The organism is Motilimonas cestriensis (assembly GCF_021295315.1).
Classification (GTDB): Bacteria; Pseudomonadota; Gammaproteobacteria; order Enterobacterales; family CBDFNC01; genus Motilimonas; species Motilimonas cestriensis.
The window spans coordinates 1-115,343 of the sequence record NZ_JAIMJA010000004.1 but is presented as its reverse complement, the minus strand read 5'-3'; the positions used below and the strand labels follow the sequence as shown (position 1 = coordinate 115,343).

The 115,343-nt window shown below is 44.1% G+C and carries 111 protein-coding genes and 2 pseudogenes (1 of these 113 running past the window's edge); 42 read left to right on the top strand and 71 right to left on the bottom strand.

Features of this window, described 5'->3' with window-relative positions:
* The 4 genes from K6Y31_RS05235 to K6Y31_RS05220 form a co-directional block, all read left to right on the top strand.
* Nucleotides 1-446 carry the 3' portion of a polysaccharide deacetylase family protein gene (locus K6Y31_RS05235; protein WP_233051791.1) on the top strand. It extends 343 nt beyond the left edge of the window, so the window shows 446 of its 789 coding nt (coding positions 344-789); its start codon lies beyond the left edge, outside the window; the stop codon is at nt 444-446.
* The gene (locus tag K6Y31_RS05230) at nt 443-1,363 is read left to right on the top strand and encodes a glycosyltransferase family 2 protein (RefSeq protein WP_233051790.1); all 921 of its coding nucleotides are present in this window, start codon (nt 443-445) and stop codon (nt 1,361-1,363) included. Before K6Y31_RS05235 ends, K6Y31_RS05230 begins: the two co-directional genes overlap by 4 nt.
* Before the next feature lies 1 nt (nt 1,364).
* Nucleotides 1,365-2,297, top strand: a complete 933-nt coding sequence (locus K6Y31_RS05225; RefSeq protein ID WP_233051789.1) for a glycosyltransferase — start codon at nt 1,365-1,367, stop codon at nt 2,295-2,297.
* Between the two features lie 74 nt (nt 2,298-2,371).
* Complete coding sequence (locus K6Y31_RS05220; protein ID WP_233051788.1) at nt 2,372-3,607, top strand: hypothetical protein; 1,236 nt, start codon at nt 2,372-2,374, stop codon at nt 3,605-3,607.
* 73 nt (nt 3,608-3,680) lie between these two features.
* Here K6Y31_RS05220 and K6Y31_RS05215 read toward each other — a convergent pair whose 3' ends face one another.
* Nucleotides 3,681-5,708: a sulfatase-like hydrolase/transferase gene (locus tag K6Y31_RS05215; RefSeq protein ID WP_233051787.1), complete on the bottom strand. Its 2,028-nt coding sequence runs from the start codon at nt 5,706-5,708 to the stop codon at nt 3,681-3,683.
* Complete coding sequence (locus tag K6Y31_RS05210) at nt 5,705-6,631, bottom strand: glycosyltransferase family 2 protein (protein ID WP_233051786.1); 927 nt, start codon at nt 6,629-6,631, stop codon at nt 5,705-5,707. Before K6Y31_RS05210 ends, K6Y31_RS05215 begins: the two co-directional genes overlap by 4 nt.
* A gap of 240 nt (nt 6,632-6,871) precedes the next feature.
* Between K6Y31_RS05210 and K6Y31_RS05205 the strand changes: the two genes are divergently transcribed.
* Nucleotides 6,872-7,822: a sulfotransferase family protein gene (locus K6Y31_RS05205; protein WP_233051785.1), complete on the top strand. Its 951-nt coding sequence runs from the start codon at nt 6,872-6,874 to the stop codon at nt 7,820-7,822.
* Nucleotides 7,823-7,885: 63 nt separating this feature from the next.
* Here K6Y31_RS05205 and K6Y31_RS05200 read toward each other — a convergent pair whose 3' ends face one another.
* From K6Y31_RS05200 to K6Y31_RS05140, 13 genes are all read right to left on the bottom strand, one after another.
* Entirely contained in the window at nt 7,886-8,218 is a 333-nt protein-coding gene (locus tag K6Y31_RS05200; RefSeq protein WP_233051784.1) for a DMT family transporter, read from the bottom strand.
* A 184-nt stretch (nt 8,219-8,402) separates the two neighbouring features.
* The gene (locus tag K6Y31_RS05195) at nt 8,403-9,707 is read right to left on the bottom strand and encodes a putative O-glycosylation ligase, exosortase A system-associated (protein ID WP_233051783.1); all 1,305 of its coding nucleotides are present in this window, start codon (nt 9,705-9,707) and stop codon (nt 8,403-8,405) included.
* Entirely contained in the window at nt 9,700-11,055 is a 1,356-nt protein-coding gene (locus tag K6Y31_RS05190; RefSeq protein ID WP_233051782.1) for a phenylacetate--CoA ligase family protein, read from the bottom strand. The genes K6Y31_RS05195 and K6Y31_RS05190 overlap by 8 nt, the downstream gene beginning before the upstream one ends.
* A gap of 53 nt (nt 11,056-11,108) precedes the next feature.
* The gene (locus K6Y31_RS05185; RefSeq protein ID WP_233051781.1) at nt 11,109-11,924 is read right to left on the bottom strand and encodes a sulfotransferase domain-containing protein; all 816 of its coding nucleotides are present in this window, start codon (nt 11,922-11,924) and stop codon (nt 11,109-11,111) included.
* Nucleotides 11,925-13,250: a glycosyltransferase gene (locus K6Y31_RS05180; RefSeq protein ID WP_233051780.1), complete on the bottom strand. Its 1,326-nt coding sequence runs from the start codon at nt 13,248-13,250 to the stop codon at nt 11,925-11,927.
* Nucleotides 13,231-14,466 (bottom strand): TIGR04063 family PEP-CTERM/XrtA system glycosyltransferase, encoded by a 1,236-nt coding sequence (locus K6Y31_RS05175; RefSeq protein ID WP_233051779.1) that lies wholly within the window; start codon nt 14,464-14,466, stop codon nt 13,231-13,233. Before K6Y31_RS05175 ends, K6Y31_RS05180 begins: the two co-directional genes overlap by 20 nt.
* A gap of 8 nt (nt 14,467-14,474) precedes the next feature.
* Nucleotides 14,475-16,403 carry an XrtA/PEP-CTERM system amidotransferase gene (locus tag K6Y31_RS05170; protein WP_233051778.1) on the bottom strand — a complete coding sequence of 643 codons (1,929 nt, stop codon included), beginning with the start codon at nt 16,401-16,403 and terminating at the stop codon, nt 14,475-14,477.
* Nucleotides 16,404-16,483: 80 nt separating this feature from the next.
* On the bottom strand, nt 16,484-17,695 hold the full coding sequence (locus K6Y31_RS05165; protein ID WP_233051777.1) for a TIGR03088 family PEP-CTERM/XrtA system glycosyltransferase: 1,212 nt from the start codon (nt 17,693-17,695) through the stop codon (nt 16,484-16,486).
* The gene (gene xrtA, locus K6Y31_RS05160) at nt 17,682-19,265 is read right to left on the bottom strand and encodes an exosortase A (RefSeq protein WP_233051902.1); all 1,584 of its coding nucleotides are present in this window, start codon (nt 19,263-19,265) and stop codon (nt 17,682-17,684) included. Before xrtA ends, K6Y31_RS05165 begins: the two co-directional genes overlap by 14 nt.
* Nucleotides 19,266-19,271: 6 nt before the next feature.
* Nucleotides 19,272-20,459: a TIGR03087 family PEP-CTERM/XrtA system glycosyltransferase gene (locus tag K6Y31_RS05155; RefSeq protein ID WP_233051776.1), complete on the bottom strand. Its 1,188-nt coding sequence runs from the start codon at nt 20,457-20,459 to the stop codon at nt 19,272-19,274.
* Complete coding sequence (locus K6Y31_RS05150) at nt 20,459-21,481, bottom strand: FemAB family XrtA/PEP-CTERM system-associated protein (protein WP_233051775.1); 1,023 nt, start codon at nt 21,479-21,481, stop codon at nt 20,459-20,461. The genes K6Y31_RS05155 and K6Y31_RS05150 overlap by 1 nt, the downstream gene beginning before the upstream one ends.
* A 55-nt stretch (nt 21,482-21,536) precedes the next feature.
* Nucleotides 21,537-22,415 (bottom strand): XrtA system polysaccharide deacetylase, encoded by an 879-nt coding sequence (locus K6Y31_RS05145; RefSeq protein WP_233051774.1) that lies wholly within the window; start codon nt 22,413-22,415, stop codon nt 21,537-21,539.
* Nucleotides 22,415-23,812 carry a TIGR03013 family XrtA/PEP-CTERM system glycosyltransferase gene (locus tag K6Y31_RS05140; protein ID WP_233051773.1) on the bottom strand — a complete coding sequence of 466 codons (1,398 nt, stop codon included), beginning with the start codon at nt 23,810-23,812 and terminating at the stop codon, nt 22,415-22,417. The genes K6Y31_RS05145 and K6Y31_RS05140 overlap by 1 nt, the downstream gene beginning before the upstream one ends.
* 252 nt (nt 23,813-24,064) lie before the next feature.
* Here K6Y31_RS05140 and K6Y31_RS05135 point away from each other — a divergent pair, with 252 nt between their 5' ends.
* From K6Y31_RS05135 to hpf, 8 genes are all read left to right on the top strand, one after another.
* Nucleotides 24,065-24,706, top strand: a complete 642-nt coding sequence (locus K6Y31_RS05135; protein WP_233051772.1) for an XrtA/PEP-CTERM system exopolysaccharide export protein — start codon at nt 24,065-24,067, stop codon at nt 24,704-24,706.
* A gap of 44 nt (nt 24,707-24,750) precedes the next feature.
* Entirely contained in the window at nt 24,751-26,346 is a 1,596-nt protein-coding gene (locus K6Y31_RS05130) for an XrtA system polysaccharide chain length determinant (RefSeq protein WP_233051771.1), read from the top strand.
* A gap of 13 nt (nt 26,347-26,359) precedes the next feature.
* The gene (locus K6Y31_RS05125) at nt 26,360-27,352 is read left to right on the top strand and encodes an XrtA-associated tyrosine autokinase (RefSeq protein WP_233051770.1); all 993 of its coding nucleotides are present in this window, start codon (nt 26,360-26,362) and stop codon (nt 27,350-27,352) included.
* Nucleotides 27,336-28,883, top strand: coding sequence for a TIGR03016 family PEP-CTERM system-associated outer membrane protein (locus K6Y31_RS05120; RefSeq protein WP_233051769.1), 1,548 nt, complete (start codon nt 27,336-27,338; stop codon nt 28,881-28,883). The genes K6Y31_RS05125 and K6Y31_RS05120 overlap by 17 nt, the downstream gene beginning before the upstream one ends.
* A 9-nt stretch (nt 28,884-28,892) precedes the next feature.
* Complete coding sequence (locus K6Y31_RS05115) at nt 28,893-29,927, top strand: XrtA/PEP-CTERM system-associated ATPase (protein WP_233051768.1); 1,035 nt, start codon at nt 28,893-28,895, stop codon at nt 29,925-29,927.
* Between the two features lie 131 nt (nt 29,928-30,058).
* A complete protein-coding gene (locus tag K6Y31_RS05110; protein WP_233051767.1) occupies nt 30,059-31,069 on the top strand; it encodes a LacI family DNA-binding transcriptional regulator in 1,011 nt (336 codons plus the stop codon).
* Between the two features lie 62 nt (nt 31,070-31,131).
* Complete coding sequence (locus K6Y31_RS05105; RefSeq protein WP_233051766.1) at nt 31,132-31,500, top strand: hypothetical protein; 369 nt, start codon at nt 31,132-31,134, stop codon at nt 31,498-31,500.
* 224 nt (nt 31,501-31,724) lie between these two features.
* The gene (hpf, locus tag K6Y31_RS05100) at nt 31,725-32,087 is read left to right on the top strand and encodes a ribosome hibernation-promoting factor, HPF/YfiA family (RefSeq protein ID WP_233051765.1); all 363 of its coding nucleotides are present in this window, start codon (nt 31,725-31,727) and stop codon (nt 32,085-32,087) included.
* A gap of 62 nt (nt 32,088-32,149) precedes the next feature.
* Here hpf and prsR read toward each other — a convergent pair whose 3' ends face one another.
* The 6 genes from prsR to K6Y31_RS05070 all read right to left on the bottom strand — a co-directional run bounded on the left by prsR (nt 32,150) and on the right by K6Y31_RS05070 (nt 38,641).
* Entirely contained in the window at nt 32,150-33,541 is a 1,392-nt protein-coding gene (gene prsR, locus K6Y31_RS05095; protein WP_233051764.1) for a PEP-CTERM-box response regulator transcription factor, read from the bottom strand.
* A gap of 9 nt (nt 33,542-33,550) precedes the next feature.
* On the bottom strand, nt 33,551-35,575 hold the full coding sequence (gene prsK / locus K6Y31_RS05090) for an XrtA/PEP-CTERM system histidine kinase PrsK (protein ID WP_233051763.1): 2,025 nt from the start codon (nt 35,573-35,575) through the stop codon (nt 33,551-33,553).
* 78 nt (nt 35,576-35,653) lie between these two features.
* Entirely contained in the window at nt 35,654-36,652 is a 999-nt protein-coding gene (locus tag K6Y31_RS05085) for a nucleotidyltransferase family protein (RefSeq protein WP_233051762.1), read from the bottom strand.
* Between the two features lie 8 nt (nt 36,653-36,660).
* Nucleotides 36,661-37,575: an HprK-related kinase A gene (locus tag K6Y31_RS05080; protein WP_233051761.1), complete on the bottom strand. Its 915-nt coding sequence runs from the start codon at nt 37,573-37,575 to the stop codon at nt 36,661-36,663.
* A gap of 45 nt (nt 37,576-37,620) precedes the next feature.
* Nucleotides 37,621-37,914: a hypothetical protein gene (locus K6Y31_RS05075; protein WP_233051760.1), complete on the bottom strand. Its 294-nt coding sequence runs from the start codon at nt 37,912-37,914 to the stop codon at nt 37,621-37,623.
* Nucleotides 37,907-38,641 carry a hypothetical protein gene (locus tag K6Y31_RS05070; protein WP_233051759.1) on the bottom strand — a complete coding sequence of 245 codons (735 nt, stop codon included), beginning with the start codon at nt 38,639-38,641 and terminating at the stop codon, nt 37,907-37,909. The genes K6Y31_RS05075 and K6Y31_RS05070 overlap by 8 nt, the downstream gene beginning before the upstream one ends.
* Nucleotides 38,642-39,021: 380 nt before the next feature.
* Here K6Y31_RS05070 and rraA point away from each other — a divergent pair, with 380 nt between their 5' ends.
* Nucleotides 39,022-39,507, top strand: a complete 486-nt coding sequence (rraA, locus tag K6Y31_RS05065; protein ID WP_233051758.1) for a ribonuclease E activity regulator RraA — start codon at nt 39,022-39,024, stop codon at nt 39,505-39,507.
* 92 nt (nt 39,508-39,599) lie between these two features.
* Here the strand turns inward: rraA and K6Y31_RS05060 are convergent, their stop codons facing one another.
* Entirely contained in the window at nt 39,600-39,809 is a 210-nt protein-coding gene (locus K6Y31_RS05060; protein WP_232800840.1) for a cell division protein ZapB, read from the bottom strand.
* 153 nt (nt 39,810-39,962) lie between these two features.
* Between K6Y31_RS05060 and K6Y31_RS05055 the strand changes: the two genes are divergently transcribed.
* A complete protein-coding gene (locus tag K6Y31_RS05055; RefSeq protein WP_233051757.1) occupies nt 39,963-40,181 on the top strand; it encodes a DUF1653 domain-containing protein in 219 nt (72 codons plus the stop codon).
* Nucleotides 40,182-40,431: 250 nt separating this feature from the next.
* Here K6Y31_RS05055 and cysE read toward each other — a convergent pair whose 3' ends face one another.
* The 3 genes from cysE to K6Y31_RS05040 are packed head-to-tail and all read right to left on the bottom strand — an operon-like array spanning nt 40,432 to nt 42,644.
* On the bottom strand, nt 40,432-41,211 hold the full coding sequence (gene cysE, locus K6Y31_RS05050) for a serine O-acetyltransferase (RefSeq protein ID WP_233051756.1): 780 nt from the start codon (nt 41,209-41,211) through the stop codon (nt 40,432-40,434).
* Between the two features lie 49 nt (nt 41,212-41,260).
* Nucleotides 41,261-42,163, bottom strand: coding sequence for a cation diffusion facilitator family transporter (locus K6Y31_RS05045; RefSeq protein ID WP_233051755.1), 903 nt, complete (start codon nt 42,161-42,163; stop codon nt 41,261-41,263).
* Nucleotides 42,164-42,206: 43 nt separating this feature from the next.
* The gene (locus tag K6Y31_RS05040) at nt 42,207-42,644 is read right to left on the bottom strand and encodes a Spy/CpxP family protein refolding chaperone (protein ID WP_233051754.1); all 438 of its coding nucleotides are present in this window, start codon (nt 42,642-42,644) and stop codon (nt 42,207-42,209) included.
* A 405-nt stretch (nt 42,645-43,049) separates the two neighbouring features.
* On the opposite strand from K6Y31_RS05040, the gene K6Y31_RS05035 reads away from it, so the two are divergent.
* Entirely contained in the window at nt 43,050-43,757 is a 708-nt protein-coding gene (locus K6Y31_RS05035) for a response regulator (RefSeq protein ID WP_233051753.1), read from the top strand.
* Nucleotide 43,758: 1 nt separating this feature from the next.
* Nucleotides 43,759-45,102 (top strand): ATP-binding protein, encoded by a 1,344-nt coding sequence (locus K6Y31_RS05030; protein ID WP_233051752.1) that lies wholly within the window; start codon nt 43,759-43,761, stop codon nt 45,100-45,102.
* A gap of 33 nt (nt 45,103-45,135) precedes the next feature.
* Here K6Y31_RS05030 and K6Y31_RS05025 read toward each other — a convergent pair whose 3' ends face one another.
* Complete coding sequence (locus K6Y31_RS05025; protein ID WP_233051751.1) at nt 45,136-45,756, bottom strand: HD domain-containing protein; 621 nt, start codon at nt 45,754-45,756, stop codon at nt 45,136-45,138.
* A 134-nt stretch (nt 45,757-45,890) separates the two neighbouring features.
* Here K6Y31_RS05025 and K6Y31_RS05020 point away from each other — a divergent pair, with 134 nt between their 5' ends.
* Entirely contained in the window at nt 45,891-47,411 is a 1,521-nt protein-coding gene (locus K6Y31_RS05020) for a hypothetical protein (protein WP_233051750.1), read from the top strand.
* 697 nt (nt 47,412-48,108) lie between these two features.
* On the opposite strand, the gene K6Y31_RS05015 is transcribed toward K6Y31_RS05020, so the two are convergent.
* The 6 genes from K6Y31_RS05015 to K6Y31_RS04995 all read right to left on the bottom strand — a co-directional run bounded on the left by K6Y31_RS05015 (nt 48,109) and on the right by K6Y31_RS04995 (nt 51,711).
* Entirely contained in the window at nt 48,109-48,849 is a 741-nt protein-coding gene (locus K6Y31_RS05015) for a Mor transcription activator family protein (RefSeq protein WP_233051749.1), read from the bottom strand.
* 3 nt (nt 48,850-48,852) lie between these two features.
* Entirely contained in the window at nt 48,853-49,410 is a 558-nt protein-coding gene (locus K6Y31_RS05010; RefSeq protein WP_233051748.1) for a hypothetical protein, read from the bottom strand.
* The gene (locus K6Y31_RS05005) at nt 49,397-49,540 is read right to left on the bottom strand and encodes a hypothetical protein (RefSeq protein ID WP_233051747.1); all 144 of its coding nucleotides are present in this window, start codon (nt 49,538-49,540) and stop codon (nt 49,397-49,399) included. Before K6Y31_RS05005 ends, K6Y31_RS05010 begins: the two co-directional genes overlap by 14 nt.
* Nucleotides 49,530-49,664: a hypothetical protein gene (locus K6Y31_RS22290; protein WP_282560153.1), complete on the bottom strand. Its 135-nt coding sequence runs from the start codon at nt 49,662-49,664 to the stop codon at nt 49,530-49,532. Before K6Y31_RS22290 ends, K6Y31_RS05005 begins: the two co-directional genes overlap by 11 nt.
* A gap of 79 nt (nt 49,665-49,743) precedes the next feature.
* The gene (locus K6Y31_RS05000; protein ID WP_233051746.1) at nt 49,744-50,652 is read right to left on the bottom strand and encodes a Mu-like prophage major head subunit gpT family protein; all 909 of its coding nucleotides are present in this window, start codon (nt 50,650-50,652) and stop codon (nt 49,744-49,746) included.
* 621 nt (nt 50,653-51,273) lie between these two features.
* A complete protein-coding gene (locus K6Y31_RS04995) occupies nt 51,274-51,711 on the bottom strand; it encodes a hypothetical protein (protein ID WP_233051745.1) in 438 nt (145 codons plus the stop codon).
* A 78-nt stretch (nt 51,712-51,789) separates the two neighbouring features.
* Here K6Y31_RS04995 and K6Y31_RS04990 point away from each other — a divergent pair, with 78 nt between their 5' ends.
* On the top strand, nt 51,790-52,356 hold the full coding sequence (locus K6Y31_RS04990) for a hypothetical protein (RefSeq protein ID WP_233051744.1): 567 nt from the start codon (nt 51,790-51,792) through the stop codon (nt 52,354-52,356).
* A gap of 316 nt (nt 52,357-52,672) precedes the next feature.
* Here K6Y31_RS04990 and K6Y31_RS04985 read toward each other — a convergent pair whose 3' ends face one another.
* From K6Y31_RS04985 to K6Y31_RS04945, 9 genes are all read right to left on the bottom strand, one after another.
* Complete coding sequence (locus K6Y31_RS04985) at nt 52,673-52,906, bottom strand: hypothetical protein (protein ID WP_233051743.1); 234 nt, start codon at nt 52,904-52,906, stop codon at nt 52,673-52,675.
* A gap of 52 nt (nt 52,907-52,958) precedes the next feature.
* Nucleotides 52,959-53,204 (bottom strand): hypothetical protein, encoded by a 246-nt coding sequence (locus K6Y31_RS04980; RefSeq protein ID WP_233051742.1) that lies wholly within the window; start codon nt 53,202-53,204, stop codon nt 52,959-52,961.
* Nucleotides 53,205-53,206: 2 nt separating this feature from the next.
* The gene (locus K6Y31_RS04975; RefSeq protein WP_233051741.1) at nt 53,207-54,316 is read right to left on the bottom strand and encodes an ExeA family protein; all 1,110 of its coding nucleotides are present in this window, start codon (nt 54,314-54,316) and stop codon (nt 53,207-53,209) included.
* Entirely contained in the window at nt 54,288-56,051 is a 1,764-nt protein-coding gene (locus K6Y31_RS04970) for a hypothetical protein (protein ID WP_233051740.1), read from the bottom strand. Before K6Y31_RS04970 ends, K6Y31_RS04975 begins: the two co-directional genes overlap by 29 nt.
* Complete coding sequence (locus tag K6Y31_RS04965) at nt 56,051-57,007, bottom strand: hypothetical protein (protein ID WP_233051739.1); 957 nt, start codon at nt 57,005-57,007, stop codon at nt 56,051-56,053. The genes K6Y31_RS04970 and K6Y31_RS04965 overlap by 1 nt, the downstream gene beginning before the upstream one ends.
* The gene (locus tag K6Y31_RS04960) at nt 57,004-57,657 is read right to left on the bottom strand and encodes a helix-turn-helix domain-containing protein (protein ID WP_233051738.1); all 654 of its coding nucleotides are present in this window, start codon (nt 57,655-57,657) and stop codon (nt 57,004-57,006) included. Before K6Y31_RS04960 ends, K6Y31_RS04965 begins: the two co-directional genes overlap by 4 nt.
* Complete coding sequence (locus K6Y31_RS04955) at nt 57,654-57,992, bottom strand: hypothetical protein (protein WP_233051737.1); 339 nt, start codon at nt 57,990-57,992, stop codon at nt 57,654-57,656. Before K6Y31_RS04955 ends, K6Y31_RS04960 begins: the two co-directional genes overlap by 4 nt.
* Nucleotides 57,985-58,470: a hypothetical protein gene (locus K6Y31_RS04950; protein ID WP_233051736.1), complete on the bottom strand. Its 486-nt coding sequence runs from the start codon at nt 58,468-58,470 to the stop codon at nt 57,985-57,987. The genes K6Y31_RS04955 and K6Y31_RS04950 overlap by 8 nt, the downstream gene beginning before the upstream one ends.
* A gap of 84 nt (nt 58,471-58,554) precedes the next feature.
* Nucleotides 58,555-58,788, bottom strand: a complete 234-nt coding sequence (locus K6Y31_RS04945; protein ID WP_233051735.1) for a hypothetical protein — start codon at nt 58,786-58,788, stop codon at nt 58,555-58,557.
* Nucleotides 58,789-58,939: 151 nt separating this feature from the next.
* Here K6Y31_RS04945 and K6Y31_RS04940 point away from each other — a divergent pair, with 151 nt between their 5' ends.
* The 5 genes from K6Y31_RS04940 (at nt 58,940) to K6Y31_RS04920 (ending at nt 65,499) form a co-directional block, all read left to right on the top strand.
* A complete protein-coding gene (locus tag K6Y31_RS04940; protein ID WP_233051734.1) occupies nt 58,940-59,566 on the top strand; it encodes a helix-turn-helix domain-containing protein in 627 nt (208 codons plus the stop codon).
* A gap of 3 nt (nt 59,567-59,569) precedes the next feature.
* Nucleotides 59,570-60,022, top strand: coding sequence for a hypothetical protein (locus tag K6Y31_RS04935; protein WP_233051733.1), 453 nt, complete (start codon nt 59,570-59,572; stop codon nt 60,020-60,022).
* 171 nt (nt 60,023-60,193) lie between these two features.
* Nucleotides 60,194-61,693 (top strand): hypothetical protein, encoded by a 1,500-nt coding sequence (locus tag K6Y31_RS04930; protein ID WP_233051732.1) that lies wholly within the window; start codon nt 60,194-60,196, stop codon nt 61,691-61,693.
* Between the two features lie 9 nt (nt 61,694-61,702).
* Entirely contained in the window at nt 61,703-63,343 is a 1,641-nt protein-coding gene (locus K6Y31_RS04925; RefSeq protein WP_233051731.1) for an SWIM zinc finger family protein, read from the top strand.
* A 377-nt stretch (nt 63,344-63,720) separates the two neighbouring features.
* Nucleotides 63,721-65,499: a reverse transcriptase family protein gene (locus tag K6Y31_RS04920; RefSeq protein ID WP_233051730.1), complete on the top strand. Its 1,779-nt coding sequence runs from the start codon at nt 63,721-63,723 to the stop codon at nt 65,497-65,499.
* A gap of 25 nt (nt 65,500-65,524) precedes the next feature.
* Here the strand turns inward: K6Y31_RS04920 and K6Y31_RS04915 are convergent, their stop codons facing one another.
* Nucleotides 65,525-65,767: a hypothetical protein gene (locus K6Y31_RS04915; RefSeq protein WP_232800861.1), complete on the bottom strand. Its 243-nt coding sequence runs from the start codon at nt 65,765-65,767 to the stop codon at nt 65,525-65,527.
* Between the two features lie 94 nt (nt 65,768-65,861).
* Between K6Y31_RS04915 and trmL the strand changes: the two genes are divergently transcribed.
* Nucleotides 65,862-66,326: a tRNA (uridine(34)/cytosine(34)/5-carboxymethylaminomethyluridine(34)-2'-O)-methyltransferase TrmL gene (gene trmL, locus K6Y31_RS04910; protein WP_233051729.1), complete on the top strand. Its 465-nt coding sequence runs from the start codon at nt 65,862-65,864 to the stop codon at nt 66,324-66,326.
* A 17-nt stretch (nt 66,327-66,343) separates the two neighbouring features.
* Here the strand turns inward: trmL and K6Y31_RS04905 are convergent, their stop codons facing one another.
* Together K6Y31_RS04905 and dinF are read right to left on the bottom strand one after the other, a co-directional pair.
* Nucleotides 66,344-67,051: a hypothetical protein gene (locus K6Y31_RS04905; protein WP_233051728.1), complete on the bottom strand. Its 708-nt coding sequence runs from the start codon at nt 67,049-67,051 to the stop codon at nt 66,344-66,346.
* A 119-nt stretch (nt 67,052-67,170) separates the two neighbouring features.
* Nucleotides 67,171-68,526 (bottom strand): MATE family efflux transporter DinF, encoded by a 1,356-nt coding sequence (gene dinF / locus K6Y31_RS04900; protein WP_233051727.1) that lies wholly within the window; start codon nt 68,524-68,526, stop codon nt 67,171-67,173.
* A gap of 162 nt (nt 68,527-68,688) precedes the next feature.
* Between dinF and K6Y31_RS04895 the strand changes: the two genes are divergently transcribed.
* The gene (locus K6Y31_RS04895; RefSeq protein ID WP_233051726.1) at nt 68,689-69,891 is read left to right on the top strand and encodes an NnrS family protein; all 1,203 of its coding nucleotides are present in this window, start codon (nt 68,689-68,691) and stop codon (nt 69,889-69,891) included.
* A gap of 176 nt (nt 69,892-70,067) precedes the next feature.
* Here the strand turns inward: K6Y31_RS04895 and K6Y31_RS04890 are convergent, their stop codons facing one another.
* From K6Y31_RS04890 to K6Y31_RS04865, 6 genes are all read right to left on the bottom strand, one after another.
* Nucleotides 70,068-70,307: a type II toxin-antitoxin system ParD family antitoxin gene (locus K6Y31_RS04890; RefSeq protein WP_233051725.1), complete on the bottom strand. Its 240-nt coding sequence runs from the start codon at nt 70,305-70,307 to the stop codon at nt 70,068-70,070.
* Nucleotides 70,308-70,565: 258 nt separating this feature from the next.
* Entirely contained in the window at nt 70,566-71,195 is a 630-nt protein-coding gene (locus K6Y31_RS04885) for an SCO family protein (protein ID WP_233051724.1), read from the bottom strand.
* Nucleotides 71,192-72,097, bottom strand: a complete 906-nt coding sequence (gene cyoE / locus K6Y31_RS04880; RefSeq protein WP_233051723.1) for a heme o synthase — start codon at nt 72,095-72,097, stop codon at nt 71,192-71,194. Before cyoE ends, K6Y31_RS04885 begins: the two co-directional genes overlap by 4 nt.
* A complete protein-coding gene (locus tag K6Y31_RS04875) occupies nt 72,090-73,094 on the bottom strand; it encodes a COX15/CtaA family protein (RefSeq protein WP_233051722.1) in 1,005 nt (334 codons plus the stop codon). The genes cyoE and K6Y31_RS04875 overlap by 8 nt, the downstream gene beginning before the upstream one ends.
* 33 nt (nt 73,095-73,127) lie before the next feature.
* Nucleotides 73,128-73,571, bottom strand: coding sequence for a hypothetical protein (locus K6Y31_RS04870; protein WP_233051721.1), 444 nt, complete (start codon nt 73,569-73,571; stop codon nt 73,128-73,130).
* Nucleotides 73,558-74,292, bottom strand: coding sequence for an SURF1 family protein (locus tag K6Y31_RS04865; RefSeq protein WP_233051720.1), 735 nt, complete (start codon nt 74,290-74,292; stop codon nt 73,558-73,560). The genes K6Y31_RS04870 and K6Y31_RS04865 overlap by 14 nt, the downstream gene beginning before the upstream one ends.
* Before the next feature lie 10 nt (nt 74,293-74,302).
* On the opposite strand from K6Y31_RS04865, the gene K6Y31_RS04860 reads away from it, so the two are divergent.
* Nucleotides 74,303-74,512, top strand: coding sequence for a DUF2909 family protein (locus K6Y31_RS04860; protein ID WP_233051719.1), 210 nt, complete (start codon nt 74,303-74,305; stop codon nt 74,510-74,512).
* Nucleotides 74,513-74,524: 12 nt separating this feature from the next.
* Here the strand turns inward: K6Y31_RS04860 and K6Y31_RS04855 are convergent, their stop codons facing one another.
* The 7 genes from K6Y31_RS04855 to K6Y31_RS04825 form a co-directional block, all read right to left on the bottom strand.
* The gene (locus K6Y31_RS04855; protein WP_233051718.1) at nt 74,525-75,418 is read right to left on the bottom strand and encodes a cytochrome c oxidase subunit 3; all 894 of its coding nucleotides are present in this window, start codon (nt 75,416-75,418) and stop codon (nt 74,525-74,527) included.
* 12 nt (nt 75,419-75,430) lie between these two features.
* Nucleotides 75,431-75,967: a cytochrome c oxidase assembly protein gene (locus tag K6Y31_RS04850; RefSeq protein WP_233051717.1), complete on the bottom strand. Its 537-nt coding sequence runs from the start codon at nt 75,965-75,967 to the stop codon at nt 75,431-75,433.
* A gap of 1 nt (nt 75,968) precedes the next feature.
* On the bottom strand, nt 75,969-77,573 hold the full coding sequence (ctaD, locus tag K6Y31_RS04845) for a cytochrome c oxidase subunit I (RefSeq protein ID WP_233051716.1): 1,605 nt from the start codon (nt 77,571-77,573) through the stop codon (nt 75,969-75,971).
* Nucleotide 77,574: 1 nt separating this feature from the next.
* Complete coding sequence (gene coxB, locus K6Y31_RS04840) at nt 77,575-78,681, bottom strand: cytochrome c oxidase subunit II (RefSeq protein ID WP_427901894.1); 1,107 nt, start codon at nt 78,679-78,681, stop codon at nt 77,575-77,577.
* Between the two features lie 384 nt (nt 78,682-79,065).
* The gene (gene lexA / locus K6Y31_RS04835) at nt 79,066-79,689 is read right to left on the bottom strand and encodes a transcriptional repressor LexA (protein ID WP_233051715.1); all 624 of its coding nucleotides are present in this window, start codon (nt 79,687-79,689) and stop codon (nt 79,066-79,068) included.
* A 97-nt stretch (nt 79,690-79,786) separates the two neighbouring features.
* The gene (locus K6Y31_RS04830) at nt 79,787-80,830 is read right to left on the bottom strand and encodes a glycosyltransferase family 2 protein (protein ID WP_233051714.1); all 1,044 of its coding nucleotides are present in this window, start codon (nt 80,828-80,830) and stop codon (nt 79,787-79,789) included.
* Between the two features lie 124 nt (nt 80,831-80,954).
* Nucleotides 80,955-81,311 carry a diacylglycerol kinase gene (locus K6Y31_RS04825; RefSeq protein WP_233051713.1) on the bottom strand — a complete coding sequence of 119 codons (357 nt, stop codon included), beginning with the start codon at nt 81,309-81,311 and terminating at the stop codon, nt 80,955-80,957.
* Nucleotides 81,312-81,459: 148 nt separating this feature from the next.
* On the opposite strand from K6Y31_RS04825, the gene plsB reads away from it, so the two are divergent.
* Nucleotides 81,460-83,889 (top strand): glycerol-3-phosphate 1-O-acyltransferase PlsB, encoded by a 2,430-nt coding sequence (plsB, locus tag K6Y31_RS04820; RefSeq protein ID WP_233051712.1) that lies wholly within the window; start codon nt 81,460-81,462, stop codon nt 83,887-83,889.
* A gap of 120 nt (nt 83,890-84,009) precedes the next feature.
* On the opposite strand, the gene ubiA is transcribed toward plsB, so the two are convergent.
* Entirely contained in the window at nt 84,010-84,885 is an 876-nt protein-coding gene (ubiA, locus tag K6Y31_RS04815; protein ID WP_233051711.1) for a 4-hydroxybenzoate octaprenyltransferase, read from the bottom strand.
* Between the two features lie 3 nt (nt 84,886-84,888).
* Entirely contained in the window at nt 84,889-85,500 is a 612-nt protein-coding gene (locus tag K6Y31_RS04810) for a chorismate--pyruvate lyase family protein (RefSeq protein ID WP_233051710.1), read from the bottom strand.
* A 175-nt stretch (nt 85,501-85,675) separates the two neighbouring features.
* Here K6Y31_RS04810 and K6Y31_RS04805 point away from each other — a divergent pair, with 175 nt between their 5' ends.
* Entirely contained in the window at nt 85,676-86,077 is a 402-nt protein-coding gene (locus K6Y31_RS04805) for a flagellar basal body-associated protein FliL (protein WP_233051709.1), read from the top strand.
* A 74-nt stretch (nt 86,078-86,151) separates the two neighbouring features.
* On the opposite strand, the gene K6Y31_RS04800 is transcribed toward K6Y31_RS04805, so the two are convergent.
* From K6Y31_RS04800 to K6Y31_RS04780, 5 genes are all read right to left on the bottom strand, one after another.
* On the bottom strand, nt 86,152-87,339 hold the full coding sequence (locus K6Y31_RS04800) for an AGE family epimerase/isomerase (protein WP_233051708.1): 1,188 nt from the start codon (nt 87,337-87,339) through the stop codon (nt 86,152-86,154).
* Between the two features lie 24 nt (nt 87,340-87,363).
* On the bottom strand, nt 87,364-88,335 hold the full coding sequence (locus K6Y31_RS04795) for a carbohydrate kinase family protein (RefSeq protein WP_233051707.1): 972 nt from the start codon (nt 88,333-88,335) through the stop codon (nt 87,364-87,366).
* Between the two features lie 139 nt (nt 88,336-88,474).
* Nucleotides 88,475-89,326, bottom strand: coding sequence for a rhomboid family intramembrane serine protease GlpG (gene glpG, locus K6Y31_RS04790; RefSeq protein ID WP_233051706.1), 852 nt, complete (start codon nt 89,324-89,326; stop codon nt 88,475-88,477).
* A gap of 84 nt (nt 89,327-89,410) precedes the next feature.
* Entirely contained in the window at nt 89,411-89,728 is a 318-nt protein-coding gene (gene glpE / locus K6Y31_RS04785; RefSeq protein ID WP_233051900.1) for a thiosulfate sulfurtransferase GlpE, read from the bottom strand.
* 151 nt (nt 89,729-89,879) lie between these two features.
* A complete protein-coding gene (locus tag K6Y31_RS04780) occupies nt 89,880-90,302 on the bottom strand; it encodes a DUF4174 domain-containing protein (protein WP_233051705.1) in 423 nt (140 codons plus the stop codon).
* A gap of 204 nt (nt 90,303-90,506) precedes the next feature.
* Between K6Y31_RS04780 and K6Y31_RS04775 the strand changes: the two genes are divergently transcribed.
* Nucleotides 90,507-91,361 carry a DUF6134 family protein gene (locus K6Y31_RS04775; protein ID WP_233051704.1) on the top strand — a complete coding sequence of 285 codons (855 nt, stop codon included), beginning with the start codon at nt 90,507-90,509 and terminating at the stop codon, nt 91,359-91,361.
* A gap of 113 nt (nt 91,362-91,474) precedes the next feature.
* A pseudogene (locus K6Y31_RS04770) lies at nt 91,475-91,621 on the top strand (IS481 family transposase); the annotation flags it as partial.
* 66 nt (nt 91,622-91,687) lie between these two features.
* Here K6Y31_RS04770 and K6Y31_RS04765 read toward each other — a convergent pair.
* The 5 genes from K6Y31_RS04765 to ilvG form a co-directional block, all read right to left on the bottom strand.
* The gene (locus tag K6Y31_RS04765; protein WP_233051703.1) at nt 91,688-92,776 is read right to left on the bottom strand and encodes a hypothetical protein; all 1,089 of its coding nucleotides are present in this window, start codon (nt 92,774-92,776) and stop codon (nt 91,688-91,690) included.
* 130 nt (nt 92,777-92,906) lie between these two features.
* Nucleotides 92,907-94,439, bottom strand: a complete 1,533-nt coding sequence (gene ilvA, locus K6Y31_RS04760; RefSeq protein ID WP_233051702.1) for a threonine ammonia-lyase, biosynthetic — start codon at nt 94,437-94,439, stop codon at nt 92,907-92,909.
* A gap of 149 nt (nt 94,440-94,588) precedes the next feature.
* Complete coding sequence (gene ilvD, locus K6Y31_RS04755; protein ID WP_233051701.1) at nt 94,589-96,436, bottom strand: dihydroxy-acid dehydratase; 1,848 nt, start codon at nt 96,434-96,436, stop codon at nt 94,589-94,591.
* Between the two features lie 166 nt (nt 96,437-96,602).
* Entirely contained in the window at nt 96,603-96,863 is a 261-nt protein-coding gene (ilvM, locus tag K6Y31_RS04750; RefSeq protein ID WP_233051700.1) for an acetolactate synthase 2 small subunit, read from the bottom strand.
* A gap of 2 nt (nt 96,864-96,865) precedes the next feature.
* Nucleotides 96,866-98,509, bottom strand: a complete 1,644-nt coding sequence (ilvG, locus tag K6Y31_RS04745) for an acetolactate synthase 2 catalytic subunit (protein WP_233051699.1) — start codon at nt 98,507-98,509, stop codon at nt 96,866-96,868.
* A gap of 672 nt (nt 98,510-99,181) precedes the next feature.
* Between ilvG and K6Y31_RS04740 the strand changes: the two genes are divergently transcribed.
* From K6Y31_RS04740 to K6Y31_RS04715, 6 genes are all read left to right on the top strand, one after another.
* Nucleotides 99,182-100,057, top strand: coding sequence for a YifB family Mg chelatase-like AAA ATPase (locus K6Y31_RS04740; protein WP_233051698.1), 876 nt, complete (start codon nt 99,182-99,184; stop codon nt 100,055-100,057).
* 104 nt (nt 100,058-100,161) lie between these two features.
* Nucleotides 100,162-100,818 carry a TnsA endonuclease N-terminal domain-containing protein gene (locus K6Y31_RS04735; protein ID WP_233051697.1) on the top strand — a complete coding sequence of 219 codons (657 nt, stop codon included), beginning with the start codon at nt 100,162-100,164 and terminating at the stop codon, nt 100,816-100,818.
* 2 nt (nt 100,819-100,820) lie between these two features.
* Complete coding sequence (locus K6Y31_RS04730; RefSeq protein ID WP_233051696.1) at nt 100,821-102,728, top strand: helix-turn-helix domain-containing protein; 1,908 nt, start codon at nt 100,821-100,823, stop codon at nt 102,726-102,728.
* Nucleotides 102,721-103,623, top strand: coding sequence for a TniB family NTP-binding protein (locus K6Y31_RS04725; RefSeq protein ID WP_233051695.1), 903 nt, complete (start codon nt 102,721-102,723; stop codon nt 103,621-103,623). The genes K6Y31_RS04730 and K6Y31_RS04725 overlap by 8 nt, the downstream gene beginning before the upstream one ends.
* On the top strand, nt 103,616-104,734 hold the full coding sequence (locus K6Y31_RS04720; protein WP_233051694.1) for a TniQ family protein: 1,119 nt from the start codon (nt 103,616-103,618) through the stop codon (nt 104,732-104,734). Before K6Y31_RS04725 ends, K6Y31_RS04720 begins: the two co-directional genes overlap by 8 nt.
* Nucleotides 104,727-105,407, top strand: coding sequence for a hypothetical protein (locus K6Y31_RS04715; RefSeq protein ID WP_233051693.1), 681 nt, complete (start codon nt 104,727-104,729; stop codon nt 105,405-105,407). The genes K6Y31_RS04720 and K6Y31_RS04715 overlap by 8 nt, the downstream gene beginning before the upstream one ends.
* Before the next feature lie 36 nt (nt 105,408-105,443).
* Here the strand turns inward: K6Y31_RS04715 and K6Y31_RS04710 are convergent, their stop codons facing one another.
* Nucleotides 105,444-107,939: a UvrD-helicase domain-containing protein gene (locus tag K6Y31_RS04710; RefSeq protein WP_233051692.1), complete on the bottom strand. Its 2,496-nt coding sequence runs from the start codon at nt 107,937-107,939 to the stop codon at nt 105,444-105,446.
* A 59-nt stretch (nt 107,940-107,998) separates the two neighbouring features.
* Nucleotides 107,999-109,915, bottom strand: coding sequence for a hypothetical protein (locus tag K6Y31_RS04705; protein ID WP_233051691.1), 1,917 nt, complete (start codon nt 109,913-109,915; stop codon nt 107,999-108,001).
* A 576-nt stretch (nt 109,916-110,491) separates the two neighbouring features.
* Between K6Y31_RS04705 and mblB the strand changes: the two genes are divergently transcribed.
* The 5 genes and pseudogenes from mblB to K6Y31_RS04680 form a co-directional block, all read left to right on the top strand.
* Nucleotides 110,492-111,697 (top strand): anti-phage 6A-MBL system MBL-fold protein, encoded by a 1,206-nt coding sequence (gene mblB, locus K6Y31_RS04700; RefSeq protein ID WP_233051690.1) that lies wholly within the window; start codon nt 110,492-110,494, stop codon nt 111,695-111,697.
* Nucleotides 111,690-113,480, top strand: a complete 1,791-nt coding sequence (locus K6Y31_RS04695; RefSeq protein WP_233051689.1) for a ThiF family adenylyltransferase — start codon at nt 111,690-111,692, stop codon at nt 113,478-113,480. The genes mblB and K6Y31_RS04695 overlap by 8 nt, the downstream gene beginning before the upstream one ends.
* A complete protein-coding gene (locus K6Y31_RS04690; protein WP_233051688.1) occupies nt 113,449-113,955 on the top strand; it encodes a Mov34/MPN/PAD-1 family protein in 507 nt (168 codons plus the stop codon). Before K6Y31_RS04695 ends, K6Y31_RS04690 begins: the two co-directional genes overlap by 32 nt.
* The gene (locus tag K6Y31_RS04685) at nt 113,945-114,472 is read left to right on the top strand and encodes a hypothetical protein (RefSeq protein WP_233051687.1); all 528 of its coding nucleotides are present in this window, start codon (nt 113,945-113,947) and stop codon (nt 114,470-114,472) included. Before K6Y31_RS04690 ends, K6Y31_RS04685 begins: the two co-directional genes overlap by 11 nt.
* Before the next feature lie 321 nt (nt 114,473-114,793).
* A pseudogene (locus K6Y31_RS04680) lies at nt 114,794-115,219 on the top strand (HNH endonuclease family protein); the annotation flags it as partial.
* Nucleotides 115,220-115,343: the final 124 nt, after the last annotated feature.

Here is a 115,343-nt window from a genome sequence, read left to right as displayed (position 1 = left end):
CAAAACCTAAGCCGTTACTGTCACAACAACAACTGCAACAACTTGCTCAGCAGGGTTGTTGGGAAATTGGCGGCCACACTTGCCACCATCTTGATTTAACCAGCTTGTCAGCGACACAATCGCAACAACAAATAAACAACTGTAAAGATGATTTGGAGCAGCTGCTAGGTAAAGCCGTTAATAGTTTTGCTTATCCCTTTGGCCGCTATCAACAACATCATGTGGAACAACTGGCTGCAGCTGGATTTGAGTACGCCTGCACCACGCGTGCAGGCGCAGTTCAACCCCATACTCAACCACTAACTATCCCGCGCATTACTGTTTTCGCCAACGACTCCGCCGCGATGCTACTGCGAAAGCTGACCTTCATCAGCAATAAAATGAGTTGGTTTGACGTGGCTGGCTACTATGCCTCGCGCATTTTAAAAACCAAGGTGGCGTCATGATAGTGTCGGTGATTATGCCCGTTTTCAATGCCGAGAAAACCTTGCTTGAGAGCGTAAACTCGGTGTTGGCGCAAAGCTTAACCGACTTCGAATTAATCTTGATTGACGACGGTTCAACCGATAGCAGTGCGGTTATCGCGCAGCAATTAACGGCCCAAGACCAGCGCATAAAGTTATTGTCTCAGGCCAACCAAGGCGCGCCAACGGCCCGTAATCACGGCATTAGCCAAGCAAAAGGACGATATTTAAGTTTTTTGGACGCAGATGATCGATGGCGTGATGACTTTTTAATACAAATGAGCCAAGCGCTCAAACGTGCGCAACAAGACTTTGCTTATTGTGGCTGGCAAAATATTGGCACTCAGCAAGGCGAGCCTTTCGTGCCACCTGATTACCAAGCCATGCCAGATAAAAAATTAAAGCTGATTCAGAGTACTCGCTGGCCAATCCATGCCGTCATGGTTAATCGCAAGCTGGTGATTGAAAATGGTATGTTTGACACTCGCTATCAAACCTGTGAAGACTTTGCGTTGTGGCTACGCCTTACTCTTAGTCGCAACATCGTCCGGGTGCCCGAAGTGCTCGCTTACTACGTTCACCATCAACATGGCCAGCAAACCGATAATCGGGCGCAGATCTTACTCGACCACTTTCAAATCCAACAAGACTATTTTAAACAGCATCCAAAACTAGCCAGTGAACTGGGCCGAGCGCAGTTAATCCAGCTCAGTGAGGGCCACTTATACACCCAAGCCATGACGGCCTATTGGCAAGGTGACTTAATGGCCGCGCGCCAAGTGTTTCGTCACTTGATGAAACGACGCTACGGCAAAATAAAACAATGGCTTTATATGTTACCCAGCTTGCTACCTATCCGACTGCATCAGCAGCTACTGGCTTTAAAACGAGGGCATTAATATGACGGCATCAGTCACACTGGCTTTTTGTACCTATAATCGCGCTTGGCGGCTGCCTAAATTACTTGCCTCTATCAGAGCACAAACCTGTAGCGTACCGTTTGATATTTTAGCCATCAATAACAACAGCCAAGACAATACCTTAGAAGTACTCAGCGAATTACAAAATTTACCGGGTGCAGAGCTCAAAGTCGTAACCGAAACCCAGCAAGGCATTAGCTTTGCCCGTAACCGCGCCATTAAAGAGTGCTTAGACCAAGAGGTGATGATTTTCATGGATGATGATGAGCTACCTTTAGCTGGCTATATAGAACAAGCTTGGCAAAGTTTGCGCTCAGGTGATTATCACATCGTAGGTGGGATAGTCACATTACAGCTCGATTGCCCTCGCCCCAAGTGGCTAACAGATAATTACTTACCATTTTTAGCTGCTCTCGATTACGGCAATCAACCTTTTGAAATCACCAGCTCAGCGCATTCAATGTGGACAGGCAATATCGCTTATCGAATGGAAATTTTTCGCCGCTATCCCGACTTAAGGTTTGATGACAGATATAACCGTATCGGCAGTGATATTGGCGGGGGCGAAGACATGCAGTTATTTAAGCAATGCCTAGCGCTGCCCGATGTAAAAATATTCTACGAACCCCGAATGCAGGTGCAGCATCATATTGAAGCTTGGCGAGTCAGGCGCCCATATTTTCTGAAATTGCACTATCGATGTGGCTATAAACAAGCCAAATTTAACCCTATCGATTATCAGGGGCGAACCTTACTTGGCATTCCCGGTTTCTTATTTATTCAAGTACTTAAACAGAGTTGGCATAGTTTGATTTTACAATTAAAAGGCCAACCAGAAGCATTGCGGCAATGGATGAACGCCTGCCATACCTTAGGCATGCTTAAAGGCTACCGAGCCAAAAATAGCAGCTGAAATGAACACATGTGCCAAAATTAATTGTTGGGCATGAACATAGGGTACCGCGGCAAAAAACAGCAGGAGCGAACATGAAAGCCATTTTGCACATCGGCACTGAAAAAACAGGGACCACTTCGCTGCAGCATTTTTTCAGCAACAACCGGCATGTGTTAAGCCAGCAAGGCATACTGTATGCGCGAGCGCCGGGTGAAGATAATCACTTAAAGCTATACACCTATGCCCTTGATGATGATAAGCAAGACGATGCTTATATTTATCGCGGTTTACAGGAATTAAGTAAACGCCAGCAGTGGCGCGAAACATTTCAAAATGAACTCAAACAAGAGATAAAACAAGCCGCACAACAAGGGATTCATACGGTAATTTTTTCTAACGAGCACTGTCATTCAAGGTTGACGCGCGAAGAAGAAATTCAGCGCCTAAAAGACTTACTGGAACCACTCTTTTCAGAGATCACTGTTAGTGTATATCTAAGACGCCAAGATCAACTTGCCGTTAGTTTATACAGCACTAAGCTCAAATATAACGAGCCAAGACAAGATTACTTTTACCCCGAAGACCCACAAGACGCCTTTTTTAATTACGCGCTATTGTTAGAAAAGTGGTCCAAGGTATTTGGTTATACGCACATAGAGCCCGCTATTTTTTGCCCGACTAAATTAGCCAAAGGCGATCTCATTTATGACTTTTGCCAACGTTATGAAATAGATACTCAGTTGTGTCGACAAACCCTAGTGCAAAACGAATCTCTTAATGCTAAAGGTCAACATTTTTTACAGCAGTTCAATCAATTTTTGCCCATGTATGTCGACAACCAATTAAATCCCGCCCGCTTTGGCGTGTTAGAAGCAATGGAGGCACTTTTTAGTGGCCCTGCCGCCCTGCCCCCGCGCGCTGAAGCCCTAGCTTATTATCAACAATTTGCAGAGTCTAATACCCGTGTCGCCGACACTTGGTTTGGCGGACATGCCATGTTTACACTCGACTTTGCACGCTACCCTGAACAACCCCCTCAAGTTAATATCTCGGAGTCGGAGCTGATCGCTATTGCTGCCCAATTATGGTTGCAACAAAAGAGTCAGCGCCAGCAAGCTGAATCAGATCTACTGACACAGCTGCAACAAAGCTCTAATGAACAAGTCAGATATCAAAAATTGGCCGAATATTTTGCCCCAAGCCACCACGATTTAGGGAAATTTTTAATGGACTGCGCGCTCGATAAACGCTCGTTAACCGATAAAATAAGCCATAAGATAAGACGTGCAGAAAGTAAAGCAACATCCATATCACAGCATCGACTGTAACTTCTATCACCACTCAAAATAATGGATTTCGTACTCGATAAATTAAGCCATCGAATTAAGCGAGCATAAAGTATTACATCAATGCCTGTAACTCCTTAACCAACTCAGGGTGTTGCGGTGCTAGATCAGTGGCAAAGCTAGGGTCGTTAACAAAGTGATATAACTGATATTGATAACCTGAGTTCATGGCTAACCGCGCCAACGCCCAATCTTGATGTAACAGCATTTTATCCCGCGCTTGCTCGACCGCTAGTTGATATTGCAACTTGATTGCCAGTGTACCCGTTTGCTTATCGGGAATTTCCAATAACTCGGTTAATTCTGGATAGTGTAAGTGCTGTTCAGGCATGGCCGGTGGCGGCGCTAGCCAGAGTCCGGTTTCGTAATAAACACTGCTCTGATCAACATGCTGCTGTAGCACTCGCCCTTGTACCGAAGCGGGAATAGGCAAATCCAATAGACTTAATAACGAAGGCATTAAGTCAACACTGCTACAAAGTTGCTGGTTATATTCCGCCACGGGATTGCGAGGATCAAAAATCAGTAGCGGCACCCGCGCACTGGCTGTACCAAAAACATCATTACCTTGGCCCCAACAATTACGCTCAAAAAAATCGATGCCGTGATCACTGTATATCACCAGCAGCGTATTCTCCGCTAAGCCGAGCTTATCCAGTTGCTGTTTTACGCGGCGCACTTGATCATCAAAACAGCGCACGCAACCATCATAAAGATGTAGAATTTGTGATAAATCAAACGCAGATTCAGGCTCTTGTTGACTGCGAATAATCTCTTCAGGCTCATTAAGCTTACACATGCCAAACTTTGAATTACCCATATATTCAGCCGAGCTGTAAGCACTGTAATAGGGATATTCACAACTAAACGGAGGATGCGTCGCTCCAATAAACATATTGAGAAAAAAAGGCTTGTCCGGATCACGCTCACAAGCTAACCAGTGACAAGCATCTTGGGTCACCGCCTGATTTAAAGGCACGCCAGGTAAATAATACAACTCTGGCAAACAACGTTTAAATAAGCGGTTCTGTGAAAACAGAGCCAGTAACATACGAAAATGTTTAGGCCCTTGGCGCAGCAAGTATTTCAAATTCCATTGATCATCAGGCGCTTGAATTTTATCAAACCCCATCGCCATTTTTTTGAAATCGGAACCGGTCCAATCGGTAAACACGGCGGTCTGATAGCCCGCACGGCCCAATTCTGACGCTAAATCACTCACTTTAAGCTTCGCCACAGTATCAGAAACAAAGTTTGTTTTAACGCCGTGCTTATCAGGGTAAGTTCCAGTAAACCAAGATGCCAGTGAGGGCGCAGTTCGCGGAATAGGTGTATAGCAACGTGAATAGTAGCGACTGTGCTTCGCTAAGGTATCAATGGCCGGGGTTAGCTGTCGGTCACAGCCATCAATGCCTAAACAATCCGCTCGTAAGGTGTCGCACCCTAAAGTAATCACATTCATTTTGGCCTGCTGCCCGGCCGCGACAGGCCAACACCTTGCGGGCAAACACAGTGGCGGCCAATAGGCAATCAACACAGGTAACGCAACCAAGCCACACAAAAGTAGATAGCCAAACACCGGCTCAGTCAGTACCAAACTGGTTTGCCAAGCTAACCAGCCACAGCCAACCAAAAACAATAATGCAACCCAACGCAGTCGACTAATACTTAAACAGCGCCATAACGGAATTAACCGCGCTATACTGTAACTCGACGTAATTAAGATGGCGCCGGGCTTGATCAGCAAGCGGTAACAAAATTGAAAGCCACAGCCAAGCAAAATCATCACGCCAGCGGATGCCATTAAAGCTGTAAAGTTCAACACGCTAACTAATATCTGTAATAGGCTAAAACCAATTAATGCCCCCGCGACGCCTAACCAAAAGAAAATCAGAAAACTCCAGGAGCTTAAACGCAACATCACACCAACAAAATACATTGAAAAGTGTTGGGTGATTTCCGCTCTTACCTTAGGCCCAGAATAAGCAGTATCTTGCACACTAAGCAGTAACAACACACAACTCGCCAACGCAGCAGGAATGGCCGCGGCCTCAAACAGCAATATAAGATCAAGCCAGCTCATTCTCGACGCTGCCGGTAGTAACCACACATCTCACCAGCAACGGCAGCGCAGCGCATCATGTAAAAGCGGGTTTTAGGCCAATGGAGTGAAAATATAATGTGGAACAAATAGCTTAATAACTTACGCCACAAATATTTTGGGATCGGGCTCGAAAGCGGCGACGAGAGCATCACGACCGAACAAGAGCGCTGAAAAGCCTTCGTTAATAAATAAATAAGTCGCAAACGCTCAGGATCAACATAGTGAAATTGCACTATCTCTGGGGTGTATTGAATGATGCCTTGATGGGCCATCACCCTACTAACAAACTCGCCATCTTCACCACCACATAAATTGTGTCCGGTAGGGCCTAAATCTTCCGCAAAACCACCCACCTTGCCAAACAAGCCTTGTCGTAACACTAAATTGCCACCACCGGGTAAGCGATGCTGACTTGCTAATACTAGTGGTTTGGCCCCCAAAGAGTAATCCGGGATCGGCAAAGGATAAATCGCATAATCACTTTTTAAGTGCACCCAATTTGGCTCAGAGCCATCCCAGTCAGGCACAATGCGACCACAAATTAAGTCGGCTTGGGGCCAAATTAACAAAGCCCGCTCAACTTGCATTAAGTATTGACTGTCAACGCGATGATCATCATCCACTAAAGCGATATGCCAGTCTGGCAGATGCGCTAACGCTCGGTTAAGTGCAATAGATTTACCCGCTTTCGGCTCGTCTAGCCAAATAAGTTTAATACTGCCTGAATGATCTTGATGGTATTGCTCTAGCATCTGCTGAGTACCATCACTGCAAGCATTCGCGACCACGCAAATTTGCAATTCCAGCAACGGCCGCTGCGCTTGGTTCAAGTAATCAAGCGTTTTCCGTAACAGGGATTGACGCTGATGACTGCAAATCACCACGCATAGCTTGTTTGACAAGATCCACCTTCCTTATGAATAACGGCCCGAGGTAAAACCACTGCGGACATATCCCTATCGCTATCTGTCACTTAGGTAATTTAGGTTAAGTATAGTGGTGAAAAATCAGCTTAGCGCACAAATAACACAGAGAAAAACACAAGTTAAATGAAGCCGTACAAAGCAACACATTGCCTTGCTGGTTAGCGCGCTCTCGACTAGAGTCATAGTAGGATATTTGCACTTCAGGGAAGCAAGGTAATGGATAAATTCTTTATTATTGGCCCGCCGCGCTCAGGCACGACCTTATTGCAGTTTATGCTTCGTAGCCACCCTAACATCTCGATCCCCACTGGTGAGTCTCATTTCTTTGTTCCCTTACTTAAGGGCTATTCATCACCCAAGACGAGACAAGACATTACCAGCTTACTTGATGATATTAGACACTTTAATATCGATTTCTTTGACACTGACTTACACGGTTTACCCGCCGACATAGAACAAGTGGAAGCAGAGCTGAATAAACAAGACTACCACTCAATGGCCGAGTTTATTGACGCCCTGTATCAACTCAATGCGCAAGGTGAAGGAAAGTCAGTTTGGGGAGAAAAAACCCCCTATTATATTCGTCATATTCCATTGTTAGCGCGCCATTTTCCCGATGCAAAATTTATCGCCATCGTACGAGATGGACGCGACGTCGCCTTGTCAATGATGGACCGCTGCCATGATTTTGGTGTTCACAACGTTTATACCGCAGCGCAACATTGGAACTACTATTTAGAGCCACTGCGCTTAGCGCTTAATTCAGAATATAACGATCGCATCATCACCCTAAATTATGAAGACTTAATCGCACAGCCAACCCAAATACTCACCGAAGCCCTTAACTTCATTGGCCAAGATTTTCATCCCGATGTGATTAATAATTTCAAGGTCAAATCCGCCCAGCCGAGCGAATTACAAACCCCAAAATTAGCTGCAGATATCGACAATAAAAACGCCAACAAATGGATGAGCAAGATGACTAAGCGCGACATCGCGCTGTTCAACCAAGTTTGTCACGACAACTTAAACTACTTTAACTACACCACTCAAGCCAGCTTAGACGCACCCACAGCTTTGTATAAGCCGCTATACAAGCTAGAGAACTACCTAAAAACGTTATTGCAACCAAGCCATAGTAAAATAAAGAAAAGCCACTTAAGTTAAGAGGTTTTTTAACTGAGGATAAACGCGCTACGAACGACAATGACGGCGCCATAGCTTCCCAACCTAATGCACACTCGCTTTAGAAAACACGTTGATAACCACAACACCAGCAACAATCAGGACCATGCCTACCATACTGGCAAAGTCCAGCTTTTGCCCATAAATCAACCAACCCGCAACAGAAATCAACACTATCCCCATTCCGGCCCAAATGGCATAAGCAATACCAACAGGAATAGCTTTAAGAGACAGTGAAAGAAAGTAAAAAGCGATAGCGTACCCCAAAACCACCAGCAAACTTGGCCAGAGTTTTGTAAACCCCTCGCTGGCCTTCAAGCCAGATGTCGCGAGTACCTCAGCAACAATAGCAACCGCAAGAAACAACCAATTTTTCATTTAAATGCACCAGAGTAAAAACCAAAGAGCATGTTACCTAGAGGGGCAAAATATGTGTAGTCTTGTAAAATAAGAAAATGTGTGGGCAACTCTTAAGCTAAATGACACTAGGGCTGTTTATCTTTGGCGGTTAATTTTTTGTTCGATAGGGGACACCATCACGAAAGATAAACAACCCCTGTAGTCAGTTATAGAAATGCGGTTTTACATTTGGTTTGATGGCCTCTTCAGTTTCGGGCTCAGCAATAGAGGCTTGCTGGATAAGCACATTAGCTATCACTATGATACATAGCAGGTGATAAGGTAAATCGAAGTAAGCCATGCCCAAAAACGCCCCCCCAGAGAGGTAAGCAACAAAAGATACCTGCACATGACGCATCAGCTGGTTGACAGAAGCAAGTTCAGAGCCTGGCGGGGCTTTATTGGTTACTTTAATCGCACTTTGCGCCGAACGCCAAGCTAAAAACCATAGCAGTAAAAAGAAGAATAATGCGATGAAGCCGTGCTCACCAAGCACTTCAAAATAAATACTATGGGCATCATGAACCATATTTGGTTCAGGTGCATACAGATAAAACGACTGGCGCTGAAACGCTTCAAACCCTCCGCCCATTAGGTTTTGACTCGATAGATTCGACGCCATTTGCCAGGCATTTATTCGGCCCATAGCCGATTTGTCCTCCTCAAACGTTTCGATGGTATTCATCCTTTCGGTCCACTCTTTGGGCACAAAATTAATTAATACCGCGCCGATCAGTAAAGTAGTACAAAGGGATAACAGAGGGCGCTTACTCTTCAAACAAAGAAACGCTGCCATTACCACGCCCCCCACTAACGCGCCTCGAGAATGCGTCCCCACCACCGCAAAAATGCAGAGTAAGGCCATCATATTCAAACAGATTTTCTGCCATTTTTGTGTCGCTTCAACGGCAAGAAAACGCACCAGCGGAATAATAATTAAAATGGCTAAACCGACTTCGTTATTACCGTAAAAAAACGTATCCGCAGGCCCTTGCACGCGATAAACACCGCCGGTTGAAATAGTAAATATTCCCCCCTTAACACCATAAAACCCAATTGACATGACGATGACCCAAACCAGCGCTTTCAGGTCTTTATAGCTAGTCAAAATATAGAGACTCGCAAATACCATGACTTGAATTTTCATTACTTTTTCAAATTGGAGCCAAGCAGCCTGAGGGTAAAATGCATTAAACGTACTGATCACCATACAAAAAATAAACAGCACTAATACCCAAACCTTAGTATCCCCCCAGGGCATCGAGAATTTTTCTTTACTTGCAAGAAGTGCAATCAACATTAAGATAGCAGTCGTTTGCGCAAACGGCAGTGAGTAAGCAAAACCATAGACTAAACGGTGTGGGTTCATGTAGCTGAGCCAAGACCAAACCAAGATAGCCCACATAGGTCGTTTTAAACAAAAGGGAATTAAACCGAGATAAACTAAGCTGAGAGCGATATCACGCATAATCCCAAGTCACTCCTACTTTGCTCTCTACGTATTTGAACTTACCCGATTTTTCGCGTGGAATTTGTGTTACAAACTCAATATCGAGTTGTATATCTCCTAGCCGCTGGTGAAAATTGCGACGAATAAAATCAATACTGGCGTTATCCACATCCGATTGCATGACTAATAGCAGCCGGGTATGAAATTGAGACTCTTGAATAATCTTAAACTCTGCTACATTTGATAGCTCACGTAACACATAAATAAGCGATAACGCATGCATGGTGGTTCCGTCGGCGGCAATAATGAAATCAGTGGTGCGCCCTTCAATACTTTCAAGTAAAGGTAAGTGGCGACCACAGGGACACAAATCTGTGCCTAAACAGGCCAAATCACCAGTACGGTAACGCACAAATGGAAACTCAGCGGTAGCCAAATGCGTCACGACGACCTCCCCAACTTCGCCAGCGGGTAGCGGATTACCCAGCTTATCAATGATTTCAACGATGATGTCTTCTGCCGAAATATGCATGCCGCCTTGCGGGCATTGGTGAGCGATAAAGCCTGCGTCGCGACCACCGTAACCATTGGCAACGGGGCAATTAAATACTTCTGAAATTAACGCTTTTTGATTTTCAAATAAGCGCTCTGAGGTAACAAAAGCCACCTTGATCCCTAAATCAGACATGGTGATGTTATGTAATTTTGCGTAGCGTGCAATCAAAGACAGTGACGATGGATAGCCAAACAACATGGTCGGCGCAAAGCGGCGTATATCTTCAATATAACCCTTTAAGTGCTGCTCTGACATGGCAAAAGCGGGTAACAACTGACTGCGAAATAAGGTATCGCGCAGTTGCTTTAGCCGATCTTGCGTTTTTAACTCAATCGGTGACCCCCACACCACCAATTCTTTATCGCCAATATCAACATCCCACCAACGCGTTGCTCGCCATTTGGCAGCAATATCATGACTTTTTCTTTGCTTGCCAACCATAAATTGCAACGGTTGACCACTTGAACCGCCAGTATTAAATAGGCTTAAGGGACCGGCATTATCAGCCCTAAGTAATTGCCCAGCATTGCGGATAGTGGCCTTATCCAATAAAGGCAATTGCGCTATTTCACTGACAGATTGAAACTGACCAGGAGTCAAACCAAGATCGGCAAACAAACCTCGATAGTAAGGGACATGTTGCGCAATGTTGAGCATAAATTGGTTGAGTTTGTGCAATTGGATCGCGGCGAGTTTATCGGTATTAAACCACTGGCTTGACTCCAGCTCACGTCGTAAAGCCACACTGCTGTGCCGCTTTAGTTGCTCGTGTAAAGGAAACAGTACTGACGAAACCAATTTGGTATACATGCCTTTCTCCTTGGACAAGAGGTATCTCTCTGGGCACCCCTTAGGGCTATCCCTTAGCAATTTATCCGTGCACTTGAAGCATCTAACTTACTTAATAATGATAGACACAATTGCTCTATTTCGGGGCTAATACTCGGTGCAGCTTGCTTGCCTATCGAACCACTGAAAATATAATCAGTCATTTTGCTACTAATGGGTAACTCAACAAAGTTAAGCGCTTGACTTAACAAAGCCTCTGGCTCTGCAACTAGCTGCTCATACTTAATGAGCTTTACATTGGGATCGTTTTCCAGCTCTAATTCGAAAAACATAATATTGCGTACATACCACTGCAGGGCTGCGGCATCTGTATCGGTTAATTCAGGGGTAACCAATGAACGCAACAGTACCAAAGAGCCTGGCGACAACCCACGCCCCCACCAAGAATCATCATGCCCCGAGATTAAGCGCTGAACTTGCTGACGTTGGTTGCTAAATGACTTCAACATTGAATTCACCACATCGTGAAAGTCTCGGTAAATCCAGAATGTTTTAGCTGGCGCCAGTTCTTGCGCTAGCTCCGGCAGCAGTTCTAATTCACATAAGGTTTTTAATACGAATACCGGGGCCCTGCTTTGCTCTTGTAGCTGTTTTATTACCAGCATGTCACGCATCTGATATTGGTCAAACGCCCTTTCATCGCGCTCATGGAAAACATCGGTGGCTAAACTCAAATCCAAGATATCCATCAACATATTGGTGCCAGAGCGTTGGCAGCCTGCCACTAAAATCGTTCGTTCTGACTCAGTGGCCTTGACGTGTTGCACCAAGTGCTTGACTAGCTGCTGTTGCCCCTGCTGCGTTTTCTCAATTATTTTACGCATACTCATTTAGCTTACCTCGCGACTTGGACGAAAGGACTCGGCTTTTGCCCGATCTAACGCAATAAAGTGTCGTACTAGTTGCTCAACACGCAAATCCCAACTATTTTGTTGCGCATAAGCTTGGATCCCATCACGATCCCACTGGAAATTCAGGGCTTGTTCAATACTGTGCAGTAATGCATCCGAATCACCGTATGGGTAAATCAAACCTAGCTGTTGATTAGCGACCACTTCTCTATTACCACCCACATCACTCGCTACCACAGGCAAACGACAAGCCATAGCTTCTAAAATGACGTTGGCCCAGCCCTCGTTGGCACTGGCCAAGACAAAGACATCTGCGGCACTAAGGATCTTGTGTAATGCCGCTTTTGGCTTGGGTCCTAAAAACAACACGCGGTCACTGAGTTCAAGCTCACTCACCAATTGCTCAAGCTGCGCTTGATAATCCCCTTCGGCACTGGCGCCGCCCACTATCAAATATTTCACCTCGTCAGGCAGTAATGGCAGCGCTTTTATCACTTGATGAAAACCCTTTCGTGGCACTAATCCACCAACGGTAATCAGCACTTGGTCTGACTCTTTCAGCCCTAGCGCAGCGCGAGCTTGGTCCTTATTAATCGGAAAAAAGGTATGACTATCAACCCCATTGCCCACCACTACTATTTTGCTCTCAGTAATATCCTGCGCCTGAGCAACTTGTTTTAACGAGTCGGACACAGCAAAAATTTGCTCCGCTTGCTGCCATGCCCAGCGCATCCAACGTGACGTGAAAAAACCACGACTATGGGGTACTTCCGTACCACGCATGGTAATAGTATTAGGCTTATGAAAAATGCGCGATAACAGCCCAGCAGCGACGCCTTCGGGGTAACTAAAGTGACTATCAATAATGTCAAATTGCAGCTCTGGTTGGCGCTTGCTAAAACGATAAACGGCTAGTGCCATCATTAAACCATCAAAGCAGCGGCCCACACCCGGCAACGCAATAAATCGCGGGAAATAAACATGAATGAGTGAGCCATCCGGCGCTGTTTGCACTTCATAAGGCGCCGGCTCAGGCCGATAATGGGGAACAAAATACTGGATCGCAGATTGCAATGGAAACCAAGGCACGGGGCTCACCACAAATAAAGGAAGTTCAGCGGCGACACGAAACATTCGCTCTTGAATGAACAAGCCTGCCGTGGGGCGGCGCTGGCTAGGGAATAATGAGCTGAGCACCATCAAACCCGGCTTATCACCGCTATGGCCGCTGTGATGTGGCGGATAAAGCTCATCATCACCCGCATTAACCGTTTGAGCACTTGAATTAGTGGGAGGATTTACCATCAATCAACGCTCCCATTGGCTGCGGTTTGGCTTGATAAACATCGACGTAGTTGGCCACGCTAGTTGCCCAATTGCGTTCATGTTGGACAAAATGTAAACCTTGCTGCCAGATATCAGGCCAAGCTTCAGGGCTGGCCAACACCCGTGCCAAAGTTTCAGCTAAATCTTGTACATCGCCTTGCTTAAATAAATAACCGGTTTCACCCTCGCGGATAAGCTCATGATGCCCGCCGACATCAGAGGCCACGACTAGCTTACTCTGCGCCATGGCCTCTAATGGTTTTAACGGTGTAACGGTTTCTGTGAGCCTCATACCAATGCGCGGATAAACCAGCACATCAACCAAGCTGTAATAACGGGACACCTGATCATGGTTGACCCGACCAACAAAAATCACTTTATCTTCTAACCCTAACCTTGCCACTTGCTGCTTCAGCGCGGCCTCCTGTGGGCCTCCGCCAACTAATAACAAGCACAAATTCTGCTCTTGCAAAGCGGGTTGATTAAGCGCCTCAACCAGTAAATTCAAGCCCTCATAAGCGTAGAATGAGCCGAGGAAGCCCAAGACCTTTTTATCGCCAAGGTTGAGCTGCTGCTCAAGCGTTTGGTCTCGCTCTGTTAGTGGGGTAAATTTGTCGATATCGACCGCATTAGGAATTAAGGTAATTTTGTCTGCGGGGATACCGCGACTTTCCATGTCGCTCTTTAAGCCTTGGCAAATTGTGGTGACAGCGCTGGCATGTTTAAGCACAAAGGTTTCCAACGCCTTGGTTAATTTATAACGCAAACCATTTTCTACTGCCGTGCCGTGATCAACCGCCGCATCTTCCCAAAAAGCACGTACTTCATAAACCAAAGGCAAACCGCTTATTTTTGCCTGCCACAAACCAGCTAAGCCGTTTAAAGCAGAAGAATGGGCATGGATAACGTCAGGCTCGACTTGCCTTACTGCTTTACTTAAGGCCCATTTCAAACTTAACAAGGTGAATAACTGCTGTAACAGCGGTACTTTCATCACCCAAGCCAGATACGGGCTGCGCATAAAGACTAAATCGGTATTCATTTCTTGCCAGTCTAACCTCGGCCCTTGCTTGGCAGAGGTTAAGTGAAAAGTTTGCCAGCCCCGAGCGCGTTGTTGCTGCAAAATGGCTAAGGTACGAAAGCTATAGCCGCTATGTAGCGGCACCGAATGATCTAAGACATGAAGAATGCGCATATAGGCTCCTAAGCAACTGATTCGACAGGCTCAGCAATTTCATTATTGGCATTGCTGAGTTGTTTTTTTAAAAAGGCTTCAAACATCAGCAATGCCCAAAGGGCAGCACTATGATCCCTCAACCCCGAACTATGCTGCTCAAACAGCTGCTGGATATAGCCAAGATTAAATAAATGGCTTTGCGCAATATGACCGTCAAACAGTGCGGCTTTTAACTTACTGTTAAGAGGCCCACGAAACCAGCGGCACAACGGCACAGCAAAGCCCATTTTCTTGCGATAAAGCACATCATGAGGTAAATGAGGCTCTAAGGCTGTTTTCAAAATCGCCTTCGACACACCATTAGCCAGTTTGGTTTTCGCTGGCAAACTGGCACTCCATTCAACAAATTCATGGTCTAAGATGGGCACTCGTACCTCTAAGGCATGAGCCATACTGACGCGGTCGACCTTAGTCAGTATGTCGCCCGGTAGGTATGTCTTCATATCTAAATATTGCACTAGGGATAAAGGATCATCGCCATCGAAGTTCTTATAGTGTTCGTTGAACACGCTAATACTGCGATAATCCCCCAACATCGCCTTCAGCTCATCACTAAATAACAAGGCTTTTTGCGCTTCGGTAAAGATGGAAAAATTGTGAAAATAGCCCTCAATGGTGTCACGAGCGATCGCTTGAAAGGTAGTTTTAGCACGCAGAAACTTTGGTGCCCAATCCGCTTTTGGGTACACTTTACCCAGTAATGAAAACACTGGTTTTCTTGCAATATCAGGTACTAGACTGCGAATTTTTTCTTCATGTAAATGCCATTGATAGCGACGATAACCAGCAAAAAGCTCATCACCGCCATCACCCGAGAGCGCTACGGTAACGGTTTTTTTCGCCAACTCACAGACCCGATAAGTGGGCATCGCCGAACTGTCAGCAAAAGGTTCATCGTAAAAATAAGCCAGCTTATCGAGCAAAGAAAAATCATCGGCCGCGATAGTCGAGACTTGATGCGCCGTTTGATAGCGCTGCGCTACCATTTCAGCAAATTCGGTTTCGTTAAAATCAGCTACATCAAAACCAATGGCGCAGGTATTTACAGGCTCATCCTGTAGCTCGGCCATCATCGCCACTACTGCGCTAGAATCCACGCCGCCCGACAAAAAAGCGCCCAAAGGCACTTCTGCCACCAGACGAATATCAACCGCTTGTTTGAGTTTTTCGACCAGCAGTTTAGCGACTTGCTCGGGTTCACGTTGATGGGCAAAAGAAACGTCCCAATATTGTTTTGTTTGCGGTAAGTTTTGCCCCACAGAAACGGTTAAGGTATGACCCGGGCGTAATTTATAAACCTGATTAAAAATGGTTTTAGGCTCTGGAATATAGCCCAAGGAGAAATAATCCGAGATGGCCTGAGGGCAAAGCTCGCTAGGTAAATCAGGATGCACCTGCAGCGCCTTTAGTTCACTGCCAAAAACCAGCTCACCCGAAGCTAACATCGAATAGTAAAGCGGTTTAATGCCGAGTCTATCCCGTGCTAAAAACAGCTGCTGTCGCGATTGGTCCCAGATGGCAAAAGCAAACATGCCTCGCAACTTAGCGACCACGCCCGCTCCCCAAACTAGCCAACCTTGTAAAATCACTTCCGTGTCACTGTGGGTAGTAAAGCGGCAGCCAAGATTTATCAACTCTTGGCGCAACAATTGATGGTTATATATTTCACCATTAAACACCAGACACGCTTGCTGCTCCGCACTGACCATTGGCTGTTGACCCGATGCCACATCGATAATTGATAACCGCCGATGACCTAAACCAATAGCAGGAGCAAAATACACGCCCCCTTCATCCGGGCCACGATGAAATTGAGCTTGGTTCATGGCCCGAAGTAATTGCGGATCAACATCACCACAACCTTGTGTATTAAATATCCCTGCTATTCCGCACATACTGCCTCCAGACACAGCCTGTTACTGATGCCTAAGCTAACTGAATGAGTCCAACTCGTTTGCCATGATCTAGCTAAGCACTAACTTCTCGACTTACTTGATTTCACATCGCGCGGCACTGCCCCACAAGGTAACGACTTGGGGTGATGATGTTGCGCTAATAAATCATGGTAGAAGCGAGTGTATTTTGCCACCATCGCTGGCAAGGAAAACTCATGCTCTGCTCTAAGCCTAGCTGCTTCTGCATGTTTTAACAGCAAAGCTGGGCGCAATAGGTAGTTCAACATGGCGCGCTCTAAATCAGCATCGTTATCCGACTCAACCAAGGTGCCCGTTTCACCATCTATAACTAACTCAGCATTGCCGCCAACATCGGTTGCAACGACGGTTTTACCCGCAGCCATAGCCTCCAAAATCGTATTACAAATACCTTCTCCGAGCGAAGGCAACACAAATAAGTCCATACAATGCAGCCATTTATTAATATCATCTTGCTGGCCAAGGAAAACCACAAATTGCGTTAAATGATGCTCTGCAACAAAGGCCTTAAGCATTGCTTCGCATTCACCACTGCCAATAATTAGCAGCCGCACTTTTTTGCCATCACTCGCGGGGTTATCAAGTAAAGAAGAAAAGGCCCTGAGTAAAAGCAGCTGGTTTTTCACCAGCGCCAAGCGACCGACCGTACCAATCACAAAGCAATCTTTATCCACCAGCTCTTGTGGCAAAATAAGGTGCTTAACCGCTGGCTGAAAGCGCTCAGTATCTACGCCATTGCAAATATGGCTGATCTTATGAGGACTGATCCCAACCCCTTGAATCAAGTAATCAAAAGTATGCTTTGATAAGGCGATATAGGCATCGACCCAATGGGAATAAAGCCAGCGAACAAAGCGATATTTCAAGCTGCCGCCGGTTAAATCAGTGACATCCCAGCCATGCTCACCATGGCAAGCAAGGGGTCTTGTCGCTAACCAAGCCGGCAGCTGATATTCCAACGCAGCTAAATTTCGGCTGTGGACGATGTCAGGCTGATACTGCTTCACCAACTGCATAAAACGCCAATAACAAGACCAATCCGTACCGGGCTTTTTATGTAGGTCGATCACTTCAACCGGCACTTTAATCCGCTCAATAAAATCATCATGATCTGTTAAGCAAACAATAATATGGCGGACCTTATCAGTGGGCATTTGGTTTAAAATATTGACCATGCCATTTTCTAAACCACCGGCATAAAACCGATAAACCACGTGCATGATCAAAGGCCGAGCATCATTATCCATTTTCATTAGCAAGCTCCTTGGCGAATACTCTGGTGCTATTTTGATTGATGGGCTCTGCCAGCCATCGCCACAGCTCAGTTTGATGAGCCCGAAGAAAATCCATCACTTGCTGATGATCATTTTGTCGCTCAACCGCGATAGCCACCACTTGACCCGACGAATAACCAAAAGGAGCGTTCAATAATTGATTCCACTTAGTAGAAAAAGCATCTAATGATTGATAAGAGCCAACCTGATACCAATAAAACACACTGATACTGTGCTGCGCGTTTGCTAGTTTTAAGCGCCTTGTTAGTAATTCTTGGCCATCTAAGCTGAAACGTTGAACATCCTGACCTTGTAACTGCCACTGTTTTGGATCATAGAAATGATTACTCACATTAATCAGCTCTTTACCCTGACGCTCTGTTTGATAATAAGCACTAAATAGGCTGAGTGAAGCTGCCGACTTTTGATAATCTTGTTGCCAGATCACATCAGCATTGGCAAACTCAGCCTGCCAAGTACTAAAGTTGGCTTTTATTGGCCCCTGCCATCCAGCGACTCCAGCAGGCAGACCGTTAGCCTGTAACAGCTGCGGATTGGTTTGCTCATATTGCTGCGACCATTGCCAACTGAGCGCGAAAATAGTAAAGCCGACAGCAACCAAAGATAACGGTAAAAATTGCCGAGGCGCCTTTAACGAATGACTACTAGCGCTAGCACTGATGTTGGCTGGCTTAAGGTCGGCGGGCTCAGACAACCACCAACCAATAATAAATAGCAAAGTGATCAAGAAAGAGAAGAAAAACCAACCATAAATCAGGTGATCAATATCACCAGCAATGCGTTGATCAACAAAGTGGTAAATCATAATAATCGACCAAGCCCGCAAGCCATTGGCAATAATGGGCAAGGCAATCGACAGCAACACAAACAATAACCGCTTGTAATAACGGGTAAAGTGAATATAGGCAAACAGGCAACCCAGGCTTAGGGCCGCCAATAAGTAACGAATACCACTACACGTCCAAGCCACCTCAAACCGAGTACCCGGAATAAAGATAAACATCCCTTCTTGGTATACCGGCACACCACTAAAGCGCAGTAAGTAGACCGTCATTTCCGCTGTCACATATTGCAGTTTTGGAATTAAGAATTCACCAAACGGCAAGGCAAAAAAGACAAATAACAACGGGAATAAAATGACTCGGCACACTTGAGTACCAAATGTTAACCAAACCAAACTTGGCAACATGGCCAATACCGCAAACTGCTCTAACACCTGAATACCTAGTCGTACTGCGACCAACCACAACCCCCACAAGGCAATGAGCAGCAATAAGGCCAGAGAATGAGTCGCAACACTAACGCAGGTTAACTGGAACCGCTTTTGCCATATTAGATACAAACAAATAGGCAAAATAAAAAAGCAGTGGGCAAAGGTTTCTATGCGATGCCAAATCAGGACCATATTCAGCAAGGTGGGATAGAATGCACCCCCCCACAACAGCAATAACACCGCAAAGCTTGCGCCTCTTAACTGCTGGGGCTGGCTAATCGTTAAGCCTTGCTGATCGAGTCCAGAGGCAGGCATCACTAGTTAACCCCCCGCCTGTAAAATTAGATGGTCTAAACGAGTAAAGCTGGTCTGCCAACTAAAATTGTCCTTCACCCAATGCCTAGCTTGCACTGCGCCGTTCGAATCTAGCTGTTTAATACAATGATTTAAAAACTCCTCTTCACTATCAGCAACATAAGTGCATGGCATCAGTCCAATGCCGGTAAAAGCATGACTGCTGCCCACCACTTTTTTATCCATCGCGAGAGCTTCTAACACCTTATTTTGGATGCCACGACTGATCCTAAGGGGAGCGACAACCAAGCTAGCATATTTCAAATAAGGGCGAACATCGGGCACTTTACCAGTCACAACGATGCCAGGGAGATGAGCTAATTTAAGAATCGTTTTACTGGGATTTGAACCAACGATATAAAACTTAGCCTCGGGTTGATGAGCAATCACACCAGGCCAAACATGCTGAACAAACCAAACAACACCTTCAACGTTAGCCCAGTAATCCATGGCGCCAGTAAAGACTAACACCGGCTCATTCAACTTAAAGGGAGAGCTAACTTCCACCGCGGCAGGATCAAAATATTGAATATCAACCCCATTTTGTACCCAGTCTACTGCTTGCTGGGCGCTGCTAGCCTGCCGATTTTGGAAGTCATCCGCTTCATTTTTAGATACGAACAAACTTAAATTAAAAGCATTGGCAACGCGCGCCTCATATTGCGCTAAGGCATTAAATTCACGCCGATACAACCAAGCCATAACACCACTGGCTTGATTGGCATATTGCAGCCACTTGTCTGAGTCGATATCAACAAAATCCATGATCCGAAATTGATTCGCATCAGCAACATATTGCGCCATCACGGAAGAGAAGGTGAGCACCTTGATACCGGGGTTAGCCTTAAGAACCTGCTCAACCCAAGCCTGCATTTGCTGACTTTGATAATATGCCAAGCTCAATGGTCGACCATCTAACATGGCCCTTAAACTGGCCAGCTTATGCCAAAGGGGATGACGCTTAACCAAACAATAATCAGCCAAACCTTCGGCAATCACATCTTCATATTGCCAGTCATCAGGATCATCAATAAAAGCGCCCAACAGTACTTGATAGCGCTGCTTTAAATATTGTAACCAATGATAAGAGCGGATCTTATCCCCCTTATTGGGCGGATAAGGGACGCGATGACATAAAAATAGGATTTTCTCCATTAGCCCAAGTCCTTTGCTAGGATCGGGCCTAACGCCCTGCTTATTGGTAACGGCAGTTTTTTCCAAGCCTGAATAAATAATTGATACTTAGGATTGTTCGGGCTGATATTGGGTAACTCTTGGCTATTCACAAGGCAATGTTCATAAAATAAAGGGCTAGGCTGAAGACCCCAATGCTTTTTATAAGCGTGTGCACCGCTGCCAATTTTGCTACGGCCAAAATCAAACTCAGTCATACCTCGCTGCTGAGCATGGCACATCAGCTGATAATACATATAATCGTTACTCTTTAGACTTCTGGCTGCACTCGTCCCACCGCCATAAAAAGGCAACACCTGATTTTTATAATAAAAACTCAGTACACTCGACACAGCTTGCTCACCCGAAAAAACCGTCAATATGTCCACTTGATCAGTAAAAACACGCTGCAGCGCTTTAAAGTAAGCTTTAGGAAAAACAGGGGTGCCTAAATTTCGGACACTCTCGGAATAAATAGCGAAGAAATGGTCACAATTAGATTCAATTCGATGATTTAAACCGTTAACCAGCGACTGCCTGACCACTGCGCGTTGCTTTTTCTTGATTTTGGCTAAAATTTCTTCGGCTGATGAAGCCAAGGAGCAAGAGAAATTTTCATGGCTAGGCTGAGAGGACCAAGTAGGACATTGTGACTTGCGGTGGCGCAGCTCTAAGCAGTCTACTTTTAACTCTGTTGCTAAGGCTTGTGCCTGTGCAATAAGCGTATCGGCTACCCCTTGATTATTTGCCAACACCCCCGCAGAGACAGCAAAAGGTAACGAAATAAGCTTATTGCCAAACAGCCAACTTTTGATTTGAGCGAGAGGCAGTAATCCGACAATTTCTCCCTGCTCCTCAACAAAATAGAACCAGCAGGCATGGCCATAAACTTCTTCGATCACTTGCTGCCAACCAGATAAATGAAAAAATTCACCTTCGGGATGCTGCGCAACAAACTCATCCCACTGCTGGCGTCGACTGTTATCTAATAAAATTACTTGCACAGACAGTTCCCTCGCCTGAACGACCACTTTGGCCTGATAAAATTTTAGGCTACTGCTATATAAATGCCTGCTGAGTTTGTATTTGAGTTTGACGGCTCGGCTTTAAGAATAGCTCATCCATTCGCTGCCATTGATATTGCTTTAGCAAGCGCTCCATTCGTCGCTGAGTTTTATCTAGATTAAGGTAATGACGAAACTTAGTTTTGCGACTGACTTGAAATGGTCTTGGCTGTTCAGGATCGAGCTCCCAAGGATGAATGTAAAAAATATACGGGTGTTGCTCCTGCCGATGAAATTGGCGCAATGCCCAATGCATAAGCAGCTCGGGATACAAACGAAAATAACCACCACCACCAATCGGAAAGTTTTTTCCGGCAATTTGCAGGGTTGAGATGGGAATCTCAAGTAGTGCTGGGTGAGCCAAAAATGCAAACCTTGGCAGTAAGGGTGAGCCATAATGATCATGCTTTACTGGGTAGACGCTGGAGCTATAGCGATAGCCCGCTTTTGCTAGTACTTCATATGCCCAAGGCGTTTGTTGATTAAATGAAAAACTCGGCGCACGGTAACCTTTCACCTCTTGCCCAGTAATATCTTCCAATAAGCTTTTACTGCGTAAAACATCGCTGGCAAACCCTTGTTCGGTTAACGTATTTACGCGCTGATGATCATAACCATGGCTGGCAATTTCATGCCCAGCCTTAGCGATTGCTTGCACCACCTCCGGGTAACGCTCGGCAATCCAACCTAAAATAAAAAAAGTACTCTTTACTTGGTGGCGTTCAAACAAAGTGAGTAACCTATCGGTATTAACCTCGACGCGACACTCAAACTGCTGCCAATCCGCCCTATCACTGCAAGCCTCAAAAGCGGAAACTTGAAAGTAATCTTCTAAATCAACTGTCATTGCCGACGCAGTACAAATAGCATCCATTAGCGCGAGCCTTGGGCAAAGCAAACAACTTCAATGGTTTGCACAAAAATCGCCAAATCAAACCAAAAATTACGATGTTTAACGTAATAAAGATCGTACTGTAGTTTTTCTAAAGCATCTTTATCGCAAGCACCATAAGGGTATTTCAACTGTGCCCAACCCGCTAAGCCCGGTTTAACATTATGGCGCTCTGCGTAATAAGGTAGTTGAGTACATAAACGTTCAACAAATTCAGGTTGCTCAGGCCTTGGACCGATGAATGACATTTCACCTTTTAGAATATTAAATATCTGCGGTAACTCGTCGATATGATATTTACGCATAAACTGGCCGATTCTCGTGGCGCGGCTATCATTTTTCGCCGCCCACTGTGCACCATTTGCTTGAGCATTAACTCGCATACTACGAAACTTGAGAATCTCAAATGGTTTACCTGCGTAACCAATACGCGTCTGGCGATAAAAGATGGGACCTCTGTCTTCCAAATAGATGGCCATCATGACAAATAATAATAGCGGCCAAAGCAGACAGATAATAATGACAGCTAACCCTAAATTAAGCATGTTCGATGCAATACTGCGTATGCTGTCAGAACGAACAAAGCCATTGGAATAAACCAACCAACTTGGATATAACTGATTCACCGCTATTTGGCCGGTTTCACGCTCGATAAAATTCAACACATCCATCACCTCAACACCATATAGCTTACAAGCAAATAAAGCCTGTAAAGGAAGGTGTCCGCGTCGCTCGTCACAGGCGACCACAATCTCATCGATCCGCTGGTCTTTGACCATCTGAACAAGTAAATTAGGTTGATCTAAATCCACCGCCATTTTCAATTCACCGGTATCTATTTCATCGTCCCCAGCCATCGGCACAAAACCAACGATGGTAAAGCCTTTTTTGTCCGCTTCACGACGCATACGTTGGCGAATAATTTCTGCCCGTTTACCTGCACCTATCACCAATACTTTACGGCGAAACGTATCACCAAATTTATGGGAGATAAAATAGCGAAAGCCCATCAACATACATAGAGAAGTTAAAACAGAAAGGCTAACAACATGAAAGGATGAACTTAGCGCATTTAGGCCAGACAACGATAAAGCAAGCAATAACACCAAACTGCATATAATAACTAAGCGTCGGCCGACCCCATCACCATTACAACGAAGACGAGGGTTATAAAGCCCTAAACTCAACATCAAGACAATAATAACGAGAGGAATAACTAAAACCTCGATCAACATTTGTAATTGATTACTCAGAATGTCATAGCTATTAAAGTAGAACCCAACACTAACAAGTAAGAATCCCAGATAAACAATACTTAACTCTGAAATCACCAAAAGCCGACTGGCTTTACCTGTACTTGCAAATGCGAAACGACTCATAAGGCGATGTCCTTGTGCCCACTAAAACACTTCTTAAAAGATAGTTGAACTAAATCACATTGTGAGGTCAATATTTGATCAAATAACAAGCAATTTGCTAATCAACTGGAATTATTCTCATAAATCCTCAACTTAAAAAAACATTTCACTGCTAACACTTGCATTTTTTGCGCGAAAATAAATTCATGGACTATGCTGATAAAAGCTGAGGCGATGCCTCAACACTATCCACTTACATAGAGAGAGAAAGCTATGGACAGCATGTTAAAGCAATCCGTATGGCTATATTTTTTCATCATTTTTGGTTTAAGCGGTTGCAGTAACCAAAATAGCGCGCCCCTTGCCAGTTCAGCCACGCTGACCCCCTCACTCACCACCCAAGCCGATCAATATCAATACCTTATTGGCCCCGGTGACAACTTGAATATATTTGTTTGGCGCAACCCTGAAATATCAGGCAGTTTTGTGGTTCGACCTGACGGCATGATTACCACCTCATTAGTTGAAGACATTCCCGTTAGTGGCAAAACACCGACTCAATTAGCCAGAGAAATTGAAGAAGTGCTAGCCACTTACTTACGTGAGCCTATTGTTACCGTTACTGTGGTCGGTTTTAGTGGCCCTTACAGTGAACAAGTGCGAATTGTCGGTGAAGCAACTGAACCTAAGGCATTGAATTACAGCCAATATATGACAGTTCTAGATGTCATGATTGCAGTGGGTGGTTTAACTGAATTTGCAGATGGCAACAATACCGCTTTGGTTCGTATTGAAGACGGGAAGCAGATTCAATACCGTGTGCGCCTTGATGATTTGATCCGTAAGGGTGACGTTAGTGCCAATACCAATATCTTGCCCGGCGACATTTTGATTATTCCTGAAGCTTGGTTTTAGTCTCTATCTTTTGATTGATATAAAACTATGCCAGGAGGCCGGTAATGAAGGAGTTAATTGAAAAAGCGCTCTATTACATCAAAGGGGTGTGGATGAAGCGTCGCTTCATCATCATCATTGCTTGGATTATCTGCCCTATTGGTTGGCTCTATGTGATGCAGATGCCGGATCAGTATAAAGCTTCGGCACGCGTTTATGTTGACACTGATTCACTACTCAAACCTTTACTAAGAGGGCTTACGGTCGAAACATTTAAAGACCAACAGCTTAACTTAATGGTGAAAACCTTATTAAGCCGGCCTAACGTAGAGAAAATAGCGCGTATGGCCGACTTAGATATACTCACCAACAGCAGCGAAGAATTTGACAAACTAGTCGATAGCTTGAGTAAAGAAATCAAGATAGGCACCACTAAGCGGGAAAAAATATTCACTATTAGCTATCAACAGCCTAATCCAGAATCAGCAAAATCGGTGGTGCAGTCTGTATTGACCATTTTCGTCGAAGACACTTTAGGTGAAACCCGCACCGACACCGACAACGCACAGCGCTTTTTGAACCAACAAATAAAAGATTTTGAAAAACGTATGACCGCAGACGATGCTGCGTTAACAGAGTTTAAGCGACAATACGCCGACCTATTACCAGGTAAAGGAAACTCGTATTACGATATGCTCAAAGCGGAAGAAACTCAGTTAGAGAATACTCAGTTACAATTAAAAGAAGCACAGACACGACTTTTTTCTGCTCGCATTCAATTAGAAGATGAAGAGTCTCTCCCGGTGCCGCAAGTACAAAGCCAAGCAGTTTATAACCCCAGCATTATTACGCAGTATGATTCACGCCTAAACCAGCTGAACCAAATGCTCGATGAAATGAACCTGCGCTACACTGACAAACATCCAGATATCATAGAACTTAAAAGACAAATAGCCGATCTGGTGCAAAAACAACGACAAGAGCGTGCTGAATTAGCTTCAATCAATTATCAACAAAGTCGGCCCGCAGAAGCCAGTGAATCGCCATTCGTACAATCGTTGCGGCTTAATGTTAGCCAACTGGAAAATGAAATTGCTTCACTAAAAGTGAGAGTGGAAAACTACCAAGATAAAGTCGCTAAACTGCAAGAAAAAGTGCATTTAGTACCAAAAGTAGAAGCCGATCTCGCCGCCCTCACCCGAGGTTATGACATAACTAAAGGTCAATATAATCAATTATTAGAACGACGTGAATCTGCCATCATGTCACAAAAAGCCGGCCAATCAACAGAAGGCGTTGAGTTTAAAGTGATTGAGCCACCTCGCGTAGCTAACGATCCCGCGGGACCTAACCGAATTATTTTGCTTTCTGTTGTGACGTTACTCGGGCTGGGCTTAGGCATTTTTGTCGCTTTTGCGATTAGCCAAATCAAACCGATTATTACCGGGCCCAAAGAGCTAGCAGCAATGATAAAAATCCCCGTACTTGGCGCTATCTCACATTCGAATATTGAGAAGATGATTCAAGTGAAACGGCGTCACAATATTGCCTTTGCTCTAGTTATTATCGCTTTACTCTGCATTTATGGTGGATTACTCGTCACTCAAACCAGTAATCATCCATTTGTACAGCAATTGAAAACGTTAGTTGCCGCGACTTAAAGTAGGGATACGTATGAGCATTATTGAAAAAGCACTCGCTAAAAAGAAGCAACGCGCAGCTGAAGCGAGCGTGGATAATCAACACGAACCAGGTCAGACTGCTGATACAAACTCTGCTATAAATACGGATATAAATGCCTCTACGTTGAACGCTTCAAGCCCAGTTTCACAGCCCATACAAGCTGTAGCTGATACCACCACATCAGCCGCTAAGGCGAAGTCTGCTAGTGATTCAACCGCCGTCGTAAATAAGGCCCATGACTCGTCAGAGCTGCAAAACTTATCGCTTGATCTTCATGATCTTAAACAACGCGGTTATTTGGTTGACAGCAACGAACGCAGTAAAACTCATGAAGAATTTCGCTTTGTGAAAAGAAGAGTGCTTAAAACAGCATTCGGTCCATTAAAAGATACCCTAACCCATTCAAACTTGGTGCTGGTAACAAGCACTCTTAGCAATGAAGGTAAAACCTTCACCGCGATCAACCTCGCACTGAGCATTGCCATGGAGCAAGAAAAAACCGTGCTGTTAGTGGATGCAGACGTATTAAACCCCTCGATTTGTAACGCACTCGGGGTTCAGGTCAAAGCCGGGCTGATTGACTACTTATTAGGAAAAACATCGTCACTACAAGAAATTATCTACAACACCAACATCCCAAATTTGCGCCTTATGCCCGCGGGGAGAAAACACCACTTAACCAGTGAACTGTTAGCCAGTGAGCGAATGGAAAGCTTGGCCAATGAGTTAGCTGAACGCTATTCAGATCGGGTCATTATTTTTGATGCGCCCCCTCTACTTGGCATCAATGAAACGCAAGCGCTAACCAGCTTTGTTGGACAGCAATTGGTCGTCGTTGAAGAGAATAAAACGCCGCTTCACAGCCTTGAATCGGCGATTAGCCTGCTCAACCAAGACCGTGCCATCGGCTTAGTGCTCAATAAATCGGTACAAACAACAAACCTTTACGCAGGGTATGGATACCAATATGCCGAAAACCAATAACTATTTTATTTTCTTATATGCATTTTCACTCACGCCTTTCGTCTCTGCAGCTGATTGGCAAACCAGTGCATCTATAGAAGCAAGCACTGAGTACTCTGACAACATAAGCCGCAGCGCATTAGCAGCGCAAGATGATGTCATTTTGTCAATTAGCCCGGGCTTTGGCTTAACTGCTGACGGTAATAAAGCGAGCTTTAGAGCACGATATGACTTTAATGGGCAGTACTATGTTGATGCTGAAAATAGTAGCGAAGCGTTTCATGATTTATTGCTACTGGGTGAGGTAAACGCGTGGCACGACCGTATTATAATTTCTAGTAGTATTACAGCTAACCAGCAACTCGTTGATATCAATAATGGCTTACTGACTGACTATACTGGTAATTCAGACAACCTCGATACCGTAGGAAATTATCAGTTAGGTATGGATTGGACTCAACCCATTGGCAATCAGGCTGAATTCGATCTTAACAGTAATGTTTACTATATCGACCAAAAAGCCAGCGATGATACGTTAGGTTACAATCTCACTTTCTCAGCCCAAGATGGTACCGACTTTAAGCGCGCCTTTTGGAATATGGATTATACCTTAGGTTATCAAAAGCCAGACCAAAAGCGGCGTAGCTTAACACAGTCAGCCGACGCGAGATTTGGCTACGGTCTAATCGATAAATGGGGACTGTTCATTAATGGCTATTGGGAAGAGAACAGTGTAGAGCAGACTGATAACCTAGATAGCGCAGCTTGGGGGCCAGGTATTCGTTTTTCTCCCAGCGATCGAAGCTATATTGATGTTAGCTATAATTTTAGCTTAAAAGATAATAACAAAGACTACTGGGCAGCCAAGCTCAATTGGACACCCAGCATGAGAACTGGATTAACTGCTTCCTACGGCAAACGTTTCTATGGCGACGCTTACGATTTTAGCCTGTTCCACAATGTACGTAAGATCCGTAGCCAAATTACCTATCGTGAATCGATTGAATCTTTTGCCAGTGAACTCGCCTCGCAAAGCACAAATGTGGGCTCTCTTATTTGTCCTGCAGGCACAATTAATAGCTTAAGTGACTGCGAGTTTTCAAGTTTAACTAATCCGGTAGTGGGCCCAGATCAGCAAGTAGTCAGTATTTTTGCTGCATTACCCTCGGCAAATAACGAACTTTATCTTACTCGTGACGGCAAATTAAGTAGCACACTGCAAGCCCGTAAACACACTTTTACCCTAACCTTGTTTTACGTACAACGCGATTATTTTAGCAGCACACCGGATACAGATGATTATGGTGCACAGCTTGCCTGGGCTTGGCGAATCGGGCAAAAAACCAGCCTCCAACTGAGTACAGAGCAGCGATACTTAGAGCAAGACCAAGCCACCCAGACAGATAAAGAACAACGTCATGGCCTCAGTCTAAGTCACGTTTTGGGTAAACGTTCACTTGTTGTCCTTAACTATACTTATACCGATAGAGACAGTGAGCAAAACGGCTACAGCGAAAATAACATCAAGTTAAGTTATCAAGTCGTATTTTAAGGAGGCGTCATGTACGAAGAGTTCTTTGCCCTGAGTGCAAAACCGTTCCAATTAACGCCGGACCCTGAATTTTTCTTTGCCAGTAAAGAGCACAAACGTGCCATGTCTTACCTGCAGTACGGCCTTGAGCAAGGTGAAGGCTTTATTGTTATTTCAGGCTCAATCGGAACAGGTAAGTCGACCTTAGCTAAACACCTAATATCCAACCTTAATAGCCAGCAAGTGGAAGCAATACAGCTCGTAACCACAAGCTTAAATCCGATGGATTTACTCAAGCTTATAGCATCTGGTTTTCATCTTAAGCTGCCAGCTGATAGTGACAAAGCTGCTCTATTACAAGGGATTGAGGGATACCTAAGTCATAATTTTCAGCAAGGTAAACGCACACTATTATTAGTTGATGAGGCGCAAAACCTGCCTGCGGAATCAATTGAAGAATTGCGCATGCTATCGAATATCCAACAAGATAATCGGCCGTTATTACAAAGTTTTTTATTGGGTCAGGAAGAATTAAGGGACACGCTCAAAGGTGCCAATATGGAGCAATTTCGCCAGCGTATTATTGCCTCTTGCCACTTGCCGCCCTTAACCAGTGAAGAGTGCCGACACTATATAGAGCATCGCTTGAAACATGTTGGCTGGCAAAATAACCCGGCATTTTCGCCCGGATGCTTTCCTTTGATTCATCAATACACCAGAGGGATCCCACGTATCATTAACTTGTTTTGCGATCGCCTAATGTTGTTCACTTTTCTAGAAGAGGCTAACTACATAAACGAAGAAGCCATCAACACAGTCAATGAAGAGTTTATTCAAGAGCAAGAGTACGCCACCCTAGCGAACTCAACGGCGAATGAGGCCACCTTATCCCATAAAGATCAGCGTGAAGATGATTTAACTCAAGCGAGAATTTTACGAGAGCACTTAGAAGAAGTATTTCAATACTTAGATAAAACCATGATGGAAAAGCTTAAGTTACTGCGCTACATAGACAAAGTTTTAAAGGAAAAAAACATTCAAACCAAGTTATCAAACAAGGCTTGAGTGTGAATAAAAACACAAATTCTCACATCCAACCCCGCACCTAAGGCTACATGTTTCACGCTTTAGGCTGTTGGGAGTTGAATTCAGCCTTAATGTTAATACAATCAATTAAAAATAATTTAATTAGGTTTATGACGTCCATATCTGATGTAGCAAAGCGCGCTGGTGTATCAAAATCAACGGTTTCTCGGGTACTCAACCCCGGCAGCAGTGTTTCACAAAAAACGCGTTCCATAGTTGAACAGGCGATTTCAGAGCTCAATTTTCACCCCAATGGTTTTGCTCAAGGCTTAAAAAGCAATAAATCAGGCATGATAGGCGTAGTATTGATTGATATATCAAGCCCTTATTATGCAATGTTGCTTGGTGGGGTGCAGCGCCGTTTAATGGGCAAAGATAAGGAAATATTAACCACCAGCAGTTTCGGCGATAAAGTGAAGGAAGCTAACGCTATCCTATCTTTTAAAACTCATCAGTGTGATGGCTTAATCGTTTATTTAGAGAACAATCCCACCCCAGAAACCATCAGTAAACTCAATTACAACCAAACCCCCATTGTCACCTTAGGTATCTCAGCACCTGCTTTATCCAATAATTCAGTGCTGGTCGATAACGAATACGGCGGCTATTTAGCCGCGCAACACTTGCTTGAGCACGGCCATAAAAAAATATTAATGTTAGCTGGTCTGACTCGATATCCTGATGCAGTAAAAAGAAAACTCGGCTTTATCAAGGCGATGGACGAAGCTGGAGTTGATGAATCTAATTATGAAATTATTCATGGCGAGTTTAGCGAAGATTTTGGCTACACAGAAATCAAAAAGCTGCTAGGATTTAATTGTAACTTTACTGCCATATGTGCAGGTGACGATGACATCGCTGCGGGAGTATTACTTGCGCTACGAGAAGCAAGAGTAAGGGTACCAGAGGATATTTCAGTGATTGGTTATGATGATAACTTTCACGCAAAACACACTTATCCCGCTCTCACCACCGTGCGCCAACCTATTTCAGCACTAGGTGAGACGGCGATCGATTTATTGCTTGAAGTCATGGCAGACCCCGTTAAAGTGGGTAAAGATATTATTTTGAAGCCTGAGCTTGTTGTCAGAGACAGTGTCGGTCCAGCATTGGACTTTTAGGACACCTTTTTATCAACCAGCACAACATCGCTCAGTTTTATGATTTAAATAAGGATGCGTCATTGAGCAAAATCAGCACCATTCTAACAGCATTACTTGCAAGCCTATTGGTAAACGGCTGTAGTACACCCTCAAGCTCAACTACCTTAGTTTATATATCTGATGGCTTTGTCCAATGCGAGCAACCTCCGATGACCCTCACAACCACACAAAGCATCCTAACTAACGCAGGAATAGACGTTATATCGTCTTATTGTGCACAAATAACTGATTTAGCCATTATCTCTATGTGCGGGGCTGGCGGCACAGGGATCCACCTCCATGAAATAGCCAGTCAAGATAGCAATAAAGCCACTGAAGCGGGTTTTGACAATGTCAGTAAATTAGCCGAGCAAGCTCTCAACTATGAGATGATTGACTGCGAGTTGTAATAAAAATTGCACATTGGTTCACAACTATTTCGTCAACTTAACCATTTAGCTCAAACTGTACCTTGAAAGTCGGCCGCTAAAGCCTTATATAGATAAGTACCTATCAGTTTAATTATTTTTACCAATAGGTTTTTTCTTATTTTAAGTAAACTGAAAGCGACCCTAAAACAATGTGTTACTAGAAGTATCCAGTAACCAACTATCACAGTGAAGAGGGACTTCATATGAAAATAAATGTTACAGGCCACAACACTAAAATCACTGATAACATCATCAAGCATTTAGAAGAAAAATTTGCCAAGATCGCTTCACATTTTCCCAGCATCATTGCGTTAAACGTCATTGTTTCCGAACAACACGCGGAATCTAATCTAGAAGTCAGCACGACTTATGAAGGGGCACAAATATCAGCTCGTGGTACTGCAGAAACACTTTACCCTGCCATCGCTAACGCAGTTAAAAAGCTAGATGCAGCGTTAACTCATCGTAAAGGCCAATTGAAAGCAGATCGCCATACTAAACCGGTTTCAACCACACCGGAGATCGCACATGAAATTATTCAAGAAATGAAATTAGTTAACGACTAATCGTTATTTCAACGTGTTTCAAGCCGGCTTTTGCCGGCTTTTTTTTGCCCCCTCATTGACACTCAACTCGAAGTGGCTGGTGAGATATCCGAACTATCTTTATTACTCGACAAAGCATACTTTTCCATCAAGGCATATAAGGTGGGTCGGGTGATGCCTAACAAATCCGCTGTTTTTGAAATATTGTGGCCGCTGTAACTCAAGGCCTCGACAATAGCCTGACTTTCAGCCTCCTCACGCACTTCACGTAAGTTAAACAGCGTTGTAGCCGCTTCCCTGGGTTGGCATAACAGCAAGTCACTGTCACTAATACGCGATGTTTCAGCCATGATCACAGCAGATTTGATTTTATTTTGTAGTTCTCGAATATTACCTGGCCAGTGATAATGATAAAGCGCCTGCAACGCGGAATCATCATAGCCCTTAACATGACAACCTAGCTCTTTATTTATACTGACTAAAAAGGCCCGCGCCAACAGCAATACATCGCCCCCTCGCTCCCGTAAAGGCGGTAAGGTTAAGGTCATTTCACTGATACGATAGTACAAGTCCTCGCGAAATAGCTGCTGCTGAGCCATGGCCAGCACATCTTTGTTGGTCGCGCACACCACGCGCACATCAACTTCAATCTCTTGACGACTACCAACCGGCTCGATCACTCGCTCTTGCAGAAAACGCAGCATTTTGGCTTGCAACGCTAACGGCATATCGCCAATTTCATCAAGAAATAAGGTGCCACCTTGCGCACATTCTATTTTACCGGGTGTTTTTTTATGGGCACCGGTAAATGCACCTCGCTCGTAACCAAATAATTCACTTTCCAATAAATTGTCAGGAATCGAGGCACAATTAATCGCAACAAAAGGCGCATCATGGCGCAAACTACACTCGTGGATCGCACGAGCAAACACCTCTTTACCGGTGCCACTTTCGCCTAGAATCAAAGTCGTCAACTCGGTCGGCGCTATTTTTTCAACCACACGGCACAGTTTTTGAATTTCAGGACTATCACCAATGATTCGAGCCAAGCGCACATTTATCTGACTAAACTGTTGATTAGCCTCTTCTAACTCATAAAGCCAGTATGCCCGATGGAGAATAATATTTAACGTGTCAGCAGCAATAGGCTTATGATAAAAGTCGTAAGCACCTAAACGTACCGCTTCGATAGCATGGGCTTTATCATCGCTGCCCGTGACAACAATCACTTTAGTTAAAGGACTCAGGGTTAATATCTCAGAGAGTGTCGCCATACCTTCGGTCGCATTGGCACTGTCTGGCGGTAATCCTAAGTCGAGTGTCACTACTTTAGGTTCATGGCGTCGCAGCTGCTTAATGGCACTGGCTCTGTCTTGCGCAAAAACCAATTCAAATTCGTCTAAGCTCCATTTTAGCTGCTTCTGAATGCCTAAGTCGTCTTCTACCACCAGCAGTAAAGGCTTATCTGTATTCATCAAGACTCCTTATGTATCCGTGTGCTCAGGAAGCGGTAAAGATAAAGTAAAGTGGCTCCCGATACCCACTTCACTAGACACAGTTAGCAGCCCTTGATTAGCCATAGCAAACTGCCGAGCTTCATAGACGCCAATGCCCATCCCCGCATTACCTTTAGTGGTGTCAAAGGGGGCAAAAAGACGATGGCGAATAAAGTCATCATCCATACCGCAACCAGTATCTTGAATATGAATATCGACCGTATTGTCGCTTACCTGTAAAACTAAGTTTACCTCGCCCTGAGCACTGGTCGCTTCTTGTGCGTTTTGCACTAAGTGAAGCAATACTTCCTGCAGCCGGTTCGCATCCGTATATAAGGTGACATCATGTTCAATACGCAGTGAAGGGATAGGCTGAACATGGGATCGCTCGTGACATACGTGCATTAATATAGCCTCAAGAGACACATTGGCTAAACAGCTCGGTTGGTTTTCATTTGGACGAAAGTGATCCACCACCCGTGTGATCCGCTGTACCGCGTTGTCGATGGTGACTAAGCTGTCGTCAATAAACTCTGGATTGGTTTTATGTTTTTCGGCATTGGAAACAATTAAAGAAAGCTGCGCCAAGGTATTTTTCAAGTCATGTACTAAAAACGCAGACATCTGGTTAAAAGCTTGAAATTGCTTCGCTTCTGCCAACTCACTGTGCGCCTGATGCAGCACCAAATAATGGGCTAATTGCTTAGCAATCACTTTAATATAGTCGCGGTCTTCCCAATTTAACTGACGCAGCGCTCGCGAAGGGCCAATGAGCATAATGCCAATCAATTCCTGTTGATAAAAGGCGGGCACCACTAACCAAACTTGGCTTTGATTAATCAAAGCAGGCGGCACCACTAAATCAGGATAGCGCTGCGGCGAGTTACGTAACTCGACTAAATCAATGAGCCAGTTATGATGCTTAAAGTACGCAACTAAAGGCGCTACCGCATCGTTTGGTAGCGCTCGAGCAGAGTCACTTTGCGCCATTTTAGTCACCTGTTGACCTTGGGTTTGATAAATGAAACCGGTATCAGCGCTAAGTCGTTTAAGCATAATCGCTAAAGCATGTTGATAAGGCGAGCTTTGCTCCGTTTGCTCCATTAAATCTTGCGTTAACGATAACCACTCATCACGATATTCATAACGATTGGCAAAAAAGTGCTTGGCAATAAAGACCTTTACCTTTTGTCGGAATGATTCCGAGAAAAACACCACCGCCAGCATTAATAAAGCGACTACAGCAAACAACAACTGTATCGCGCCGCCCCACTCTCCGCCCATGTATTTGATGTAGTAGCCGACTAAGGCCATTAATAATAAATACAACCCAGCTAGCATCATCAAGCTACTATGAAACACCACATCTCTTGATACATAAATACGCGCCGACCAGTGCGTGGTCCGCCGAGTGGCAATCACTAACATGGGTAAGGTCAAACAATGGACAAAGCCGCGAGCTTGCCAAAATTCAACATCAAACTCAGCAAATAACGCTGCTTGCGCGTAAAAGAAGAAATCAAAGCCAAAAATTAAGCCCAGATACAACACCAGCGGCTTTAATCGCCAGCGATGCTCCATGGTGAGATGCCGATAGACTCGCTCTAAATGCACCAGCACTTGCACCACTAAAAAAATATTAAGGTAATAACTCCATAGCGGAGACATTTGTGGATTAAGTATTAGGTTGTAGGCCAAACTCGCCAGTATCACCAAGCTGAGCCAAAACCATGTCGACCGCATTAGTTGTTTACTAATGCGCGTTTCAGGCTCCATTAAACAAATAATAAATATCAACCAACTGACACTGCGCAAACCATCAAGCAATAAGAAGTCGGTCAACTCGCCCCAAGCCAGTTCAAAATAGAGTAGTACCTGCAGCGACCAAAGTACGCCAACAAAGCACACCAGCAGTAGCAACCTACCCGAATTTGATTTCACCTTTGCAGCCAGCAACAAAGCCGCAAAAAATAAGTAGGCTAATCCCGCGGACAAATAACTTAAAAATGCCATGTCAGCACCTTAAGCCTGAGCTTCATCTGCGCAGTGTCATAAATACTCTGCTTCGTCTTACTCTTTTGCTTGCAATCACTAAGCTTTAGCATAGCGCGCCGCCGCTTTACGCATCAGGTGTGGCAACAATAAAGGCAGTGGCATACGCGACAAATGTGCTTGGCAATAAAAACTCATTTTCGCCGCGCTGACAGACCAAGACTGATAACTAGAATGCGCTGGCAACATGGCTTTTAGTGCCCATGATGCTGTTGGTGCAATGGGCTGCTCGCCAAATAATTGCTCTGCTAACACTAATACCTTTGCCACAGGCTTAACTAAACCGAACTGCTCCGCGCGCGCAAGTAAGGGCTCACGCTCAGTCAACTGACTCAATAAGTAAAGGTCCCGTAAATCTCGCCAACCTTTATCCCCCTCGCCACTGGTGACCAGATGGATAGCTGAATGGATACACAAATCTTTAATTTCAGGAATTAAAAATGATGACTCGGTGCAGTAGCTAGCCTTTTTGCATACTTCATTAATATCAAATTGCCAGCGACAGCTGCTGGGTAACCAATGATGATGCAGATCGAGAATGATACCGGTTTTTTGATGGACAAAGGGCGGTAGCTCATGCATCCAAGCACGGTAATACTTTTCATCGTAGGGAGTTTTACCACGGTTATCCCAGCCATGTAACCACAGGCTTTGTTCGGCTTTTTGTAAATGCTGCTGTGGAATTAAAATATCGATATCTGACATCATTCGCCCTGCACTATTAGGAGTAGCGGCAACTTGATACGCCGCCCCTTTTAGTAACATCGGCGAAAACATACCGAGGGCGTCAAACAACTGCTGTAATGCCATATTGACCGCACGCTGCTGATGTTCGACTAAACGATTCGCCCATGCCAACCGCTGTTGAACCACTTGCGGCAACCAGCTTGAAGCAGGCAGGTACTGGCTTGCTAAAACGCCCATCAATTGCGCCAACTCAGCTTGGCCTAATGCCAAATTCCATTGCTCAGGAGAAAAGTTTTGTGCTAAATCAGGCGCACGCAATAAGCACATTAATGGGTCTTGATATCTATCCATAGCATCACTCACGGCAAGGTGTCCAATTGCGTAAGCAAGGCATTAAAATCGCCATAATCAACACTGTAAGCATGGCTCGATGCGACAACCTCCGCCAAACAAACAAAGGCCGCTTGACCAAGCACCGCAAAATTAAAACTATTGTCGGCCAATTGCATTAAGCATTGTGCCGGTGAAATAGGTGTCACGTTGCAGACTTGGTCTTGGCAATAGCGAGGGAATAGCACTTGCTTGATCGGATAACTGTGCTGGTCTTGGGCAAGCTGTTCAGTGGGCACTGAATATAAGGCGACACGACCCTTACTCGTGCCTAAATATTCTGCTGAAAAACGCCCACGGTTTTGCTTTTTTTCAACATGAGCCTTCAATACATCAATCGACTGATTTTTTAAGCTAATTGGCCGTGGTAGCGCTTGCACTTGCCGAGATGACAAATCAATCAAGGCGAATTCATCAGATAACAACTGCCAACCATGACTGCAAAGCAAGGCACACAAGGTACTTTTACCCGAACCAGGCGGTGCGGGTATAACTAACGCTTCACCATTTTTAGCCACTACCGCGGCATGTATGGTTAAGCAAGAGTGATACTTGGCGGCAATACAATAATTAAGCCCCCACTCCCACAGGATTGGTGCATGGGATTCAGGCATAGAAAAAAATGGCGCATGCTCATTTTGATAAAAGCGAATTTGTGGTTTAAGCCAACGTCGTAAGCCACTCTCATGCTTTAACTCAATATTAAAACTAGCCACTTGCGGCTGAGGAAAGAACTCATGGTCGGCATAAATGCGGGTAAAATAGTCAGCCAAGGCAGTACTTGAGCAACGCACTTGAATAACAAAAGGCGGCAACGACAAGAACAAACCTTGCTGCTTTAATGCGGCTTGCACTTGCTCTGGGTATGCAGCTAATTTCAGCATCCTTGCCACCTAAATGTTCAATAAAATCTATTTAATGCCTATCAATCAATGTATGGCACGGCAACTAATTAAATTAAGGGCTAACCACTTATTTAATACCTCATCTAAACTAGCAATACTGTTGTCAGGTAAATGTAACGACCGATACGTTTCAAGTAACGCCTTGCTCGAAACCCCATGAGAAGAATCAAAACAACTTATCAGAGGTAAAAGGCCTGCAGGCATAATATGCAGACCATTATCCATGGGATTAAACACCACTAGCTCATCACCAAATAAGCGCCAATCTAGTGGCTCTATGACATGATAAACCCGCTGTATGGGTAACGATTCAGACATAAAGCGCGTCTAGAAAATCCTTAATCGAGCCATGGGCAAAACTTGGCAAGTTATAATCATCATCATCACCTGCGATCATCGCCTCGATTAATTCACAAGCAAAATCATAGTCGATGGGGTAATTAAGCCCTGGGTTATTAAGCACATGAACCACATTAAAGTAGGTGGCAATACCGATAAATTCCTTCGTTCCCTCATGCTGCCAAAGTACTTCCATAATAGGTAGCGAGGCCAGCCCAGAACCACTAAAGCAATTAATTTCACCTAATAGTGTTAACGGGGTGATCGACTGCAGAGGAACAGCATTAGCCAACCTTCCTTCAAACCAATCTTGCGCCTCTTTAGTGATCATGCCCGAGCCTTTTAAACCATTCGGCTCAGGGCTACCGTCGGTCATGGGTATTTTATTTTCCGCGCCACTGTAAACAGCCACGGTTGAATACTTTGGCCAACCTAAATTCCATTCATCACCCGCTTTAGGCTCAACATGGGACTTGTAATAGCCTGGGCTTCGACCTGATGCAATGCAGTTTTCAGGTTGTCTCGCCGTGGAAGGGGCAAGCGAATGTGCGGTACTGGCGGTAAAACAAGTACCCGCGCCCATTGCTGAGCGGCTGAAGAAGCTGGACATGAGCGGCAAGCCTACCCCCATTTTACCACCACGAATTAGAAACTTACGACGGCTATCACTGGCCGATGAATTCACTTTCTCAAGGTCCTGTTTCATTGCTTTATCCATTACATCCGGTTAACACTGTTTAAAGTATAGCCACTAAAATGAAAATGTGAGCAATAACACATTCAGCTATTTAATCAAGACCCGCTTACCTTTTGAGTTAAAGCCTTGCTTTAGCAATACTTCAAGCAGAGCGACACCAAATAAAACCACAAAGAGCAGTGCTCTTTGCCAAAATGCCAGCAAACCCCAACCGCACTGACGTTAAACTGTCATTTCTAGCAGATAAAATTTTAGCTAATAAACTCACTGAGATACTCGCACCCGAACTGGCTTTGGGTATATACTGAGTGGGATTTACGCGGAGACAAAACAAAGTAATTCAATTAGTTTGGTCGCCACCACTGTCATTTTTAGTAAGGTGAAATACAATGGAATATAATACTTCAGAGCTTTGCGACACCTATGCCGATACCATTGATGTAGTGGAACCTATGTTCGCCAATTTTGGTGGTAGATATTCTTTTGGCGGCGAAATCACCACAATCAAGTGCTTTGAGTCTAACGGCTTGATACGCCAAGCATTGCAAGAGTCTGGTATAGGTAAAGTATTACTCATTGATGGCGGCGGCTCGTTGCGCCGGGCATTGATTGATGCCGATTTAGCTGAACTTGCGGCAGAAAATGAGTGGGAAGGCTTAGTGGTTTATGGCGCAGTGCGTGACGTTGATGCCATTGAAGAATTTGAAGTGGGCATTCAAGCTTTAGCCTCTATCCCAGTTGGCGCAGATGATACTTTAATTGGTGAAATCGATGTCCCGGTTAACTTTGGCGGCGTCAGCTTCCTACCAGAAGATCACCTATATGCAGACAGCACCGGCATTATTCTCTCGCCAGAGCCATTAGATATTGAGTAAACGCTAAAACATTGCCAAACAAAAAGCCCAAGCTGCACCACAGCTTGGGCTTTTTGTTTGCAGCCAATAAAGGTGCGAATGAAACAACTAACTTAGTTAGCTTGCTCCATTTGATCCATTTTACCTAGTAGCGTGCGCAAACGATCTTGCCATAGCTGATGCTCACCTTGTAACTGCTCATTTTGCTCACTAAGGCTAACATTCGTTTGCTTTAATTCCTCAATTTCCATTTGTAAAATAGAAATGGTATCAACGGCACTTTGCACTTTAGCTTCTAACTGTTCTAATACTTCGAAAGACATACTTTAAATCCTTGAGAATGGCACCCATCGCTTAATGTGACTGAGCATAAGCTTTAGATTAAGGTTATTCAAGCCTTGCCGGGCCTTACGTTAAAAAAACTAGGATAAAATAGTACCCTAATGACATCAAGATGAAACGAATTAAGGAATGAGATGAAACCCACACTAAAAACGGGCACCTATCAACACTACAAAGGTAGCCAGTATCAGGTCATTGATCTCGCTATACACAGTGAAACAGAACAGTGGATGGTGCTGTATCGACCCATGTATGGTGATGCTGAATTATGGGTGAGACCCTACGAAATGTTTATTGAAAATATCGTCATCGCAGGGGAAGAAATCCCGCGTTTTGAATTTATAAAGGCATGAACAGAAAGAATAAATAAATAACTTCAAGATACTCAACGTTGAATACATATCTTAAAGTCGTTTAACTATATTCCCACGTTACCTCAAAATGCTTGTTCAGCGAGTATTTTTAAGCTGTTAAACACGACGCAGATTTGAGACATAGTCATGCTGTGTTGAAAATCAGCAACAAAGCATAACGGCCTATAAAACTCGCCCTTTTGGAGCCGCTCATTCTACATTTTGAGGTGTCTTGGCTATAAAATAGAAGTTATAGATTTTGGCTCATATCCAATGATGGCTTCTCGCAGCTTGGTTTTCCCACCACCTTGGCAGGTACACCAGTAACGGTGGTATGAGGAGGAACGTCTCTTAGCACTACACTGCCTGCGCCTACTTTCGCACCTTTACCAACTTCGATATTACCAAGCACTTTAGCGCCCGCTCCTATCATCACTCCTTCGCGGATTTTAGGATGGCGGTCTCCGCATTCCTTACCGGTTCCGCCTAAGGTCACACTTTGCAAAATCGATACATCGTCTTCTATCACCGCCGTTTCACCGACCACAATACCGGTAGCATGGTCAAACATAATGCCCTTACCGATGCGCGCCGCAGGATGCACATCGACACCAAAAACAACCGCAATTTGGCTTTGAATATACATGGCCATCGGACGACGATTTTGATGCCACAGCCAGTGAGCAACACGGTGCCCCTGAATCGCATGAAAACCTTTCAAATAAAGTAATGGTGTTGAATAGTATTCCACCGCTGGGTCTCGCTCTTGTACGGCAATGATGTCAGCCATGACAGAATTAAGAATGGAGACATCCGAAGTGAATGCTGATTCTATAATTTCACGTATCAAAATGGCAGGCATGGTTGGACTGTCTAAGCGATTAGCCAATTGAAAACTTAACGCAGCCAAGAGCGTGTCGTGGTTTAAAATAGTGGAGTAGAAAAAGCTCGCCAACATCGGCTCATCTTGCGCCATTTGGGTTGCTTCGTCGCGGATCCGTTGCCACGTTTGCTGTTGCAGTGCGTCCATGTACCTACCTTGCTAAAATTAACTATATTGCCTCGATGAGCAGCAGCGACTAGGCACGAGCCAAGCGGTTGCCCGGCTTAACCACAGAGACAGGATCAAGGTGGATAATAATATCGGCTTGGATAAACGCTTTATCAAGTTGCGCTTCCAATTTGTCGGCCACTTCATGAGCATCATAAAGGGATAAATGATCTTCTAGTTCCAAATGTAACTGAATAAACTTAGTACTTCCAGACTGACGCGTTCTTAAATCATGTACACCGAGCACTTGCGGGTTGTCATAAGCCAATGCAATCACCTTGGCCTCATCCTCTGGTGAGAGTCTTTTATCCATCAATGCATCCACCGACTCTTTACCTATTTGCCAAGCGCCATAAAGAATATAGCCCCCCACGCCCATGGCAAAAACCCCATCAGCCCAGTTAAAACCGATAGCGGCAAGAGCCAACGCAATTAACACTGCAGCATTCATAAAGATATCTGATTTGTAATGCAAAGAATCAGCTTTAATCGCAACACTACCCGTTTTACGCACCACCATGGTTTGAAATGCCACTAACAGCAAGGTCACCACAATAGAAAATACCATCACCCAGATACCAAACCTTGGATCTTGTACAGGGTGCCCTTTTATTAGGGCATTAAAACCACCCAAAATGAGTAAACAAGCACTACCTGAAATAAAGGCGGCTTGCGCTAATCCCGCTAAACTTTCGGCCTTACCGTGACCAAATTTATGATCCTCATCAGCGGGTGTTAACGCCACTTTAATTGCAATAAGGTTAATGATTGATGCTGCGACATCCATTAAAGAGTCTGTAAGCGAGGCTAAGATACTGGTTGAATCGGTAAAAAACCAAGCAACCAGTTTCGTAATGATCAATAAAGTGGCCGTCCCTGCGGCCGCCCACCCTGCGATAGTGACAAGTTTTGAATATTCAGAGTGCTGCACAATAATCCAAGTTCGTTAAACCAAGTTGCGCAAAATTATACCCTTATTGACGCTTACTGCCACGTCCTTTCCCTTGCGTCATTAACTCGGCAAATTTAACACGCTGTTCAGGCGTGAGAACTTGATAAACTTGATGTTGAATTTTCAGCATCGCCAGTTTTTTTTCCGACATTTGTTGTTGGTGGCTAGCTATCATCGCACGCGCTTTTTCTTCATCAAATGTCTCACTGCTTAATAAAGCCAAGCGTTCGGCTTGATGTTCAGCACGTTGTGTTTGACGGCTTTGTCTGTCCATATTGCCTTTAGCTTGCTGCATGATGTTATTCACGTCTTGCTTTTGCTGTTGCGTTAAATCAAGCTGTGAAATAATGTTTTTCATGCCACCGCGGTGCCCTTGCATGCCATCCATCGCCTTCGCATTAACAGATAAACTTAAAGGTAGCGCTAGGCTTAATGCTGCAATCTTAATCCACTTTTTCATTTTCATATCCTCATTTAGTTGACGTTGATAAGTGTAATCAATGCAATGAAAAGCAACGTCATCAGAGTGTAAAAGTAAGTAAAGGCAACAGGCGGTTAAATGTAAGCAAGGTATGCTTTATACCCAATCAACCTGGAGAGGCTTGATTTCAGCAAGATTTTACACGCGTTTAGGCAAGGCATTGATTACAGGTAATGGCTTCCCCTTATCAAAATCAATAACACAGCATAAACGCGTGTAAAACTTGCCCTTTGGGAGCGCCGCTGTGTTTCCACTACGTTGTTATGCTAATTTGAAGGGAGCCTACATTCCTGCATTAGCATGCCTAGTATTGAAAACACGGTGGCGCTCTGAAACATGCATCTTCAAGTTGATTGGGTATACATCATAGATAGGAGAAAAAACATGTATCGACTGTTATTGATTGACGATGATCGCGAGCTAGCGGCACTGCTGAAAGAGTTTCTAAGTCTTGAGGGTTTTGAGACCGAGCTAGCCCATGACGGAGAGGCTGGCTTAGAAAAAGCATTACAACAGAGTTACGACCTCATTCTACTTGATGTCATGATGCCGAAATTAAATGGCTTTGATACCTTAAAACAGCTACGCCAAACCAGTCAGCAGCCAGTGCTGATGTTAACCGCCAAAGGTGAAGAAATTGACCGTGTCCTTGGACTGGAAATGGGCGCCGATGATTACTTGGCTAAACCCTTTAGTGATCGCGAGCTAGTTGCTCGTATTAAGGCGATTTTACGCCGCACCGCCAACAAAGCACCTGAGCCAAGTAGTCAGCTAAACGCCACATGTATTAGCCACCTCGATATTGAAGTTTATCCCGGCAAACAAACGGCTATTTGTCAGCAACAAAATATCGACCTAACCGGTACTGAGTTTTTGTTGTTGCAAGAGTTTATCGAGCATCCTGGCCAAGTGATATCTAAAGCCGATTTGAGCGAGCGAGTGCTAGGTAAAAAACTGATGCCCTTTGACCGCAGTATTGACATGCACCTGAGTAATTTACGCCGCAAATTACCTGAGCGCCTGGATGGTCAAGATCGCGTACGCACCCTGCGCGGGCGGGGCTATATTTGGCTAGAAGGCGGCGAGGCTTAATATGACGCGACCGATTAACAGCTTATTCTTTAAAATTTTTGCCGGGTTTTGGCTACTGATCTTGCTTTTAGTCGCCATCCTTGTTACCTTGCCGCGTCTCGATGAAAGTCATTTACAACCCGTAGATTCGTTTGGCATTGAGCTGTTAAACAAAACCAGCCAAAACTTAGTTATTCGCTTAGGCCGTCATCCTGAGCGCGGTTTAGGCTACGCACTAAAAACCTTTCGCCATAAGAGTGGCTTTAAATTCTATGCCCTTGAACAAAATGGTAGCTTTGTAAATAATGAAGCACCTAAGGCTGTGCGCCGCTTTGCTATTGAGAGTGAAAGCATCACCCGGCCACAAATGTGGCAACGCCATGACGGCATCGTACTTGGCCCGGTACAATTTATTTACAATGGCAAACCGCTGTTATTGTACGCCCATAAAAACATGCGCGGGCAAAGTGACCGCATTATGCTGCGATGGTTGTTAGACAACCCCGGCTTACTTATTTTTATTTCATTACTGGTTAGCACCCCCATTTGCTTACTTTTAGCTTGGCACCTGACTTCACCACTGCGCCAGTTGCAGAGTGCTTCCCATAAAATCGCTAAAGGCGAGCTAGAAACCAGCATCCCCCAACTATCACGTCGAGACGAAATCGGCCAGCTCGCCAATAGCATGGATCGTATGGTGTTATCTCTCAAGACAATGATTTCAAGTCAGCAGCGATTGTTAAGTGATATTTCCCATGAATTACGCTCACCACTCACACGCTTGCGCTTAGCGTTAGCGATCTCGCGTAAACATCAGGGCGAGTCAAGTGAGTTAGATCGCATCGATATAGAAGCAGCACGGCTAGAACAAATGATCAGTGATTTACTGGGTTTATCACGTAGTCAATTTCAGCCACAGGAAATACAAACAATTCGACTGGATAGTTTATTAGAAGCGCTGTTAGACGACGCCCAATTTGAGGCCGAACAGACAGGAAAAACCTTTACCTATGACACACCGCCCGCACTGGAGTTACAAGCGTACCCCGCGCTCTTATCCAGCGCCATTGAAAACGTGATCCGCAACGCCATCAGCTATGCCGACACCAGCATCAACCTAACCATTACCCAATATCGAAACAAGCTAGAAATCAGTATTCAAGACGATGGCCCCGGTGTCCCCGAAACAGAACTAGGGCAGATATTCAGGCCCTTCTATCGAGTTTCCCAAGCACGCGATCGAGAATCAGGCGGCACAGGTTTAGGGCTGGCGATTTGTGACAATGCCATGCATAAACATGGCGGCAGTGTGATGGCGGAAAATGTAAACTCAGGGCTAAAAGTGACCTTAAGCTTACCACTCTAACCAAATATGGCCGTTAAGCAGATTTCAACTTGGCTATAAATTATCTATCGCGCGTTGCAGGTTCGCTCGCGCGATTTGTTCTCGCTCACAATAGAATGATGCTGAAAGGTATATTTGGGGCCGAGCCAAAAAAGAACGCAGCAATTTTTTACGGCCTATTTTATATAATACGCTTGGCACATGCTGATACTCCTGCCGTATCGCCAGCTCATATTGATCATACACTTTAGGCTCGGCACCTAAAATTGATAAATCGACATCAATCAGTATTTCTTCGTCTTTCGTTACTGGCTGACTGGGGTGCTGCGTTAATAAGATCAAATGGCGCACCTTGGCAATTATCTCTTGCGCACAACCACATTGAGTCAAATAAGCACCGGCTAAATCAGCACTCGCTTCTTCATTATTACTCTTGCGCGGGTCATAAATAACATCATGAAACCAAATGGCTAGCGCCAGACTTAAAGGATCATCGAGTTGATTTTCGATTTGCTCAAGTTGGGTTAAACAAGCGTCAATGTGAGTTAAGTTATGATAGTAACGGTGCGGCTCTTGATAATGCTGGATCAGACGCTCAAATCCAGTTGCCAACAAAAGAGCATCCCCATAACCAGACAATGTTTTATCCCATCTTAGTTTTAGCTCAGCTAGCATTTTGTTCCTCCACCCCGCTGGATAGTTCCTACATTTGTGAACTAGATAATAAAGCCCTGTTTTTCAATATTAAATTCATTTAAAAACATGCTATCTTGACTTCGTTTTGATTCTCTAGCAGCAAGGTCATTATAATGAAGCTGATTAAAAAAGCCCGATTAGTTTACCAGCAAGCTAATTCTGATAAGGTTTATGAAGTCGACTTAGTAGAGCTAAACAGCGCCTCTGAGCGCCGATTTTTAGTGAATTTTCGTTATGGCCGTAGCGGACAAACCTTGCGAGAGGGCTCCAAAACCCCCTTACCTATTGAACGCGAAAGAGCAGAAAAAACCTATAGTAGTGTGGTGGTATCAAAAACCAATAAAGGTTATTTGCATCGCCAAGATGCTGCCGCTCACGACCAACTTGAGAGACTCGAAGTCACAGAGCAAGAACACATTTCAAGCCTATTTTCGCGCATCCAGCAAGAGTCAGACCCTAAACAAAAAGCCAGACAAATTTGGCGTTTAGCGCCAGAACAATCCAGTGAAGTGGCTCAGTATCTGGTTACTTTGCTAGGTAGTCATCACTGGCAACTAGACTATTCCCTGCTGTGGGCAATAGGCAGGATTGGCGATCAGAGCCAACTAGCGAATATTACCCCCTATTTAAGCCATAAAAACCCAAATCTCGCCGCCTTAGCCCTTGAAGCGAGTCTTGCCTTAAGCGACGAAAACACCGCCCTCAGTTTAATACGCGATGCTGGCGTAGCTAATAACCCTTTGCTACAAAGCGTCGAAAGTTTAACTATTGAATTGGACCAAGCTAGCAAACATGGCGATGCCAACGCATTATTGAAACACTGTTACCTACAAGCTCAATATTGCCGTGCGACTCACTCCGCTCTAGTGAGTGTGTTAAAAGATATTCCCTTAGCGCCTGGTACCTTCAAGGGCCTGCGCTACCTATTCAAAATGTCTGAATTTAGATTAGATGCCGACGTATTTGCTCAACTAAGCTATCGCTTTGAAACGCAAAAGCATTACTTTACAGCAGACTGGAGCTATTATTACCATCCACGTCATGGTCGTATTAATGTCCAGGAAGAACTTAAAAAAACAAACTCTCGTTTAGCTTACTCTAAGGCAACAAGAAATTATCTACGCCGTCGCAGCTGGCGAGTTCTCAAACAGTTGGGCATCAGCCAAAGCCCCTCATTCGTCGTGATGGCCACCCAAGTTCTGTTGGCATTTAATGACAGCGATAGTGACAATGCGAAAACGTCTGAAATCTTTCAATATGACGATAACTGGCAACGCCAATTAATCGCCGTTAATCACTATGAAGAATTTGCTAAATATTTAACATTTAATGGCCTGCTCAGGCTCAATCATCCAAGTTTTAGTAAAAGCAAAAATGGTTTAAGCTGGCGCTATCATCCCGAGCAAGTATTCTCTGGACGAGGGGAAGCCTTTCCTGAGCAATGGGATCAGGCCCCCGATGCCCTACTCACCCTGTTGCAAAATAGTACATGTCAACCAGTTTTGGCCTTTGCCAGCACCGCCTTAGCTGACAATCACGCTTTTGGTGAGCAGTTAAGCACAGACCTATTAATCCCTTTACTGAATCGCCCTTATCCCGAGTGCCAGCAGTTTGCTTTCAGTTTAATGATCTAAAGCGCGAAAATTGATGACTAAAGACACGATAAATCGAGTTAAGACCATTTCATATGATGGATAAACAATTCCATCAAAAACGCCTTTTCAACCCCCTTTCGCTCTTGTGGAATAAATCGTTTTTTTGCGAATATTGCGCGAAGATATCTTTTTAGCCGCAATAAACCCAATACAAGCTCTAACGATGTCGAGATAAAAATGCCTTTAAACCACCTTTAACGGCGCTTATACGTGCGTTTATCGTAGGGGTTAAACTGAATCGAGTCTTTGCGTAGGTGGTTTCTATCGTCAATTGCTTATGGGTGTTCAAAAGCCTAATCAACTCCGTCACTGAAGAGTGATCATCACAATCAATTATCACCGACGGTGATGGCTCGTGACTATCGCTCATTTGATAGGTCACTATAAGCTTAATGCCTCTTTGTGGATACCCATAATAGGCTCTAAGCCACCTAAACAATATACGAAGTGGCAGCACCAACCCACACAGCATAATGAATATAATCATAGCTACTTGCCCATGATTAAAAAGTTCACCGACATCGCAATAGCAAGCACATTCAAGCGTCTTGTCATTGGCTATGCATCTTTGCAAAGTGACCTTATCGATGCGAATTGGTAACCGCGCCCTAATGGGCAATAAAAAGGCTAACCATTGTCGCGTTAGCCTTTGTATTTGCGTTATGTGACCGTGCCACTAGACGGGCGCTATGTCGCTTCTAATCAATTTTTGCTTTTTGATAATATGGCGGACCGCATTATCACTAAGCTCAAATTTTTCCCCTATCTCTGAAACCGATAACTCAGATGAAAGGTGATAAATAAGATCATGACGCAGTGCTGTTTCTAAGCCCTTACCGCTTGGCAGGTAGAAATTACGCCCGCCAAAATGAGAGGCGAGCGCCAAGATAGTGGTTTTAGCTATCAGCTCTACTTGCTCTTCTGGCAGGCTTAGCTTTTGACGACATGCATGTTGCAGTACGTCGGCCATCTCGACCAAGGATGATGGCCAGAAATGCGTGTCCACTCCAGCTGCAACTTTTAAATCACTGATATTATCCAATGCTAAACTCCTCACATCCGTTAGCAACAAAAGCGATTGATACCGCGCTTGCTCTGACACTATTCGATAAACATATAGCTCACTAATGTTGTACTTTTTGCCAATCAGCTTTTTTGGCCGCGCCTTGGCCTCTTCAATGACCATACGATTTCGCAATGCATTTCTCACTCTCATCAGTGACGGAAATACTTTTGTACGACGGCTGACACACTCCGCTAATGCACGTAATGCAACCTGAGCATATTCTTGGCTAACCCCATTTGAAAAACCAAAATGTTGTAGCATGAGGTGCTCACTTTGCAGCAACACCACCACCGCTTGTTGCTCGGTCTTAGCAGTGTTGCACTGTCGATGAAGAGACAAAGACTCGGTCATGGCTTATGCAATCCCCATATCAACGCGCAGTTGAACATCAATTGTGGCAATTTGACTTTGCTCCGGCTTGCCAAATTTGTCCGTGATGGCTTGGCCTACGTCCATTATTGTGGTGGTGTACGGGTCAACATTCAGCTTGATCGCGGCAAGTTGTTCAACAGCTAATTTGATGTCATTGGGCAGTTCGGGTAATGCTGCGAACACTTCATCGTATTTCGCTTGCCACATGCTCTTTTTGGCTTGCTCTAGGGCGGCAGTGAGTTGCGGGATCACCACTCCTTGCAAGCTTTTAAGGCGTGTATTGACGTTATTTAGCATTAGCTGTGCATCACGTTCGCTGGCTTTTGCGTCTTCAAGTGCTGTTTTTGCCTGTGCAAAGGCAGCATCATCATAAGTGCTTGCGAGTGTTTGCTCGGCCATATTCACTGTGTGGCGAGCTTGTTGGGCGCGCACTTCTAATTCTGGCGCTCGGGTATCGCGTAGTAAGAAAAACTCCGTACTAACGGCGTTCTTTTCGGCTAGCGCGGCTTTATAGGCATTAATGCGTTCAACTGTGGTCATAATGGGCTCTCTTTTTGTTAAAAAATATTTCAAAATACGCAGCGGCTTTCACGCTGCTTGATACGATCCGCTTGGTGCGGTTTAAACGCTTGGCGCGACACCGCGCCGCTTGTTCAGATTTAACCGTCATCTAATGGCTCCATGTCCTCTCGTTGGTGGATATACTCGGCATACGTTAGCCCCAGTGCCCGCGCTACTTTTTTCTCATCTTGGGTTAAGCGCTCGGCAGCTTGATGCTCGATGTCAATTGGCATGGTGTTGCTCCTCTAAACGACCTTTAAAACCCGTGTTAAATACGCCATTAACCGTTTTTTAAAGGCGTTAGTTTTTGGGTTAGAGATGATCAGCAACCAGTAATTCAATCCGCCCGTTTAGCTCGTTCGAGCTACCTGCATCCTGTTTACGCTTAAGTAAGCGGGTGGCTTCTTTTTCAAGCGCAGCAGGCACCACTAAAGTGGTGGCTTTCATGCCGAGCTTCTTATCACCATCGCCCTTAATGGCGCGCATCGCTTCAATGGCTTCCCAAAGCGAGTCAGCGTTCAGTGGTTTTTGCATGGCAAAGGCCATTTGCCAAAAACCAAACCCGACCGCACAGCGTTTATCCACGCCATAACGAAACTCTTTTTTCATGAACACGGCTTCATCTTCAGCGCTGTCCATTTTGACCAATTGCGGGGCCGTGCGCTCTTGATAAATGATGGGTTTGATGACTCGTGACGTATCAAGCAAAAACCAAGGTAAGCCAAGATAATCAGGATCCACTATCATATTGGCGGTATCGATGATTACCCCCGTTCCATCCACGTTTTCAGCCACTGGATGAGCAAGATCAAAGAAGGGTTTGCCATCGTAACAAGGCGTGTGAAAACCCGCAGACAATAACCCAAACACCAACTCGTCAGGGTGGATAGCAGCGGAATGCCCCATTTCTTGAAACAAAGGCTCGTAAATGCCAAGTTCGTCATCTTCAATGTCATTGCGATCTACGCCTACCGTCGCTTCGTAGTCTTCATTGGTAATTTCATAGCTATGGGCGGTCATTGATAGTATTTGGCGCTCACCTAGCCATTTTTTCAGTGATGGAAATTTGCCTAGCCAGCCATAACTGTTACTTTTAGACGTTGATTTGATGACGGTGGCAATCTTGGTGTATTGCGGCGCAGCGGCGCTTAACCCGTGTGTAAAATGAACCTGAAAGCCCGTAAAAAGGGACGAAAGTTGTGGTGCGGTAACCATGGTCATGATTTATACCTTTAGAATTGGATTTAATTAGGCGACAACCCTTTAATGATGTCACCGCCGTCAATGTTGTTAGTTTGCTTTATTAGGCCGTTGACTCATTGGTTGAACCGAGCGTTTTGGCTTGCTACTCAGCGATCACTGACGACCTTCAGCTTGGCCATTTCATTTTCAGTAAGTCAATGGCCCCGTAACGCCATTGTTAACAGGAAGGGCTTAAGTAAAGGTATTGCGTCAACCTATTTACCTCATACCCTCTGAGCAACATCAGCGAATTAATGCTTCAATGCGTTTGCACTAAAACACGTTACACATAATGTCAGAGTGGGGATTTTGTTGAGACTAGCGCGTTTTAATGCAAGTCAAGCGGGAGGGATATCAGCAAAATGTTCGAGAAATATGCAGTGTAAAAATCACGAGCTTACAGGGGGGTAAGTACCAAATGTGTTGACCTTGAGTCTTTAACATCAAAAAGCAGCTCGTTGAACATGAGCCGTTCTGTATGTGAAGTTCCGGGGGATAACATCAAGGCAGAAGGATCTAAGATTAACAGTTCGCAAAACAAAAACGGCTCAATAATGAACCGCTTTAACGCCATGAAATAACATGTTATTCAGTCAAGCACTACCGCGTGTGGCGGGTTTCTGAAACAAAACGGCCAGTGCCGTCACCATATCCTAAATTTTTAACAATCCAAAAATATGTCCCTGAAGCAGGATAAGCAGCTACAGCATAACTACTTGCACGAACAACTTGCCCATTAGAGTCGACAAGCGAAATTCTGAAATTTGCACCCGAATCATTACTGACGACAGAGTATGATTGAACCTTTCTCGCACATTCAGGACTAACAGTGAATTTCCCGACCAACTTTTCATCAGTCACTCTTTCATAACTCGTTGAAGACAGAGTTAAACAGGTGCGAAAAGCACTTCTACTATCAGCAGACTGAGCAATAGCTTCTAGCATTTCAGGGCTAACCGTTTCACCTTCAGTGGGTGTGTCGGCGAAGGCTTGTGAGCTGGCAATTGATAGCAAAGCAGCAGTAAGTATGTATTTCATTATGGCTCCTTGGTGATTTTTATAACAACTTGATATAAACTATCATTAATAACTCCTTTGTCAATATTGGGTGCTGTAATGGATATTTCAGGTGCTTTACTTCCCGCAATGCAACAAAATCTAAAAATGTTAGAAAATAGTAGTGCGCCAATAAAGGGGGGCATGACTGAGAACACGGCCTCATCAACCTCTTTAGCCCTAAAACCAGATGAAAGATTTTCTTCTTACACATCATTGTTAAGTAGAGGGGAAATTGATGCACACAACATGTCACCGGATGAATTTTTTTCCATAAATAGAGATATGAGAACGATTAATATTGATCGGCAAAAGAATGGAGAAATTGAACTTTCCGACAGCATAGGTTTGAGTAATTTGAGTGCTAGTTTACTCGTTCTTACCCATACCGGAAAAATTAAGATGGATGAAAAAATTGACATGGTTGCGTTGGCTGAGGATTTACTGAAAGGCTCAGAAGAAATGGCTAAAACAGATACTGAGTATGCATCTGCACCTCAAGAGCAAAGCAAGACCTTAATGGCCGTGCAAGAATATTTTTTGGGTGATGGTTTAAAAGATTATATGGACTATGCCTCAAAGGTGTTGCAAGAAAACGGCATTAACATCATTAAAGAGCAAGCCTGAACGACAAAACCGCGCCATCATTCGCCAGCGCTAAATTCATGCCATACCTTTAATGCCCCACTCAATGGAGTAGGGCAAGTAAACCCCACAAGGTTCCCTTTACTTTGGTCTTAAAAATGGCGGAGGGGAAATGGCAACCTATTCTGAGCAGCAAATTTACAGCAATGAAACGAAAATGCCCCCTCTAGCCACGCATCAAAACCAAACCCTGTTTAAACCCTGTTTAAATCGCGTCAGATTTGTTCAACTATTTTTAAATGCGCCATCGTAAGCTGAAGTGATAAAACTGCTTACAATGGCGCTCAGGCGCTCATGGCTAATTTGTTGTTTGCGCCTTCATTTGGTCAAATCCCACATTCAGTAGCATTTCGATATTCATGAGTATTTTAGCCATCGCTTTTGGCGACATATCATGTAAGCCGGGCGATGTTTCAATCATCTGTATGATGATTTCAAGGGAATCAATCCCTGCTCTGATGTTTTCCATACCATGAGAGTAAAAAACGCTATGGCAGTTAGTTAACACTGCTTTTTCTAATCCACTTTCCATTCGTAGTATTCCTATTAGGTGCATTGTCATCGTTATGCAGCCGTGAGCCAAACTATGCCGTCGTATGCGCGGTGATTTGATCGATACCGATATGCAGCATCATCTGCACATTAGTCAACATCTGAGCCAGCGACGTGGGGAAAATGTCGTGCAAGCCATTTGATATTTCGATGAATTGAGTGATCAACTCCAATGACTCTAGGCCTAATTTGACATTATTGAGCCCGCTGCTACTGTCAAGCATCATGTCGCCGTGCTTGTTGAGAGCTTGCTGAAAAACCTGATCCATCCGATCCATGATTAACACTCCTTAACGATATCGGCAGTGACAAGTGGCTCATCAAGCTCTTGTGCTAAATTCATTGCGTTTGATACAAGATTATTAACAATCTGCGGGTACATCATGCTTAGGTTCCCTTGTTTGCGCGTTAGTCGTTGTTTAATGGCTTCAAAGCTATCGGTGGTCATTATTTTTTCCCACTGACCACCCGAGCGTTTAAATTTATGAGCTAGATAAGGTTGTATATCAATGCTTAGGTCGTCCATGTGCTCAACCATGCAACGGCGGATAAATTCACGAAGCGAATAAAACTTACCTTCATTAAGCTTGATTCCAAGCTCTGTTTGCCCAATCAAAATGATACCTAACAGCTTTGAGAAGCCATCTTCTAGTTCCCAAAAACGTTTTAAATACTTCAATACGGGAACCGACAAGTCATGCGCTTCTTCAATGATCATCACATGACGCTGGCCCCCTTGAGAGGCCGTGCGCAGCAAGCTTTCAACTTGTCTCGCTTTGGCTTCCATCGACCGCTTAGGAGAATCACTACTGATGTCCGCAATGATGGCATCACATAACCCGCCAGCAGTCGCACTAGTTTTATCAATAATCCGAGGCTGAATGATGGATACATCACCATCATGGTTTAGATCTTCAATTAGTTGTTTTCGGAGTACGCTTTTTCCCGCGCCCGATTCACCAATCAAGGCTAAGATTCCTTGGTTTCTTGCGGCATCACGCATTGCTGCAAGTACATAGCTATTGCCGTCGCTTAAATACACGTCCTTAGCTTCTCTAATATCGTTAATAAAAGGGTTTCTAAACAGCTTAAAGTGCTTAAGGCTGGCTTGTGTTAACATAGTGGTCTCCGAATCAAAATCATACATAGGTTGTTGTTTTTGGAGGCTCGTCTGGTCAGGGTTGGCGGACTCTGACCAGACACTTCCTGTTTCTAATTTATGCCGAGATAAAAAGGCATCCACTTCTTCAATAAATTGCATTCGTTTTTTAACTGGCAAAATACCGTGATGCAGTGCTTTATGAACAATGGGGTAATGAAAGCTCATCTCCGCAGCAAGATCACTGATTGTTAACCCTGCATCAAAGAGCTGTTGCTTGAGCGGTAACATTTTTCACCTCCATTTCTTCGACAAATTGATCCAATTGAGCGCTAGTTACACCATTGGGATATTGTTGTTTAAGTATCTTCTTATAGGCTGTTAACGCAGCGCCTTTCACGCTTAACTCTGAAGCTAAGTGCTTCCATGCCTGAATATCACTGAGAACAACCTCATTAACGTGTACTGCTTCTAGCCGATGTGGTGTGCCTAGACGTTGCATAAAATGTGGTGAGCACTGCTGTTCTACATCTGCCATAGGGTTAATGTCGCCACTAAATGCAATAGCTCCTCGCTTGCCTTTGCGGGCTTTTTTTATCTCAAGGGGATCGCTTGTTCCCCAAGCAGCTGTATCCATCTGCTTTCTATTTTTTTGAGGCCGTGTTTCTGCGATAGCTTTGCGCATTTCCCCGTAGACAGGAGCGTTAACTGGGAAGCCTGCTTCATCTTTTTCGGTAGGCTCAACCACATAACTATGTAATTCACCATGTTCGTCCGCGACTTCAACATCGATTGCAGGGCAGCGATACAAGTTCACACTCACAAAGACTTTTCCGCCAGCATGAACATTGCTTAAGTGATGTAAAGAATAGGTCATTGACCCTAGGCCTTTTTTTGGTACAAACGTAATGCTCAGATCATTAGCCTTCACCGTTCGTTCAACTCTTCGGGTTTGAGCAAAACTTTGGATGACCGACATGTCTGGGGCTATCCTTAGCTGCTCAGGGCTAATTGTCTGCCATAAGCCGTAGCGCGTTTTTTTATGGCGAGTATGGATGGCATTACTTTGGAAGCCGACTGACCATTGAGTCGCCATTCTGTTCAGCTCATCCACATTGTTAACAGCCATGAACGCCAACCGAGACTCAAATTTTTTCTCAATGACATTGTGCATGCTTTCGACTTGACCTTTAGCCCAAGGCTTGCCCGGCGTGTGCGCTTCATGCTGAATATCCAGCTTATCCAATATACTTTTCGTTACCGTTGCTTGGTTAGCTGATCCTGCATCCCAAATCAACATATACGGGATACCATGTAACAATTCTGCGTCTGAGCGTTTGGTGAACGCTTCGATCAAAAATTGGGTGATGGCTTCTACCGTTTCACCTGGCGACATGATGTAGCTCAAGTGAAAGGCCCCACTATAGTGGTCTGTTACCAAATACCTTAGTACCCGATCATTCTTAATATTTTCAATGTTTTGAGGTTTATTTTTATAAAACTCGCTTTCCTCCATTACCTGTAAACCGTCATTGTTTTTCAAGTAATAGAGCACGCACAGCGATACATCAAATTGCCAAACATGGTTTGGGTGGCGACTGCTCATGGTACGGGTAACTGGGCGAGCCTTAATTTGCTTAGGATGAACGCCAAAATCTTCCATCTTTCTCAGCATGGTTTTAGCCGAACATTTTTCACTAAGCTTGCCGTTTGCAAAAGCAATATCAATAGCGTCTTCAACAGACATTAACGACTTATTATTCTGACGCTCTGACTGTAGGATAAGGTTTGAGACCCAAGCAGCTGATGATTCATCAATTTTCGAGACCCCCTTATCCGAGCGCGGCTTACGGCTAGATTGCCATCCTATTTGACCAAGCTTTTCGTAAATAGAGCTTGTCGCTAAGTTAAGATGTTTACTGGCCCGTTCAATGATACCGCCTTGCTTGCCATGTGTTGCCGCATCTAACTCTTTGGCGACATGCCCAAGATACCGCACTTGATACAGTTGTGACTCGGTCATCATTACTCATTTACCCCTTGATATAACGCAAGCTCGCTATTCAGTGCATCAATAACAGTTTGATCAAGGCCTAGGCTGGCGCTCCCTTCCATTAAACGAGAGACTATTTGTTGCATTGTTGATTCATACTCTGTGTCTAAATCGCAAGGGTGAGATGAGTCTTGTACCGCTCTTACGGCATCTTCAAACGCAGCAAGTCCTGAGAAAACGGCAAATTTAGCATCAAGTAAAGCTTGGCTAAGGGATTGATTCTTTTGTTCTTCAAGCTGTTTTAACCTTGCTGGAGTGCCTTTTCCTTTTGCTTCTTCAAGTTCCAACTCAAGCTTAAGAAATTTTTTATTTTTGCTCTCAAGCAGTTGATCTGCTGCTTTTGACTTTTGCTCCAGAGATTTTATTTTGTCGTTGAGCGCATTAGCTTCAGCGCGGTGCTTCACGGCCATTTCTTCAATGATATCCAACGCCTCTTCTTTGTCAGAAACCTTCAGACTGTCGCCATCTACTAAGGCCTTGAGCTCTTCTTCCGGTAGTTTGCGCAGTTTTCTAAAGTCTCTCACTCCCATACCGATAGCTGTCAGAGACTCGAAAACTTGTTCTCCAAAATAGTCAGCATTTTTTAACCTTTCATCTAAAGATGACTTTGATGCGCCAATCAAAGAGCAAAACTCCTCCCAAGTGCCTGTTAAAATTCCTCCGTCGGGACTTTTTAAACCTTTTAATGATTTGTAACCCTTTGATTCTTTTACTTTACGCAATGTGACAATATTGACGACGGAGGAAAAACCAGCGATAGCCTGTGCCATTTGAGCTCGACCCGCGAGCATACCTATTGATGCGATAGCGCTGTCTCGACTGCCTGATGCTAGATTTTGGACAATGGCATCTAAGTGCTCTTGCTCACCTTCTTGAGTCTGCTCAAGCTGCTTTTGCTGAACAGCTTGTATTAATTCATTGCTATTCATATCAATACCTCTCCGGTCATTTGTTGATAATCCGTTTCAATTTTTTTTACTTGAGCGAGGGTTTCTCGCCTATGCTGATGTGCTAGCTCCAGTAACTTGCTTGAGATAAACCATTTTTCTGTTCTGCCATCGACAGCGATACTTTTAAGCCAACCCAATCGCTCCCAAGTACACAGCAATCGATAAGTTGTTGAGCGTGAATAGCCTGAAAGATATTGCAGCTCATCCAGCGTTTTACCTGCTAGATCCTTAGTTGCAACAAGGTGAAAAAGATTAACCGCTTTAACAGCCACATCTGAGCGCTGCTTCTTTTGAAAATCAAATTCCATATGTTCATCCTCCGTCATCGGAAAATAATGGCTTTGGGTGGTTTGGCTAAGGGCATTGCGTCTATGCTGATGTGCAAATTTCAATAATTTATCCGACACCCGCCAGCACTCAGAACGTCCGTTGTTAGTGCTTGTCTCAAGCCACTCCAAGTACTGCCATGCAGATAGCACTCGATAAACAGTTGAACGCGGCAACCCTGAGTGCTTATGCAACTCTGCCAGCGTGATCCCACGTTGACCGCATTCAGCAACCAGCTGGAATAAAGCTTCTGCTTTGACTAACGTTTCAGCATTTTTAGCTTTAGGGATTTGTAAGCTCATTTAGCCCCCCTTAAGCCTTTCAGATAGCGATTGAGCCCTGATTTGCTGGGAGCCCTATAAGCGCCAAATTTTGCCTTTAATAGCTTCAACATCTCGGTTTGGGTCATGTAATGTTGATTTAAGATGAAAGCCTCGACTTCAGCATCCTGCTGGATCTTGCTCGGCTTGGGTTTTCGATAAGCATTTTCGCAATAAGGCTTAGTTTGCTTTACCTGTGAGCGATTAATCCCTATCTCATAATCTTGCTGTGCTTGATTAAGTAAATGCTTGGCTTCGTTTAACGTCAGCCCTTCAAGAAGCTTCTGAATTGCTAAGCTCAAATATTCGTTATTCATTGTCGTCTCCACATAAATCAAGTTGTGGCTGGCTATGTTGCTCTACGTTCTTGTGATGCCAAGCAACGCCCTCCATTAATTGATTTAACGCTGCGATAGTCTCCGCTTGGTTTGCTACTCCCTCATAGAATGACAGTAGTAGTGTGATGCCCTGTGAAAATGAAGCGTGCAATACATTAATATCAACAGGTTTAACACTTCGGCCCGTAGGTATATCAATGAGTAGTTTGTGAGCTGCATGGCCGAGATAGCGAGTAACAAAATCAGCACCGCAAGTCTGCTCTAAAGGGCGAATCATTAGAGCTGGCAAGCGACCTGACTCCATCCATTTATAAATGATCCATTTATTAGCAAGGCCCATCCCATCGGCCACGCGATCAATGCTGAAGTTTTTCTTTTTTCTAGCCACTTCTAAACACAGCTCAATAGCATGAGGAATAGAAACCGCTTGGTGTTTTTGTAGACTCGTTCTAGTCATTGGAAATTCCTCTGAAATTGTGATTAAGCACATTCCAAATACAGTTATTAATTGCGCTTTTCTGTTTCAATAAAATCACTATGATTAAACTGCTTGCTTCAATTCAGGGAGTTGAGAAATGCCAGATGCCATGATTAGTTTTTCACGCAGTGCTTTGCCTTTAGGTCCATTCCAAGTACCAACTAAACATGACATAGCATTTTGCTGCTTGATGTCATTACTGCCGCACCATGATGACAGCGATGATCCTTTGAGAATGAAAGCCGCTCGAACTTGGTTATATAGCTCACGACTTGGTTGCAATGTATTGACGTTCATTGTGATACACCTCATTATGTGTTTGTTATATGAATTATTAAGATGATAAACACCTAATAATGTGCAATATAAAAACCTTATAAGGTTATGTCAACACCTTTTTATGTGCGATTAGCGCATTATTTTTCACAAAAACACCCAAAGAGGTCTTATGAGCTTAGTAAGTGAGCGTTTAAGAGACGTTATTGATGACCAAAAATTATCCCTTAAGGAGGCATCAATACACACAAAAATTCCATACCGTTCATTGCAGAACTATGTTTCTGGAAAACAGTTACCTGGTGCAGAGGCTCTAATCAGACTTCACGATACATTTGGAGTTGATCTCAACTGGCTTCTCACTGGTGAATCTCAGCGGACTATGTCGCAGAATTCTGATTTAACTACTGAAGAGATCGATCCCAAACTCGCTAGTGATATCACTATGCAGTTGAAAAAAAGTCATAAAATGTACCAGCAGCCAATTGTAAAAGTGGCAATTGATACTTTTTCAAAGGTATACAATCATGTATGCCATATTTCAGATTCTAGTGAACGGTGGACGAGCATCGATAAGGCAATAGGGCTTCTAAAGCTAACTTATAATAATTCTATGTTAGAACGCGCAACAGGAGACCTTAGAGAAAGTCTAGAAAGGGGGAAAAGAAAAATCATTGAACAACATGGCTTGCAGGACGAACATCATGAACAATCAGAGAAAAACTCTGTGAACCAAAATTTCAATTCTTCCGTTGGGCAAGTATCTGGTAGAGATATTATCAACAAGAAAAAGGATTAATCTGTGGAGCAAGTATTTAATCGTGAAGTAAATCAAGTAGCAGCGCGGGACATTGTTAACTATTACAACGATGGTCATACTATTCAAGATATGACTGAGTCAACACTGAAACGCTTACTTGAACAAGAATCCCAACTAAAGCGATTTACCTGGTTAAAGCTGACGTTCGATAAGTTCAGATTACTATCACTTGCGGCCTTAGCTATATCTGTCGTTTGCATTTTCACTGCTATTTCGGAGCCTATCGAACTGAACTATTCATTGATCATAGCCGGAGTCCTTTCACTTTGTTGCATGTCGCTATTTCATGTTTGCTATATGAAGTCGGCAGTAAAAAATTATCAAGGTCTTTATTTTGAGGCAAGAAGTAATGTAAAAGCTATACAATATGAATTAACGGCAAGAGTTGTCAGACAAAAAATCGCCCGAGGCATAGCAAAAAAGAAAGTTAATTGATTGGTAGAAACTTGGGATCACCGTCCCAAGTTGGTTTTAGATAATTTTCGATTTTCCGACCAAATCCCACATTTATCGTGTCTTTTCCTAATGTTTATCGTGTCTTAGATCAGTTTAATTAAGACCAGACCATTAGAGCCAAAGCTGATTCTGGCTTTAATCGGCTGCAATATGGCTGAGGCTCAACATTTCGCCTTAGCAGCATTGAAACAACAGCCAAGTCTTCTTACACAGCTCGACTTTCTCTGTTCATTATTAATGATTGAACAAGCCGAACTTAACCTGTGGCTGGCAGAGACGTTACAGCCAACCGACTTCAACCAAGTAGAGCAGACAGAAATAGTAAGTTCACTGTGCACCCGCTTGGAGCCCTATGATGCTTTGACTCGACGTCATGCCAAGTGGCTTGCCATTGTGCTGATCCGCTGCATGAACAAAGGAATACAGCACCTTGATTTCATGATACTCAAACCGTTGGCAATGGCAAAACATGAAGCGCAGCAAGTTTTCGCTTGCCGCCTATTAGTTGAGCACCCGATTTCCTATGTCGATATTCCACCTGAGCTACTAGCCGCTTTACATCAATCGGAAAACGTAGGCGTCAGAGCCAGAGCCCTATTGCTACTTAAAAAGCAAAATGCGCACGAACTCATCGCACAACTGGATAACTTACTTGAACTTAGCTTTACTGGCGCACCCGAAGAGCGCGAAGTAGCTTTAGAGTTATTGCTGAAACTGATTATCGCTAATAATAAAAATGCCGCAGCTATCTTCGAAGGTATATTGCAAAAATTAGCCAGTAATCAGTTAGGGGATGAGCAACAGCTTGAACTAAAGAACTTTATAACCCTTAATCTGCAACCGCAACTGGCGACAGTTACAGCAGATCAACTCTGGCTATTGCTCAATGCTAAATCAAGCCAAGCTCAATTACTTGCCGTCACTGCTCTTAACAGCCGTGATTTAAACTCAGCGCCTTGGCCATACCACTTAAAGCAATGGCTACAACTGGCACAAAGCCCTACTCAAGCAATACGTCAGTATTGTATTAACTACTTATCGGTTCACAAATCATTGCTTTTAACTAGCCAAGGGGACTTTCTAAGCCTATTGGAAAGTAATTGGCCAGAAGTACAAGCCTTCATATTTGCATTTTGCCGCAATGAAATGGACCAAAACCATTGGTCACCAGATTTAATTGTCACCGTCTGTGATAGCAACAATCCATCGGTTCAAACTTTTGGTCGAGAGCTACTGCAGACCTTTTTTGAGCAAAGCCAAGGTAAAAACTACCTAATCAAACTGAGTCAGCACCCGAGTGAAAACGTAGAGCTTTTTGTCACCAACTTACTTAGCGAGTACGCCGCTAATGATGAAGCGACCCTACTCAAGTTGCAGCCTTACTTTACCAGTGTGCTAACCCGAGTAAACAGAGGACGCTTAGCCAAAGACAGAGTAATGGCATTTTTGCAGCAGCAAGCGCAATGTTCGACGGCGGTATTAAATATGGTCGCCACGCTTTTCACTCGTTTATCGTTGACGCAAGTACAAAAAGATAAAGCGGTGCTGCTCAAAGCTATGCTGCAATTAAGAAAAACAGACCCCAACTTGGCACTCCCTATCTCAGTGCTTGGTAATACCGTCACCACATCATCCAATTCGCCTGTTTAAGGATAAAAAATGCAAGTAAATTATCGTTATATGGGCACAAGTCAGGTAGCCAGTAATAGCCAACATACTCAAGTGTCTTTTTCACCCGACACCCTACGCCCGCCGACATTTTTTGTTGGCGAGTTAAAAAACAAGCTGGCGTTCCGTGAAGCCATGTCTGCGCTGCACCAAGTGGTGATTTCCGATATGCGCTTTACACCAAAAAATCGCGATGAATATCAGCGCTGGCTTACCGAGCAAGAACAAACGCTACTGGCTGATTTGGTGAGTAAGCAGGGCAAAGTAAAACAACAACTCAACCAAGTTCGTGATGAGCTGGCGGCCATGAATAAAGTGGCTAGTAAAATCATGGCGCCTTTTTACCAAGCTCAAAATCAATATTTTAAATACCTTTACAAGCACGACATCGACGCTTGGTATGTGTTAGACCCAGTGATCACTGTGCATCCTGACCAAGTTTTTTTTGAGTGTTTTTCTGAAGATGAGTCCAGCTATGGCAAGTTAAGTTGCAGCTATGAGGTATTTAAAAACATCAGTGACACTGAATTTGGTACCACCAATATCGACTATTCAGAGGGGCTGTATAACGAATTTCAAAAAATACGCGACTACCGGGACACTCAACTCAAAATAGATCCAGATGGCTTTAAAGTAGCAACGTCTGGTCAACAAGATTTTGCTGAGAAAAAAATCGACTTACCCGACTCTTGGGTGAGAGGCTTTTTGCAAGTTAGCTCAGCAATGACCTTGCCTATGGTACGCCTTAAAATGCAACCCATGGATTTGTACAACATCTGCTTTAAACTACGCACCAAAAAAGAAAGAGTTGGCCCCAGAGCGATGCGCTTTGAATTGACGCCGGGGCAAGCCATCAAAGTAATATTGGAACCTTGGGGGGAAGAAATACTCTGTCCACGCTCCATTTATCAAGGTGATGAACCAAGAAGTATCCGAGTATGGGGGCGCAGACGCCTACATATTCTAGAGCGTTTATTACCCATCGCCAGTCATTTCGAAGTTTGTCTATTAGGTGATGGCATGCCTTCTTTTTACATTGCCGATCTAGGGGGGATGAGCTTTACCTTAGGGTTATCAGGTTGGAGCGCCAACGATTGGTCGAAAATGGCAAACTTTGACCTGTTGGCAAGTAGAGCAGAGGTTGATAGTCAAACCAGCGCAAAGGTCTACCAAGCCTTATTTGAGAGCCAGCAGCAAAGTGCTAACCGCCTTGCCTTACAACTGGGTTTAGATCTCAATACCGTGAAATCAGCCTTAGCGCAATACAGCCAGCATGGTCAGGTGCTTTACGATATGGAGCTCGATGTTTACCGCATCCGCCACTTATGCCACGAGCCGATTCCACTTGAGCAATTAAGATTTAACAATGAGCGGGAAGAAAAAGCGTTGAATTTTGTTAATACGGGCCTAGTGAGTATCCAGAAAGACCAATTCAACGAGAACGGCCGCTACATCGCCGGTCAGGTGTTAGATAATGCAGTCGAGCACCAAAGTTTTATTTCTCTCGACTTAGATCACAGACTGGTTGATGGCCAATGTAACTGTCACTTTTGGCATCGCAATAAACTACGCCAAGGTCCCTGTGAACATATGCTAGCCCTTAGACAGCAAACGTCGAATGGGAGCCTTTGATATGCAAAGCATGCACTGGATCACAAGATTATATTGTATTGATAAACAATTGAAAGATATAATCAATTTACATAGCAACGCGGTTGTAGAACCTTGCATCTCGAATGGTGTTTCGCCATTCTGGCACAAAGACTACCCACGCGTAGCTAATGCAATCTTAACTGGGCCGTACAGCCCCCTATATCACTATTGCAGTATGGCTTCAAAGAAGCCAATGAGTGATATAGGGGGCGTACGGCATCGAGTTGATTGCCTTAGCACTGAGAACTCTTCGAAGGAAACTTTCACCGCGTTGCTATTTCCCTTCTTATCAATGCTTCTTATTTATGTTTTTACCCAGCGCTTGAGCCAAATTAGTCGCGCCGGAGGCTTTTGTAATGTCTGAATCAAGCACAAAATTAACCCGCCAAGAAATTTACGATAAAATACGAAAGTCGAGTAAAGAAGAATACATACTTGACGAAATGAAACGCTTAGGTTTTTGGCGTAATGACGAAGAACAGCCCAATTTAACTCAGGAATTTGTTGAAAAACGCGCTCAGTTAATGGCTCAGCTGAGAGAGTTAAGTTCACAGGATGAATTATATAGTGATCCAGAAAAAGCGCTGGCGCACCTACACCAAGAGCGTAAAAAAGCCGCGTTAGAAAAGCGCGAACAAGTGCGCCAGACAAGAAATAAAACTCGCTATGAAAATGCCCTCAATTGGTATCAAAAACAACAAAAAGAAATTACTTATTTGGGAGAAAAATTTTCTGCTGGCTTAAGCGAAAAAATCAGCGATAAGAGTAAATTAACCAGTCAAGGCCTGCCCTATTTTGCTGATAGTCAAGCATTAGCCCAAGGAATGGGTATCAGTATCGGAGAGCTAAGGTTTCTGTGCTACCAGAAAGAGGTATCGCAAACCAGCCACTATAAAAAGTTTGCCATTGAAAAGAAAACAGGTGGTAAACGGCATATTTCAGCCCCCATGCCTAGGCTTAAACGAGCGCAATATTGGCTACTAGAGAATGTACTCGCCCCCGTCAAGTTACACTCTGCCGCACATGGTTTTGTACCTGGGCGCAGCATACTTAGCAATGCCCTACCACATATAAACAAAGGTGTAGTCGTCAACTTTGACCTGAAAGACTTTTTCCCTAGTATCAGTTACGCTCGAGTGAAGGGACTATTTTGCAAACAAGGATACAGCGAAGAGTTAGGCACCTTGTTTGCTTTACTGGCCACCGAGCCGGACACCGAGGCGGTGGCGATGGACGGCCAAATTTGGCATATTGACCAAGGGCCAAGAATATTGCCACAAGGCGCGCCTTGTAGTCCTGCCATCACGAATATTTTGTGCCGACGTTTGGACGCTAGACTAGCAGGCATGGCAGAAAAACTAGGCTTTGCCTATACCAGATATGCCGACGATCTCAGTTTTTCCAGCGACGAACCAAATAAAGTGCAGTCTTTGCTATGGCGAGTAAAACAAATTGTTACAAGTGAAGGATTCTTATTACATCCAGATAAAACTAAGGTCATGCGCCGCCATCAAAAACAGGAAGTCACTGGTGTCGTGGTTAATGAAAAAGCATCGGTGGATCGCAAAACTCTAAAACGCTTTCGCGCCATTTTACACCAAATAGACTTATACGGGCCCGAGGGTAAATCATGGGGTCCAGGGGCATTGTTTCCTAGCTTAGAAGGCTACGCCAACTTTGTTGCCATGCTGGACGCTCAAAAAGGCATCCCGTTACAAAAGCAATTAGTACATATTAAACGAAAATATGGCGTTAAAACGCGCTCCAGCAAGGTGACTCAGTTAAATAAACGCTTGATGCGCGTGAAGGCAGGCTTAGGTGAAGCACCAAGAGAAAACTGGTGGCAACCAGCAGAAAAACCCGAACCAATACTCGAGTTGACACCAAAGCAACAAGCCGCGCAAAAACAAGCGAGAAAAGTCACCGGCCCAGTGGAGCAAGAATACGCAGAAAGCGCGTCAGAACAAAACCCACAATCCGAAGCAGAAGAAGATACTAAATTAAGCACTAAAGATTATATTTTCATTGGACTATTTATGCCGATTGCTTTGGCACAAATGATCTACAAGGCTTCCTGGAAAACCAAAATTAAGCTTATGGTGGTGGGCACTATCATTTGGCTACTGTTCGGTTAAAAGCCCCGATAGTCAATGCATTTGGTTAGTTAACGCTCTCAAGATGGAGTAAACCAGGTGTAACCAAACCGGGAAACATATTTTCCGCAAAACGGCGCGATTCAATACGCGCCTTTTTTTCATAGTACTGCGCAATTTCACGCTGCTTCTTCTCGGCCGCTAGCTTATTATCTAGTTTTTCAAAATAGCCATTAATCACAAAATTTAAGGTAATTGGTAGTGCACTCACTAAAATAACAATCGGTGCTACCCATTTAAAGTCTTTCATATCTATCCCACCAGTAAATACCAGCCGCTATCATACCGCAAAAGTAGAATTTATTTGATATGCTTGCGGTTTCGTTCTTGATTGAGTAACCATCATGTTAGAAGTCGCCCTGTACCAACCAGAAATCCCGCCGAATACTGGAAACATCATTCGTTTATGCGCCAACACAGGCTGTAAATTGCACCTCATTGAGCCGTTAGGATTTGATTTGGATGATAAAAAGGTTCGTCGTGCCGGTCTTGATTACCACGAAATGACCCATGTTACTCGCCATGCCAATTATCAAGATTTTTTAGCCTATGTCGGTGATAAACGCCTTTTTGCATGCACCACTAAAACCACTACGTTCCATAGTGATAGTGAGTTTAAAGATGGCGATATATTATTATTTGGTCCAGAAACGCGCGGTTTACCGGCCGAGATTTTAGATAACCTGCCCATTGAGCAAAAGCTGCGGATCCCAATGAGCCCAAACAGTCGCTCAATGAATTTATCTAACGCGGTGTCGGTATTTGTATATGAAGGCTGGCGTCAACTCGGTTATCCTGGCGCCATTTAGTTTGTCGGTTTTACTTGCTAAAGCGGCTGCGAAAAATCATGCAAACCAATCAGGTTGGCCGCTTTTGCAACTAATGCACATTGATGGTCGCCACTCATATATTGCGCAATGGCGTCATCATCATGAATAGCATTATTAGCTAACAGCTCAATGCGACAAGCGTTGTACTCTTGTTTAAACGCCGATTGATTGGTTAAATAGTAAGACACGCGCTGAGTTTGCTGTTGGCCAAGGGCAATTTCCGCCACATTACATAACGCTTGAACATAGGTTGCACCGCCGCGACAAGCATCGGCTTTAACTTGATTTAATGCAGCACCACTGTAGGCTTGCTTTAAGCGTGCGACTTCTTTACTCAACATATCGTCTTGTACATCGCGAGCTGCTTGGCAAACGGGACTAACATCAGCCCAACCACAGGTACTTTCAAGCTCAACAAAGGCTAAATAACTCATGGCCAATAATTGACGCTTTTTAGTCTGGTATTCACTGCGACTTTGGCCATCAGCACGTTGTTGTAACTGCTGCAGCTTAATACGCTTTTCAGCAAGGCGCGCATTTCTCGCCGCTTCACACTCTTTATCCTTGAAGATTAAGTCAGTGAGTTCGCTTGGGAGCATGCTAGCAGAGAAATTATTATAACTACATTCAACCAGCTTCCCTTTTGCCTCATCAACATGTAATTCATAATAAGCAACGTCTTTGCCATCGCAGGCTATTAGCATTGCCACTATCCCAGTTAACCCTAGCCACTTACTAAGCGCATTCACAGTGTCACTCAAAGTCAAATTAATATCACCGCAAGTGTAACCGAGATGAGTGATAATTCAATCAACCAATATCATTAAATAACTATAAAACGATTGTTCCGCTGCATTAAGCAATAGAGGTAACCTAGACTTAGCCCGCGGCCTAGCATAAAGGCATTCATAGCCAACCATAAGCTGTGATTGCCAAAGTCTTTTGCCAACCACCATACTGGGAAAAAACAGCACAAGGTTGCAAATAGCATACTGTTGCGCATTGCTTTGGCTTGAGTGGTACCGATGAATATGCCATCTAGAATAAAACACCACACCGAGGTTAATGGGATAAATACCAACCAAATAAGGTAGCTGTTTGCCGTCATTTGAATACTGCGAATATCGGTAATTAAGGCGATAATATTTGCACCCAATAAAGCAAAAATCACCATTAATAAGATGGCAAATAACAACGCGTAAAAGAAGGTCACATTCACGCAGCGCTTAAATTCAATGGGATCACGTCGCCCCACCGCCTTACCGACCAGCGCTTCAACAGCATAAGCTAAGCCATCTAAGGCAAAAGAGATAAAGAGTAAGAAATTTAATAACACCGCATTGGCTGCCACAATGTCATCCCCTAAGCGTGCGCCGTAAAAAGTCATAAATGAGAAACAAATTTGCACGCATAAGGTACGTAAAAAAATATCTCGGTTGAGAGCAATCAGACGAAAAAAGTTCGCCCTACCCCATATTTTTTGCATTAACACCGACCAGTCGCCAAGCTGCCAATAAGGCTTAATGGCGTGAAACACAAAATATAAGCCCAGCCCAAAACCAAAATAATCAGCTATGACTGACGCTGCCGCCGCACCTTGCACTTGCCAACCTAAACCTAAAACAAACCATAGATCGAGCAAAATATTAACGAGGTTAGTGATGATTAATAACCACATTGGCGCACGTGCATTTTGCATCCCGAGTAGCCAACCTAAGATGACATAATTCGCTAACGCTGCCGGTGCACTCCAAATGCGAATGGAAAAATACTGCTGTGCATAAAACGCCACTTGCTCACTTGGCGCCGCCAACATTAGCCCTAAGTTTAAGATAACACTTTGCAGCACTAGCAATAACACGGACAAAGCCCCGGCCAACACCAAAGATTGCAGCAGCACTTGTTTGATCGCCATGGCATCGTTACGCCCAAAAGCCTGTGCCACCAGCCCCGTTGTCGACATGCGTAAAAAACCCAGCAACCAAAATGCCAAGGTGATCAGCATTGCCCCTACCGAAACGCCAGCTAGGTAGTAACTATGATCGAGATGACCTAGCACAGCGGCATCCACCAAGCCCAACAGAGGAACAGTGACATTTGACAGCATCATCGGCAACGCCAGTGCAAACAAACGCTTACGATAACTAGGATCAGATAACCAGACGGGGGATTTCATCATTTTACACCTTGAACAATTCGCGCGAAGTGTAACAAACTATCCGCTAAACACTACCTATAAAGGGTAAAATTGTATTTAATGAGCCGCTTATTAACGCAAAGCAAGCATCGCGGTGGAGTACAGATTATCATCAAGAACATATCTCATACTCAAGGAGCCCTGATGCTTAATATTGTCGATAGAGCGAAAGAAGACAGAGTACTACCGATATTTCGACTTGGCTTTCGGCCATTCTTTCTATTTGCCAGCTTATACGCAATTTTATGTATTCCTGTGTGGCTATGGCTGCGTAGTCATGGTCAACCCGATCTACTCGTAGTTCCCGCCATATGGTGGCACGTTCATGAACTATTATTTGGTTTTGCCATGGCGATAGTGATGGGCTTTGTATTAACGGCGGTGCAAAACTGGACTGGGATCCGAGGTACGCACAGTTGGGCTTTAGCGGGTTTGTTTAGTCTATGGCTGTTACCACGGCTATTATTTTGGACCCCGACACCATTGATTATCATCTTAATCATTGAGTCTCTATTTATCTTAAGTTGCGCCATTGCAGTAGCTAAACGTGTGATAAAAATGAAACGCTGGAAAAACCTATTTTTCGTGCCGCTGTTGCTACTCGCTTTAGTGGTTAATGCATTAAGTTACATCAGCATTAACGGCCAACCAATATTGGGGCTTCAATTGCCATTTACCAGTTCAGCACTGTGGCAGAGTATGATTTGGTGGTTTGCCTTATTATTATCAATCATGGGTGCTCGAGTGATTCCTTTCTTTACCGCAACAAAACTAGGCATAGACAAACCCAGAAGCTTTTTTTGGCTAGAAAGCGCAGCGAACATCCCATTCATTGTGCTTTTTATTTTAAGCTTTATACCAAGCTTAAATGCTCTCTGGTCGCCGCCCTTATTCGTGTTTGCCGCCACCTTTCAATTTATTCGTCTATATCGCTGGCAAGGCCTTAAAACCTTACACGAGCCCCTACTGTGGTCATTACATTTAGGCTATGCCTTTATTCCTCTTAGTTTATTGGTGCTGGGTCTTAATCTGTTTCCGGGGTTTTGGCACGTATCATTACATTTAATCGCCATAGGCAGTATTGCGGGGGTTATTTTGGCTATGATCACTCGAGTTACCATGGGCCATACTGGTCGTAATATCTATCAAGGACCGAATATGACCTGGGCCTTTCTTGCCATCGCTGGTGCAGCATTGGTGCGCACCTTTGCTGTTTTACTTTGGCCACAATGGATGAATGAATTACTTTGGTTAGCTGGTGGCTTATGGTGTTTTGCCTTCGCTATATTCACATTAAAATTTGGGCCTATGCTAGTTCAACCCCGTGTCGATGATCACCCCGGTTAAACTAAACCGTTGATAACGTAAAGTGAGTTGGAATAGCTTTAATACAATTCTATTGCAGATTTCAGGTTGCCTTAAAATACAGCACCTGCTTCATTCACTTGAATGAAGCAGGTAAAGGCAGGCTCTGGTAAACGCATCGAAGAGAATCAAACTTGCTGGGTGTCGCTTTCTCGCCATCAAGCAGCAAAATCATCAAACTCAGCAATCAACTGTTCAAATGAATATTCAATTAAGGTGTGTTCGCAACCATTATCCATCATAAAACGCAGGGCATTAGCTTTTGCTTCAGCATGCTCTAGTGCCTTTAATCCCGCGAGTATTACTTCTTTCTCCGAGGCATAACGCCCCGTAGCCACTTGGCGCGCAACAAAACTATTAAAATGCGTATCTAACGTTAAAGAGATCTTTGCAGTCATGTGCCACCCTTAATCTTCGATGAAATAGACAAAACTACGTGGAAACAACAGGAGGTATAAAGTTGTGCAGATTTGTCTATCAATTTAAAAACAACAAATATATAAATAATCGCCTAAATCGATATTAGACTATATTGACTGCTTTACCAAAAATAAGGTCAAACTAAATAATCTGAGCGAGGAATAAGCAACAGCCTCTGTGACTGTATCTTTATGCCCGTTACTAATAACCTACAAACCGATCGAGGGTTGAGCCAACTACCGGTTAGAAATAACATAAAAATCAGATACTAACTGATCCATGTCAACAGCAGGTATGCTGCCAGGTTCAAATTCCGGCCGAAACACCGCTTGTAGTTTTCCTTCAGGGTTAAGTAACGCAATCGATGCGCTATGATCCACTAAATATGCCCCCTCCGTGCCTTCTTCAACAATGCTGTAAACCATGCCCAGCGCGCGAGTCAGTGGAAACAACACCTCATGAGCAGCTGTCACACCAACAAATTCAGAATTAAAGTAGTGCGTGTATTCGGTCAGGTTTTTTGGCGTATCACGGTTCGGGTCAACCGATAAAAACACCACCTGCACATCAGCCTTTGCCGGGTTAGCCTTAAGCTGAGGGTAAATACGATTTAAGTCGGCGAGAGTCGTTGGACAAATATCAGGGCAAAAGGTATAGCCAATAAACACTAGGCTCCAACGCCCTAATAAATCTTTTTTGGTAAACTCACTCTGGTCTCTTACCAAAGTAAAGTCCGCTAATACCTTAGCCGGTTGGTAATAGACTGCCTTCACCGCCGGTGCGCGATTGATAATTTGTACCCCAGCCCAGCTTCCAGCCACTAACGCCAACAGCGCAATCAATATCCATGATGATTTAGATTTCATAATAACCAATGATCCAACAACAAAGCTAAAAACAGGATCATGAGGTGAACAATCGAAAATTTAAAGGTATTTATTGCACTATTGGGCTGTGGCTTAAATTTTAATCGCCAAGCATGCTGCATAAAGCGCAGATTAAGCCCCATCACTACCACCCCATATAGCCATGACGACAACCCAGTTAGACAAGGTAATAGCGCAACGGCACAAAGTAACAAGGTATAAAGCAACACGCAGGTTTTGGTGAATTCAATGCCGTGGGTAACAGGCAACATGGGAATATTGGCTTTGGCATAATCATCGCGACGATGAATGGCTAGCGCCCAAAAATGTGGCGGAGTCCAAGTAAAAATAATCATCACCAACAGCAAAGCATTGCCATCTAATTGCCCGGTCATGGCGGTCCAGCCGAGTAGCGGTGGCATTGCACCGGCTAAACCGCCTATGACAATATTTTGTGGCGTAGCGCGTTTTAAAAATAAGGTATAAACCACCGCATAACCTAACATGCTGGCAAAGGTTAAGATGGCCGTTAACAAATTAGCGGCCAGTAACAACATGACAAAACCAACCAGCGCTAGCACGCCCGCAAACACACTGGCATTACGCACCGACACGCGTCCTTTCGGTAACGGCCTACCTTGAGTGCGCGCCATTTTGTCATCGATGTTGCGGTCTAAAATTTGATTAATCGCCGCTGCGGATGCACAAACCAAACCTATACCCAGTAGTGAAAAAGTCGCCTGCAGCGGAGGTAGCCAGCTCTCAACCGCCAAACACATGCCCACCAACGCGGTCAGCATCAGCAGGTAAATGACTTTCGGCTTAGTTAGTTGGTAATAACTGCGCCAAGTACTGAACGCTGGCGAGCCTAACGCATCGGATACACTTAATAATTTAGCCATGTCGGCCTCCTTGCTCTTGCTTGGCTTGATACAAGCGCAGTAACAAGCTCACCAGTAATAACACTAAACACGCTGCCACCAAATTATGTGCCACCGCGATCGCCAAGGGTAATTGCAACACCACATTACTGATGCCGAGGGCAAATTGAATACTCACCGCTACCAATAACCCCCAAGCCAAGCCACGGCTTAAGCCGTCTTGACTACGTAATAACCAAGTAATGGCCAGCGCAACCAAACAAAGCGCTGTCACTACCGCCCAAATACGATGGCTCACGTGAATAGTGGTCCGCGCGCCATAATCTAATACACCATATTGATAGGTATCAGCTTCTGGGACGTGAAGTGCGGCGGATACGTTATAGTTTTGCCACCAATTACCTTCGCATAGCGGTAATTGAGTACACACCACCGCAGCGTAATTCGATGAGGTCCAACCGCCTAAGGCGATTTGGCATAAAAGAACGAGCAACGCTAGCCAAGCAAAACGAGATAAGCCCAGCCGCCATTTAATATGAGCTCTAGGCATTGGCCATTGCTTGATAGTGAAAAGAAACAACAATGCCAAAATAAAGAAACCCCCCAACAAATGCCCCATCACTATTAAGGGCATCAGATTCATGGTGACAGTCCACATTCCCAGCGCAGCTTGAAAGATCACAGCCAATAACAAACTCATACATAATAGGCGATCAACCCGACTAATCAGCGCGCGCAGCGCAAAAGCGAAAATCAGTAACCCCAAACTTCCCGCTAAATAACGGTGGATCATTTCATTCCATGCTTTATGGGGCTCAAGAGGCACATCAGGAAAAGCCGCGACGGCCTTTGCTATTTCATCGGGCGAGTTAGGCACGCTATGATGGCCATAACAACCCGGCCAATCAGGACAGCCTAAACCGGCTTCCGTTAAGCGCGTATAAACGCCCATACCAACCACCAAAAAAGCCAGCACTAGCGCGATAATAGAAAGATATTTCAGCTTAAATATGGCCATCAATCACCCTCATCCATGCTTTACGCCTAACGTTTAGCCCACTCGAGACATTTTTAATAACTTGCGTAAATCCGTTTGCAACGCCTTAGCCACCTGTAATTGCTCAGCCTGCTGTGGCGGGATCACATAGCGCAGTAACACCAGCCCTGTCGGGTCGCAAATATACCAATAGTCAGGGCTCAACTTGTCCTGCTCTCGCTTAGAGAGCTGCGCAATAGATAAGGTGCGAACCCGATGTTGCTCTCGCCCTAATGAACTAATTAACTTAGGCAACAAGTTAGTCGCTTGGTCGGTTTTTGGATGCAGGAGTAACCATTGACGATTATCGCTCAATAACAACATCACTTGCTCAGGTAAAAACTCGCCTTTATTAAGCTCTCCCGCCTGATACCAATGTTGATTGAGCACCAGTTTCGCCAAGCCAAAAGGCAACACAAACACTAATAACAGCAGCAGTAAGGTTTTATTTTTTCGCATATAAACCACCTCGCCGATAAAACCAGATAAACAATCCAGTAGACACTAAGGCCATTAAAAACCATTGCCAGGCATAACCTATATGTTTCGCTGGCATCATCGTGATTAAAGGCCATTCCTTAACAAAACCAATATCGCCATCAGGGTCGACCCGTAACACCACAGGCGACAAAGACCAGCCTTGCCGCTGATAAAACGCAGTTAACTTATCCATATCTAGCCCTTGTAACCGCTGCGGCCAAGTATCGCTTAATGGCTCATCCCCCAATTGAAAACCCAAATTTGGTTGATGTAACAACCCAGCAACCGCCACCGTGCCCTGCCAAGCTTCTAATCGAGATAAATCAGGCCAGCGCTGGCGATCGCCTAATCCAGATACCCAACCCAAGTTAACCAAAATGCGCTTATCACGCTGCTCACTATCACTTGGCGTTAGCGCCAGTAACACTTCATAGCCCACCTCACCTTGGTGCACTTTATTATCCAGCAGCCATATTTTCGAAACATCGAACTCGCCAATCAGCTGAACCGTTTTTAAGCTCAGCTCTTCGGCACTTTGCTGCCATAACGCATCAGTATCAGCCAAGGCTTGCGTTTGCGACCCGCGATCTAAAATAGCCTGTTTTTGCGTGGCGCGATCCAATTGCCAAAACCCCGCCTTGATCATTAAGCCAATCAGAGCCAAGTTTAAAACTAAGAAAGAGATCCTTCTCCAGTGCATAAGGCTCCCTATGGTGATAAAAATTGTGATTATTGGCGTGGTACTCGTGGTACTGATTAACCTCGCGTTAGCCTTACCTACCTTGTTAAAGCAGCCCGATAAAAGCCTGCTTACTCGCTACTTAGGTCGTCGTTTATTCGGCTCAGCCGTGGTGCTATTGATTATCTTCATTGCCATCGCATTAGGGCTGATCACACCGAATCCAGCCCCTTGGCAATAACCCAAATTCAATTTAAAGAATGTAAACAAAGACAAACAAGCAAAGCCAAACCACATCGACAAAATGCCAATACCAGCTGCCCGCCTGAAAGCCAAAATGCTGCGCCGGCGTAAAGTGTCCCTTGAGCACGCGACAAAACAGCACAAACAAAATAATGGTGCCTAAGGTAACGTGTAGACCATGAAATCCAGTGAGTAAAAAGAAGGTGTTGCCATATAAACCAGAGCTTAAGGTTAGGCCCATTTCTTGATAGGCGTGAATATATTCTTCGACTTGTAAAAACAAGAAAATACAGCCTAACAGCACCGTTAGGCCAAGCCCAAGTTTCACTTGCGTGCGCAGGCCTCGTTCTAAATTGATATGAGCAAAATGCAAGGTAACAGAAGAGATTAATAAAATAACTGTATTGGCTAATGGCAGACCTTGCCAAGGCATCGCCGTCGTTGTGGTGCCACCTGGGGTACTAATCAATGGCCAGTGAGCTTGAAACTGCGGCCATAGCACTTCATGTGTCATGGCGTTATTCCCTGCTCCGCCCAACCACGGCACAGCAATCGTACGGGCATAAAACAGCGCACCAAAAAAAGCCAAAAAGAACATGATTTCTGAAAAGATAAACCAACTCATGCCTTGACGAAATGAGCGGTCCATTTGTGCGCTGTACATACCCGACATCGACTCGGTAATGACATTACCAAACCAACCAAACAACATAAAAATAATGATCACACTGCCGAGGAAAAGCACCCAACTATATTGGTCGCCACCACCGCCAATCCAGCGCGCGGCCCCGAACGCCATAAAAAACAACCCGACCGCTCCAACAATCGGCCAAATACTTTGGCTTGGCACATAATAAGCTTCGGTTTTTTCAGTGGAATGTTGCTCAGAAGAAGTGCTAGACATAACCGTGCTCCTTTAGCCTTTTTGCTGCGGCTGAGGCAGTTCGTATAAGGTATAAGACAAGGTGAGTGTACTGATATTTTTTGGTAGCTCTGTATCGACAAAAAACCGCAGCGGCAGTGTTGCGGTTTCGCCTGCAGCAAGGGGTTGCTGGTTAAAGCAAAAACACTCGGTCTTATTTAAATAATTAGCGCCTTGCCCAGGCGACACCGAAGGCACCGCTTGTCCAACTTGATCCTTCGCGCTGAGATTCGTGGCGATAAATTCCATTTCGTACATCTGACCGGGATGAACTTTTAATTGTTCAACCTTAGGCGTGAGCTGCCATTGCATGCCCTTGCTGATATAAGTGACAAACTCGACCGTGACAATGCGCTCAAGATCAACGCCTTGGCTACTTTGAGCTTGCGCATTAACAATATTACTGGTTTTACCGTTCAGCCCAGTTAAATCACAAAACACCTGATACAAAGGCACCAACGCAAAGCCAAAGCCAAACATGCCTACTACCACTAGGCATAATCCACCAACTAAACGCCGTGAGCTGGCCATGTTATTTAATCTCAGGTGGTGTGGTATGAGTATGATAAGGCGCAGGAGAAGGCATTTCCCACTCTAAACCTTCAGCGCCTTCCCAAGGTTTGGCGGCGGCACGCTCACCTTTGCCACGCATACATTTAATCACCACCACTAAGAAAATCAGTTGCGATAAACCAAAGGCAAAGCCACCGAGACTAACCACCGCATTCACATTGGCAAACTGCAGTGCGTAATCGGGGATCCGTCTTGGCATACCCGCTAAGCCTAGAAAGTGCATCGGAAAAAACAGTACATTGACTGAAATTAACGAGCACCAAAAATGCCACTTAGCTAAATAGTCGTCATACATATAACCAGTCCATTTCGGTAGCCAGTAATAACTCGCAGCCATAATGGAAAAAATCGCGCCCGACACTAAAACATAATGAAAATGCGCCACCACAAAATAGGTATCGTGATACTGAAAATCTACCGGTGTGATCGCCAGCATCAGCCCAGAGAAGCCACCTATGGTAAACAGCACAATAAAAGCAATAGCAAACAGCATTGGCACTTCAAAGGTGAGTGAGCCACGCCACATCGTCGCCACCCAATTAAATACCTTAACCCCGGTTGGAATGGAGATCAGCATGGTGCAATACATAAAGAACAGTTCAGCTGCCACCGGCATCCCAGTGGTAAACATATGATGCGCCCACACTAAAAAACTTAATCCAGCGATGGACGCGGTGGCATACACCATAGAAGCATAGCCAAACAAAGGTTTGCGTGAAAAGGTCGGTACGATGGCGGAGATGATGCCGAATGAAGGCAAGATCATAATGTAAACTTCGGGATGGCCAAAAAACCAAAAGATATGCTGAAACATCACCGGGTCGCCACCGCCCGCAGCATCAAAAAAGCTGGTGCCGAAGTATTTATCCGTCAACACCATGGTCACCGCGCCGGCCAACACTGGCATGACCGCAATCAGCAAGAAGGCGGTGATCAACCAAGTCCAAACAAATAGCGGTAACTTCATCATAGTCATGCCCGGCGCACGTAGATTCACTATGGTGACAATGACATTAATCGCGCCCATGATTGAACTGATGCCCATTAAATGCACCGCAAACACAAATAACGCGGTACTATCAGGGCTGTACTTGGTCGATAATGGGGCATAGAAAGTCCAACCAAAATTGGGACCGCCACCTTCCATAAATAAGGTCATTAGCATCAAGCTAAAGGCAAACGGTAAGATCCAAAAGCTCCAGTTATTCATTCGAGGCAACGCCATGTCTGGTGCGCCTATCATCACCGGAATCATCCAGTTGGCTAAACCAACAAAAGCGGGCATTACCGCGCCAAACACCATAATCAAACCATGAACTGTGGTCATTTGGTTAAAAAAGTTCGGCTCAACCAATTGTAATCCCGGTTGGAATAGCTCAGCCCGGATCACCATCGCCATCGCGCCACCAGTCAAAAACATGGCAAAGCTGAACAGCAGATACAAGCTGCCAATGTCTTTGTGGTTAGTGGTAAACACCCAACGCGCGAAAAAACCATTAGGCTTGTGATTATGATGATCATCTACGCCTGAAGCGAGGGGGTTAGAAGCGGATCCTGTGCTCATGTTATAGGTCCTTCTGCTGCATCACCGCCTTCACTTGCGCGGGTTGGATCACATCACCGGTATTGTTATCCCAAGCATTACGCTCGTAGCCAATCACGGCAGCTAATTCTTTTAAGGTTAATTGTTTGCCAAACGCTTGCATCGCGGTGCCTGATTTACCATGCACCACAATGTTGATGTGGCCCAAGATATCTTGAGTCGCAATTTGGCTACCTTTAAGGGCGGGAAATACGCCAGCCAACCCCTCACCATTCGCTTGATGGCATGCGGCGCAATGTTTGTTATAAACTTGCTCGCCTAGCTGCATCATTTCATCCATGTCCATGCTCATGGCTAACATGGCTTGCTCTTCGGCTTTCGCTGCTACGGCTTTTTGCTCTTGTTCAGCTAACCAAGTTTCAAACTCATCAACCGGCTTAGCGATCACCACAATTGGCATAAAGCCATGATCTTTACCGCATAACTCGGCACATTGACCGCGATAAATGCCGGGCTCGTTAATCCGAGTCCATGCTTCATTAATGAAACCGGGGTTGGCATCTTTTTTCACGGCAAAAGCGGGCACCCACCAAGAATGAATAACATCTTCTGATGTCACCAAAAAACGCACTTTTTGTCCGACTGGCAAAACCAAAGGGTAGTCCACTTCAAGTAGGTAATTTTCGCGCTTTTGTTTTTGGTTATGGATTTGATCTTGGCGGCTAGCAAGTAAACTGTAGTATTCAACGTCGTGGCCAAAATATTTATAGTGCCACTTCCATTGTGAGCCCGTAACTTGAATGGTTAAATCAGCATCGCTGGGATCTTCCATCGCAATTAAGGTTTTCGTGGCTGGGATCGCCATGCCTATCAGGATCACGAATGGGATCGCCGTCCAAATAATTTCGACTTTAGTATTTTCATGAAATTGCGCCGCTTGTGCGCCTTTGTCTTTGCGATGATTAAAAATAGCCCAAAACATCGCAGCAAAAACCACGAGCCCAATTACGCAGCAAATAATAAAAATCGTCATGTGCAAGTCGTAAACTTGCTGACTGACATCAGTCACCCCCTCAGTCAAGTTAAACGGCATTGACTTGGCTAATGCTGAGTTTGAAAAGCCCATCATCAACACCAAGTAACCACATTTATGAACTGAACGAATTAAAGATGAAATTGTAATAACGGAACGTTCTAGCTGGCTCACATGACCTCTCCTCTGTCATCGCCAACGGCCGAGGCCAGCAAGGCTGGCCTCTTCCCCAAGTAGGTAAAGCAAAGCTCCCCGCTACGTTCACCTAAGACAAGTAAAGCAGCTTTTAAACATTTGTAAAATTTATGTTAATTTATTTTTTGCAAGAATTAAGCACATAGCAGCAAGATGAACAGGCGTCCAACTCTGGCAAGAAAAAACTTATCAAGTAAGGGTTAACCAAAGAGGAACTAAGAAAAGCGAGAAAATAACCGCCTTGAATAAGGCGGCTTGAATTTGGGTTAGCTAGGTAACAACAGGTTACATCCAATCAGCGTTACGAATAACGCCAACTGCGATACCTTCAACATCGAAATGCTCACTGGCTAAATCAACTTTGATGGTATTGAACTCTTCATTTTCGGGATGAAGCAGTACTTGTCGTCCATCACGCTGAAAGCGCTTTACTGTTACTTCGTCTTCCACCCGAGCCACGATCACTTGGCCATTGTGTACATCTTTGGTTTTATGAACAGCAAGCAAGTCGCCATCCATAATGCCAATATCTTTCATACTCATACCACTGACGCGTAACAAAAAATCAGCACTGGGGTGAAATAAGTTTGGATCCACTTTGTAATTACACTCAACATGCTCTTGCGCCAATATGGGCTCACCGGCAGCAACTCGACCAATAAGGGGTAACCCTTCCTCTTCATTGGCAGCAGGCTCTGCATCCACTAAACGAATACCACGCGACGTACCTGGCATCATTTCAATCACGCCTTTTTTGGCTAATGCCTTCAAATGCTCTTCAGCAGAGTTAGCACTTTTAAAACCTAGCTGTTTGGCTATTTCCGCTCGCGTTGGCGGCAGCCCAGTATCAGCGATATTGTCTTTAATTAATTCAAGAATTTCTGCTTGGCGCGGTGTTAATGGTTTCATGATTACAGCCTGTTTTTATATACAGTTAACTGTGAGTATATACAGTTAAACCAAAGCGGGCAAGCCTACCTTGTAATTCGGCACTAAACCCTTTTAGCTACTGACTATAAAACCTGGCTTTGTTACGGCGTTTAGGCGAAAAAGAAATAGTTAAGGCAAGTTTAAACACTTTTAGCTGTGGTACCAATTGAGCACTTAACAGTAAATAGTTAAATGCTGCACTTTTGTCTCCATGCTGCTTTAGAGCATCCCAAGCTGCATTAAAATAGACTTGGGCTAATGCTAACTTAGCTTGTTTTCTGACATCCTTGAGGCTCGACAACTTGCAACAAATCCCATAAAAACGCTTCTTAAGCATTAAATTGGCTTCAAGTTGTTGATGATTAGATTGCCCACTAGAGAAATACCGCTGGCCTTCACACCGCGCGAGATAAAACCGAGCCCGATGGAACCCAAGTTTTACTAAACAGCTAGCGTACAAAGCAAATTCACAATCATTAAGCTCATCTAACAAACGAGCTTCGCGCGCACAGTCAATCGTATCGCGACCATCATAAGCTGCTTGGTGCGCTAAGTTTCGAACATGGTTGACCTCTAACCACAGTTGTTTTTTAGCTAACGGATGCTGTAATGCGGAAGGGGCTAATTGTAACAATGCAGAGCAAGCATTTGTTAAATAATCTAGTTCAGGAGCCAGCTCCATTGGCTGTGCTAGCGCCATAAAACGTTCAAGAGCCACCCCTTGATTACGATTGAAATAGTCACCACGCTCACCAAAGCCTGTTACGTTCAGATACAACAAATCCAGTTTATGCGCCCTTAGGGCCGCCATTGCTATATCGAGTGAACCAGCAGCTAAACGATCATCATCATCTAATTGGTAAATGTACTGCCCTGATGCCAATTCACAGCCTTTTTGACGCACGCGATAAATACCAATACTGGTTTCATTGCGATGAACTTTCACCTGAGAGCCAAAGCGCTGTTGTAATGCCACCTCATTTACTGCGGGCTCTGAAGCATCATCAATAACTAGAATTTCACTTGGCGATGCGTAGCTACCAATAGCACTTTCGACAGCCTGAGGTAACAATTGGGGCCGATTATGAGTGGGGATAACAATGGTAAGCGAAGGTGGCATGACGAGACTCCGAAGCAATAAAGTACTCGTCAAGTGTAGTCAAAGCAGGCTGGCAATAGGTCAGACCTGGAGCTTTAAAAATGAATTAATGGGAAGCCATTATTAAATCAACAACATACAATTATTAAAACAGTAAAATATCAGCCCATACATATACCGTAAGCGTCAACGCCACAAACACCGCTGCGGAGCCTAAGTCTTTAGCGCGCCCCGCTAGCTCGTGCTTTTCTAAACCAACGCGGTCAACCACAGCTTCAACCGCTGAGTTTAACAATTCCACAATGATCACCAGCAGCAAACAAGCGATCATTAAAATGCGTTCCACCTGCTCAACATCTAACCAACAAGCAAGGGGAATAAATATCACTGCTAACAACAACTCTTGACGAAATGCAGCCTCATGCTTAAAAGCATGCTTAAAACCCTGAAGAGAATAAATACCCGCCATAAAAATCCGCTTTAACCCGGTATTTTTTTCCATTTTTATGTCCTTTTTTTCATAAATTACCGCTACTTTTAGTGTATTTTAGCGCCATCAGACTCGCGTAGCTTGGCCATAAGATATGACAAGCAAGCGACAGGTGCTAACAATTTATTTATTAATATGAGTTTAAGGCTAGGGGCATTCGATGAATTTTTTACAACGCTTTTTTTTAAAGCATCTGGTTGCCAGTAAAACCGTGCCTAGCTGCCCACAAACTGACTTGCAACTCGATTTAGACAAACCGATTGTTTACGCGTTGAAAACCTTGTCTTCCAGTGATTTGTTAACGCTGCAACGAGCTTGTCAAAAGCTCAATTTGCCCGATCCTCTAACACCGTTAGCCATCAACCAACAAAGTATTAACCGCTTTGTTTGTCTCAATAAACCCAAACGTTTGTTTTCAAAAGCACCACGTAAGGCGTATGAAGACCAATTTAGAGTCTTGCTTGAACTGCATCAAAACAACGAGGATATTGATGTGCAACTGGTTCCAGTCACCCTATTTTGGGGGCGAGCACCGGGCTATGAAGGCCATAAACCTTGGTTTTCAATTTTACGCGCAAGCTCACCAAACTGGATAAACAAAGCATTCACTATTTTATTTCGTGGCCGAGATAGCTTAATCCGCTTTAGCAAGCCTCTTTCATTACAGCGCTTAAACCATGACTATGGTGATGACCCTAACTTAGCCACTAAGCTAGAAAAAATAGCTTACACTCATTTCACAAGGCAGAAGTTGGCAGCCAAAGGACCTAAATTACCGCAACGTAACAAAATGCGCCAAGACTTACTCGCCTCCGATGTGATCCATCAAGCCATAGTAAAGGCAAGCCAAGAGCAAAATATATCCCTTGCTGAGGCCGAAAAGAAAGCCACCCGCTACCTTGATGAAATAGCCTCAGATTTTTCCTATCCACTGGTGCGGCTTGGTGACAAAATACTGACTTGGGTATGGAATAGAATTTACCAAGGCATCATGGTCAACAACGCCGAAACCGTGCGTAACTTAGCGCACAAAGGCCACGAGATTGTATTTTTACCTTGCCATCGCAGCCATATGGATTATCTATTACTGTCGTCGATTATTTACCAGCAAGGCATGACGCCGCCTCATATCGCTGCGGGCGTCAACTTAAACTTTTTCCCGGCTGGGCCTATTTTTCGCCGTGGCGGCGCATTTTTTATCCGCCGCACCTTTAAAGGCAACCCTTTATATGCCAGCGTTTTTAAGGCTTACTTAAGCTATTTGTTCAGCAAGGGTTACTCCCTTGAGTTCTTTACCGAAGGCGGTCGCAGCCGCACCGGACGATTATTACCAGCCAAAACAGGCATGCTAGGCATGACCATTGAGGCCATGCAAAACACACCGAATAGGCCTATCGCATTAATCCCTATTTGCCTTGGCTACGACCATGTAATGGAAGTAAGCACTTACATGAAAGAGCTGCAAGGGCAGAAAAAACAAAAGGAATCGTTCTGGCAGGTGCTATCAATCACCAAAAAACTGCGTAATTTTGGCCAAGGCTTTGTTAACTTTGGCGAGCCTATTTTACTGAATCAATTTTTAGACCGCGCCCATCAAGACTGGCGTGATGAGGGCAACCTAACGGAGTCAGCGCAGTTTCCTGCAACCATTACTCAGCTCGGACGTGAAGTAATGACCGGGATCAACCGTGCTGCCGCGGTGAATGCATTGCCATTGTGTAGCTTAGTGTTGTTAGCCAGCAAACGGCATACCCTAAGCCGCGAGCAACTACTGACCCAGTTAACCAGCTATTTATCCTTGTTAAGCGAAGTTGAATTCAGCCCGCTCGTCAGCCTGCCACAAGGGGATGCTGATTCGGTATTACAAGCCGCACTCAGCATGAGCAAGTTCCGGGTATATCAAGATTGCTTAGGCGAGATCATCAGCATTGAGCCACGCCAAAGTATGCTGCTCACCTTTTATCGCAATAACATTATTCATTTATTTGCCCTGCCAGCACTGATTGCCAGCTTAGTGCAACATGATGAAGGCATTACATTAAGCCAGCTCGAAACCAACCTTAATCAACTTTACCCGTTAATTAAAGCTGAGCTATTCCTGCCATGGGATAGCGACGAAATGTGGCAGCAAGGGCAGAAATATTTAGCGCACTTAGTACAACTAGGTTGGCTAACATGTGAAATCAATGCCAATGCCGAGCGCTATTTCAGTGCCAACCTGCATAAAACTCAGATCCGTTTACTCGCCAACATTATCGATGAGACCATTCAACGCTATCATATTGTGTTAACCCTATTACAACGCGATCAGCCCGTTGAATTGAAAACCTTAGCCCAGCAAAGCACACAAATAGCAGAGCGCTTAGCTCAGTTGCACGGTATTCGAGCACCAGAGTTTTTCGATGTGAAGGTATTGCAAATATTTATCGAGCAGCTGCAAGCGCAGCAATATATTAATGAGCAAGATCAGGTGAATAAGTCAGCCTTGCATGAGCTACACCAGCTCACTCGCAGCCTATTATCAGATGAAGTGTTGAGCACCATAGAGCACACCATTGCCAACCAACATCAAGCTGATTCATGTCAATAACTTAAACTCGTCGTAACCAGATAGCGTATGTTTTGCGGTAAAAAATACGCATTAGCTTATGCCGAGCAATGTTGCATGAGGGGATTAACTCGTATCGTTGGCGTTAAGCCAGCGGCAACGCTAGCGCAGTAGCCAATCCACAGCAATACCGACAAAGATAGCCAAGCCAACGTAATTATTGTTTAAAAATGCTTGAAAGCAATCAGGCCCTTGGCGATCACTGATCAAACGTTGCTGATAGGCAAACAAAGCCGCTGCTACCAACAAGCCCCAATAAAAACTCGCTCCAGCTTGGGTAACAAGTGCAAAAACCAGCAGCAATAACAAGGTGGATACTTGCAGCAATCCTGTTATCAATTTGTCGAAACGACCAAATAAGATCGCTGTCGATTTAATGCCAATTTTTAAATCATCGTCACGATCAACCATGGCATACATAGTGTCGTAGGCAATGGTCCAAGCCACATTAGCCAAAAACAACAACCACAGCTCAGCAGGTAACGCATTGGTTTGCGCGGCATAAGCCATCGGAATAGCCCAACTGAACGCTAAACCAAGCACCAACTGCGGCAAGTGAGTGAAACGCTTCATAAATGGGTAACAAAATGCCAAAGCTAATGCTGCAAACGACAATAGTATCGTTTTCGTATTCAGTGTGAGCACCAGAACAAAGGAGGTCAAAGCAAGTAAACCAAACAAAGTGAGTGCTTCTTTACTGCTGACTAAGCCCGATGGCATCGGCCGATGTTGGGTACGGCTTACATGACCGTCCACTTTACGATCAGCAAAATCATTGATCACACATCCCGCTGAGCGCATTAAAAATACACCTAAGGTAAAGACCAATAACACCCAACCGTCTGGGACACCTTGGGCCGCAGACCATAACGCCCAACCCGTTGGCCATAATAATAATAAACTGCCAATGGGACGATCAAGGCGTGTCAGCCGAACATAAGACTGAAGTTTTTCAGCACTAAGAAAGGAAATACTCATGATTTAGTCATTTTGTTGATAAGCCTGCGCTGCAGGTAGAAAAATTTCATGAACCAATAAAGGTTTATTCGATAGATGAAATAAAGAGCGCCTACCCCAAAGAATGGCCCCCTCTTCGTCAAAGCGTTGATGCACAACTTGCGACACTAGGCTGTTGGCAGAAAACGAAGCCACCACTAAGTTTTGCCGCGTCATACTCGCTGCGTTAAACAAGGTGGCGCCCAATGGTTGCTCACCCAATGTCGCCAATTGCCGCTCTTCACCCGTTAAGGTAGACGCGGGGATCACTGTACGAGCAAACACCCAAGGCTGTTGGTCACAGCACAGTAACACTTCACGCACCATATACTGAGTGTCAGCGCTAGGGTTGAAGTATTTTGAATCCGCTAACGCTTGTCGCTCAACATCACTCACCGGCAAAACATCTTGCCCAATAACGCGCACGCTAAAATGTTGACAATTGGCCATTAGTCGCTCAGTTAACGAGCCGGCGTCAGCTAACCAAGAATACAAACTACTGTCTAATTCTGCATAATGTTCAATAGCTTGCCAACTTGCATCCACTCCCAAAGGAAAAGCCTGTTTAAAATGCTGAAAATGAGATATTGCTGGCAAAAGTCATCCTTGTCGCGCTTGATAAAATACGGGTTAAATCAAAATATCTGTTAGTTTGACGACAAATTGTAACCTGTGGAACTAAATTCTTCTATGCTAATACTTAACAGCAGCAACACTTTACCCTAAACTGCTGCCATCTATTTGTTTTCTAAATATCTACTGGGATCTAATCATGAAAAAGGGACTCATCTCCTTATTGGTATTACTCTTTTTGAGCGCACCCAGCTTGGCTGAAGAAGCCAAAGGTACTGATGGCATTGCCTACTACGCCTTTGAGCCAGATATTATCACGAACTACATTAAGCCCGGCAAGCGCATCGGCTATGTCCGTGTCGCAGTGGAGTTTCAACTCGAACACGCCAGTGATTTAGCCGCAATCGAGCATCATGATCCCCTACTACGCGATGCCATGATAGAAATTTTTGGCCGCCAAGATGAGCAAAAGATTAAATCGATAACAGGTCGAAATGAAATTCGTGATGCCTGCCTACAAGAGGTAAACAAGCTATTAGTACAAGAGGCGGGGATTAAAGGAGTCAGTAATATTATCTTTACCAAATACCTCTACCAATAATCACCGGCCCAAAATAACAAGATAAAGTCTCAATATAGATAGCGTGAGACTTTATCGCAGCATGTCTTCTGCTCCTACTCGCTAGTTAAAACATGCAAAATTTCTAAGCAAGCGCCAATGGTATGGTAGTCAATCTTAGCGCCGGGCCTGGCGATGGTTGGATCGAGTACTTGATTGTCGGCACTCAGTAAGCGCCACCAAGGCTGATGCTGCTGATTGCAGAAATGGGTCCAACAGTACTGCCATAACTGATCATAACATTGCCAATACACTTCCTTACCTGTGGTTTTAGCCAACAGAGCGGCCGCCACCATTGATTCCGCTTGCACCCAAAAATATTTATCGTCGTCGCAAATATTACCTTGCGGATCAAAGCCATAATATAAACCGCCGCGATCTTTATCCCATGCTTTGGTCCACGCCGCATTAAATAACGCTTCAGCCCGGATCAACAACCAAGGCTGAGCTTGCTGGCGGTAAATCAGCAGCAGTAACTTAGCCCATTCAGTTAAATGTCCCGGTTGAAAACCCCAAGGACGGTACAAATTCTTCGGGTCATCTTTGTTATAATTCCAATCTACCTGCCAGTTTTGGCTGTAATGCTCCCAAATCAGGCCATCTGTGCTTTGGGTTTGACGGATACAGATGTTCTCGGCAATTAATAAGGCGCGATCTAAATACTTTTGTTCACCAGACGCTTCAAAGGCGGCAATCATCGCCTCACAAGCGTGCATATTGGCATTTTGACCACGATAATCACTGTAACTTTGCCAATCAGCACTCGCTTGATCTGCATACAAACCGCTATCCGGTTGCCAAAAGCGCTGCTCAAGTAACTCAAAGGTATCATTCAGACCTTGCCTTGCTCCATCTAATCCCGCTTTTAGCGCGCCAGCATACATCAGCAATACAAATGCTAAGCCGTAGCAATAATTCTCTTGCTCAGCAGGAACATTGCCGTTCATCACCCAGTTATACGCGCCGCGCTCAGCATCAAAGTGCTGGTTTTTCACATAATCTAAGCCATGTTTCGCACTGGCTAACCAGCTTTCTTGCTTGAATTGACTACCACAAGTAGCAAATACCCAGGTTAAACGGGTTGAACTAACCAGCTGCTTTACTGGCTCTTGTTGATGCTCGCCACTGGGCAATAAGGTTTGATAAAAGCCCCCTTGCGGGTCAATGGCATGCTGCTGATAAAAATCGGTAAGCTGCTGAATGTGTTGCTGAATAAAACTTGGATCGCGAAACTGAATGGTCATTATCATTCCCCAAATATTTACAAATTAAAGCGCTTTAATATCGCTTAAGGTAGGTAAGGCACTCCATGCCCCTTGATGAGTCACAGCAAAGCCACCCCCTGTCACCGCGGTTTTCAGCGCAAATTGCCAAACAGCATCACTATTAAGCGCTTGCTCCAGTGCCTCTGGGTTACACACATTTTGTGCCAACATGGCGTATAACCAAGCCCCCATAAACGCATCGCCGGCACCGGTCGTATCAAGCACCGTTACTTTCGGTGTTACTTGCGTCAAGATGTTGCCCGCCATGTATAAAGAAACCGGCTTATCGGCATCGGTGACCAAAACCAAGCTCGGACCTAAGGTAAGCAAGTCCGCAATAAATGTGAGTGAAGGTTCCTCAGCCGCTAAATATTCCAGCTCATCTTGGCTTAACTTCACAATGTCGCAATAAGAAATACAATCAAGCACTCTCGCCTTAATCCGTGAAGGATCGCGCCATAGTGGCAAGCGCAAATTGACATCAAAGCTGGTCAGAAAATTAGCTTGTTGCGCCTGTTGCAACCCCATCAAAGTTGTTTGGAATAGACCTTCATGGGTCAAAGTATTAGAGCAAATATGGAAAATACCCTCGCCGGAAAACACGCCTTGCGCAAAGTAATCAGGGTCAAAATTCAAATCAGCGGTGTTTTCGCGTGCAAATGAAAAAGAGCGTTCACCCTTTTCATCTAACGAAACAAAGGCCATTGGCGTAGCGTGCTCAGGGTCAGTCAATAAATGGTCGGTATTCACATCCATTTTCTGCAGCGACTCACGGAGAAATTCACCAGCATCATCTTGACCAACCGCGCCAACAAATTGCGCCATCTGGCCTAAACGCGCCACGGCAACCGCGACGTTAGCCGGCGCGCCACCGGGAAACTGACCTTTGACTGGGATATCCAAGCCACCAAAGGGGCGGGATTCAAGGGGGATCCAATCAATTAAAATCTCACCGAAGGTGATGATACGGGCCATGAAGATACTCCAAAAAAAGGGGGTAGACCAAACATAGTACCACCGCGGAATAAATCAAAAGTCGATTAGATTAAATTTTTACATAAAAAAAGAGAAAGTAGCTAACATCCTCTTTCTATTAACCAGACAACAGAAGTATCTAGGGTACCGGGGTGATATTACGGTTTCGTGTTTCCCAAGCCGCTTGCGCCAGGCCAATCGCCAAACCAAAAAAGTGCACCATATTCGCAACTGGTGGGCCAATAACATCAAAAAAGCCCAGTACCAGCCATGCCACCATAAAAATCATCAAGGGATTAGGTAAACTTAAACCACCTTGCGGGTTGCGTATCCCCGTCAACCAAACATAACCGGCTAACGCATACACCACACCAGAAAGGCCACCAAAATCAGGACCTTCTAGAAAGAATTGCACAGTATTAGGAATTATCGACGCCGCAAGAAATAACAACAACAACTTAGCCGAGCTTTTATTTTGCTCAATCAAGCCGCCTAATTGCCACCACCAAAGCAAATTGAATACGATATGTAAAACTCCAAAGTGCAATAAACTAGGGCTAAAAAAGCGCCAAATTTCCATAGAATGAAAACTAGAGGTATAACGAAAAAACTGCAGAGATTCATAAACCGGACGGAAAAAACCACTAATGGTAAGGATGTAGACCAAGCAGCATAGCGCAAAGATCAACAAGGTAAACGGGCCAGCATGGAACACAAAATCACGTAATAACAGCAAAGCCCTATCGTGAAAGGCTAATTCATCATCGCCAAGTTTACTCCTACCCCAATTCGCGGACAGGTACTTCTCGTCAGTTGGGTTTTGCACAAACGATTTCAACTCTGCCAAGGCTAGGTCGTAACTATGCTCCTCAACCTCAATGACCACTGAGGTTTCACCTTTGCGCAACAGGCATGCCACCCCTTGCGTTTGCATGTAATCAGCAAAAGCCTGAGCAGCGCGTGGGTTGTCTAGTGCGGCTAGCTCTCTCAAGATAACTCCTCAATCTCAATTAAGGCCAAATAAGCAACCACTTATCTAACCTATTCTTTAGGTTTCTTCGTTGGTCGAGACCTATTACTCAGCGACAACATCAAAACTGCGACGCCAAATATCCATGCCACCATCCATGCTATACACCTCATCATAACCTTGATTCAGTAAAAACTGCGCCGCACCTTGGCTTGAATTGCCATGATAACAAACCACGATCACAGGAGTTTCAAAATCAACTTGCTCAACAAAAGCCCCTAAGCGCTCATTAGTTAAATGGAATGCACCGTCAATGTGGCCGCTTTTAAATGATTCTGGGTCACGAATGTCGGCAATCGCCACCTCACCTTGTTTAATTTTTTCTGCTGTTTCTGCCACCGAAATATGACCAAATTGATCCATCATGATGTTGCTCCTAAGAATTTTTCCCCAGTTTAACATAGCACCCACTGAGCCCAACCCTGAAAAGAGTAAGGGCTATAACGGTTTAATGAAAGGGATATTTTAGCTTCGCGAGAAAGCTTAATAACGCGAGTGAAATGCCTCGCTGTGTTTAACGGCTTTGCATTTCCATTTGACGCATAGGCATCGCATCAATTTGGTCATAAAGGGCATCAAAGTTTAAGACTTGGCGGGCTTGTTTAACCCCGCCATCTTTACCGATGAGCCAGACTTTCGCTTTAGTTGCAGGATATTGTTCAGCCATATTTTGCGCAAAATCCTCACTCAATTCACCGCTATAATTTGTCACCGGCTGGGGACTTGTCATAACAAACCAAACAATATCACGATCAAGTAAATAAACCCGCTCTTGTTCAAATTCGCTGACGATTGATTCCTCTGCGCTACTCGGCCAAACCAGTATAACGCGCTGCGACCATTGCAAAGCCTGTAACGATTCAAGCCGCGGCACTTGTGCTAGCGCAGTGCTCGACACCAGTAGTGACAAACCCAGCAAGCAATAAGATGTTTTCATTAGCACACTCAGAGTGAATGATTATTTTAGGTTAATACCTAAATGCCCTTCGTAAAGTTCACTTTTGCACTGAGCCTTGTCTCTTTGAGCAGTCTGGGACACGTTTAGCTAAATCCTGTCATGCCAATATCGGGGCTGCAGGATAATTTAGATGCAACCGCGCTGCCAAAATATCACAAGAACACAATATTAGAAGGTTGAAAAATGGGCACCAACAAATACAAAATCAGCAAACTCGGCTTGGTTACTACCTTTGCGCTAACGGTTTATAGTCAAATCATTATGGCCCAAACTCAGTCAACACAGCTAGCCCAGCAATGGAACTATGAAATAACACTAGGAGAGAAGTTGGTCGGCAGTATGAAGTCGACATTTCAGGCAGAACAAAACGGCTATCGATTAAAACAACAGTCAGAAATAACAACTTCAGGCCTTTGGGCAGATGACAATATACGAAGCACCCTATCAGAAAACTATCAACTTGATGGCACCTTGATTAAATCAGATAACCATCTCAGACATAACGACGAAACGGTATGGACTAAAATTGAACTATCCAACAACGAATACCTCGCCATTCACTCAGAAGTCACCACCGAACAACAAAAAGAAGAAGCTGAAGCCGTTGAAATAGTAAAGCAAGCCGTAACAACTTTAGTACCTAATGCTGGGCACGTCCTTATGTTAGGCGAAGTCTTATTAGCAGACCAAAGCAATGTCGCTAAAAATAGTCGATTAGGTAAAAAAGACTTTGATTCCAGCTTTACCGCACTGCCCTATTATTGGCAACAACACTCCTATAGCTTGCCTCAAAAAATGAATCTGTTTGATACAGAAAACATGACGTTATTCAGTACCAACATTCAATTCATCGGTACTGAAACCCAAAGCATCAACCAAACTACAATCGAAACCCAGCATTACCGATTAAACATAACCGACAGCGCCCCTATAGACATTTGGCTTGCAGGCATTAAACCGCACCTAAGTTATTTTGTGCAAATCGCTGGGCGAGAGGATGGCGAATCGTATACCGTTAAGCTTAAAGGATTGGAGTGATTACATTCTATTGTTTGCTGCACGCCATAGCTGAGTTAGAGAATGCAGGACAAAGAAGCGGTTAGCTTAGGCCACCTCAGAAACATATAAGGTAACCGTTGCAATATATCGCTGAGACACACAAGGATCTGGACGAGTGGATGAATTATTACAATAATGAACGAACTCATCAGGGCAAAATGTGCTGTGGCAGGACGCCACTAGAAACATTACTTGATGGTAAAAAGATTTGGGCAGAAAAGCATTTAGCTCAAATCTAAGCTGGCAGCGGCATCATTAAAAATGGGTAACTGTCAGATTAAGTCTGAGCCAGTATAACTAATGAACTACTTATATTGTAAATTTGGCACTTCATTAATAAAGTCATTATTTTTATACGGCACTTGAGCCACATTCAACACATTCTTAACGAAACCAGCGAATGCTTTCGTCGCCATTAAATACACCACATATTCTGTTTCGTAGTCATATGTAAAAACATCACCTTTGTATTGATTGATCAAGAAAAATTGCTCATTACCAAATTGACATTTTGACACAATCACTTGTGCATTTAGCACTTCTAAGCTTAATGCCGCCTCACAGTTATCGCTTCTCTTAAATACATCAAAAACGGTCGCGGCACTTAGTAAACCACTGAACTGATGCTCGTCGTTATCAAATTTATGAACAGCATAAAGGTGGGTAGCATAGTCTTGACCCAATAATCTGGGTATCTGCTCAGCTTCATTACAAGCACCGTCTTTTAAACAAGCAGTGGTTGTCTTAAAAATATCTTGATAATGTAAGGCAACTGGTAGCTCAGACTGTAGCTTTTCAATATCCATATGCACTGAGATATCATTATGCTCAGACAACACAGAAAAAGAGCTCAACTTCTTAGACGCATTAACGTCGACTATCTCAGTGCCATCATCATAAATAGAAGTAATCGTAGCAAGGACAGTCCAATTCGATGTTGAACAGCCGGTGTAGGAACAGTGACTCAATGCGTTCAACGGATAACATTTATCGTCACTACAGTTGAAACTCACTAAGCCTTTTTTGGTTCGGTCGCTCCTTCCTGAGCGGTAACGAACGGTATAGGTAATCTTGTTTCCCCATTTGATATAGCCATCAACGCTGAGGCTTTTTAACCCCAATAGGAAGCTATCATCGCCTCGGTATCCTTTAATCACGCCATCAGATTTTTCTGGGTAACATTCATCCAACGCCTTATTCGTTGCACATAATATCAATTCATTAAGGTGCTGATATTGAGATTTACTTGCATCGGGATAGACCTCAATTTCATCAAACTTAACCATATCAGCACTGATGGCGAAACTGGGCTCCTTATCCTCAGATTGATAACCAAATGTGCCGGCAAAGCAGTTTGCCGAAGCAAGCAGTAAAAGCGTTATTATTTTTATCACTACCTACCAATCCTTTGAAGGGGTTAACTTTATCATTATTACTCTCCCACTTTACTTCAACTTCTCTGCTTTAATAGCCCGCACAATATCGCCGAATAAATTCGGCCCCTACTCCTAGCTAAGACCACCCCTAGCGCGACAAAAACAGCTTATATGCTGGGTTGTGGGTTTCTTCTTTTACTTCATAACCTAGCTTGTCGAGATGCTGAGTAAACTCGTCGTTGTCATTATCCGGCAAGCTAAAGCCAGCTAATACGCGGCCATAAGCAGCGCCGTGATTGCGATAGTGGAATAAAGTAATATTCCAGCGCGTGCCTAAGGTTTGCAAAAACTTAATTAACGCGCCCGGCTGCTCAGGAAACTCAAAGCTAAACAAGCGTTCTTCAATGGCACGATTAGGCCTGCCGCCAACCATATAACGCACGTGCAACTTGGCCATTTCATCATTCGACAAGTCCACCACTGGGTAATTGGCTTGTTGAAGATTATCGGTCAACTGGTGCAGCTCATCAAAGCCGCCGGGAATGCGCACGCCGACAAAAATGTTAGCTTCTTGATCACTGGCATAACGGTAGTTAAATTCGGTGATGGCACGACCGCCGAGCATGTTGATGAAATCTAAGAAAGCCCCTTTATGCTCAGGGATAGTAACCGCTAGCACCCCTTCTTTTTGCTCACCTAATTCACAGCGCTCAGACACATAACGTAAGCTGTGAAAGTTCATGTTAGCGCCACTTAAAATAGCCGCCATGCGCTGCCCAGATAACTGATGATCCTGCGCATAACGCTTTAAGCCCGCTAACGAAAGCGCGCCAGATGGCTCAGAAATAGCACGGGTATCTTCATAAACGTCTTTCACTGCAGCGCAGATTTCGTCGGTGCTGACGGTGATCACTTCATCTAAATAGTGCTGGCATAAACGAAAGGTTTCGGTGCCGATGGTTTTTACCGCCACGCCATCGGCAAATAAGCCGACTTTTTCCAATGCCGTGGGCTCGCCGGTTTCTAAAGCAATTTTTAAACAGGCAGAGTCTTGTGATTCAACACCGATCACTTTAACGTGCGGCATTAACTGCTTAACATACACGGCAACGCCTGCCGCTAAACCGCCGCCGCCAACGGGGACAAAAATATGGGTTAAGTGGGTGTCTTGCTGTAGCAACTCTTTACCAACGGTGCCTTGGCCGGCAATGATATCGGCATCATCAAACGGGGGGATCAAGGTGTAGCCTTGATTGGCCGAAAGCTGTTTGGCGTGTTGGCTGGCTTCATCAAAACTGTTGCCCACCAGCTCGACTTGCGCGCCTAGTTCACGCACCGAGGAAACTTTAATATCAGGGGTGGTTTGTGGCATCACAATAATGGCTTTGATGCCCATTTTCGATGCTGACATCGCCACGCCTTGGGCATGATTGCCCGCTGACGCCGCGACCACACCTTGCGCTTTTTGCGCATCGGATAACGAGGCTAATTTGTTATAAGCGCCGCGCAGTTTAAACGAATGCACTGGCTGTTGATCTTCACGCTTTAATAACACTTGATTGCTAATGCGCGCGCTCAGTTTTTTAAGTGGCTGCAGTGACGTTTCAACGGCCGCCTCATAAACAGGCGCCAATAGGATTTTTTTCAAATAATCCGCCGCGGTAAATTCTTGCTCTGTCATTTCAACCTCTTAATTCTAACCATTTAAAACAGAAAAAGGCCGCAAGCGACCTTTATTCGAGCATAACATTGATATTATTACGCTGTTTCAGCCATGCAAAGCCCTTTCAGCTCAACATGGCGTCAAACTAGCGATATTCTACGCTGTGTTTATTCAAACTTAGATTTATCGCGCACGGCACCCTTGTCAGCAGACAGAGCGTTAGCACCGTAAATTTTTAACGATAATGACACCTTACGTGGACGCTCACCCGGCTTCCACGCGTCTTTGCCTTTAGCTTCCATTGCCGCGCGGCGCGCCGCTAGCTCATCAGCAGGTACATCAAGAATGATCGAGCGAGTTGGAATATTGATATCAATGATATCGCCATCTTGCACTAGCGCAATCTCACCGCCCGATGCCGCTTCTGGCGACACGTGACCGATAGATAAACCTGAAGTACCGCCAGAGAAACGACCATCGGTGATCAAGGCACATTTTGCGCCTAAGCCCATGGATTTAAGGTAAGTGGTGGGGTACAGCATTTCTTGCATGCCCGGTCCGCCTTTCGGGCCTTCATAGCGAATAACAACCACTTCGCCCGCCACGACTTCACCACCAAGAATACCTTTTACTGCGGTGTCTTGGCTTTCGAACACTTTAGCTGGGCCACGGAAAGTAAAGTTGTCATCGGTCACGCCAGCTGTTTTCACCACACAACCATCAACGGCTAGGTTACCGGTTAATACCGCTAGGCCGCCTTCTAGGCTAAACGCATTTTCGATTGAGCGAATACAACCGCTTACGCGATCTGTATCTAACGTATCCCAGCGACAATCTTGACTGAATGCTTTAGTGGTGCGGATACCAGCAGGGCCAGCACGGTAGAACTTTTTCACGTCCTCATCTTGGGTTTGCATGATGTCGTACTGAGCCAGCTGCTCCGCCATGGTGGTGCCCAATACGGTAGTCACTTGGTTGTTAAGTAAACCTGCGCGATCAAGCTCACCTAAGATAGCCATTACACCACCAGCGCGATGCACGTCTTCCATGTGATAAAGCGGGGTTGATGGCGCCACTTTACACAACTGAGGAATACGGCGTGACATTTCGTCCATGTCGGCCATATCAAAATCAATGTCGCCTTCTTGCACAGCTGCTAGCAAGTGCAAGATAGTGTTGGTTGAACCACCCATGGCAATGTCGAGTGCCATGGCATTTTCAAATGCCGCGCGACAAGCAATGTTACGTGGCAATACTGAGTCATCATCTTGCTCGTAGTGACGACGAGTGATTTCTACAATACGTTTACCGGCATTAATAAACAATGCTTCACGATCAGCATGCGTTGCCAGCATCGAGCCATTACCGGGCTGCGCTAAACCTAACGCTTCGGTTAAACAGTTCATTGAGTTGGCGGTGAACATACCAGAGCATGAGCCACAAGTTGGACACGCGCTGCGTTCTACTTGCTCACTTTCTGAGTCAGACACAGTAGGATCGGCGCCTTTGATCATGGCGTCTACTAAGTCGAGCTTGATGATTTGATCGGAAAGCTTGGTTTTACCTGCTTCCATTGGTCCACCTGAAACAAAAATAACTGGCACGTTTAGGCGCATTGACGCCATTAACATGCCCGGGGTGATCTTGTCACAGTTTGAAATACACACGATAGCATCAGCACAATGGGCGTTAACCATGTATTCCACCGAGTCAGCAATCAGCTCACGTGATGGCAAGCTGTATAGCATACCGTCGTGACCCATGGCGATACCGTCATCAACAGCAATAGTATTAAATTCTTTGGCGATACCGCCCGCTTCTTCAACTGCGCGCGCAACCAATTGGCCCATGTCTTTTAAGTGCACATGGCCCGGTACAAATTGTGTGAAAGAGTTAGCAATGGCGATAATTGGCTTACCAAAATCGTCATCTTTTACTCCAGTGGCACGCCAAAGGGCTCTTGCGCCGGCCATATTTCGTCCATGAGTTGACGTTGCACTACGATACTTAGGCATAACAATACTCTCTCACATTTAGTTTTAAATAAGTTTGCCAAGCGCCAACGTTAATCATTGGCTTGGCTCATGTGCCCAACATAATCTAACTGAGCTATTTTGTCTTGTGTTTCAAAACCCAAGGTTTTGAAAGGTTTCTTTATATCAACCTGATATCAACGCTAACCTAAACCACGGCTAACTTAGGCTCAGCGGTTCGATCCGTCAGTGAAACCGCTGTCACGCCAATCAATTTGGTCAATTGTGCGGTCAGCAAGGCAATCGCTCGCTCACTCGCCACTGCGACGTGTAGCTCAACCTGCTGATTGTCGCTATCTAGATTCATTTGCATATTTTGCACGCTAAAACCACGGTGGCGCATTACACGTAATACACGTTCTAATAATTCAGGGCTATGCTGAGCCGTAACCGTTAGGTGATGTAACATAATTAGCATTCCTCCATCATTTTATCGTTGGCTGCACCCGGTGGCACTAATGGCCAAACGTTTTCTTCTTCACTGATGGCGACATGTAAAATGTACGCCCCTTTACTGTTTAGCATGCGTTCAAGTGCTGGCTGCACTTGCTCTTTAACGACGATAGTTTCACCCGGAATATCAAACGCGGCCGCTAAGGCAACAAAATCGGGGTTATCGGTCAAAATAGTTTCGCTGTAGCGACCTTCAAAGAACAACTGCTGCCATTGGCGTACCATGCCTAAACGTTGGTTATCTATCAGTAGAATTTTCACTGGCAGTTTGCGGCGCTTGATGGTGCCAAGCTCTTGTACATTCATCATAAATGAGCCATCACCCGACACTGCAATAACGGTATCGTGTGGACGTGCTACTTGCGCGCCAACGGCGGCTGGCACACCAAAGCCCATGGTGCCTAAGCCTGAGCTTGAAAGGTGATCATGCGGACTATCAAATTCGATGTGCTGCGCCACCCACATTTGATGTTGGCCCACATCACATGCGACTACGGTATTTTTTGGCGCCATATCTGACAGCTGTTTTAATAGCAGCGGTGCATAAATAGCTTCACCGGGATGGTCGTAACGCCAGTGATATTCTTGCCTCATGGCAATAGTGTGTTGTTGCCAGTCGTCAATATCTAACGGCATCGCTAGTTGCGGTAATACTTGTTTTAAATCCGCTGCAATTGCAACGTCAGCTTTGCGCAATTTACCCAGTTCAGCAGCATCAATATCAAGGTGAATCACTTTGGCATTCACCGCAAACTCATCCAGTTTACCTGTCACGCGGTCATCAAAGCGCGCGCCTGCCACCACTAATAAGTCTGCTTCTTGCACCGCAAAATTAGCAGCTTTAGTGCCATGCATCCCCACCATGCCTAAGAAAGCGTACTGTTCTGGTGCGATAGTGCCAATGCCTTTTAGGGTGGTCATGCTTGGCATTTTAGTTTTGGCTAAAAAGTCGCGTAGCTCGGCTTCAGCGTGAGCTAACGTAACACCACCACCTACATATAACAGCGGTTTTTTTGCTTGGCCAAGCAATTCGCGCGCAGCGGTGATATCACTCAACTCTGGTGCATCAGGCTCAGAAACAGAATGAGTAATGCAGGCATGTTCAACGGCAGCTAACTGAATGTCTTTAGGGATGTCGACCAACACCGGACCGGGACGACCAGAGCGCGCTACTTCAAACGCTTGCGCTATCACTGAACCTAAATCTTCGGCGCGCTGCACCATAAAGCTGTGTTTAGTACAAGAAAGGGACATGCCTAACACATCAACTTCTTGGAACGCATCGGTGCCAATTAATGGTGAGGCCACTTGACCAGTAATCGCCACAATAGGCACTGAATCCAGTAGTGCATCAGCAAGGCCGGTGATCAAGTTAGTGGCACCTGGGCCAGAGGTAGCAATGCAGACTCCGACGCCACCCGTTGAGCGCGCATAACCAATCGCAGCCATTGCCGCGCCTTGCTCATGGCGACATAACAAGTGGTCTACACCACAATCATACAATGCATCATACACCGGCATGATGGCCCCGCCGGGGTAGCCAAACACTTGCTTCACGCCTTGCTGTTGTAATGCCTTAACCACAAAATGGGCACCGTTCATAACCACACATCCTAAGTCAAAAAAAAACCCCCGAGCCAGTTAAGGTGCGGGGGTTTAAAATGTTTGTCTGAGTTATTTTATCTTAGCCAACATTCCCCCGAGCGATGGTTGAATAACCACCACTAGGACCAGAATAATCAGGCTAACTATTTTAAACATTGAGCACTCAGTCACGAATTAATACAAAAACTGACTACATAACTACCATAAATGCCCTAGTGCATCAACACAGTGCAAAGGTGGTTTTTACCTGTAAATCGTTTTTTCGGCTCAACAAATCTATACAAGATCCAGACAGAATAAAAATATACAGAACAATAGACCAACATTGACTAAATATGCAATATATAGACAAGGCAATTTTCCAATCTACCCGATCTCACCCAAAGCTTAAAATAACTAAAAAAATTTCCATTAATTTTGCGATGACAGATATCTGACTAATACTTATACCCAATCAACCTAGCGCAGCTTGATTTCAGTAGGGGTTTACATGCGTTTAGTCAAGGCATTGATTGCAGGTAATGGTTTTCTCCTTATTGAAATCAATCACGCAGCATAAACGTGTGTAAAACCTGCCCTTTGCCAGTGTACCTACTATTGAAAACACGGTAGTGCTCTGAAACCTGTATCTTCCAGTTGATTGGGTATCGCGCCGAACAAGGAGTCATCATGTCACTTGCTATTGTATATTGCCGCAGCTTACTCGGGATTGATGCACCAGAAGTGATGGTAGAAGTGCATTTAGGCCGGGGTTTACCTGCCTTTAATTTGGTCGGTCTGCCCGAAGCCAGTGTTAAGGAAGCTAAAGAGCGGGTGCGTAGCGCAATTCAAAACTCACAGTTTGAATTTCCCAGCTCGCGATTAACGGTGAATCTCGCGCCCGCTGACTTACCCAAAAATGGCGGTCAATTTGATTTGGCGATTGCGTTAGGGATTTTAGCTGCTTCGGGGCAGATCCCCGCCCAGCATCTAAACAAGTATGAATTTTTTGGCGAGTTGGCGCTATCGGGCGAGCTCCGCTCTTGCCGTGGCATGATCCCCGTTGCCATGGCGGCGCGCGATGCTAAACGCACCCTCGTATTACCGTCGGCCAATGCAACACAGGTCAGCTGCGTGAGCGGCGAACACAAAATTGCCGATAGCTTATTACAAGTGTGCCGCTTTCTCGCCGGGCAAGAGCAGCTCGAGCATGCGCCACCACATCAGCCACCACAAGATAATACGACTAGCGCAGATTTAGTTGATATTATTGGCCAATACCAAGGTAAACGCGCCCTTGAAATTGCTGCGAGTGCGGGTCATCACCTGCTTTTGATCGGTCCACCAGGCACGGGGAAAACCATGTTAGCTAGTCGTATTCTGGGCATCATGCCAACGTTAAGTGAGGCCGAGGCACTTGAAACCGCAGCGATTTATTCAATTAGTGATTTACCTGATTTGCCTTGGCAAACTAGGCCTTTTCGCCAGCCCCATCACAGTGCGTCAGCGGCGGCTTTGGTTGGTGGTGGCGGCAAGCCAAATGACATGCACATAGCTATAATGTAATAATTTTACCAATCAAGTGATTATCAACACTACTCTAATGTTCTTGTGAACATTGATATAGTGTAATGCATTTCAATTACAACGGTAAAATAGAGTGGTTTATTGTGTCTGTTCGTAAAATACCTAAAAACTATCGGAACCTCACAGGACTGGCAGCCTCAAATAAAGCAAGTAAGCCTTTCTTCGAGTCAACCCTTGAGCGTGATTTTCTGACGTTATTAGATTTTGATTCAAATGTAATCACTTACGATGTCCAACCAGTAGCTGTGTCTTGGCAAAGCATTGAAAATAGAGAGCGAAACTATACCCCTGACGTACTTGTTCAATACAGTTCAAATGGGTGCATTCATTCTTCAAAAGACACTGTTCTGTATGAAATAAAATATCGCAGCGACCTGAAGAAAAATTGGCTAGAACTAAAACCAAAATTTCTTGCAGCCATTTCATATGCAAAGGAGCGCAACTGGTGTTTCAAAATCATGACTGAAGTCGAAATAAGAACTATCTATATGGAGAATGCACGATTTCTTTTGCCTTACCTGAAAGTACCTCAAAGGTTGGAATTTGAAGAAATGCTCTTACATTCCTTGGCAAAAATGCGCTCATGCAGCACAGAATCACTGCTCAAAGCAATATTTAACGACAAGTGGGCTCAGGCAGAACTTATACCAATATTGTGGAAACTCATTGCATCAGGACGAATCAGCACTGATATGAACATCCCTCTCACTATGGCATCACGAATTTGGCTCAGTAGGTAGATATGAAAAGAGAGCACGTCAGGCTAACACTTCAGCAAGGAAGCGTTGTGTACGTTGGTAATCATCCATACACAATTATACAATTAATCGACCTTGAGTATATTTTAGTTGAAAGCACAATTGACGGTAACATCAAACGACTTAGAATATCCGATACAACAACAGCCCCACTTGACGATAGTCCTGTAAAAACAACTCTTCACGCCATAGATGCTCTTCCAGATAAAGACTGGCAAATAGCGCAGAAACGATTAGAAATAATTCGTCCTCTCGCTCATAAGGCAGGAAGAACCGTGGAAGATGTTGAGCAAGTCGCTTTATCCTATGATCTCCATCGAAATACTATCTACAAGTGGTTACGATTGTATGAGCAAGGGGGATTGTTAGCTAGCCTAGCACCAAATAAACGAAGTGATGCAGGGAGCCGCAAACTCTCTCCAGAAGCAGAAGCTATTGTTTCTGCCTGCATCGAAGATGAATATTTAACAAAACAGCAAAAATCAATTTCAATCTTGTATACCGAAATAAAAAGGCAATGCCGAAATACAGGTATATCAGCTCCCCATGTCAACACCATTCGAGGTCGAGTGAACCAACTAGCTGAAGACCTGAAAATCAGACGTAGATTTGGTTCTAAGAAAGCCCAAGATAAACTTCATATGAACGAAGGTGCTTTCCCTCATGCTGAGTACCCTTTGTCTGTAATACAAATTGACCACACTCTCTTAGATATCATCCTTGTTGATGACGATCACCGCCTTCCAATGCAAAGACCTTGGATAACAATGGCTATTGATGTTTATAGCCGCTTAGTCGTAGGGTTTTACATATCACTGGACCCACCGGGTTCAGTAAGTGTTGGCGCATGCCTTTCCCATGCAATTTTACCTAAAGATAACTGGCTAGCTGAGCATGATATTGATACACCTTGGCCATGTTGGGGGATCCCTCGAACAGTCCATGCCGATAATGCCAAAGAATTTCGAGGTCGGATGCTTCAACTAGCATGCGATCAATATGGCATCACTTTGGAATGGAGACCTGTAGCCAGACCACACTTCGGTGCGCACATTGAAAGATTACTAGGAACGTTCGCAAAAAAAATTCATGCTTTACCAGGGACAACATTTTCCAATACTGTTCAAAGAGAGGGATATGATTCTGAAAAAGAATCTGCCTTCACGTTAAAAGAGTTAGAGAACTGGCTTGGCCAACTCATAGTCAAGTCATATCACCATAGCTACCATACAGGAATTAATTGCAGCCCTATGTCCAAGTATGAACAGGGAATACTTGGTAACTCAAATAGCAAAGGAGTGGGGCTACCAGAACGAATTAGTGACGAAGAGACGTTACGAATTAACTTTCTGCCTTACGTTGAGCGCACCATTCAAGCTTATGGTATCCAAATTGACAATGTTTGTTATTACCACGATGTTCTTCGAGTATGGATAAATTCAACCGTTGAGGGCCAACGTAAGGTCAAAAGAAAATTTATCTTCAGGCGTGATCCCAGAGATATATCTGTTGTGTGGTTTTTCGACCCACAACTTGAAATGTATTATCCCATTCCTTACCGTAATACTTCTTTCCCAGCCGTCAGCATTTGGGAGTTCAATGCTGCCTTGAATCGCTTAAAAGAAGAAGGCAGAAGTACTGTCAATGAAGACATCATTTTTGATGCTATAGAAAAAATGCGTGTTATTGAAAAAACAGCAGTACAAACCACTAAAAAAGCACGAAAAGCCCATCAGAAACGCAAATCGTCCTCAAGAAAGTCTATCCGATCTCAAATAGGGAACGAAAGCCTGAGTAATCCAGTAGTTCAAGAAGAACAATATATTGAAGAGGAAGATGACTCGCCCATTTTACCGTTTGATGAATTACTGGATGTAAAGCGATATGACTAATACAAATATCAGTGAATATGCGCACCTTAGCCAAGCTGCAAAAGAGTATATGGAGTGTGATAAACAAACACGGATCCAATACATACGTTCCCCTCGATGGATTGGCTATCCAAAAGCGCTTGAAATAATAGAGAAGCTAGAGGACCTACAATCGTATCCTCGACGCCATCGCATGCCTAACATGCTAATCGTGGGAGAAAGCAACTCAGGTAAAACCATGATTGCTGAACGTTTTTTAGAAAAAAACCCTCCATATGAAAGGGAGGATAACGAAGGGGTAGTTATTCCTGTATTATTTGTTCAGGCTCCGCCTGTTCCCAGTGAGTCGAGATTGTACAGCAACATTTTGGAAAAAATGTTTGCTCCATATCGTCCCTCAGACACAGCTGAAAAGAAGCACTATCAAGCTATTCAACTTATGAAATACTGTAATGTGCAGATGCTTGTAATTGACGAAATTCACTCAATTCTCGCCGGAAACTTGGAAAAACAACGTGTTTTTCTTAGCGTGCTGCGCAATTTAGGTAATGAACTCAAAATACCTATCGTGGGCCTCGGTATTAAGGACGCTCTAAGAGCAGTAAAAACAGATCCCCAACTAGACAACCGCTTTAAACCCACCATTTTACCAAGATGGGAGTACGGACAAGATTATAGAAGGCTTCTCGCAAGCTTTGAATCTATGCTTCCACTCGCACAGCCGTCCAAACTTTCTGCTCGCCCCATTGCAACAAAATTGCTTTCAATGAGTGACGGGTTAATTGGCGAACTATCTGAATTGCTTTCTGAAGCTGCGGTTCAAGCAATAAGTAACGGGAAGGAATGTATTGATTTACAGCTCTTAAATGACTTGCAATGGCTCTCTCCTGGCGAAAGAAGGTTACAAAATGGTTAGCCCAAAGCTGCCATGGCCTGCCCACCCTCAGCCTCTTCCTGACGAAGTGTTCTCATCCTGGATAGTAAGAGCTGCTATGTGTAATGGTCAAAAACTGCGGAGCTTCCTAACCATGACAGCGCCTACTATGCGTTCGGTTTCTAAAAGCATAGATACACACGTATCTGACCATTCATTGAAGCAAATAGCGTTCAAAATGAAAACAGATTATGCCACTGCATATCAAACAACAATGCAGTCTTATCAAGGCTACCTTTTTGAAAAGGAATCAGATAAGTCCTATCGCAAACAATGCGTTCTTAGTCTCGGCGAAACTAGAAATGATTTGAACTATCAGCAATATTGTCCATTGTGCCTCAATGAAAAAAATCCGTACTACAGAAAAAGATGGCGCATCAGCTTTATCACCGTCTGTGAAGTTCATCATTGTAAGCTTTTAGATAACTGTTATTCCTGTCGAGCTCCAGTCAAAGTTATAGGGAATGATCAAAGAAAAAAAAGTCGTGTTTATGCGGGTTCCTTTACCGCTTGCCATTGCTGTGCGTCCCCTCTAGAAAATGCTCCTGTTGCCCTTGCCTCACCCGTCGTGATAAATGACACCAAAAAGTACATCAATATACTTACGGCAGGCTTTGCGCAGCTATGCCCTGAGCGATGGATATATTCTTTCTCTTTCTTTGCCGTATTACGTCATATGATGCGGCTCACCTTGGAAAAAACAATACCCACTGGTTTGCTGAAAATTCATGATGTCGATGCTTTGCCCATCGACTTAAGGTACTACGCGTTAACCAAACTACCAAAAGTCTTCTCTAATTGGCCAGGCAACCTGCTCAAGATATCTGAGAATATGGGTATTTCATTCAGCGATTTTTCACCACTAACAAAAACAACAAGTACCTTTCCTTATTGGCTTGACGAAGCGGTGCGCCCAAAATTGTACAACCCCAATATTGAACCGACACAAGAGAGCATTCATAACGCAATCAAAATCATGCTCTCTAAAGGGATGAAAATAAATATCACGACTGTAAATTTATTCATGGGTTACCGAGACTCAGAAAAAATTAAAACACTGGTTAAAAAATGGAGAAAAAACAACTATGTGTGATGATTACGACAATTACCAATCTGGTGACAATGAAGGTGAACACTTTACCCCCAAGATCCCCTTAACGTCATTGAATGACAGTGCTATGACTCAGCTTAGGAATATGTTGAGAGAGCTACCTCATGATGAGAAGGTTGAATATCTTGAGCAATGTAGCGATTTTGAGAACAGACTAAACCGCAAGCTACAAGACTGGGCAGAAAAACAGAACATTAGCTATCTTGCTCAAAGGATGCAAAGCCAACATCCTACTAGCTCTTGTAATTTACTAGATTGGATAGATTTTTTAATTGAAGCCGCATCCTGCGCTGAAAGCTTATACAGAGTTGATGAAAGCGCGATGAAAGAACTCGCATTTACAGACCCAGGAGCTTACGCCCAAGCACTAATCTGTCGGCGCAATAGCGATCAATGTAAACACGTTGCCAATACGGGAACCTTTACACGCAATGAACTTAAAGAGTACGTATCCAGCCAAATGGGCGTTCCTTTCCCAGGGGATCACAAGGCTTGGTACATATACATAGAAGAAAACGCAACTGAATTTCCTCAATTATGGGCGAATCAATTAGAGCGTATAAGCCCATTTTTGCCATTAAGTGCATTGAGTGAAAAGTCAACAATAACGAAACAATTAAAATATCTGATTAATAAAAATAGCGTAGATGATTAAGCCTGTAAAGAGAGAAGGCCCTAGTGCTTCATCGCTTCATTTTAAAGCACCGGCCATGACATTCCTGGATTCGTCCGTTGACGAAAAAAACCAATGCATGGCAATTTTTGCGCGAGTAATCCCGACATAAGCAACTCTAAGAGCCTCATCTGTTTGCATAGCATTATAACTATGTGGCCTACCAGCAAGTCTATAAATTCCTTCACGAATGGGGTGTTTTTCTGGTTTAAGTATATCCCCAAGAAGGATAACACACGACGCCTCTAGCCCTTTACTGCTATGAATAGTTAGGCTTTTAATAACAGCTTTGCCATTCATTTTTGTATCACGAATTAACTTAATGATGCCCAAAGCAAGCTCGCTGTCGAGAATTTTGTTTTTGGTTTTCAGTATGTATATGGGTTTTTCTGGTGTTGGATTGAACCTAAAAATGGCATCCCTTAGTACCTGCTCAACTTTCTCAAAGTCGACGTCTTCGTATTGTCTGCCATTTCCTTCTTTAGTTAAAGGGGGATAAAAACAGCACTGTACCTCAGGGTGAGAGTCTAGACCTGCCTTGGCCATATAACCTTTATTTGATGATTTCAATCGAAACCGTTTTGTGACTAATGATGCAGTATCAAGCACTTGTTTAGCGCTTCTATAGTTTTCAGTTAATAGTTGCGTATCGGGCACATGAGGAATACTAAAGCACTCATCAAAATTAACAATGAAACTAGAGCAGCTTCCTCTCCAACCATAGATAGACTGATAATCATCCCCAATACAAGTGATACTGCTTTCATCGTAAGTAGACGCTGTCAATATTTGTTTTTGGGTGTTGATAAAGCTAATCATCAGAGGCGAAATATCCTGAAATTCATCTATCATCAAATGTTGTAATTTATCTAACGATAGCTGACTTTTACCCGCCTCCACTCCACCAAACCGATGAAATATTTGATCAAACGTGACAAGCCCCCTTTCAGTTAACAAACAATTCCACGCCTGATGAAATTGAATAGCAAGCTGCATAAAAATACGATCATCCATTAACAGAATTTTAAAATGTTTCTCAGCCTTGCTGAACTGTATGTTACACAGCGGTACTCCCATCGAGTAGCTAAAGTCAATTAGCTTAGCAAATTGATTAACAATACTATTGCCTTTTCCGCCAAACAAAGAGCCAATATCCCCCTGACATATATAAGAAAAATCAGGAGCGATCATGTCATTTTTGTCTATCCCAGATAATGCTTTCTCAACAGTAATAAGAACATTAACTTCTTTCGCGCTGAAAACGACAACGTAATCTAATCCTGCATATGCTGCACAATGGTTATGTCGCTTGGTGATCTCCCAGTTCAACTTAGATGGTATAAAGTCGGTATAAGGTCGGCTAAAAAAAACCCTAATGCCTGAAGCTGGCAGTAAAAGATGGTAGTTCAGGTTGACGTCACCAATCTCCGCGCTACCTGGTCGATAGAATTCCTGAAACGATGTATAGCCTGAATTATATTGCAGCCAAAGTTCAAAACTCTTATCTGATAGGACCTGTTCTTTCGTACCATCATACCTTTTAGGGTCTTTCATTGCCTTATAAGTAAGACGCTTTGACAAGAAGGACCGATAAAGCTGCATAACTCCACTCTGGAAGCTTTTGTCTTTACGGAACAATGAACTATATAGCCCAAATTGCAATTGCTCCTGAAGACCTATAGTTTGACTATTACTTGCCCTCACTTCCATAAGATTTGGTATGTTGCTTCCATCAGGATCGTCAATACTAGGTCGATCTTTTTCCTTATCAAATAGCAAGGCCTCCGTAGATGAACCGAGCTTCTGGTGAACTTCAAACGCGAGAGAATGAAAAGTCCTAACGATCGATTCGGCCTTCTTCTTCGATAGCTCTTTTCCTCCCCACTGAAAAAACCTCAGGCGTAGTTTAGCGATAAAATCTTTTCTAGATTCAGTGGTAAATGTGCAAACAGTTATTTGTTCTATAGGAATATTCAGGTGAAAATGAAAAAAAATAACTCTAAGAATTAGTGCTGTTGATTTACCTGAACCGGCACCAGCGATATTACAAACAGCTGTATTTCGGGCAAAGATCAATCCTTCCTGCATTTTACTATATCTAACTGGATTTTCAGGGTTATTATGATTGATTTGCAGGACCTTGTTTTTGAAATCCTCAATATGTTGGCTCATTATTTTTAAGTCGCCCGACGGAACGGCTGGACGAGAGGGGGTTGTTTTCTTTCGCTTATGATAAACATCAAATAAATTGCAACCAAGTTCGTAGTCAATCTCTTGTATCTCTTTGAGTTTGTCATGAAGACTTTCGATTACATTTATTTTTTCAAGCAATGCTTCATTGAGTGCTTTACTTTTTTTCTCTAGAGCCCTATTTTTTTCTTCAAAATCAGAGTGCCTGTCAAATAATACTTTTTCCCTTCTATTATTTTTTTCTATCACTTCATCAAGGGTGAAACGTTTAACCAAACCAAGCATAGATAGACACTTGTCCCAAAAACTCTGTTTCTTATTCACAAAAACCCCTAAAAAATCAAAATCGATACTTAATCATTCTTTGGCAAAAAGTGCCTCAGCTAGGATTTCTCTAAATCAGGCTGACTTACACGTTTCATTCCAGATGCAGCTTTAATGTTCGTGACTATACGGCGTCGGTGGTCTTCTGGGCTCGCCAGCGTGGTGTTATCTGGGTGACTTAATGGCTTGATATGATGGAGGAAGGCTAGATAATTATTTTTATTATTCTTACTTAACCAGGTGCCTGAGTTTTCCGCACACTGTCGGAACAATCGTTGAAGATCGTTTTCGGGTAATACGCCGAAATGTTTTTTTGAACGAATAATTAATAAAGCAGGGGCATCAAGCTCTCCCCACTGTCCATTAACGCACACAGTCCGCCTTTCAACTTCAATAATATAAAAAACATTTGAAAAAGCAGTCACTTGAGCAACCAATGCACGTCTGAGCTTTTTCCCTGAGCTTCTGGACCCCTTGATATAATCGATATATCGCCACTTACGATCACGACCGGTTTCAGTCCTGGTTTCAGGAAAATATGAATAGTCATCATCGAAGCCACCCAATTGTGGATTAACCCGAATAAATTTGACGTTCTTCACTTCAGGTAACCTAGCAATATCCCTGCAGACGAAACGAAAAATTTTTAAACGGCAAATAGGATAATCAAACAAATGAATTTTCTTTTTACTTTCAATTCCTTCTAAAAATGCGAAACTGACAGGAGCCCCTTCTCCATTACTATCACCATCACCAGCATTTCCACAATCAACATCTATTGTTATCGCTCCTTGCTTGGCTCTGAGAGATATATCATTGAAGTGTTTTTTTATAATTTGTTTGTTGTTCAGACCTGTATGCTCAGTCCCGGCACGGGATTTGAGCAATAATTTTAGCTTATCAATCTTTCTAATAGGCTCTTTAGCGGGTATTAGCTGTAAGTCTTTATCATGTTTAGCATTGATCCGAGGCGGATATTTTTTCGAGTTTTCTAATGCCTTTTGCCGTTCGCTCCTCCCTATGGTGTCACCAGGATTATCTCTGTAAAAATCCAGCGTCTCAAAAGGCATATCTGCTGAGCAGGATAGGATTTCAAATACAATAAATGGCCCCGTGATTTGATCTCCCGTTAAGTACTTTCCCCTGAATTTAAGATTTGTAAGGCCTTCTATTGGAAGCTTAGTTTTAGGGCCTGTATTACTGTTTTGAATATTTGATCCCGACGGAAGCTTCGTATGAAATTCTGAATGACAGTGAGTCAACGCTAAATTTTGACTAACCATTCTATAAGCTTTGTTAGTAGCGCTGTCCCAGGCTATGCGTGCAACATCCGCTGCGGCAGCATCATCGACTTCCTTCCTTAATTGCAATAGGCCTTTACCATCAACAAGTTCAGATTTATTTGGATCAAAAAGTTTGTCAAATGCTAAGCCAAACTCAAATAACTGCGAAAAAACATAAGAACATCTAGCGAAATATGCTTGTAAGATAACCCAGTGCGGGATGATGATTACCTGTCCTGATGGCAAAATTAGCCTTTCACAATAAACTCGAGTAGCGGATTGATGGTATGGATGATTTTTGAAGGGGATCAGGAAAGAGCCATCGGTAAACCTGTGATAGGAAAAATAAGAATCTGTATTTTGAGACGAAACATTTATACTGCCGGTTGAAAGTTGCAAATAGTCAGGCGTAGAAAAATACTTGCCTTTATGCCAAATATCCCCTATTCGAAAAATCACCAAATATTCTACTGGAACCTGAACCTTGAGAGGATTTCCATGATCAGTCGATGTTTTATAGTTCAGATTTGAATTTTTAGGATGCTTAAACAACTTCGACAGATATACATCAACGAGCACCTGGCTCCTTCTATGTCCCTGCGCTGAGTCAACATATGACAAGCAACCAAACCAATCCACACGCCAAAAATTGTCATCATGATTAGTGATACTTTGTATTTCGAATTCTTCCATAATCAACCATCATCATCTAAACACTGATAACAAGAATATCAATTTAATCTATTACACTACAGTAATATATAAATACAACATTATGGGTAACTATTTACACACTGGAGACAAAAAATAAATAAAATAAAATCAATTCCTTACTTAACTACGATGCACGTCACACCAACAAAAATCAATTAACCGTCAATTAATAACTCTGTTTCTGTTGAATTATTGACCATAAACCCCAATATTAGTGTGACAAATAATTATTGAGTTAGGTTCGATATGTCGCCAGATAACAACGAGCAACCAAAAGATTCCTCTACTGATTCTTCGATCCGAGTATTAAGCCTTAACGGTGGTGGTACGAGGGGACTATTCACGGTTAGTGTCTTAGCTGAAATAGAACACATTATTGCGAAAAAAAGCAGGGATAGAAGACGTTAATATTGGTGACTTATTCTCATATATCTAATGAAATAGCAAAAAACGTACCGAAGTTATAGTCTTCAGGCATTGTGTTTTATTTTTACTAGTCACTTGATTTTGAAATAATTTCACACGTCCACCACCTTCTTTTTAATGGAGTAAGTTATGACACTACCATCAATTGAGGTTTTTCCCGTTGGCAACGGAGATATGACCCTAATCACTACAGAAAATGGCAAAACAATTCTAATTGACTGCTATCGCAAGTCCGGCTCTGATTACGACTTCCTAGAGGAAAGACTAAAAGACCGCCTAAACACTGACGATAAAGGTCGCCCTTACGTTGACGTTTTTGTTCTCACGCATCCAGACAAAGACCACATAACGGGCTTCAACACGATGTTTTATAGAGGCAATCCGGATGATTGGGGTGACAACTCAACTAGGATTCGTATAAATGAAATTTGGTCTTCCCCTCGTGTATTTCGTCGCGCGACTGCAACAGGCTGTGATGGCAACAACACTCTCTGTGACGATGCGGTTAAATTCAACACAGAAGTGAAACGCCGAGTTAAACTTTACCGTGAAGATGGCTATAACTGCGGCGATGGTAATCGCGTTATCATCTTGTCTTCTGATGAAGATGGCAAAACTGATGACATTTCGTCTATTGTAGCTGAGCTTTACACTTCATTCGGCCACATGTCCGGTATTGATGATCAATCACTCAACGCCTATTTGCTCGCACCTGCCGACAAGCAAGAAGTTACTGAAGACGAAGAAGAGCTAACAAAGAATAACTCCAGTGCTATTATCCGTTTCGATTTAAGCCACACATTCAATGATGAAGGCCTTAACGAGAATGCAACCTGTACAAAATCTTTCCTCATCGGTGGTGATGCGGAGGTTAAGTGCTGGGAGGTACTTTACGACAAACTTGAATCGACAGGGCAACTTGATGAGCTTGCTTACGATGTCCTGCTTGCACCACACCATTGCTCTTGGCGTTCACTATCTAATGACAGTGAATCAAAATGCGATGACCCACAACTAAATGCGTCTGCTCGTGCTGCATTGAGTTTTGCCAACAAAGATGCATTAATTCTTTGCAGCAGTCACGAATTTGGTTGTTCAACTCCACCCTCTCAATTAGCCAGGGATGAGTACGAAAAAATCCTAACTGACAATAAAGGAGGGAAGTTTTTAGCTGTTGCTGAGCAAGGCGAAGATAGTGACGGTAAACCGAACTCACTATTCATAACTTTTGCCAACAACAAACCTACGAAGACAACAAAGACCAAAGCACGTAACTTCTCTAAGGTTGTAAATCCGACAGCAGTTAAAAAAGACGGAAAACGCACATATGCCTAATGAACGCGCAAATTCTATTGATGCGTTAGGCCAACTCCTTTTCACAAGGTATTCGGCTAAACGAATACCCGAAAAGGATTTGCAGGGCTTGGGGATACCCTCAAGCCTGTATGCGGCAAATTGGCGCATACGAACCGACATTAAACACCCAGAAGATGGCAAGACAATCCAATTGATAGTGGCAGCCAGACCAAGCTTCCCTTTCAGTGTACCTCATATCTACACACACCCTGAGCTGGAAATCCTAAAGTACCCACACGTTGAAGAGCGCGGGAAGCTTTGCGTTTGGGGTGATGAGGTGTCTTTTGATCCGCAAGACATTACTTATGTTGAGCACTTGATCAAAGATAGTCATTCACTGATAGAAGAGACTATTTCCGGAAACCTCGATGATGACTTTAGCGTTGGATTGCTAAGTTACTGGAGTCGATCGTTTAAAACATCATCAAAAGAAAAGAAAGCCACAAGCCTATGCAACATCAGAAACCTTACAACTCGTAAGATCCATGTGGCGTATGAAAGCAACAAAGGCACTGTCTTTGCCGACACAGAGAAGCAACTTAAGAGCTGGCTAACAAATATTGGGATCAAATCAAACCAAAAGTTTTGCTCAACTACCCTGCTTATCAATCTAAGTGAGGCTTGGAAGCCATCCGAGTACCCCACTAATCTCGGAGAAATTCTTTCTATACTTGAGTCTCAGTACGGTGATCCGGTTCAGGCAGCAGAGGCAATCACCATAGTGTTAGGCTCTAGTCGTCGCTATCCTGCGTTTTTAATCCAGACAAACACACCTAATGGGGCAGTAATTACAGCAATGAATTGCGTTGGTGGCATAGGAACGAGAGGTCATGCAGGGCTACTCAACCTATACGAAGCCAAAATAGGCAACGGCTTTAGAGACAGCATTATCCCCCAACGCTTTCTAAATACTAGATGTATTCAATTAGGAGTTCGCGGTATAGATATAGAGCGAAGAGACCCGTCATGGGTTCTAGGTAGAGACTCTAACTCCTTCTTATCAACAACTAGTGGAACTACCATTGGCATTATCGGACTTGGCTCTGTAGGCTCTAGTTTGCTCCCGTTACTCATCAAGGCAGGCTTCACTAGGTTCGTGCTGTGTGACGGAGAGCCACTTGAGGCCGCAAATGTAGGCAGACACCTTCTTGGCATGAGTTACGTTGGGGTGAACAAAGCAGAGGCATGTAAACGTCATATAGAAAGGGACTACCCATGGGTAGAAGTACTACATGCAGGAAGTCAGGAGTGGTTCGAGGACGATACGACCATAGACTTGCTGACTACAGAGTGTGACTTAATGATTAGTGCAACTGCGGAATGGGCATCAGACAAGGCTATACAAGAGCGAATAGAAAGTGGGAAACTGAAGTGCTGCGTTGTTTTCTGCTTTACTGAAGCGCACGCTGTAGCCACACATTGCTATATAAATAAGGCTGGCAGCTTTAGTTATGGCTCTTTATTTGATAATACTGGCGACTTACTAGAGAGCTGTGCCAAGTTCGAACACCGAACTACCAAGCCCACCCACTTCTGTGGTGGCATTTTTCAACCGTATGGCGGCATAGAGCTTAGCTTCGGTCATAGCATGATAGCAGAGGCTGTGACCGAGCTTGCTTGTGAAGGTATTCAAACAGATAGTTACCGAGTGTGGGTAGGTAGTCGTAAGCTTCTGCTTTCGGCAGGCGGTGAATGGAGTCATAGTTGGGAGCAAAAATACGGAGAGATCGATGATGGTTCAAAAGTCCTTAAAGTTCTCTAGCAAAATGGCACCAGTTCAATTTACCTCCCAGTCACTAGATTGTCTATCGGTGTATTTTTCAGAAAAAGCCATAAGTCAGTTGCATCAATATAAGCAAACCGGAAACAGAGATGAGGCAGGTGGCTTTCTATTTGGAGTAATTAGCTCAGGAGCCGTTACAGTCCAATCTGTGTCTACTCCTAGCAAAGCCGACAAAAGGTCACGCTTTGGTTTTTCATGGGATAAACGTGAAGCCAACAAAACAATACAAGAAAATTTCAAAAATGGACTGCATTATCTCGGTGATTGGCATACTCACCCCTGTAGTATACCTACCCCCTCTTCGGATGACACACAAGCGATTCGAAGTACTTTTTTAGACTCTCAGCATCAGCTTAATTACTTCATCATGCTGATCCTTAGCACAACAGGGATCGAGCAAAGCCATGTCGCCTTAACTGACGGCAAAAAGGAATATCGATTTAATGTTAAATGAACGACAGCAAGCATCATCTTCAGAAAATCCAGTAGAACCTCGGGATTACACATGGAAAGATTTGTGTGGCGCTTTAGGTGTGGGTGTCTACCTACTTTCCTTATTAATTGTGTCCATATGGGTTTGGTATTTGACAGGTATAGATGACTCCCCTAAATGGGTTGTGTCGATTAAATCTATTATAGAGTGCGTGCTAGTTGCAGTCAGTGGCGGTGTCCTGTATTGCCTTCGAGCAGTGTACTTGAATTATAGTCAAAGAAAGCAATGGGATTCAGTTTGGTTAGTTTGGTATCTATTCCGACCAATTGCTTCTGGCCTAATGGGTTACGTTACCTACCTTGTTATCACGGCGGGTCTAGTTGCAGTTGGCTCGACCTCAGTAGAACATCCTGAGACACTGCTGTATGCTCTATCGTTTTTTGCTGGTTTAAATGTGGATGGTTTTTTAAAGAAGTTTGAAGGACAGGTATCGAGCTCGATGAAAGTTAAAGGAAGCCGACAAACGCAAGGTTCGTAAACTTAAGCAGTAGTGTTCCAAAAAACTACGTTTGAGAAAGTATGTCAAAGTGGGGAGTCAACACACTTATCATTTGGGATAGGAAAGACAATCAAAAATTTTTGTTTGAGGAGATGATGGTTTCATACGTCTTAAACCCGTCTTGGGGCATAAACAGTTTAGAAAATGCAGCGTAAAGATGAGATCGCTGCCTTTTTAGTATGATTATAAAAAGTGCTTGGTATGAGACTACCAACACAGATGCTTGAAATAACCTTCACCAGAAGATTACCTTTTCAGCATATTATTTAATCGTTTTTTAAGAATAACTCGGCGGCTCCCATGAAACTATACCTGATACCTTTATCCATCATCGCTTTGATCACAACTTCAAATGCACTATCTCAAGGAAATAAGACTAATCAATCATTTAGTAAAGCAAAGAAGAACCTTGAACAACTAGTCTATATGGATAATCGTGAAACGATTTATTGTGGTGCTCTGTTCGATGAGGCTAAAAGAGTAATTTTTCCTCAAGGCTTTACCTCTATCAAGCATGCTAAGCGTTCGCATCGCGTTGAGTGGGAACACGTGGTGCCTGCCGAAAACATGGGTAGAGCTTTTTCGGAGTGGCGTAATGGGCATGAAGAATGTGTCAGCTCGAAAGGAAAAGCATTTAAGGGCCGCAAGTGTGCTGAAAAAGTTAATATAGCGTATCGGTATATGCAAGCTGATATGTATAATTTATTTCCAGCCATCGGTGCTGTACCTGTCAAGGCATTTAGTAGACATTATCTCGCAGCCCTTTAACTATCTACTTTTTTCGGGATTCCACTTTAATAATAAGTTGACATAACTTTACCTGATTACCACTTAAACTCCGCTCCATTGA

Bases quoted from the DNA above. Each gene is read 5' to 3' on its own strand.
- K6Y31_RS05230 (WP_233051790.1), top strand. From the start codon at position 443: ATGATAGTGTCGGTGATTATGCCCGTTTTCAATGCCGAGAAAACCTTG.
- K6Y31_RS05225 (WP_233051789.1), top strand. From the start codon at position 1,365: ATGACGGCATCAGTCACACTGGCTTTTTGTACCTATAATCGCGCTTGG.
- K6Y31_RS05220 (WP_233051788.1), top strand. From the start codon at position 2,372: ATGAAAGCCATTTTGCACATCGGCACTGAAAAAACAGGGACCACTTCG.
- K6Y31_RS05215 (WP_233051787.1), bottom strand. From the start codon at position 5,708: ATGAGCTGGCTTGATCTTATATTGCTGTTTGAGGCCGCGGCCATTCCT.
- K6Y31_RS05205 (WP_233051785.1), top strand. From the start codon at position 6,872: ATGGATAAATTCTTTATTATTGGCCCGCCGCGCTCAGGCACGACCTTA.
- K6Y31_RS05200 (WP_233051784.1), bottom strand. From the start codon at position 8,218: ATGAAAAATTGGTTGTTTCTTGCGGTTGCTATTGTTGCTGAGGTACTC.
- K6Y31_RS05195 (WP_233051783.1), bottom strand. From the start codon at position 9,707: ATGCGTGATATCGCTCTCAGCTTAGTTTATCTCGGTTTAATTCCCTTT.
- K6Y31_RS05190 (WP_233051782.1), bottom strand. From the start codon at position 11,055: ATGTATACCAAATTGGTTTCGTCAGTACTGTTTCCTTTACACGAGCAA.
- K6Y31_RS05185 (WP_233051781.1), bottom strand. From the start codon at position 11,924: ATGAGTATGCGTAAAATAATTGAGAAAACGCAGCAGGGGCAACAGCAG.
- K6Y31_RS05180 (WP_233051780.1), bottom strand. From the start codon at position 13,250: ATGGTAAATCCTCCCACTAATTCAAGTGCTCAAACGGTTAATGCGGGT.
- K6Y31_RS05175 (WP_233051779.1), bottom strand. From the start codon at position 14,466: ATGCGCATTCTTCATGTCTTAGATCATTCGGTGCCGCTACATAGCGGC.
- K6Y31_RS05170 (WP_233051778.1), bottom strand. From the start codon at position 16,403: ATGTGCGGAATAGCAGGGATATTTAATACACAAGGTTGTGGTGATGTT.
- K6Y31_RS05165 (WP_233051777.1), bottom strand. From the start codon at position 17,695: ATGAAAATGGATAATGATGCTCGGCCTTTGATCATGCACGTGGTTTAT.
- xrtA (WP_233051902.1), bottom strand. From the start codon at position 19,265: ATGCCTGCCTCTGGACTCGATCAGCAAGGCTTAACGATTAGCCAGCCC.
- K6Y31_RS05155 (WP_233051776.1), bottom strand. From the start codon at position 20,459: ATGGAGAAAATCCTATTTTTATGTCATCGCGTCCCTTATCCGCCCAAT.
- K6Y31_RS05145 (WP_233051774.1), bottom strand. From the start codon at position 22,415: ATGGATGCTATTTGTACTGCGTCGGCAATGACAGTTGATTTAGAAGAT.
- K6Y31_RS05140 (WP_233051773.1), bottom strand. From the start codon at position 23,812: ATGAGTCGTTTCGCATTTGCAAGTACAGGTAAAGCCAGTCGGCTTTTG.
- K6Y31_RS05135 (WP_233051772.1), top strand. From the start codon at position 24,065: ATGGACAGCATGTTAAAGCAATCCGTATGGCTATATTTTTTCATCATT.
- K6Y31_RS05130 (WP_233051771.1), top strand. From the start codon at position 24,751: ATGAAGGAGTTAATTGAAAAAGCGCTCTATTACATCAAAGGGGTGTGG.
- K6Y31_RS05125 (WP_233051770.1), top strand. From the start codon at position 26,360: ATGAGCATTATTGAAAAAGCACTCGCTAAAAAGAAGCAACGCGCAGCT.
- K6Y31_RS05120 (WP_233051769.1), top strand. From the start codon at position 27,336: ATGCCGAAAACCAATAACTATTTTATTTTCTTATATGCATTTTCACTC.
- K6Y31_RS05115 (WP_233051768.1), top strand. From the start codon at position 28,893: ATGTACGAAGAGTTCTTTGCCCTGAGTGCAAAACCGTTCCAATTAACG.
- K6Y31_RS05110 (WP_233051767.1), top strand. From the start codon at position 30,059: ATGACGTCCATATCTGATGTAGCAAAGCGCGCTGGTGTATCAAAATCA.
- hpf (WP_233051765.1), top strand. From the start codon at position 31,725: ATGAAAATAAATGTTACAGGCCACAACACTAAAATCACTGATAACATC.
- prsR (WP_233051764.1), bottom strand. From the start codon at position 33,541: ATGAATACAGATAAGCCTTTACTGCTGGTGGTAGAAGACGACTTAGGC.
- prsK (WP_233051763.1), bottom strand. From the start codon at position 35,575: ATGGCATTTTTAAGTTATTTGTCCGCGGGATTAGCCTACTTATTTTTT.
- K6Y31_RS05085 (WP_233051762.1), bottom strand. From the start codon at position 36,652: ATGGATAGATATCAAGACCCATTAATGTGCTTATTGCGTGCGCCTGAT.
- K6Y31_RS05080 (WP_233051761.1), bottom strand. From the start codon at position 37,575: ATGCTGAAATTAGCTGCATACCCAGAGCAAGTGCAAGCCGCATTAAAG.
- K6Y31_RS05075 (WP_233051760.1), bottom strand. From the start codon at position 37,914: ATGTCTGAATCGTTACCCATACAGCGGGTTTATCATGTCATAGAGCCA.
- K6Y31_RS05070 (WP_233051759.1), bottom strand. From the start codon at position 38,641: ATGAAACAGGACCTTGAGAAAGTGAATTCATCGGCCAGTGATAGCCGT.
- rraA (WP_233051758.1), top strand. From the start codon at position 39,022: ATGGAATATAATACTTCAGAGCTTTGCGACACCTATGCCGATACCATT.
- K6Y31_RS05060 (WP_232800840.1), bottom strand. From the start codon at position 39,809: ATGTCTTTCGAAGTATTAGAACAGTTAGAAGCTAAAGTGCAAAGTGCC.
- K6Y31_RS05055 (WP_233051757.1), top strand. From the start codon at position 39,963: ATGAAACCCACACTAAAAACGGGCACCTATCAACACTACAAAGGTAGC.
- cysE (WP_233051756.1), bottom strand. From the start codon at position 41,211: ATGGACGCACTGCAACAGCAAACGTGGCAACGGATCCGCGACGAAGCA.
- K6Y31_RS05040 (WP_233051754.1), bottom strand. From the start codon at position 42,644: ATGAAAAAGTGGATTAAGATTGCAGCATTAAGCCTAGCGCTACCTTTA.
- K6Y31_RS05035 (WP_233051753.1), top strand. From the start codon at position 43,050: ATGTATCGACTGTTATTGATTGACGATGATCGCGAGCTAGCGGCACTG.
- K6Y31_RS05030 (WP_233051752.1), top strand. From the start codon at position 43,759: ATGACGCGACCGATTAACAGCTTATTCTTTAAAATTTTTGCCGGGTTT.
- K6Y31_RS05025 (WP_233051751.1), bottom strand. From the start codon at position 45,756: ATGCTAGCTGAGCTAAAACTAAGATGGGATAAAACATTGTCTGGTTAT.
- K6Y31_RS05020 (WP_233051750.1), top strand. From the start codon at position 45,891: ATGAAGCTGATTAAAAAAGCCCGATTAGTTTACCAGCAAGCTAATTCT.
- K6Y31_RS05015 (WP_233051749.1), bottom strand. From the start codon at position 48,849: ATGACCGAGTCTTTGTCTCTTCATCGACAGTGCAACACTGCTAAGACC.
- K6Y31_RS05010 (WP_233051748.1), bottom strand. From the start codon at position 49,410: ATGACCACAGTTGAACGCATTAATGCCTATAAAGCCGCGCTAGCCGAA.
- K6Y31_RS05005 (WP_233051747.1), bottom strand. From the start codon at position 49,540: ATGACGGTTAAATCTGAACAAGCGGCGCGGTGTCGCGCCAAGCGTTTA.
- K6Y31_RS22290 (WP_282560153.1), bottom strand. From the start codon at position 49,664: ATGCCAATTGACATCGAGCATCAAGCTGCCGAGCGCTTAACCCAAGAT.
- K6Y31_RS05000 (WP_233051746.1), bottom strand. From the start codon at position 50,652: ATGACCATGGTTACCGCACCACAACTTTCGTCCCTTTTTACGGGCTTT.
- K6Y31_RS04995 (WP_233051745.1), bottom strand. From the start codon at position 51,711: ATGAAATACATACTTACTGCTGCTTTGCTATCAATTGCCAGCTCACAA.
- K6Y31_RS04990 (WP_233051744.1), top strand. From the start codon at position 51,790: ATGGATATTTCAGGTGCTTTACTTCCCGCAATGCAACAAAATCTAAAA.
- K6Y31_RS04985 (WP_233051743.1), bottom strand. From the start codon at position 52,906: ATGGAAAGTGGATTAGAAAAAGCAGTGTTAACTAACTGCCATAGCGTT.
- K6Y31_RS04980 (WP_233051742.1), bottom strand. From the start codon at position 53,204: ATGGATCGGATGGATCAGGTTTTTCAGCAAGCTCTCAACAAGCACGGC.
- K6Y31_RS04975 (WP_233051741.1), bottom strand. From the start codon at position 54,316: ATGTTACCGCTCAAGCAACAGCTCTTTGATGCAGGGTTAACAATCAGT.
- K6Y31_RS04970 (WP_233051740.1), bottom strand. From the start codon at position 56,051: ATGATGACCGAGTCACAACTGTATCAAGTGCGGTATCTTGGGCATGTC.
- K6Y31_RS04965 (WP_233051739.1), bottom strand. From the start codon at position 57,007: ATGAATAGCAATGAATTAATACAAGCTGTTCAGCAAAAGCAGCTTGAG.
- K6Y31_RS04960 (WP_233051738.1), bottom strand. From the start codon at position 57,657: ATGAGCTTACAAATCCCTAAAGCTAAAAATGCTGAAACGTTAGTCAAA.
- K6Y31_RS04955 (WP_233051737.1), bottom strand. From the start codon at position 57,992: ATGAATAACGAATATTTGAGCTTAGCAATTCAGAAGCTTCTTGAAGGG.
- K6Y31_RS04950 (WP_233051736.1), bottom strand. From the start codon at position 58,470: ATGACTAGAACGAGTCTACAAAAACACCAAGCGGTTTCTATTCCTCAT.
- K6Y31_RS04945 (WP_233051735.1), bottom strand. From the start codon at position 58,788: ATGAACGTCAATACATTGCAACCAAGTCGTGAGCTATATAACCAAGTT.
- K6Y31_RS04940 (WP_233051734.1), top strand. From the start codon at position 58,940: ATGAGCTTAGTAAGTGAGCGTTTAAGAGACGTTATTGATGACCAAAAA.
- K6Y31_RS04930 (WP_233051732.1), top strand. From the start codon at position 60,194: ATGGCTGAGGCTCAACATTTCGCCTTAGCAGCATTGAAACAACAGCCA.
- K6Y31_RS04925 (WP_233051731.1), top strand. From the start codon at position 61,703: ATGCAAGTAAATTATCGTTATATGGGCACAAGTCAGGTAGCCAGTAAT.
- K6Y31_RS04920 (WP_233051730.1), top strand. From the start codon at position 63,721: ATGTCTGAATCAAGCACAAAATTAACCCGCCAAGAAATTTACGATAAA.
- K6Y31_RS04915 (WP_232800861.1), bottom strand. From the start codon at position 65,767: ATGAAAGACTTTAAATGGGTAGCACCGATTGTTATTTTAGTGAGTGCA.
- trmL (WP_233051729.1), top strand. From the start codon at position 65,862: ATGTTAGAAGTCGCCCTGTACCAACCAGAAATCCCGCCGAATACTGGA.
- K6Y31_RS04905 (WP_233051728.1), bottom strand. From the start codon at position 67,051: ATGCTAATAGCCTGCGATGGCAAAGACGTTGCTTATTATGAATTACAT.
- dinF (WP_233051727.1), bottom strand. From the start codon at position 68,526: ATGATGAAATCCCCCGTCTGGTTATCTGATCCTAGTTATCGTAAGCGT.
- K6Y31_RS04895 (WP_233051726.1), top strand. From the start codon at position 68,689: ATGCTTAATATTGTCGATAGAGCGAAAGAAGACAGAGTACTACCGATA.
- K6Y31_RS04890 (WP_233051725.1), bottom strand. From the start codon at position 70,307: ATGACTGCAAAGATCTCTTTAACGTTAGATACGCATTTTAATAGTTTT.
- K6Y31_RS04885 (WP_233051724.1), bottom strand. From the start codon at position 71,195: ATGAAATCTAAATCATCATGGATATTGATTGCGCTGTTGGCGTTAGTG.
- cyoE (WP_233051723.1), bottom strand. From the start codon at position 72,097: ATGGCTAAATTATTAAGTGTATCCGATGCGTTAGGCTCGCCAGCGTTC.
- K6Y31_RS04875 (WP_233051722.1), bottom strand. From the start codon at position 73,094: ATGGCCATATTTAAGCTGAAATATCTTTCTATTATCGCGCTAGTGCTG.
- K6Y31_RS04870 (WP_233051721.1), bottom strand. From the start codon at position 73,571: ATGCGAAAAAATAAAACCTTACTGCTGCTGTTATTAGTGTTTGTGTTG.
- K6Y31_RS04865 (WP_233051720.1), bottom strand. From the start codon at position 74,292: ATGCACTGGAGAAGGATCTCTTTCTTAGTTTTAAACTTGGCTCTGATT.
- K6Y31_RS04860 (WP_233051719.1), top strand. From the start codon at position 74,303: ATGGTGATAAAAATTGTGATTATTGGCGTGGTACTCGTGGTACTGATT.
- K6Y31_RS04855 (WP_233051718.1), bottom strand. From the start codon at position 75,418: ATGTCTAGCACTTCTTCTGAGCAACATTCCACTGAAAAAACCGAAGCT.
- K6Y31_RS04850 (WP_233051717.1), bottom strand. From the start codon at position 75,967: ATGGCCAGCTCACGGCGTTTAGTTGGTGGATTATGCCTAGTGGTAGTA.
- ctaD (WP_233051716.1), bottom strand. From the start codon at position 77,573: ATGAGCACAGGATCCGCTTCTAACCCCCTCGCTTCAGGCGTAGATGAT.
- coxB (WP_427901894.1), bottom strand. From the start codon at position 78,681: ATGATGGGCTTTTCAAACTCAGCATTAGCCAAGTCAATGCCGTTTAAC.
- lexA (WP_233051715.1), bottom strand. From the start codon at position 79,689: ATGAAACCATTAACACCGCGCCAAGCAGAAATTCTTGAATTAATTAAA.
- K6Y31_RS04830 (WP_233051714.1), bottom strand. From the start codon at position 80,830: ATGCCACCTTCGCTTACCATTGTTATCCCCACTCATAATCGGCCCCAA.
- K6Y31_RS04825 (WP_233051713.1), bottom strand. From the start codon at position 81,311: ATGGAAAAAAATACCGGGTTAAAGCGGATTTTTATGGCGGGTATTTAT.
- plsB (WP_233051712.1), top strand. From the start codon at position 81,460: ATGAATTTTTTACAACGCTTTTTTTTAAAGCATCTGGTTGCCAGTAAA.
- ubiA (WP_233051711.1), bottom strand. From the start codon at position 84,885: ATGAGTATTTCCTTTCTTAGTGCTGAAAAACTTCAGTCTTATGTTCGG.
- K6Y31_RS04805 (WP_233051709.1), top strand. From the start codon at position 85,676: ATGAAAAAGGGACTCATCTCCTTATTGGTATTACTCTTTTTGAGCGCA.
- K6Y31_RS04800 (WP_233051708.1), bottom strand. From the start codon at position 87,339: ATGACCATTCAGTTTCGCGATCCAAGTTTTATTCAGCAACACATTCAG.
- K6Y31_RS04795 (WP_233051707.1), bottom strand. From the start codon at position 88,335: ATGGCCCGTATCATCACCTTCGGTGAGATTTTAATTGATTGGATCCCC.
- glpE (WP_233051900.1), bottom strand. From the start codon at position 89,728: ATGGATCAATTTGGTCATATTTCGGTGGCAGAAACAGCAGAAAAAATT.
- K6Y31_RS04780 (WP_233051705.1), bottom strand. From the start codon at position 90,302: ATGAAAACATCTTATTGCTTGCTGGGTTTGTCACTACTGGTGTCGAGC.
- K6Y31_RS04775 (WP_233051704.1), top strand. From the start codon at position 90,507: ATGGGCACCAACAAATACAAAATCAGCAAACTCGGCTTGGTTACTACC.
- ilvA (WP_233051702.1), bottom strand. From the start codon at position 94,439: ATGACAGAGCAAGAATTTACCGCGGCGGATTATTTGAAAAAAATCCTA.
- ilvD (WP_233051701.1), bottom strand. From the start codon at position 96,436: ATGCCTAAGTATCGTAGTGCAACGTCAACTCATGGACGAAATATGGCC.
- ilvM (WP_233051700.1), bottom strand. From the start codon at position 96,863: ATGTTACATCACCTAACGGTTACGGCTCAGCATAGCCCTGAATTATTA.
- ilvG (WP_233051699.1), bottom strand. From the start codon at position 98,509: ATGAACGGTGCCCATTTTGTGGTTAAGGCATTACAACAGCAAGGCGTG.
- K6Y31_RS04740 (WP_233051698.1), top strand. From the start codon at position 99,182: ATGTCACTTGCTATTGTATATTGCCGCAGCTTACTCGGGATTGATGCA.
- K6Y31_RS04730 (WP_233051696.1), top strand. From the start codon at position 100,821: ATGAAAAGAGAGCACGTCAGGCTAACACTTCAGCAAGGAAGCGTTGTG.
- K6Y31_RS04725 (WP_233051695.1), top strand. From the start codon at position 102,721: ATGACTAATACAAATATCAGTGAATATGCGCACCTTAGCCAAGCTGCA.
- K6Y31_RS04720 (WP_233051694.1), top strand. From the start codon at position 103,616: ATGGTTAGCCCAAAGCTGCCATGGCCTGCCCACCCTCAGCCTCTTCCT.
- K6Y31_RS04715 (WP_233051693.1), top strand. From the start codon at position 104,727: ATGTGTGATGATTACGACAATTACCAATCTGGTGACAATGAAGGTGAA.
- K6Y31_RS04705 (WP_233051691.1), bottom strand. From the start codon at position 109,915: ATGGAAGAATTCGAAATACAAAGTATCACTAATCATGATGACAATTTT.
- mblB (WP_233051690.1), top strand. From the start codon at position 110,492: ATGACACTACCATCAATTGAGGTTTTTCCCGTTGGCAACGGAGATATG.
- K6Y31_RS04695 (WP_233051689.1), top strand. From the start codon at position 111,690: ATGCCTAATGAACGCGCAAATTCTATTGATGCGTTAGGCCAACTCCTT.
- K6Y31_RS04690 (WP_233051688.1), top strand. From the start codon at position 113,449: ATGATGGTTCAAAAGTCCTTAAAGTTCTCTAGCAAAATGGCACCAGTT.
- K6Y31_RS04685 (WP_233051687.1), top strand. From the start codon at position 113,945: ATGTTAAATGAACGACAGCAAGCATCATCTTCAGAAAATCCAGTAGAA.